At 71.4% G+C, this 113596-nt stretch carries 104 protein-coding genes and 2 pseudogenes (1 of these 106 cut by a window edge); 46 read left to right on the top strand and 60 right to left on the bottom strand.

Annotated elements, in window-relative coordinates; all coding sequences use genetic code 11:
• On the bottom strand, positions 1-656 hold the 5' portion of the coding sequence (locus AB0K28_RS42985) for a hypothetical protein (RefSeq protein ID WP_364381968.1). The gene continues 61 nt to the left of window position 1, outside the view; the window shows 656 of its 717 coding nt (coding positions 1-656); its start codon is at positions 654-656; its stop codon lies beyond the left edge, outside the window.
• 229 nt (positions 657-885) lie between these two features.
• Between AB0K28_RS42985 and AB0K28_RS42980 the strand changes: the two genes are divergently transcribed.
• From AB0K28_RS42980 to AB0K28_RS42940, 9 genes and pseudogenes are all read left to right on the top strand, one after another.
• Positions 886-1197: a hypothetical protein gene (locus tag AB0K28_RS42980; protein ID WP_364381965.1), complete on the top strand. Its 312-nt coding sequence runs from the start codon at positions 886-888 to the stop codon at positions 1195-1197.
• A 10-nt stretch (positions 1198-1207) separates the two neighbouring features.
• Positions 1208-1525: pseudogene (locus tag AB0K28_RS42975) on the top strand (SDR family NAD(P)-dependent oxidoreductase); the annotation flags it as partial.
• Between the two features lie 20 nt (positions 1526-1545).
• A complete protein-coding gene (locus AB0K28_RS42970; RefSeq protein ID WP_364381962.1) occupies positions 1546-1785 on the top strand; it encodes an SDR family NAD(P)-dependent oxidoreductase in 240 nt (79 codons plus the stop codon).
• Positions 1786-1982: 197 nt separating this feature from the next.
• Positions 1983-2411: a MarR family transcriptional regulator gene (locus AB0K28_RS42965; RefSeq protein ID WP_345405183.1), complete on the top strand. Its 429-nt coding sequence runs from the start codon at positions 1983-1985 to the stop codon at positions 2409-2411.
• Positions 2401-2916 carry a hypothetical protein gene (locus AB0K28_RS42960; protein WP_345405180.1) on the top strand — a complete coding sequence of 172 codons (516 nt, stop codon included), beginning with the start codon at positions 2401-2403 and terminating at the stop codon, positions 2914-2916. Before AB0K28_RS42965 ends, AB0K28_RS42960 begins: the two co-directional genes overlap by 11 nt.
• 75 nt (positions 2917-2991) lie before the next feature.
• Positions 2992-3423 carry a GNAT family N-acetyltransferase gene (locus tag AB0K28_RS42955; RefSeq protein ID WP_364381958.1) on the top strand — a complete coding sequence of 144 codons (432 nt, stop codon included), beginning with the start codon at positions 2992-2994 and terminating at the stop codon, positions 3421-3423.
• Between the two features lie 456 nt (positions 3424-3879).
• Positions 3880-8973, top strand: coding sequence for a ThuA domain-containing protein (locus AB0K28_RS42950; protein WP_364381955.1), 5094 nt, complete (start codon positions 3880-3882; stop codon positions 8971-8973).
• A 16-nt stretch (positions 8974-8989) separates the two neighbouring features.
• The gene (locus AB0K28_RS42945; protein ID WP_364381952.1) at positions 8990-9625 is read left to right on the top strand and encodes a hypothetical protein; all 636 of its coding nucleotides are present in this window, start codon (positions 8990-8992) and stop codon (positions 9623-9625) included.
• A 66-nt stretch (positions 9626-9691) separates the two neighbouring features.
• A complete protein-coding gene (locus AB0K28_RS42940) occupies positions 9692-10741 on the top strand; it encodes a hypothetical protein (protein ID WP_364381949.1) in 1050 nt (349 codons plus the stop codon).
• A 36-nt stretch (positions 10742-10777) separates the two neighbouring features.
• On the opposite strand, the gene AB0K28_RS42935 is transcribed toward AB0K28_RS42940, so the two are convergent.
• The 9 genes from AB0K28_RS42935 to AB0K28_RS42895 all read right to left on the bottom strand — a co-directional run bounded on the left by AB0K28_RS42935 (position 10778) and on the right by AB0K28_RS42895 (position 19906).
• A complete protein-coding gene (locus AB0K28_RS42935; RefSeq protein WP_364381946.1) occupies positions 10778-12115 on the bottom strand; it encodes a TfuA-like protein in 1338 nt (445 codons plus the stop codon).
• Positions 12115-13302, bottom strand: a complete 1188-nt coding sequence (locus tag AB0K28_RS42930) for a YcaO-like family protein (RefSeq protein ID WP_364381943.1) — start codon at positions 13300-13302, stop codon at positions 12115-12117. The genes AB0K28_RS42935 and AB0K28_RS42930 overlap by 1 nt, the downstream gene beginning before the upstream one ends.
• A 9-nt stretch (positions 13303-13311) precedes the next feature.
• Entirely contained in the window at positions 13312-13452 is a 141-nt protein-coding gene (locus AB0K28_RS42925) for a hypothetical protein (RefSeq protein ID WP_345405147.1), read from the bottom strand.
• Between the two features lie 57 nt (positions 13453-13509).
• Positions 13510-14478: an L-histidine N(alpha)-methyltransferase gene (locus AB0K28_RS42920; RefSeq protein ID WP_364381935.1), complete on the bottom strand. Its 969-nt coding sequence runs from the start codon at positions 14476-14478 to the stop codon at positions 13510-13512.
• Positions 14479-14503: 25 nt separating this feature from the next.
• Positions 14504-15757, bottom strand: coding sequence for an SGNH/GDSL hydrolase family protein (locus tag AB0K28_RS42915; protein WP_345405138.1), 1254 nt, complete (start codon positions 15755-15757; stop codon positions 14504-14506).
• 74 nt (positions 15758-15831) lie between these two features.
• Positions 15832-17196 (bottom strand): amino acid adenylation domain-containing protein, encoded by a 1365-nt coding sequence (locus AB0K28_RS42910; protein ID WP_364381932.1) that lies wholly within the window; start codon positions 17194-17196, stop codon positions 15832-15834.
• Positions 17189-18472, bottom strand: a complete 1284-nt coding sequence (locus tag AB0K28_RS42905) for a condensation domain-containing protein (protein ID WP_345405132.1) — start codon at positions 18470-18472, stop codon at positions 17189-17191. The genes AB0K28_RS42910 and AB0K28_RS42905 overlap by 8 nt, the downstream gene beginning before the upstream one ends.
• Positions 18469-19635: a cytochrome P450 gene (locus AB0K28_RS42900; RefSeq protein ID WP_345405129.1), complete on the bottom strand. Its 1167-nt coding sequence runs from the start codon at positions 19633-19635 to the stop codon at positions 18469-18471. Before AB0K28_RS42900 ends, AB0K28_RS42905 begins: the two co-directional genes overlap by 4 nt.
• The gene (locus AB0K28_RS42895; RefSeq protein ID WP_364381928.1) at positions 19628-19906 is read right to left on the bottom strand and encodes a phosphopantetheine-binding protein; all 279 of its coding nucleotides are present in this window, start codon (positions 19904-19906) and stop codon (positions 19628-19630) included. The genes AB0K28_RS42900 and AB0K28_RS42895 overlap by 8 nt, the downstream gene beginning before the upstream one ends.
• 136 nt (positions 19907-20042) lie before the next feature.
• On the opposite strand from AB0K28_RS42895, the gene AB0K28_RS42890 reads away from it, so the two are divergent.
• The 6 genes from AB0K28_RS42890 to rpsR all read left to right on the top strand — a co-directional run bounded on the left by AB0K28_RS42890 (position 20043) and on the right by rpsR (position 24996).
• Positions 20043-20990, top strand: a complete 948-nt coding sequence (locus AB0K28_RS42890) for an ABC transporter substrate-binding protein (protein WP_364381925.1) — start codon at positions 20043-20045, stop codon at positions 20988-20990.
• The gene (locus AB0K28_RS42885) at positions 20987-21724 is read left to right on the top strand and encodes a class I SAM-dependent methyltransferase (protein WP_364381922.1); all 738 of its coding nucleotides are present in this window, start codon (positions 20987-20989) and stop codon (positions 21722-21724) included. The genes AB0K28_RS42890 and AB0K28_RS42885 overlap by 4 nt, the downstream gene beginning before the upstream one ends.
• Positions 21721-22731 carry an iron chelate uptake ABC transporter family permease subunit gene (locus AB0K28_RS42880; protein WP_364381919.1) on the top strand — a complete coding sequence of 337 codons (1011 nt, stop codon included), beginning with the start codon at positions 21721-21723 and terminating at the stop codon, positions 22729-22731. Before AB0K28_RS42885 ends, AB0K28_RS42880 begins: the two co-directional genes overlap by 4 nt.
• Entirely contained in the window at positions 22728-23498 is a 771-nt protein-coding gene (locus AB0K28_RS42875; RefSeq protein ID WP_364381916.1) for an ABC transporter ATP-binding protein, read from the top strand. Before AB0K28_RS42880 ends, AB0K28_RS42875 begins: the two co-directional genes overlap by 4 nt.
• A gap of 143 nt (positions 23499-23641) precedes the next feature.
• On the top strand, positions 23642-24766 hold the full coding sequence (locus AB0K28_RS42870) for a GTP-binding protein (RefSeq protein ID WP_364381913.1): 1125 nt from the start codon (positions 23642-23644) through the stop codon (positions 24764-24766).
• The gene (gene rpsR, locus AB0K28_RS42865) at positions 24763-24996 is read left to right on the top strand and encodes a 30S ribosomal protein S18 (protein WP_345409822.1); all 234 of its coding nucleotides are present in this window, start codon (positions 24763-24765) and stop codon (positions 24994-24996) included. The genes AB0K28_RS42870 and rpsR overlap by 4 nt, the downstream gene beginning before the upstream one ends.
• 3 nt (positions 24997-24999) lie before the next feature.
• Here the strand turns inward: rpsR and AB0K28_RS42860 are convergent, their stop codons facing one another.
• Positions 25000-25794 carry a methyltransferase domain-containing protein gene (locus AB0K28_RS42860; protein WP_364381910.1) on the bottom strand — a complete coding sequence of 265 codons (795 nt, stop codon included), beginning with the start codon at positions 25792-25794 and terminating at the stop codon, positions 25000-25002.
• A 67-nt stretch (positions 25795-25861) separates the two neighbouring features.
• Here AB0K28_RS42860 and AB0K28_RS42855 point away from each other — a divergent pair, with 67 nt between their 5' ends.
• Together AB0K28_RS42855 and AB0K28_RS42850 are read left to right on the top strand one after the other, a co-directional pair.
• Positions 25862-26440, top strand: a complete 579-nt coding sequence (locus AB0K28_RS42855) for a PadR family transcriptional regulator (RefSeq protein ID WP_364381907.1) — start codon at positions 25862-25864, stop codon at positions 26438-26440.
• Positions 26437-27231, top strand: a complete 795-nt coding sequence (locus tag AB0K28_RS42850) for an SGNH/GDSL hydrolase family protein (protein ID WP_364381904.1) — start codon at positions 26437-26439, stop codon at positions 27229-27231. Before AB0K28_RS42855 ends, AB0K28_RS42850 begins: the two co-directional genes overlap by 4 nt.
• 143 nt (positions 27232-27374) lie before the next feature.
• Here AB0K28_RS42850 and AB0K28_RS42845 read toward each other — a convergent pair whose 3' ends face one another.
• The gene (locus tag AB0K28_RS42845) at positions 27375-28070 is read right to left on the bottom strand and encodes an NAD(P)-binding domain-containing protein (RefSeq protein WP_364381901.1); all 696 of its coding nucleotides are present in this window, start codon (positions 28068-28070) and stop codon (positions 27375-27377) included.
• Positions 28071-28161: 91 nt separating this feature from the next.
• On the opposite strand from AB0K28_RS42845, the gene AB0K28_RS42840 reads away from it, so the two are divergent.
• Positions 28162-28722: a helix-turn-helix domain-containing protein gene (locus tag AB0K28_RS42840; RefSeq protein ID WP_364381898.1), complete on the top strand. Its 561-nt coding sequence runs from the start codon at positions 28162-28164 to the stop codon at positions 28720-28722.
• A gap of 58 nt (positions 28723-28780) precedes the next feature.
• On the opposite strand, the gene AB0K28_RS42835 is transcribed toward AB0K28_RS42840, so the two are convergent.
• Positions 28781-29104 (bottom strand): helix-turn-helix domain-containing protein, encoded by a 324-nt coding sequence (locus AB0K28_RS42835; RefSeq protein ID WP_364381895.1) that lies wholly within the window; start codon positions 29102-29104, stop codon positions 28781-28783.
• 84 nt (positions 29105-29188) lie between these two features.
• Between AB0K28_RS42835 and AB0K28_RS42830 the strand changes: the two genes are divergently transcribed.
• Positions 29189-30265 carry an alkene reductase gene (locus tag AB0K28_RS42830; RefSeq protein WP_364381892.1) on the top strand — a complete coding sequence of 359 codons (1077 nt, stop codon included), beginning with the start codon at positions 29189-29191 and terminating at the stop codon, positions 30263-30265.
• Here the strand turns inward: AB0K28_RS42830 and AB0K28_RS42825 are convergent.
• The 9 genes from AB0K28_RS42825 to AB0K28_RS42785 all read right to left on the bottom strand — a co-directional run bounded on the left by AB0K28_RS42825 (position 30244) and on the right by AB0K28_RS42785 (position 37309).
• The gene (locus AB0K28_RS42825) at positions 30244-31236 is read right to left on the bottom strand and encodes a malonate decarboxylase subunit epsilon (RefSeq protein WP_364381889.1); all 993 of its coding nucleotides are present in this window, start codon (positions 31234-31236) and stop codon (positions 30244-30246) included. The two genes, AB0K28_RS42830 and AB0K28_RS42825, sit on opposite strands and share 22 nt — an antisense overlap.
• A complete protein-coding gene (locus AB0K28_RS42820; protein WP_364381886.1) occupies positions 31233-31937 on the bottom strand; it encodes a phosphoribosyl-dephospho-CoA transferase MdcG domain-containing protein in 705 nt (234 codons plus the stop codon). Before AB0K28_RS42820 ends, AB0K28_RS42825 begins: the two co-directional genes overlap by 4 nt.
• Entirely contained in the window at positions 31934-32740 is an 807-nt protein-coding gene (mdcE, locus tag AB0K28_RS42815; RefSeq protein WP_364381883.1) for a biotin-independent malonate decarboxylase subunit gamma, read from the bottom strand. The genes AB0K28_RS42820 and mdcE overlap by 4 nt, the downstream gene beginning before the upstream one ends.
• A complete protein-coding gene (locus tag AB0K28_RS42810) occupies positions 32737-33612 on the bottom strand; it encodes a biotin-independent malonate decarboxylase subunit beta (protein ID WP_345405085.1) in 876 nt (291 codons plus the stop codon). Before AB0K28_RS42810 ends, mdcE begins: the two co-directional genes overlap by 4 nt.
• Entirely contained in the window at positions 33609-33899 is a 291-nt protein-coding gene (locus AB0K28_RS42805) for a malonate decarboxylase subunit delta (protein WP_345405082.1), read from the bottom strand. The genes AB0K28_RS42810 and AB0K28_RS42805 overlap by 4 nt, the downstream gene beginning before the upstream one ends.
• Entirely contained in the window at positions 33887-34765 is an 879-nt protein-coding gene (locus AB0K28_RS42800) for a triphosphoribosyl-dephospho-CoA synthase (protein WP_364381880.1), read from the bottom strand. Before AB0K28_RS42800 ends, AB0K28_RS42805 begins: the two co-directional genes overlap by 13 nt.
• A 6-nt stretch (positions 34766-34771) precedes the next feature.
• Positions 34772-36424, bottom strand: coding sequence for a malonate decarboxylase subunit alpha (gene mdcA / locus AB0K28_RS42795; protein WP_364381877.1), 1653 nt, complete (start codon positions 36422-36424; stop codon positions 34772-34774).
• A 200-nt stretch (positions 36425-36624) separates the two neighbouring features.
• Positions 36625-36951: a DUF1048 domain-containing protein gene (locus tag AB0K28_RS42790; protein ID WP_364381874.1), complete on the bottom strand. Its 327-nt coding sequence runs from the start codon at positions 36949-36951 to the stop codon at positions 36625-36627.
• A 1-nt stretch (position 36952) separates the two neighbouring features.
• Positions 36953-37309 carry a DUF1048 domain-containing protein gene (locus AB0K28_RS42785; RefSeq protein WP_364381871.1) on the bottom strand — a complete coding sequence of 119 codons (357 nt, stop codon included), beginning with the start codon at positions 37307-37309 and terminating at the stop codon, positions 36953-36955.
• A gap of 413 nt (positions 37310-37722) precedes the next feature.
• Between AB0K28_RS42785 and AB0K28_RS42780 the strand changes: the two genes are divergently transcribed.
• Complete coding sequence (locus AB0K28_RS42780) at positions 37723-39543, top strand: DUF1996 domain-containing protein (protein WP_364381977.1); 1821 nt, start codon at positions 37723-37725, stop codon at positions 39541-39543.
• Positions 39544-39658: 115 nt separating this feature from the next.
• Complete coding sequence (locus tag AB0K28_RS42775; RefSeq protein WP_345405067.1) at positions 39659-40189, top strand: hypothetical protein; 531 nt, start codon at positions 39659-39661, stop codon at positions 40187-40189.
• A gap of 375 nt (positions 40190-40564) precedes the next feature.
• Here the strand turns inward: AB0K28_RS42775 and AB0K28_RS42770 are convergent, their stop codons facing one another.
• Positions 40565-41164, bottom strand: a complete 600-nt coding sequence (locus AB0K28_RS42770; protein ID WP_345405064.1) for a TetR/AcrR family transcriptional regulator — start codon at positions 41162-41164, stop codon at positions 40565-40567.
• A 121-nt stretch (positions 41165-41285) separates the two neighbouring features.
• On the opposite strand from AB0K28_RS42770, the gene AB0K28_RS42765 reads away from it, so the two are divergent.
• Together AB0K28_RS42765 and AB0K28_RS42760 are read left to right on the top strand one after the other, a co-directional pair.
• Entirely contained in the window at positions 41286-41678 is a 393-nt protein-coding gene (locus AB0K28_RS42765) for an ester cyclase (protein ID WP_345405061.1), read from the top strand.
• A gap of 156 nt (positions 41679-41834) precedes the next feature.
• Positions 41835-43892, top strand: coding sequence for a SpoIIE family protein phosphatase (locus tag AB0K28_RS42760; RefSeq protein WP_364381866.1), 2058 nt, complete (start codon positions 41835-41837; stop codon positions 43890-43892).
• Between the two features lie 139 nt (positions 43893-44031).
• Here the strand turns inward: AB0K28_RS42760 and AB0K28_RS42755 are convergent, their stop codons facing one another.
• From AB0K28_RS42755 to AB0K28_RS42745, 3 genes are read right to left on the bottom strand one after another with little or no spacing between them, the layout of a single operon-like run.
• Complete coding sequence (locus AB0K28_RS42755; RefSeq protein WP_364381863.1) at positions 44032-44856, bottom strand: carbohydrate ABC transporter permease; 825 nt, start codon at positions 44854-44856, stop codon at positions 44032-44034.
• A complete protein-coding gene (locus tag AB0K28_RS42750) occupies positions 44853-45755 on the bottom strand; it encodes a sugar ABC transporter permease (RefSeq protein WP_364381860.1) in 903 nt (300 codons plus the stop codon). Before AB0K28_RS42750 ends, AB0K28_RS42755 begins: the two co-directional genes overlap by 4 nt.
• Before the next feature lie 8 nt (positions 45756-45763).
• Positions 45764-47125, bottom strand: coding sequence for an extracellular solute-binding protein (locus AB0K28_RS42745; RefSeq protein ID WP_364381857.1), 1362 nt, complete (start codon positions 47123-47125; stop codon positions 45764-45766).
• A 149-nt stretch (positions 47126-47274) separates the two neighbouring features.
• On the opposite strand from AB0K28_RS42745, the gene AB0K28_RS42740 reads away from it, so the two are divergent.
• Entirely contained in the window at positions 47275-48360 is a 1086-nt protein-coding gene (locus AB0K28_RS42740; protein WP_364381854.1) for a LacI family DNA-binding transcriptional regulator, read from the top strand.
• Here AB0K28_RS42740 and AB0K28_RS42735 read toward each other — a convergent pair whose 3' ends face one another.
• On the bottom strand, positions 48361-49026 hold the full coding sequence (locus AB0K28_RS42735) for a TetR family transcriptional regulator (RefSeq protein WP_364381851.1): 666 nt from the start codon (positions 49024-49026) through the stop codon (positions 48361-48363).
• A gap of 105 nt (positions 49027-49131) precedes the next feature.
• On the opposite strand from AB0K28_RS42735, the gene AB0K28_RS42730 reads away from it, so the two are divergent.
• Positions 49132-50043: an SDR family NAD(P)-dependent oxidoreductase gene (locus AB0K28_RS42730; protein WP_364381848.1), complete on the top strand. Its 912-nt coding sequence runs from the start codon at positions 49132-49134 to the stop codon at positions 50041-50043.
• Here the strand turns inward: AB0K28_RS42730 and AB0K28_RS42725 are convergent.
• Positions 50033-50818, bottom strand: coding sequence for a LysR family transcriptional regulator (locus AB0K28_RS42725; RefSeq protein ID WP_364381845.1), 786 nt, complete (start codon positions 50816-50818; stop codon positions 50033-50035). The two genes, AB0K28_RS42730 and AB0K28_RS42725, sit on opposite strands and share 11 nt — an antisense overlap.
• Positions 50819-50916: 98 nt before the next feature.
• Between AB0K28_RS42725 and AB0K28_RS42720 the strand changes: the two genes are divergently transcribed.
• The gene (locus AB0K28_RS42720; protein WP_364381843.1) at positions 50917-51684 is read left to right on the top strand and encodes an NAD(P)-binding domain-containing protein; all 768 of its coding nucleotides are present in this window, start codon (positions 50917-50919) and stop codon (positions 51682-51684) included.
• Positions 51685-52032: 348 nt separating this feature from the next.
• On the opposite strand, the gene AB0K28_RS42715 is transcribed toward AB0K28_RS42720, so the two are convergent.
• Positions 52033-53367 (bottom strand): toll/interleukin-1 receptor domain-containing protein, encoded by a 1335-nt coding sequence (locus AB0K28_RS42715; RefSeq protein WP_364381841.1) that lies wholly within the window; start codon positions 53365-53367, stop codon positions 52033-52035.
• 57 nt (positions 53368-53424) lie between these two features.
• Entirely contained in the window at positions 53425-53769 is a 345-nt protein-coding gene (locus tag AB0K28_RS42710; protein WP_364381839.1) for a hypothetical protein, read from the bottom strand.
• 96 nt (positions 53770-53865) lie between these two features.
• Here AB0K28_RS42710 and AB0K28_RS42705 point away from each other — a divergent pair, with 96 nt between their 5' ends.
• Positions 53866-54585: a hypothetical protein gene (locus AB0K28_RS42705; protein ID WP_364381837.1), complete on the top strand. Its 720-nt coding sequence runs from the start codon at positions 53866-53868 to the stop codon at positions 54583-54585.
• Between the two features lie 128 nt (positions 54586-54713).
• On the opposite strand, the gene AB0K28_RS42700 is transcribed toward AB0K28_RS42705, so the two are convergent.
• Positions 54714-55658, bottom strand: a complete 945-nt coding sequence (locus AB0K28_RS42700) for an acyl-CoA desaturase (RefSeq protein WP_364381835.1) — start codon at positions 55656-55658, stop codon at positions 54714-54716.
• Positions 55659-55863: 205 nt separating this feature from the next.
• Here AB0K28_RS42700 and AB0K28_RS42695 point away from each other — a divergent pair, with 205 nt between their 5' ends.
• Genes AB0K28_RS42695 through AB0K28_RS42675 form a run of 5 tightly spaced genes read left to right on the top strand, consistent with a single transcriptional unit; the run spans position 55864 to position 61612 of the window.
• The gene (locus AB0K28_RS42695; protein ID WP_364381833.1) at positions 55864-57135 is read left to right on the top strand and encodes a cytochrome P450; all 1272 of its coding nucleotides are present in this window, start codon (positions 55864-55866) and stop codon (positions 57133-57135) included.
• A gap of 2 nt (positions 57136-57137) precedes the next feature.
• Positions 57138-58718 carry a peroxidase family protein gene (locus AB0K28_RS42690; RefSeq protein WP_364381830.1) on the top strand — a complete coding sequence of 527 codons (1581 nt, stop codon included), beginning with the start codon at positions 57138-57140 and terminating at the stop codon, positions 58716-58718.
• Entirely contained in the window at positions 58715-60817 is a 2103-nt protein-coding gene (locus AB0K28_RS42685; RefSeq protein ID WP_364381828.1) for a hypothetical protein, read from the top strand. The genes AB0K28_RS42690 and AB0K28_RS42685 overlap by 4 nt, the downstream gene beginning before the upstream one ends.
• Positions 60818-60823: 6 nt before the next feature.
• Positions 60824-61036 carry a hypothetical protein gene (locus AB0K28_RS42680; protein WP_364381826.1) on the top strand — a complete coding sequence of 71 codons (213 nt, stop codon included), beginning with the start codon at positions 60824-60826 and terminating at the stop codon, positions 61034-61036.
• A 45-nt stretch (positions 61037-61081) separates the two neighbouring features.
• Complete coding sequence (locus tag AB0K28_RS42675) at positions 61082-61612, top strand: GNAT family N-acetyltransferase (protein ID WP_364381824.1); 531 nt, start codon at positions 61082-61084, stop codon at positions 61610-61612.
• An 82-nt stretch (positions 61613-61694) separates the two neighbouring features.
• On the opposite strand, the gene AB0K28_RS42670 is transcribed toward AB0K28_RS42675, so the two are convergent.
• Positions 61695-62297: a TetR/AcrR family transcriptional regulator gene (locus AB0K28_RS42670; protein WP_345405001.1), complete on the bottom strand. Its 603-nt coding sequence runs from the start codon at positions 62295-62297 to the stop codon at positions 61695-61697.
• Between the two features lie 92 nt (positions 62298-62389).
• On the opposite strand from AB0K28_RS42670, the gene AB0K28_RS42665 reads away from it, so the two are divergent.
• The 3 genes from AB0K28_RS42665 (at position 62390) to AB0K28_RS42655 (ending at position 64711) form a co-directional block, all read left to right on the top strand.
• The gene (locus AB0K28_RS42665; RefSeq protein WP_345404998.1) at positions 62390-63142 is read left to right on the top strand and encodes an SDR family NAD(P)-dependent oxidoreductase; all 753 of its coding nucleotides are present in this window, start codon (positions 62390-62392) and stop codon (positions 63140-63142) included.
• Between the two features lie 316 nt (positions 63143-63458).
• Positions 63459-64256 (top strand): thymidylate synthase, encoded by a 798-nt coding sequence (locus AB0K28_RS42660; RefSeq protein WP_364381821.1) that lies wholly within the window; start codon positions 63459-63461, stop codon positions 64254-64256.
• Entirely contained in the window at positions 64253-64711 is a 459-nt protein-coding gene (locus AB0K28_RS42655; RefSeq protein WP_364381819.1) for a dihydrofolate reductase, read from the top strand. The genes AB0K28_RS42660 and AB0K28_RS42655 overlap by 4 nt, the downstream gene beginning before the upstream one ends.
• A 2-nt stretch (positions 64712-64713) precedes the next feature.
• Here the strand turns inward: AB0K28_RS42655 and AB0K28_RS42650 are convergent, their stop codons facing one another.
• Positions 64714-65253 carry a YciI family protein gene (locus AB0K28_RS42650; protein WP_364381816.1) on the bottom strand — a complete coding sequence of 180 codons (540 nt, stop codon included), beginning with the start codon at positions 65251-65253 and terminating at the stop codon, positions 64714-64716.
• Positions 65254-65363: 110 nt separating this feature from the next.
• Between AB0K28_RS42650 and AB0K28_RS42645 the strand changes: the two genes are divergently transcribed.
• Positions 65364-66701 carry an MFS transporter gene (locus AB0K28_RS42645; protein WP_364381813.1) on the top strand — a complete coding sequence of 446 codons (1338 nt, stop codon included), beginning with the start codon at positions 65364-65366 and terminating at the stop codon, positions 66699-66701.
• A 494-nt stretch (positions 66702-67195) separates the two neighbouring features.
• Here AB0K28_RS42645 and AB0K28_RS42640 read toward each other — a convergent pair whose 3' ends face one another.
• Positions 67196-67384: a hypothetical protein gene (locus tag AB0K28_RS42640; protein WP_364381810.1), complete on the bottom strand. Its 189-nt coding sequence runs from the start codon at positions 67382-67384 to the stop codon at positions 67196-67198.
• 605 nt (positions 67385-67989) lie between these two features.
• Positions 67990-68424, bottom strand: a complete 435-nt coding sequence (locus tag AB0K28_RS42635) for a tautomerase family protein (protein ID WP_364381807.1) — start codon at positions 68422-68424, stop codon at positions 67990-67992.
• An 80-nt stretch (positions 68425-68504) separates the two neighbouring features.
• Between AB0K28_RS42635 and AB0K28_RS42630 the strand changes: the two genes are divergently transcribed.
• A complete protein-coding gene (locus AB0K28_RS42630; protein ID WP_364381804.1) occupies positions 68505-69014 on the top strand; it encodes a helix-turn-helix domain-containing protein in 510 nt (169 codons plus the stop codon).
• Between the two features lie 6 nt (positions 69015-69020).
• Here AB0K28_RS42630 and AB0K28_RS42625 read toward each other — a convergent pair whose 3' ends face one another.
• The 4 genes from AB0K28_RS42625 to AB0K28_RS42610 form a co-directional block, all read right to left on the bottom strand.
• Entirely contained in the window at positions 69021-70748 is a 1728-nt protein-coding gene (locus tag AB0K28_RS42625) for a hypothetical protein (protein ID WP_364381801.1), read from the bottom strand.
• Between the two features lie 384 nt (positions 70749-71132).
• Positions 71133-71465 carry a hypothetical protein gene (locus AB0K28_RS42620; protein WP_364381798.1) on the bottom strand — a complete coding sequence of 111 codons (333 nt, stop codon included), beginning with the start codon at positions 71463-71465 and terminating at the stop codon, positions 71133-71135.
• A gap of 188 nt (positions 71466-71653) precedes the next feature.
• The gene (locus AB0K28_RS42615) at positions 71654-72274 is read right to left on the bottom strand and encodes a response regulator transcription factor (RefSeq protein ID WP_364381795.1); all 621 of its coding nucleotides are present in this window, start codon (positions 72272-72274) and stop codon (positions 71654-71656) included.
• A 130-nt stretch (positions 72275-72404) separates the two neighbouring features.
• A complete protein-coding gene (locus AB0K28_RS42610) occupies positions 72405-73463 on the bottom strand; it encodes a histidine kinase (protein WP_345404953.1) in 1059 nt (352 codons plus the stop codon).
• A 417-nt stretch (positions 73464-73880) separates the two neighbouring features.
• On the opposite strand from AB0K28_RS42610, the gene AB0K28_RS42605 reads away from it, so the two are divergent.
• From AB0K28_RS42605 to AB0K28_RS42595, 3 genes are all read left to right on the top strand, one after another.
• Positions 73881-74567, top strand: coding sequence for an ATP-binding cassette domain-containing protein (locus AB0K28_RS42605; protein WP_364381791.1), 687 nt, complete (start codon positions 73881-73883; stop codon positions 74565-74567).
• 97 nt (positions 74568-74664) lie between these two features.
• Positions 74665-75390, top strand: coding sequence for an ABC transporter permease (locus AB0K28_RS42600; RefSeq protein ID WP_364381788.1), 726 nt, complete (start codon positions 74665-74667; stop codon positions 75388-75390).
• A gap of 106 nt (positions 75391-75496) precedes the next feature.
• Positions 75497-76405 carry a helix-turn-helix transcriptional regulator gene (locus AB0K28_RS42595; RefSeq protein WP_345404944.1) on the top strand — a complete coding sequence of 303 codons (909 nt, stop codon included), beginning with the start codon at positions 75497-75499 and terminating at the stop codon, positions 76403-76405.
• A 47-nt stretch (positions 76406-76452) separates the two neighbouring features.
• Here the strand turns inward: AB0K28_RS42595 and AB0K28_RS42590 are convergent, their stop codons facing one another.
• Positions 76453-77259, bottom strand: a complete 807-nt coding sequence (locus AB0K28_RS42590) for an SAM-dependent methyltransferase (protein ID WP_345404941.1) — start codon at positions 77257-77259, stop codon at positions 76453-76455.
• Between the two features lie 264 nt (positions 77260-77523).
• On the opposite strand from AB0K28_RS42590, the gene AB0K28_RS42585 reads away from it, so the two are divergent.
• Positions 77524-84207, top strand: a complete 6684-nt coding sequence (locus AB0K28_RS42585; protein ID WP_364381783.1) for a polymorphic toxin-type HINT domain-containing protein — start codon at positions 77524-77526, stop codon at positions 84205-84207.
• 235 nt (positions 84208-84442) lie between these two features.
• Complete coding sequence (locus AB0K28_RS42580; RefSeq protein ID WP_364381780.1) at positions 84443-87352, top strand: BTAD domain-containing putative transcriptional regulator; 2910 nt, start codon at positions 84443-84445, stop codon at positions 87350-87352.
• 26 nt (positions 87353-87378) lie between these two features.
• Here AB0K28_RS42580 and AB0K28_RS42575 read toward each other — a convergent pair whose 3' ends face one another.
• Positions 87379-87651, bottom strand: coding sequence for a hypothetical protein (locus tag AB0K28_RS42575; protein ID WP_364381777.1), 273 nt, complete (start codon positions 87649-87651; stop codon positions 87379-87381).
• 28 nt (positions 87652-87679) lie between these two features.
• The gene (locus AB0K28_RS42570; protein WP_364381774.1) at positions 87680-91048 is read right to left on the bottom strand and encodes a LamG-like jellyroll fold domain-containing protein; all 3369 of its coding nucleotides are present in this window, start codon (positions 91046-91048) and stop codon (positions 87680-87682) included.
• Positions 91049-91173: 125 nt separating this feature from the next.
• Between AB0K28_RS42570 and AB0K28_RS42565 the strand changes: the two genes are divergently transcribed.
• Positions 91174-92325 (top strand): M20 family metallopeptidase, encoded by a 1152-nt coding sequence (locus AB0K28_RS42565; RefSeq protein WP_364381771.1) that lies wholly within the window; start codon positions 91174-91176, stop codon positions 92323-92325.
• On the opposite strand, the gene AB0K28_RS42560 is transcribed toward AB0K28_RS42565, so the two are convergent.
• From AB0K28_RS42560 to AB0K28_RS42530, 7 genes are read right to left on the bottom strand one after another with little or no spacing between them, the layout of a single operon-like run.
• On the bottom strand, positions 92312-93316 hold the full coding sequence (locus AB0K28_RS42560) for an ABC transporter ATP-binding protein (RefSeq protein WP_364381768.1): 1005 nt from the start codon (positions 93314-93316) through the stop codon (positions 92312-92314). The genes AB0K28_RS42565 and AB0K28_RS42560 overlap by 14 nt on opposite strands.
• Positions 93313-94296 carry an ABC transporter ATP-binding protein gene (locus AB0K28_RS42555; protein ID WP_345404915.1) on the bottom strand — a complete coding sequence of 328 codons (984 nt, stop codon included), beginning with the start codon at positions 94294-94296 and terminating at the stop codon, positions 93313-93315. Before AB0K28_RS42555 ends, AB0K28_RS42560 begins: the two co-directional genes overlap by 4 nt.
• On the bottom strand, positions 94293-95123 hold the full coding sequence (locus AB0K28_RS42550) for an ABC transporter permease (RefSeq protein ID WP_345404912.1): 831 nt from the start codon (positions 95121-95123) through the stop codon (positions 94293-94295). Before AB0K28_RS42550 ends, AB0K28_RS42555 begins: the two co-directional genes overlap by 4 nt.
• Positions 95120-96100, bottom strand: a complete 981-nt coding sequence (locus tag AB0K28_RS42545; RefSeq protein WP_345404909.1) for an ABC transporter permease — start codon at positions 96098-96100, stop codon at positions 95120-95122. The genes AB0K28_RS42550 and AB0K28_RS42545 overlap by 4 nt, the downstream gene beginning before the upstream one ends.
• Entirely contained in the window at positions 96097-97716 is a 1620-nt protein-coding gene (locus AB0K28_RS42540; RefSeq protein ID WP_364381763.1) for an ABC transporter substrate-binding protein, read from the bottom strand. The genes AB0K28_RS42545 and AB0K28_RS42540 overlap by 4 nt, the downstream gene beginning before the upstream one ends.
• A 26-nt stretch (positions 97717-97742) precedes the next feature.
• Positions 97743-98447, bottom strand: a complete 705-nt coding sequence (locus tag AB0K28_RS42535) for a PIG-L family deacetylase (RefSeq protein WP_364381760.1) — start codon at positions 98445-98447, stop codon at positions 97743-97745.
• The gene (locus AB0K28_RS42530; protein WP_364381757.1) at positions 98444-99379 is read right to left on the bottom strand and encodes a GNAT family N-acetyltransferase; all 936 of its coding nucleotides are present in this window, start codon (positions 99377-99379) and stop codon (positions 98444-98446) included. The genes AB0K28_RS42535 and AB0K28_RS42530 overlap by 4 nt, the downstream gene beginning before the upstream one ends.
• Positions 99380-99676: 297 nt before the next feature.
• Here AB0K28_RS42530 and AB0K28_RS42525 point away from each other — a divergent pair, with 297 nt between their 5' ends.
• Positions 99677-102184, top strand: coding sequence for an ATP-dependent Clp protease ATP-binding subunit (locus AB0K28_RS42525; protein WP_364381754.1), 2508 nt, complete (start codon positions 99677-99679; stop codon positions 102182-102184).
• A gap of 69 nt (positions 102185-102253) precedes the next feature.
• Here the strand turns inward: AB0K28_RS42525 and AB0K28_RS42520 are convergent, their stop codons facing one another.
• The 5 genes from AB0K28_RS42520 to AB0K28_RS42500 form a co-directional block, all read right to left on the bottom strand.
• On the bottom strand, positions 102254-102844 hold the full coding sequence (locus AB0K28_RS42520; protein ID WP_364381751.1) for a hypothetical protein: 591 nt from the start codon (positions 102842-102844) through the stop codon (positions 102254-102256).
• A 69-nt stretch (positions 102845-102913) separates the two neighbouring features.
• A complete protein-coding gene (locus AB0K28_RS42515; RefSeq protein WP_364381748.1) occupies positions 102914-104140 on the bottom strand; it encodes a hypothetical protein in 1227 nt (408 codons plus the stop codon).
• Positions 104141-104437: 297 nt separating this feature from the next.
• Positions 104438-105004, bottom strand: coding sequence for a dihydrofolate reductase family protein (locus AB0K28_RS42510; RefSeq protein WP_345404885.1), 567 nt, complete (start codon positions 105002-105004; stop codon positions 104438-104440).
• Positions 105005-105073: 69 nt separating this feature from the next.
• A complete protein-coding gene (locus AB0K28_RS42505) occupies positions 105074-105865 on the bottom strand; it encodes a hypothetical protein (protein WP_364381744.1) in 792 nt (263 codons plus the stop codon).
• A gap of 202 nt (positions 105866-106067) precedes the next feature.
• On the bottom strand, positions 106068-107531 hold the full coding sequence (locus tag AB0K28_RS42500; RefSeq protein WP_364381741.1) for a sialidase family protein: 1464 nt from the start codon (positions 107529-107531) through the stop codon (positions 106068-106070).
• Between the two features lie 217 nt (positions 107532-107748).
• On the opposite strand from AB0K28_RS42500, the gene AB0K28_RS42495 reads away from it, so the two are divergent.
• Positions 107749-108336, top strand: a complete 588-nt coding sequence (locus AB0K28_RS42495; RefSeq protein ID WP_345404876.1) for a TetR/AcrR family transcriptional regulator — start codon at positions 107749-107751, stop codon at positions 108334-108336.
• On the top strand, positions 108326-109009 hold the full coding sequence (locus AB0K28_RS42490) for a nitroreductase (RefSeq protein WP_364381738.1): 684 nt from the start codon (positions 108326-108328) through the stop codon (positions 109007-109009). The genes AB0K28_RS42495 and AB0K28_RS42490 overlap by 11 nt, the downstream gene beginning before the upstream one ends.
• A gap of 22 nt (positions 109010-109031) precedes the next feature.
• On the opposite strand, the gene AB0K28_RS42485 is transcribed toward AB0K28_RS42490, so the two are convergent.
• The 6 genes and pseudogenes from AB0K28_RS42485 to AB0K28_RS42460 form a co-directional block, all read right to left on the bottom strand.
• Positions 109032-110234 (bottom strand): low temperature requirement protein A, encoded by a 1203-nt coding sequence (locus tag AB0K28_RS42485; protein ID WP_364381735.1) that lies wholly within the window; start codon positions 110232-110234, stop codon positions 109032-109034.
• Between the two features lie 407 nt (positions 110235-110641).
• Positions 110642-111043 (bottom strand): NUDIX domain-containing protein, encoded by a 402-nt coding sequence (locus AB0K28_RS42480; RefSeq protein ID WP_345404864.1) that lies wholly within the window; start codon positions 111041-111043, stop codon positions 110642-110644.
• 62 nt (positions 111044-111105) lie between these two features.
• Positions 111106-111258 (bottom strand): hypothetical protein, encoded by a 153-nt coding sequence (locus tag AB0K28_RS42475; protein ID WP_364381732.1) that lies wholly within the window; start codon positions 111256-111258, stop codon positions 111106-111108.
• A gap of 15 nt (positions 111259-111273) precedes the next feature.
• Entirely contained in the window at positions 111274-112572 is a 1299-nt protein-coding gene (locus AB0K28_RS42470; RefSeq protein ID WP_364381974.1) for an MFS transporter, read from the bottom strand.
• Between the two features lie 142 nt (positions 112573-112714).
• Positions 112715-113215, bottom strand: coding sequence for a hypothetical protein (locus tag AB0K28_RS42465; protein WP_364381729.1), 501 nt, complete (start codon positions 113213-113215; stop codon positions 112715-112717).
• Between the two features lie 43 nt (positions 113216-113258).
• Positions 113259-113486, bottom strand: a pseudogene (locus tag AB0K28_RS42460) (LuxR C-terminal-related transcriptional regulator); the annotation flags it as partial.
• Between the last annotated feature and the right edge of the window lie 110 nt (positions 113487-113596).

Raw genomic sequence — 113596 nt, 5'->3', positions numbered from 1 at the left:
ACGAACCTGCGGAAGGACGGCCGGAAGATCAGGTGCGGCAGGAACGTGCCGAGTGCGGGCCAGCTCGCGTGGTTGATGAGCCCGTAGTCGGCGGGCTCGCCCTCCACCGGGCGCATGAGCGCGGAGTCAGCCAGCTTCGTCCTGGCCTGGAACCAGCCCGCGGTGTACTCCCACACCTTCAGCAGCGTCTCGCGGTCGTCGGCGTAGAAGTAGTTGAACAGGAAGTAGTGGTCCTGGCCGTGGTCGACGTCGCCGAGCCGGCCCGCGTTGCCCGCGACGACCTCGTGCGTACGCCGGGCCGCCCCGCGCAGCGCCACGGCCAGCTCCTTGTACGCCGCGCTCTCGCGTACCTCGAAGGCGGCCTCCACGGACGAGGTGCGGATGAGCACGACCACGTCGTAGCGCGCGGGATGGATGCCCCGGGCGGCGAGCAACGCGTCGCCCTCGCCCGGGGTGCGGAACACGGCGCGGAACACGGTGGCCTCGCGGGCCTCGATGTCCGCGGCGAGTGCTTTGAGGTGCCCGGCCAGCCGGGCGGGAGCGGAGGGCAGGTAGCCTCGCCAGGTGCCGATCTCGCCGGCCAGCACGACGAATCCGTCGCCGGTCGTGGGCAGGAGGCGGGCCTTGACGGCCAGATGTTCGTTGATCAGCTTCACGCCGCCGACGCTAACCGGCACGCGCGGCGGCCCGCCTCCGTCATCGCACTGAGGTGCCGACCGAACTTCCGGCCCACGGGCCCGTCACGGCCAGGAGCTCGTCTCTGATATCAGGCCGCTCCTCCGATCCACGGGGCTCGATCGGGTGAGGCTGATCGCTGCTCTTGTGTACGGACTTCAGTCACGTGACGGAGGCGGGCGGCGGGGTGATCTTCCTAGAGTCCGGGCCATGACCAAACGCACCGAACCCTACTCGGCGACGATCATGGCCGTCCTCGCCGTCGCCTTCTGCGCGTGGGCGTTGACGACGCTTCCCCTCCAGGGCGCGGTGGTCCTCGTGCTCGGCTGGAGCGGCTGGATGGCCTTCAGCTACGTCCGCCCGGTGAGGTCGAGGACGGTCATCGCGACGTACCTGTGCGCGGTGGGCTTCCAGCTCATCCTCATCATGAGCGGCCTGCTCATCTATTTCCTCATCAAGGAGAACCGCATACTCAAGGCCGAAGACGAGACAGCCCGGCCGGTCGCGGCCGGACAGCGTTGAGGAGCACACCATGTCGAAGAACGTCCTGGTCACCGGTGCCTCCACCGGCATCGGCCGGGCCACCGCCCTGCTGCTGGCCCGCGAGGGCTTCACCGTCCACGCCGGCGTGCGCGAGGACGCCGACGGCGAGGCGCTCGGCCCCGCCGTCACCCCGATCAAGCTCGACGTCACCGACGAGGGACAGATCGCCGACGCCGCCCACCGGCTCGGCCGCCTCGACGCGCTGGTCAACAACGCCGGCATCGGCGTCACCGGCCCGCTGGAGTTCGTCCCGCTGGAGGCGCTGCGCCGCCAGTACGAGGTCAACGTCTTCGGCCAGATCGCCGTCACCCAGGCGTCACCCAGGCGATGCTGCCGATGCTGCGCGCCTCGCGGGGCAGGGTCGTCACGGTCGGCTCGGTCGGGAGCTGGATCACGCTGCCCTTCGGCGGGCCGCTGTGCTCGTCCAAGCACGCCATCCGCTCGCTCAACGACGCGCTGCGCATGGAGCTCAAGCCGTACGGGGTGGCGGCCGTCCTCATCGAGCCCGGCTCGATCCACACCGACGCGGTCGGCAAGCTCGAAGACGAGGCAAGAAATCCCGCCTGATGAGCACGATGGGCCGCGTCCTGCCCCAGTACACCCTCGACGCCGTACGCATGCGCGTGCTCGGCCTGTCCTGAACGGAGCCCACCACCCTGATCCAGCTCTCCGGCCCCATGTCGGCCATCCGATCGTGGTCACGCTTCCAGCCGCACTCGCAGGAATGGTTGTAGGACACAACTATTTGGTTGTATCGTCGAACCATGGCGGATGAGCGTGACCTCCAGGAGGCGGTGGCCCGGTTCGTGCGGGCCTTCGGGCTGCACCAGCCGGACCAGACTCCGTGCGGGCAGCCCGTCCCCGTGTCGGAGGCGCACGCGCTGGGCGAGCTGGCCAGGGACGGCGCTCTGCGCCAGAGCGAGCTGGCGCACCGGCTCAAGCTGGAGAAGAGCACCACCAGCCGGCTGGTCACCCAGCTCATCAGCCGCGGCTGGGCCGAGCGCATCCCCGCACCGGGTGACGGGCGCGGGCGGCTGGTCCGGCTCACCGACCAGGGAGCACTGGCCGCGTCCCGGCTGGCCGAGGCCAGGGCTCAGCGGTTCTCCGCCGTCCTTGACCGCGTCCCAGAAGCCGAACGCGCCGACGTCCTGCGCGCCCTGACCATCCTCACGGAGGCCATCGATGACCCTTAGAGACCGCCGCGTCCAGGCGCTCCTCGCCGCACTGGCGCTCGTCGCCGCCGCCGCGACGGCGTACGCGCTCATCATCCGCGACGACGAGCGGGCCCTGGCCGACCGGCAGGCCGAGATCGCGGCCAGGAGCAGGCAGGTGATGCCGTTCGACCTGGAGCGCACCACCCACCGCTTCGCCAAGGCGGCCACCGGCGGCGTGCAGACGGTCACCTCCGACGACCCCGGCGACGCCGAGCAGGTCAGGTTGATCCGCGAGCATCTGACCGCCGAGGCGGCCGGCTTCGGCAAGGGCGACTACGGCGACCCCGCCTCGATCCACGGCGGCGAGATGCCGGGCCTGCGCGAGCTCGAACAGGGCCACAGCCGCATCGCCATCCGCTACACCGAGCTGCCCGGCGGCGCCCGCATCACCTACACCACGACCGACGCGTCACTGATCGCCGCGTTGCACGCCTGGTTCGACGCGCAGGTGACCGACCACGGCCGGCACGCGGAGCACGGCTGACGCCTTCACTTTTCCCGCCCGCATACCCAACCCGGGTACGGTGCATAAGCCCCCGACCTGACGAGGAGAACCACCGTGATCTCCGTCCACCGCGCCACCCCTGACGACGCGACCACCGTGCACGGCCTCATGCGAGGTCTCGCCGACCACCAGCACCAGGGATCGGCGCTCACCGTGACGCCCGGCAAGCTGAAGGAACTGCTCAGCCAGGCCGAGGTCGGCTATCTGATCGCCGAGCGGGACGGGCGGGCGATCGGTTACGTCTCCTGGCTGGAGCGCACGAGCTTCTGGTCCGGCGAGGATTACCTGCACCTGGACGACCTGTACGTCGCCGCCGGCGAGCGCGGCGACCGCGTGGGCGAGCGGCTCATGCACGCCATCGCCGCCGTCGCCGCCGGCAGGGTGATCCGCTGGGAGGTGGCCGAGGCCAACGTGGGCGCGCAGCGCTTCTACGAGCGCATCGGCGCCACCCTCATCACGAAGAAGATCGGCCGCTGGCGGCCGTAGTGATCACAGGGCCGTGCCCCGCCCGCCTGACGGGCCGGTCGGCACCACCGCGGCGGCACCGAGGTCGGCGTCAACGATGCCAGTGCGGCTCGTACCGGCTGCTCAGGCGGGCGGGACGTTCTCGTACGGGGCACGAAAAGGGCGCAGTGCGACAAGTCGCATTTAAAGAGGGGACTTTCGCCGACACAAGGGTGAAATCGTTTGCGACTTTGGTAACGGTTCAGTAACTTACGCCGGATCTCACGCGTTAATACGCCGATGCCATCTCGTTACGCGAGAGAGGTCTTCCCGGCCGGACATCCCCGTGTTACAACTCCGTTGAATTGATCTCGGAAGCCCACAAAAAAGGGCATGGAGACGGCACCCTCCAGCCTTCGCACCACCTGCTCCACCGAAGTGGCAACAGCGCGGCGGCGCGCGCCTTGCCTGACGTCCCCATGGTCAGGAAGGTTCTCCATGTCACCACGTCATCGCACGTGGGCCAGGCTGCTCCGTGCAGTCCTGCCGTTACGCCCGTTACCCAGGCGCCGGACCGCGACGGTCATCGCCTTATCCCTCCTCATCGCCCTCCTCCCGGCACCGGTGAGCGCCCTGGCCGCCACCGACGCCACCGCAGCCACCGCCACCGCAGCCACCGCCACCGCAGCCACCGCCAGCTCCACCACGACCGCCACCAAGACCACCGCCAAGACCGCCACCAAGACCGCCACGGCGCACCACGCCTTCAAGGTCCTGATCTTCTCCAAGACGACCGGCTTCCGGCACGACTCGATCCCCGAGGGCATCGCGGCCATCCAGCAGCTCGGTCAGGACAACGACTTCGAGGTCGACACCACCGAGGACAGCACCGCGTTCACGGACCAGAACCTCGCGCAGTACCAGGCCGTGATCTTCCTGTCCACGACCGGTGACCCGCTGGCCACACAGGACCAGAAGGACGCCTTCGAGCGCTACATCAGGAACGGCGGCGGCTTCGTCGGCGTGCACGCCGCCGCCGACAGCGGTTACAGCTGGGAGTGGTACGGCGACCTGGTCGGGGCGTACTTCAAGAGCCACCCGGCGATCCAGCAGGCCACGGTCAAGGTCGAGGACCCGGCGCATCCGTCCACGAAGGACCTGCCGGTGACGTGGAGCCGTACCGACGAGTGGTACGACTACCAGGCGAACCCGCGCAACGACGTGCACGTGCTGGCGTCGATGGACGAGACGTCCTACAGCGGCGCCACGATGGGCGCCGACCACCCCATCACCTGGTGCCACGACTTCGACGGCGGCCGCTCCTGGTACACCGGGCTCGGCCACATGAAGGAGAACTACAGCGAGCCGAACTTCCTGAAGCTGCTGCTCGGCGGCATCCAGACGGCCGCGGGCGCGATCAGGGCCGACTGCTCGGCCTCGCAGAGCTCCAGCTTCGAGAAGGTCACCCTCGACGACGACACCTCCAACCCGATGATGGTGGACGTCGCCGAGGACGGCCGCGTCTTCTACATCGACCGCCTCGGCGACGTCAGGATCATCAAGCCGGCCGGCGGCACCGTGACCGCCGCGCAGCTCGACGTCTTCACCGCCAACGAGAGCGGCCTGCTCGGCCTGGCGCTCGACCCGGGCTTCGCCACCAACAACTGGGTGTACCTGTACTACTCGCCCGCCGGGGAGAACGTCGACCGGCTGAGCAGGTTCACCGTCACCGGCGACACCCTGGACCTGGACAGCGAGAAGACCATCCTCGACGTCCCCGTCCAGCGGGCCGAGTGCTGCCACCACGGCGGCGGCATGGTGATCGACCCGGAGAGCGGCGACCTCTGGCTCGCCACCGGCGACAACACCAACCCGTTCGCCTCCGACGGCTACACGCCGATCGACGAGCGCTCCGGCCGCTCCGCATGGGACGCCCAGCGCACCGCGGGCAACACCAACAGCCTGAGCGGCAAGCTGCTGCGCATCCACCCCGAGGACGACGGCACGTACACGATCCCGGACGGCAACCTGTTCCCGCCGGGCACGGAGAAGACCAAGCCGGAGATCTACGGCATGGGGCTGCGCAACCCGTTCCGCATGGGTCTCGACCCGAAGACCGGGCACATCATGCTCGGCGAGTACGGCCCCGACGCCTCCTCGGCCAGCGCGGCGCGCGGCCCGCAGAACACCGTCGAGTGGAACATCGTCTCCGAGCCGGGCAACTACGGCTGGCCGTACTGCGTCGGCGACAACACCCCGTACGTCGACTTCGACTTCGCCACCCGGCAGTCGGGGGCGGCCTTCAACTGCGCGGCGCCGGTCAACGACTCGCCGAACAACGACGGCCTGACCAGCCTGCCGCCGATCGTCCCCGCGACGGTCTGGTACCACTACGCGGCCGACCCGCAGCACTTCCCCGAGCTGAACGGCGGCGCGCCCATGGGTGGGCCGGTCTATCGCGACGACCCGGAGCTGGACTCGGACGTCAAGTGGCCGGCGTACTGGGACGGCAAGGCGATCTTCGGTGAGTGGAACAACGACACGGTGTGGTCGTTCCAGCTCGACGAGGACGGCACCGAGCTCGTCGAGATGAACAAGATCCTCACCGGCTTGTCGTTCAAGAAGCCGATGGACATGAAGTTCGGCCCCGACGGCGCGCTCTACATGGTCGAGTGGGGCTCCGGTTTCGGCGGCGACAACGCCGACTCCGGCGTCTACCGCGTCGAGTACACCAAGGGCACCCGCCCGCTGATCGCCCGCGCCACGGCGGACAAGACGGACGGGCCGCTGCCGCTGACCGTCACGTTCTCCAGCGAGGGCAGCAGGGACCCGGACGACAAGCCGCTCACCTACGCCTGGGACCTCGACGGCGACGGCGACACCGACTCCACCGACCCGAGCCCGTCCTTCACCTACGAGGAGGGCGGCGACTACAACGCCGTCCTGACCGTCACGAACCCCGACGGCAGGACCGCCACCGCGAGCGTGACGATCGCCGCGGGCAACACCCGTCCCACCGTCACCGTGGACGTGCCGCCGAACGGCGCGTTCTTCGAGTTCGGCGACCAGGTGCGGTTCGAGGTCACCGTGACCGATGCCGAGGACGGCACGATCGACTGCGAGCGGGTACGGATCCAGGCGATCCTCGGCCACGACAGCCACGGTCACCCGCTCGACCAGCAGCAGGGCTGCGAGGGCGTGCTGCAGACCCAGCAGGCCGGGCACGGCGAGTACGAGGACCTGTTCTACGTCATCGAGGCCAGTTACGCCGACGACGGCGCCAACGGCGCCTCGTCCCTGACCGGCCGCGGCGAGGTCATGCTGGCGCCCAAGCGCAAGCAGGCCGAGCACTTCACCCGCACCGGCCGGGTCACCGGCGGCACCGGCACCGACACCCCGGGCGTCGCGGTGGAGACGACCTCCGATCCGCAGGGCGGCAACGAGCACGTCGCGTCCATCCAGGACGGCGACTGGTGGTCCTTCGACCCGGCGAACCTGTCGAACCTGACCGCGATCCGGCTGCGCGCCGCCTCCGGCGGCCCCGGCGGGACCGTGCAGGTCCGGATGGGCGATCCGGAGACCGGTACGCTGATCGGCTCGGCCGAGGTGGCGCCCACCGGCGGCTGGCAGACGTTCACCGACGTCACGCTCGACCTGGCGGAGCCGCCGACGCAGAGCGGGCCGCTCTACTTCGTCGTCCGCAAGCCGGCGGACGCCGCCGACGACGCGTACCTGCTCAACGTCAACTGGGTCGACTTCGTCGGCAAGGGCGCGACGCACAACCAGCACCCGGTGGTGACCGCGACCGCCACCCCGGAGACGGGCGTCGCCCCGCTGGAGGTCGCCTTCAAGGCGACGGCCACCGATCCCGAGGGCGACCCCATCACCTACAAGTGGAACTTCGGCGTGGACGGCGCTCCCGAGCCCACCACCGCCGAGGCGAGCCACACCTACACCGTGCCGGGCACCTACACCGCCGTGGTGACCGCGACCGACGACAAGGGCGCGTCGGCCACCGCGCAGGTGCCGGTCAAGGTGACCGCGCCGCCGACGGTGTGCTTCACCGGCCGATCCGACGACTTCCTCGGTGACCAGCTCGACCGTGACCGCTGGACGGTCGTCAGGGAGAACCAGGACCTCAAGGTCGAGGACGGCAAGCTGGTGATCCCGACCTCGACCACCGACATCTACAGCACGGGCGGGGACACGCCGAACATCGTGCTGCAGCCGGCCCCGGCGGGCGCCTGGACGGCCACGGCCAAGCTGACGCTGGACGCGCGGGACGCGTACCAGCAGGCGGGCCTGATCATCTACGGCGACGACGACAACTACGCCAAGATGGTGCTGCAGGCCCGCTCGACCTCGGGTCCCGACCACGCCAGCCGCATCTTCCAGTTCATCAGGGAGGAGAACGCCGCCCCGAACGAGGTGGCGGAGAGCAACACGGCCGCGCTCGGCGACGCCTACCCCGACACGGTGTACGTGCGGTTCGTCAGCGACGGCAGTAGCATCACCGCCCACTACTCCGCCGACGGCACCACGTTCACCGCGATGCCGCAGACCAAGTCGCTCGCCGGGATCACCAACCCGAAGATCGGCCTGATCTCCCTCGCCGGGGCGAACCACCCCGTGGTGGACGCCGCCTTCGACTGGTTCCACCTCATCCCCGACGACACGGCGACCGCGCCCGCCCCGGACGACGAGTTCGACGGCACCGCGCTCGACGCCTGCCGCTGGAGCGAGATCGTCCGCCCCGACCCCACCGCACTGCGGGTGCGTGACGGCAAGCTGGAGCTCGACACCACGACGGGCGACATCTACGGCACCACCAACAGCGACCCGAAGAACCTCATCCTGCAACCGGCCCCCGACGGCGACTGGACGCTGGAGACCAAGCTGGACGCCTCGGCGCTCAACGAGCAGTACCAGCAGGGCGGCCTCATGGTGTACGCCGGTGACGACGACTACGTGAAGCTCGACTTCCTCACCACCAACGCCCCGGGGGCCACGGTGGCGCGGGCCATCGAGCTGCGCAGCGAGGTCGGCGGCACCGTGCAGAGCCCGCAACCGCAGGCCAACAACCTCACCAGCGGTGAGTGGCACCTGCGGCTGGTCAAGGAGGGCAGCACCTTCACCGGCTCGTACTCCGCCGACGGCGAGACGTGGACGGAGCTGTCCGCCCCGGTGGAGAACAGCGCGGTGGCCTCCGGCGATGTGAAGGTCGGTGTCTTCACCATCGGCACCAACCAGACGGCCTCGCAGACGGTCACGTTCGACCACTTCCGCCTCACCGAGGCGGCGCAGGTCGATCTGGTGGTCTCCGCCGCGTCCCGCTGCGTCGGCGCGTCGGCGTACGTGGCGGTCACCGCCGTCAACCGCTCCGACGCACCGGCCGCGGTGACGCTGACCACGCCGTTCGGTACGAAGACCGTGGCCGGCGTGACGCCGGGCAAGCAGGCGTACCAGTCCTTCAACAGCCGGGCCGGGCAGATCGAGGCCGGCACGGTGACCGTGAAGGGCACGGCGACGATCGGCGGCCGGGAGGTCACCTCGTCGTACGACGCCGCGTACCCGGCGCTCGACTGCTCATGAGAGACGGAGGGATCACATGATCACCACCAGGATTCCGCGGCTGCTCGCCGCCGCGGTGATCGGCGCCGCGCTCACCGGCGTCGCCCTGACCGGTCCCGCCGTGGCGCAGGACGACCCCGAGGACGGCATCGACGTGTCGGTGACGATCGAGCCGCGCACCACTCCAGGCTCGGTGTCCATGACCGTCGCCGACAACACGGGCGTGGCCCTGCAGGAGAACGGCTCCGACGCCGCCGCCCGGCAGTTCGTCGGCACCCTGCCGACGGTCACGGTGACCGACACCCGCGACCCCGCGCAGATTCCCGCTGGTGACTTCTGGGCGGTCGTGGGTCAGGCCGGGGAGTTCGTCTCGGCGGACGGCTCCGCGCCGCCCATCGGCCCGCAGTACCTGGGCTGGCGGCCGCAGCTGCTGAGCGACTCCCCCACCGGCGCGGTCGCGGCCGGTGAGCCCGTCTCCAGCGTCATCTCCGACGGCTCGGGAGCGCCCACGGTCGGCCTGCAGGGCCAGGAACTGCTGGTCTCTACGGCGAACTCCGCCGACGAGATCGGCACCTGGCAGGTCAACGCCGACCTGGCGCTGCGCACGCCCACCGACGTCACCGCCGGTGAGTACCGCACGACGCTGACACTCTCCCTGTTCAACCAGTCCTGACACGTGGCCGGCCGTCCGGGACCTCAGGGTCCCGGACGGCCCCTGACGAGACCGGAGACACGCCTGTTGACCCTGTTGACCACAAGCCGTACGCGGCGCACCCTCGCCGCGCTGGTCGCCTTGTCGGCCGCCGTCCTGGTGGGGTCGGCGGCCGTCCTGGTGGGGCCGGCGGCCCACGCCGACGTCACCTGGTCGGTCGTACCGGCGAACGCCGACGTCACCTGGTCGGTCGTACCGGCGAACACCGGCGGCCCCGACGGCCGCACCGCCATCGACCTCGAACTCGCCGGCGGCCAGCAGACGGTCGAGCACGTGGCGGTGATCAACCGCTCGACGGAGCCGGTCGTGTTCGGCATCGACGCGGGCGACGGCTACCTGACCTCCAAGGGCTACTTCGACATGCGGCCGTCGGGGGTCGAGCCGGTCGACGGCGGCTCCTGGATCACCGTCCCCGAGACGGTGACCGTCGCCGCCGGCGCGACCTCCGTCGTCCCGGTGACGGTGTCGGTCCCGACGAACGCGACGCCGGGCGACCACCCGGCCGGCGTGACCGCGTCCCTGGAGACGGTCTCCGGCCAGGTACGCGTCCAGAACCGGGTGGGCGTCCGCCTGAACATCCGCGTTACCGGCGACTACGTGGCCAAGCTGTCCGTGACCGGCGTAAGCGCGGCGTACACCGCCTCCTGGAACCCCTTCACCCCCGGCACCGTCGCGGTGACCTACACCGTCGCCAACACCGGCAACGTCCGCGCGGTCACCGGCAACCAGGTCCTGACCTCCACCTTGTTCACCGAGAACACCTGGACCGACCCCTCCACACCAAGGTCCAGAGAGCTGATGCCAGGCGGCCGCCGCACCTTCACCGCCCGCCTGCCCGGCGCCTGGCCCCTGGGCCCGATCGGCACGACGATCGTGGCACTCCCCTCCCCCGCGACCGGCCCCCTCCCAGGCGTCGCCGCCCAGCAGGCGGCGGCCACCACAAGGGTGTGGGCGCTGCCCTGGCCCCAGCTCACCCTGGCCGCCCTGCTCACCCTCGCCGTCGTCGTCCTCCGCCTGAACGCCGCCCGCCGCCGCAAGCGCATCGAGAAACTGATCGCACTCGCCCAGCAGGCGTGATCCCGGCACGGCTGCCTGTCCGGCCGCCCTGACGAGTCACCCGATTCGCAGGTCCATGAGGTGAGGGTTGTATGTGGCCAGGAGGTAGAAGGGTCTGGCGGCGGCGATCAATGTGTCTCGGGAGGGGATGCCCCGGTCCAGGGCGTGCAGTTCCAGGGTCTCGGGGTCGGCGCCCCAGCGCTCGCCGATCAGGTTGAGGATGCGGTCCGCCGACAGGGTGTGGATGTCGAAGGTGGACTGCGTCTGCTGGGCGTGCTGGTTCACCGTTCTGGCGGCGTGGACGAGGTTCGCCGCCGCCGACATGATCGGGCGACCGCGCAGAGCGTCCAGGGCCAGGGCGTCGGCGGGGGCGCCGGGGGCCAGCTGGAAGCTGCGGATCAGGAAGGCGGCGAGTTGTTCCCGCAAGGGCTGATCACGTTCCGCGGGGGTCAGCCACAGGTCCAAGAAGTCCAGCTCGTCGGGGGTCTCGGGGATGATCGTGCGATGGCGGGCGTGTGCCAGGGCCGCGTCCAGGGTCGGCTGCGGGGGCTGGTCCGTGCATTCCTGGACGATGTGGGTGTAGACCAGGTTCCGGTAGAAGTCGGGGTAGTCCTCGGCGAAGAGCTGGCACATCCGCAGGATGCTCAGCTCCGGGATCGGGCCGTCCTCGGTGTCGAGGTCGCGGGCGCCGAGCTGCCAGCGGTGCAGGTAGATGGACCGCGCCAGGGTGAACGAAGCGGGCTCGGGGCCGGGCCGGATCGTGCGGAGTTCCGCGATCAGTTCCAGGGCGTCGTCGCGTTTGAGGTTGACGGGACGGGTCGTGCACACCTGCCGCAGCGCTTCGAGCTTCTCGGCCCCAAGAGCCCGGGCCAGCTCGATGAGGGCGGGATAGGAGCGCAGCCGGTACGGGCGGCGGGCCAGCTCGGCGGCGAGATCCGCGGCGGCGCCTTCATCGAGGATGCCGTCCCGTACGCACAGGCGCAGGGTCGCGCGGATGTTGACCAGGGCCTCGGTGATGGGCCGGTAGCCGTCCTCAGGCGGGCCGTGCAGGAGGGCCACCTCGTCGTCGGCGGTCAGCCGGCCGTGGCGGTAGTCGCGGTAGACGCGTCCCACGCCGCGCATGCCGAACGTGTCGAGCTCGGCCGCCCGCAGGGCGCCCATGCTGGCGGCGCCGACGACGGTGACGCCGGACTCGATGAGGGCGAGGATCTCCTTGTGCCGGACGGCGCGGGTCTGGCGGAAGTAGCCGTCGATGATGCCGACGACGTCGCCCTGCTTGGGCGCGAGCTTCAGCAGGTCCCCCGCACCCACCGGCGGCAGGACGGTGACGTCGTCCCCGGCGAGCAGGCCGGCGGCGTCCGGCAGGCTGGGGCCGGCGAAGAGGTACGTGGTCATCACAGGAACGCCGATCGGCGGAGCAGCCCGGGGCAGACCACGCGGACGACGGGGACGCCCAGATCGGGCCTGGTGTGGTCGGCGACCAGCGGGGGCCGCCCGGTCAGGGCCACCACGCGGCCGACCGTGGTGCGCAGGTCGTCCGCGAGGGTCTCGTTGCGCACGGAGGGGATCTCGTCGTGGCCGAGCCGCCCGGACTTCGACGGCGGCGCCAGATCGGCGGGCACGCCGGTGACGGCGCGCCGGTAGGCGCTCGAGGTGAGGTCGTCCCTGGCGCCGGCGATCTGGGTGACGCGTGACTGCGCGGCCTCGGTGAGGGCGCGGCACAGGGCGACGTCACGGTCGAGGTGGGTGCCCGCGCCGGCGAACAGCACGGGGAACTCCTCGCTCCTGATGGTGGCCAGGAAGCAGGCCAGGCCGGTGGGCGAAGGGAGCACCTCGACCTGAACCTCGACTCCGGCCGCCGCCATCAGCTCCAGCAGTTCCCCGGCGGGGCCGTCGACGGTGGCCAGGTCGAGGAGCGGTGACGGCGGGCCGGTCTCGGCGCGGGCCAGGCTGTCGCGTTCGATGACCTCGTAGAGGCCGTGCAGCGCCGCTTCCTCGAAGGTGTTGCCGCTGGCGAGCCCGTTGCTGTTCTGGGCGAACAGCGGCGGCATCCAGGTGTCGCGGACGCGGCCGTCGAGCCGCAGCAGCTCGGTGGGCAGGAAGGTGCCCGCTCCGTCGTCCATGCGGGTCGCCCTGGTCCACTCCAGCTCCAGCCCTGGCCGGAGGTGGTGGCGGGGTTCGAGCTGCAGGTCGTGGACGCGGTAGCCGCAGACGCGTTCCATGTCGGCGACGGTCGCGGTCACCTCGCCTGGGCCGAGGCGTTCGGCGTGCCAGGACTCGATCGACTCCATGGCGGCCGAGACGCGGGCGTGGTCGTGGGTGAGGCCCTTGCCCTGGCTCACGGACACCGCGCGGGAGTTCGGGCGCACGGCCTGCCAGACCGGGATGCCGATCTCGTCGAGCCAGGTGACGTCGGCGAGCCGGGTGATGCCGACGATCGGGAAGAGCGGCTGGATGCGCCGCAGCGTGTCGGCGGGGGCCAGCACGCGGTGGGTGCCAAATAGACACGCCTTGCGGGTGTCGCCGGGAGCGGGGACGGGGTGGGTGATCACGCCGTCCCCGCCGGTGGTGAGCCGCGTCAATCCGAACCGTCACGCACCGTGGACGTCGGCGGGGTCGAGGTTGTCGTCGTCCTTCAGCCTGATGCTCCAGACGGTGTCCTTCATGGACGTCCCAAGCACGCTGTCGAGGTCACCACGGAGCTGTGCCGCGGTGGGGAAGTTGAGCGTCATCAGGAAACCTCCTGGTCGTCGGCCGGTACCGCACCGGCGATCAAGGGCCGAGTGTAATCAGGTCTGATCTTCTTGAGAAGGTGTGGCGGCGGCGAGGATCATCTGCCGGTCGTCGCCGTGCTCGAAGAGGCGCACGCGGAAGCCGCAGCGGGTGAGCTGGTCTCTCACGGCCGCGCCGTCCTGGTAGAGGTAGCGCCAGACGAGCACGCGGTCGCCCGGCTCGAACGACACCGTCCGCGCGCCGAAGGCCACGGTGACCGGCTCGGCGAACCGCACCCGGACGAAGACCTCGCTGCGGACGGGGTCGAAGCCGGTCTCGGTGACGTACCAGGAGCGGTCGATGCCGAGCAGGTCCAGCCCCATCAGCTGCTGCGGCTTGTACGGGCCGCCGACGCTGACCTTGTCCATGAACGGCGGACGGTCCACACCGGTGTCGATGCGCAGCGTCAGCAGCAGCACGTCATGATCGTTCATGGCGGCGCGTACGCGCCGCAGGAGCCGGTCGGGATCGGGCACGTTGTACGCGGTCCCGCCGGCCAGGACCACGAGCCGGGCCGCGTCGGGCTCGGCGGGCAGGACGCGGGCGAGGCCGGGCCCGGTGAAGTCGCCCTGGCACAGCTCGAAACGCTGCTCGGGGAAGTCGGCGCGAAGGGCCTCCCCCGCCAGGTCGAGGATCTCGGCGCTGATGTCGATCCCTCGGTAACCGGCCAGCCGGGACGCGTCCAGGAAGTGGCGGATGAGCCCGCGCACGGGACGCGTCGTACCGGGCCCCAGGTCGACGATCCGCACCGGCGACGACGGCGGCGCGAGCGCGAGGAGCGCCCCGGCGTGCCGCTCGGGCAGCGTCTCCATGCCTGACTGCGCTTCGCCCGCGCGCCACAGCTCGCTGCCGTCGCCGAGGTAGGTCAGCTCGTACGGGAACTCGCCCCGCTCCTCGAGCGCGTCGGCGATCGCGTCGATCTGTGCCGCCGAGTAAGTCCGGTGGAAGTCCTCACCCGGCGACACCACATGTCGTTCCACACCCATGACGCCCGACCGTACCGGGCCCGGGTCAGGAGACGGTGATCGTCCCGTCGGAGTTGCGGGCGCACGTGACGCTCGCGCGCGGCCCCGCGGCGGCGGCGCCGCTCAGGCACTGGCCGAGGACCGTGTGGCCGGCGGCGTTGGGGTGCCACGACTCCTGGCAGGTCTGGAAGTAGGTGACGCAGGTGTTCGCCGCGCGCTGGATGCGGATCTTGTCCCACCCGGACAGGCTGGTGACGGGCGTACCGGTCGGCCCGTCCTGGACGCGGACCGGCGTCGCGAGCGCGCCGGACGGGCTGCCGGAGTTCTCGCAGAGGCGGGCCCCGTCGAAGGCGCGCTGGACGTCCAGGACGCGCACGTCGGCCGCCGGGCGTTCGGCCGCCAGCGTGGCGTGCGCGTTCTTGACCAGGGTGCCGAGGTTCTCGGAGAACACGTGCCCTGGCCCGAGGCTGGCGCGGTGGATCGGGCAGCCGGCGGCGTAGCGCTCGGCGCCGAGTGCGCGGAACTTGTCGCGGGTGTCCTTGCGGCCGTCCTCCTCGTGGTACGGCGTGGCGAGCTCGGGCGGCAGCGGGTTGGTGTAGGTCTGCAGGATCACCTGGTGGACGCCGTCGGCGTCGACCTGGGCGAGGGTGTCGAGTATCTGCCGCAGGGCGGCGGTGGTCTCGGTGGTGGCGGCGGCGACCTCGGCGGCGGTGGCCAGGTCGGAGGCGGAGCAGGGCTGCTGCGGCACCTCGCCCTTCAGGTACGCCCAGAACTCCCACCAGCCGGTCCAGGCGTCGGCGATGAACCGGTTGGCGCATAACGTGGCGACGTCGCCGAAGGTGAACTGGCTGTTGTTGGAGCCGAGCCCGATGAGGACGACGTCGATGTCGTGCGTCTGGGCGACGGCGCGCAGTTGGTCGAGCTGGGCGGCGACGGTGCGGCCCTCGGGGCGGGCGCTGGCGGGTGCGGTGATGTCGGCGGGCTGGGCGCCGGAGCAGGCGAGGTTGAAGCGTTGCTGGATGCCCGGCAGCGACGCCTTGAACAGCGAGGCGTTCGCCGACCGGTGGCAGAAGTAGGCGTTGCTGTTGGCCGCCGACCAGCCGGGGAAGCCCTGCGTCGTGCCGGAGGAGTCGGCGACGGGCTGGTAGTCCCCCGCGCCCTCGCCGCTGACGAAGCTGTCGCCGAGCGCGACGGCGGCGGTGGGGAGAGCCGCCTGCGCCGGTCCACTGTGCACGGCCTGGACGCCCGCCGCGCTCACGAAGAGCATGACGACCGCGGCGGCACGCTGGAGGAACCTCATGACCACCCATTTCCTACTGAATCAGTACGAAATTCGTGGGTTGATCACAACATGCCGCACCCGGCGCGTCAAGATCAGCCGTCGTCGAGCGCCGTGTAGTCGACCTTGCCGTTGGGCAGCCGCGGCAGGCCGTCCACCCGCTCGAACACCGCCGGCACGGCCACCACGGGCAGCCGGTCCAGCAGGTGGGCGCGCAACGCCCGGCGGTCGATCCGCTCCTGCTCGGTGACCAGGAAGCCCTTGAGCCGCGCCAGGCCCCGCGTCACGCCGACCGCGGCCTCCCGCACGCCGGGGAAAGCGGCCATGGCGTGCTCGATCTCCGCGCGTTCCACCCGCGCGCCGCTCAGCTTGAGCTGGTGGTCCGCGCGGCCGTGGAACAGCAGCGCCCCGTCGCCGCGCCGGGAGACCAGGTCACCGGTACGGTAGGCGTCCCCGACGCCCTCGGCCAGGCCGGGGCCGGAGATCACCAGCTCGCCGACGCCGTCAGCGTTCGGCTTTGCGATGGACACCCGCGCGCCCGGGACGGGGTGGCCGATGGGCACCCGCGAAGAACGGGCGTCCTCGGGGACGCAGCGGTGGACCGTGCTCCAGACGGTGCACTCGGTGGGGCCGTACTCGTTGTGGAGGATCGCCTCGGGCAGCGCGGCGTAGTGCGCGCCGACCAGCGCGGGCGGGCAGGTCTCGCCGGCGACGATCACCGTGTCCAGTGACCCGAACGCGCCCGCCAGGCCGTTGCGGAGCGCGAGCCCGTACAGCGACGGCACCATGAGCAGGTGGGAGGGCCGGTGCTGGGCGGCGAAGCGCGCGGCGGCGGCCAGGTCGGACGGGCGCTGGCTGGGGATGACCAGGGTGCCGCCACTGGCCAGCGTCCAGTAGATGCCGGCGACCGAGCTGTCGAACGAGATGGACGAGCACAGCAGGAACCCGGTGACCGGCGACGGGTAGTAGGTCAGCCGGGCGGAGGTGGACCAGGCGAGGGCCGCCCGGGAGATCGTGACGGGCTTGGGCGTGCCCGTCGAGCCGCTGGTGTAGCAGGTGTAGGCGAGCCGGGCCTGGCCGGCGGGGACCGGGCCGCCTGAGAGCGTGGTCATGCCGATGCGGCAGGACGGGCCGTTCAGCGGGACGATCATGTCCGGCTCGATGAGGGCGATCCGCGCCCCGCACGCCTGGGCGACGTCCTGCTGCCGCCCGACGGGGAAGGCGGCGTCGATGGCGACGTACCGGCCGCCGGCCCGCAGGACGGCGAGCATGCCGATCACCGCCCACCGCGACAGGTGGGCGTGGATCACCACAGGCTCGTCGGGTCGCAGGCCCGCCTCCAGCAGCGCCCGCGCGAGCCCGGCGCTGCGCCGGTCCAGCTCCCGGTAGGACAGCTCGCCTTCGCGGTCGGCGATCGCCGTGGCCGGGCTGGTCAGGTGCGCTTCGATGAGCTCAAGCATCGGCCAGCCGCTCCAATACGCTCAGGAACCCGGCGATCTTCTCCTCCACCCACTCCTGGCCGAACATCTCGGCCTCGCAGGAGACGATGCCGACCACCTCCTCGTCCACCCGCATCGACCAGAGCAGGTGCAGCGGCATCACGGGCGCGGGCTGCCGCTCCTCCGGCACGGGCGTCAGCAGCAGCGCCGGGTCGTCCGCGGTGGGCGCGAACGGCGACTTCGGGATGAGCTGGAACACCGGGAACGTGCGCTCCACGACCTCCGCTGGATCGAAGATCAGCGCGGTGAGGTCCGGCGCCTCGGGCAGCACCCGCAGCAGCGGCACGTCGTGCCGGTAGGCCGCCCGGCACACCTCGTCGGCGCGGCGGCTCAGCTCGTCCAGGTCGCCGGGGTTCTCGGTGGTGATGCGCAGCCAGAGCAGGTTGAGCATGAAGCCGGCCGTGTACCACTCCGACGGCTTGCGCCCGGCGGTGATGATCGGCACGACGGCGTCGCGGCGCCCGGCCCAGACCGACGCGGTGAACGCCGTCAGCAGCAGGGTGAACGGCGTCGTCCTGCGCCGCCGCGCCACCCGGCCGAGCCGCCGCCACAGCTCGTCGGGCACGGTGAAGCGGCACGTCCGCTGCTCGCCGCGCCTGCCGGGCGTCGGCACCGGCAGCGCGAGGTCCGCCACGCCGTCCAGCTGGTCCTTCCAGTACGGCAGCGCGTCCGTGATCGTCTTCTCCCATGAGGGCGAGAAGTCGTCGGCGGCGACCTCGGCGTACCCCAGGACCTGCGAGCCGGGCGGCGGGCCGCCCCGCAGCCGCGCGGTGTAGGCGTCGGCCAGGTCGCGCGCCAGCAGCGTCAGCGACCAGGCGTCCGAGACGAGGTGGTGGGTGACGATCACCAGCAGGCTGGTGCCGTCCGCGCACCGGCCGAGGTGCACCCACAGCAGCGGCGGCTCGTCCGGCGGGTACGCCGCGTTCGTCGCCATCGCGAGGAAGGCGTCCTCGTCGTCCACGTCGTCCACGTCGTGCACCAGCAGCCGGCCCGGCACGCTGTCGTGCACGTGCGCCTTGATGCTCTGGCCGGCGTCGCGGACCACGGCCGTGCGCAGCGCGTCGTGCCGGGCCACGACGTCGTCCACGGCCTGGCGCAGCACGTCTTCGTCGAGGTCGTGCGCCACGCGGTAGGCCGCCCGCACGATGAACGCCGGGTTGAGCACGCTGCCCGGCACGGCCAGCTCCAGCCCGAGCAGCAACTGCTGGGCGTAGGTGAACGGGATCTCTGTCGTCATCTGCCTCTCCTGGGCACGCCCGTGATGATCAGCTTCTTGAAGCCGGTGAGGAAGGTCGATCGCACGCGGACCGCTTCCGCGGCGAGCGCGACGTCGGCGAAGGTCGCGAAGAGCGTCTGGAAGAACAGCCGCAGCGTGAGCCGGGCCAGGTGGGAGCCGATGCAGTAGTGGTGTCCGCTGCCGAAGGCGAGGTGGCGGTTCGGCGTACGGGCCGGGTGGAAGACGTCCGGGTCAGGGAAGATCTCGGGGTCCCTGTTGGCCGCGCCGATCCAGGCGACCACCGGCTCGCCCGCCGGGAGCTCCACCCCGGACAGGCGTACCGGGCGGGTGGTGTGCCGCATGAAGTGGCTGCCGGGCGACGCCCAGCGCAGCGCTTCCTCCACCCCGCTGCGCAGCAGATCGGGACGGGCGGCCCAGGCGCGGTAGCCGCCGTCCCCGGCCAGCTCTGCGACGGTCGAGTTGACCACGTTCGGCAGGGTCACGCTGGCGCCGAGCAGCAGGCTGTAGCAGTTGGAGACCACCGTGCCGGGGCCTTCCGGCAGCATCAGGCTGATCAGGTCGTCGCCGGGGGCGCGGGCGCGGTCGCGTACCAGGTGCAGGAAGTACGCGAACAGCTCGCGGTGCGCCCGCCGCAGCGTCGTGGCCGCGTCACCGGCGACCTGGTAGTCGGGGTCGTCCTCGGCGCCGGCCGCCATGACCAGCGTGAGCAGGCGCGGCCGGTCGGCGTGCGGCAGGTCGAGCAGCGGCCCGATCAGCGCGAGCGGCAGCCCGCGCACGGCTTCCGCCAGGTCGAACGGCCGCCCGTCCAGGCCGGGGGCGAGCAGCTCGGTGATCGCCGCGACGATGGCGGGCTCGTAGGCGGCGGCCGAGCGCATGCCCATGAGCTTCTGCAGCGGGGCCCGCATCCGGTCGTGCGCGGGCGGGTCGGTGGCGGCGAGCTGCCGCCCGGCGGCCGGGTCGGGGCGGCCCAGCAGGTTGAGCAGGGTGCCGCGCTCGCTGGTGAAGCACGTGTGGTCGCGCAGGACGCGGTCCACGTCGGCGTACCGGGTGACCGACCAGAAGCCCCGCTCGTGCCGGTGCACCGGGTCGTTCTCCCGCAGCCACCGCCAGGCCGCGTACTGGCCGCCCGCCTCGAACAGGCCGGGGTCGGACAGGTCACACATGGCCGATCACGGCGGCCAGCTCGGCGATGGTCGGCGACAGGAACAGCGCCCAGGCGGGCACCTCGAAGCCGAACTCGCGGTCGATCGCGAACTGCACGTCGGCCGCCAGCAGGGAGTCGCCGCCCAGCTCGAAGAAGTCGTCCTCGATGCCGACGGGCGCGACGCCCAGCCTGTCCTCCCACAGGGCGGCCAGGCGGCGTTCCGTGTCGGTGCGTGGCGGCTCGTACGGCGAGTCGAGCTCGAGGTCGTCCCGTGAGGTGACAGTGGTCATGCCGGCTCCGTGATCAGGTTCCGTGGTCAGGTGAACGCGCAGGTCCCGGCCAGTGTGTCCGTGCCGGTGTTGAGTCCGCGTTGAGGATTCGTTGATGCTAAAGTCGGCGAACATGAAAACCGTTCCCATTTTCTTAATGCTGCTGCTGATCACCGCCTGCGGCAGCGGCACGGCCGCGACCGGCGCCGCCCGGCTCACGAGCTGCGGGCTGCCGCTGGACATCCCGGCGCCGCCGCGGCGGGCGGTCGCCATGGAGCAGAACGCGGCGGAGATCATGCTGAGCCTGGGGCTGGCCGGTCGCATGGCCGGCACCGCGTACCGGACCGATCCCGTGCTGCCCGAGCTGGCGCCGGACTACGCGAAGGTGCCCGTGCTGTCCGCGCAGTATCCGGGCCGTGAGGCGCTGCTGGCCGCCAAGCCCGACTTCGTCTACTCGATGCGCGCGTCCGCCTTCGCCCCCGAGGCCGCCGGCTCCCGGCAGGACCTCGCGAAGCTGGGCGTGCCCGCGTACCTGTCGGCCAACGACTGCGAGGACCAGGCGCTCATCCCCGCGCACGCCGAGTTCGAGGCGATCTTCAAGGAGATCGACGACATCGCCACCGTCTTCGGCGTACGCGAGCGCGGCCAGGACGTGGTCGCCGACCTGCGCAGGCGGCTGCGGGCCGCCGAGCGGCCGGAGCACCTCGACGCCGACGTCATGTGGTACTACTCCGGCACCAGGACGCCGGCCATCGCCGGCGGCACCGGCCTGCCCGGCACGATCACCAGGCTGCTCGGCGCGCGCAACGCGTTCGCCGACGTCGACAAGCAGTGGGCGGAGGGCAACTGGGAGGAGATCGCCGCCCGCGACCCCGACGTGATCGTGCTCGCCGACCTCGCCCGGGGCGGCGACGGCGACAGCGCCGAGGCCAAGAAGCGCTTCCTGCGCTCCGACCCCGTCGCCGCCCGCCTCACCGCGGTCAGGAACGACCGCTTCATCGTCGTCCCCGGCTCGTCCGTCGACCCGTCCATCCGCGCCGTCACCGCCGTCGAGCAGGTCGGCCGCGGCCTGACCCGCCTGTTCGGCAGGAAGGAGAACACGTGACCCCGCACGAGCTGCTGGCCTCCTGGGAGGAGCAGCAGAGCGCGTACGTCGCCCACCGCGAGAACCGCTTCGAGGTCATGCTGGACGTCCTGCGCCTGCACGCCCCCGCCGAGCCGGCCGTGCTGGACCTGGCCTGCGGCCCCGGCTCGATCACCGGCCGGGTCCTGGCCCGCGTCCCGGGCGCCCGCGTGGTGGCCACCGACCACGACCCGGTGCTGGCCAGGCTCGCCGAACTCGTCCTCGGCGACCGGGCCACCGTGATCGACGCCGACCTGGCCGAGCCCGGCTGGAGCCGGCGCTTCACCGAGTGGCGCTTCGACGCCGTCCTGACCTCGACCGCGCTGCACTGGCTGTCGCCGCGGCAGCTCCTCGGCGTCTACACCGAGCTGGCCGCGCTCCTGCCACCCGGCGCGGTCCTGCTCAACGCCGACCATCTGCGGTTCGGGCCCGAGCACCCGGCCCTGGCAGACGTCTCGGCACGCCACGACGAGCAGGTACGGCGGGCCGCCTTCACCGCCGGCGCCCCCACCTGGGACGCTTGGTGGGCCCTGGCCGGGCGGCTGCCCGCACTCGCCGAGCGGCTGCCCGAGCGCGAGCGGCGCTTCGCCGACCGGCCGCCCCAGCCGCTCGCGCCGCTGGCCTTCCATCTCGCCGCGCTGCGGACGGCCGGCTTCGCCGAGGTGGGCACCGTCTGGCAGTACCTCGACGACTACGTCGTCTTCGCCAGGCGATGAGGGCGGCGTACGTGATCGGCGCGGGGCTGCTGCTCCTGGCGTTGTCGGTCGCGGCCGCCGCCGTGGTGGGGGCGGCCGGGTTGTCACCCGCCGACGTGCTGCGGACGGTCGCGTTCCATGCCGGGCTGCCGGTGCGGCCGCTCGCGCCGCTGGACGACGGCATCATCTGGCAGCTGCGCCTGCCCAGGGTGCTGCTGGCCGTGCTGGTGGGGGCGGGGCTGTCGGTGTGCGGGGCCGTGCTGCAGGCGCTGACCCGCAATCCGCTGGCGGATCCGTATCTGCTGGGGATCTCCTCCGGCGCCTCCACCGGGGCGGTGGCCGTGCTGGTCCTGGGCCTGGGCTCCGGGGCGGCGGCGCTGTCGTCCGGCGCGTTCGGCGGCAGCGTGCTCGCCTTCTGCTGCGTGCTGGCGATGATCGGCAGGGAGCTCGGCAGCACGGTCAGGGTCGTGCTGGCGGGGGTCGTCGTCTCGCAGCTGTTCAGCGCCGCGACCAGCCTCATCGTCATCTGGGCTGCGGACGCGCAGAGCACCCGCGGCGTGACCTTCTGGATGCTGGGCTCGCTGGCCGCGGCGAGCTGGCCGAGCGTGGCCCTGTGCGCCGTGGTGGCCGGGGGCGGGCTGCTCGCGTGCGTGCTCGCCTCCTCGGCGCTGGACGCGTTCGCGTTCGGCAGGGAGGCCGCCGCCTCGCTCGGCATCGCCCCGGCCAGGACCGAGCTGACCCTGTTCACGGTCACCGCGCTCACCACGGCGGTGCTGGTGGCGGCGAGCGGCGCGATCGGCTTCGCCGGCCTGATCGTGCCGCACGCCGTGCGCGCACTGGCCGGCGGCCGTCACCACGTGCTGCTTCCCGCCTGCGCCCTGTACGGCGGTGTGTTCCTGCTGGCGGCCGACACCGTCGCCCGCACCGCCTTCGCACCCCGCGAGATCCCCGTCGGCGTGCTGACCGCCCTGATCGGCGTCCCCGCCTTTGCGCTCATCATGCGGCGGAGAAAGGAGACGCCGTCGTGAGCCTGCACGCCCGTGACGTCACCTGGACGGTCCAGGGCCGGCCGATCGTGGACGGCATCACCGTCGAGATGGCTCCCGGCGGCCTGACCGGGGTGCTCGGCCCGAACGGCTCGGGCAAGTCCACGTTCCTGCGGCTGCTCGCGGGGTTGCTGCGCCCCCAGGGCGGCGCCGTCCTGCTCGACGGCCATGACCTGGACCGCCTGCCGCGCCGCGACGTCGCCCGCCGCCTGGCGGTGGCCGCCCAGGAGGTCTCCACCGACGTGGAGCTGACCGTCCTGGACGTCGTGCTGCTCGGCCGCATCCCCCACAACCGCCGCATGACGGGCGCGGACGGCCTCGCCCGCGCCCGCCGCGCCCTGCGCCGGTGCGGGGTCGCCGACCTGGAGCATCGCCGCTGGCCCACGCTCTCCGGCGGCGAGCGCCAGCGGGTCAGCATCGCCCGCGCACTCGCCCAGGAACCCACCGAGCTGCTGCTGGACGAGCCGACCAACCACCTCGACATCGCCCACCAGCTGGCCCTGCTCGACCTGCTCGCCGCCATCCCCGCCACCGTGGTCACCGTCCTGCACGACCTCAATCTGGCCGCCCAGTATTGTGACCACCTCCTGCTCCTGCACAAGGGCCGCCTCGTCGCCACCGGCCCACCAGGCCGGGTCCTCACGGAGGAGACGGTGGAGCGCGTGTACGGCGTGCGAACGGAGATCACCCGCTCCCCCACCGGCCGCCCGGCCCTCCGCTTCCTGCCCCGCGCCGCTCGGACGGCATGAAGGGCTGCGGGGCCCGAGCCCTGCAGCCCTGTCACCTCACTCGATCAGCCCGCGCCGGTACGCACTTGGCCAAAGCAGTTCCTTTCGGCGTGCGATACTGTGCCAGCATAACGATAATGATTTTCATTTTGCTATTGGGAGGCATGGTGTCAACCCCCGTCGTCCTCGTCGCCGGCCTACATGACACGGCCCGCACCGCCGCCGTCGACGAACTGCTGGCCCGGCATCCGGGCTCCGTCGCCGTCCACCACGATCTGGGCGACGTCGTCCACGGCCGCGTGCGACGTACCGTCCGCGACGGCGTCCGCGTGCTGGACACGACCGACGTGCGCCTCGCCCACGGCTGCGTCACCTGCACCGTCCGCGAGGACCTGCTCCCCCAGCTCGTCCTGCTGGCGCCCGGCGCGTCCCTGCTGATCGTCGATCTGTGGGACACGGTCGAGCCGCGCTCGGTCGCCGAGGCCGTCGACTGCGATGAAGCCCGCGAGCTCCTGCGGCTCACCGCCGTGCTCACCGCCCTCGACGCCGCGGCCCTGCCCGACGACATCACCCGCGGCGAGCCCCTCGGCACGCTCGGCAGATCCGCGGCCGCGGGCGACCAGCGCTACCTGGCCGAGGTCCTGGCCCGGCAGCTCGAATACGCCACGGGCCTGGTGCTGCGCGGCGGGGACGACGACGACCGCGACCTGTCGCGGCGGGTGCTCGCCCACCTCGCCCCGGTCACCCCCGTGCACGGCGTGGCGGCTCTGCCGGCGGTCACCGGCCCCGCCCTGTGCACGTCCGAGCTGGCCGAACGCGTGGACCCCCGCACCGCGAGCCTGCCCGCCGACGCCACGACCGAGGAGATCGTCACCACGGTCTGGCGCAGCCGCCGCCCGCTGCATCCCGGCCGCTTCTTCGAGGCCGTGGACGAGCTGGTCACCGCGTCCGTACGCTCGCGCGGCCGCTTCTGGCTGGCCACCCGCCCCGGACAGCTGCTCGCGTGGGACGCCGTCGCCGGCATCGTCTCGGTCGAGGACGCCGGCCCCTGGCTGGCCGCGCTGCCCGAGGCCGCGTGGGACCTCCTCTCCCCCGCCCGCCGCGTGGCGGCCGCCCTCGACTGGCATCCCGAGCACGGCGACCGCGTCCAGCACCTGGTCTTCACCGGCCCCGACCTCGACGCCGGGCGCCTGCACCGCCTCCTCGACTCATGCCTGCTGGCCGACGGCGAGCACCCCGGCCACGACGACCCCTTCACCCTCATCCTCGACCTCAAGGAGATCGCATGAAGCCCCGCCGCGCCCCGCGCAAGAAGCCCAACCCGCTGCTCGGCGTGGACCGCATCGACTACAAGGACACCGCCCTGCTACGCACGTTCATCTCCGACCGGGGCAAGATCCGCAGCCGTCGCGTCACCGGCGTCACCGTCCAGCAGCAACGCCGGATCGCCCAGGCCGTCAAGACCGCCCGCGAGATGGCCCTGCTCCCCTACGCCTCCCGCGCCGAGCACCTGTCCTGACGGCTATGCGGGGCGGCGTCCCCAGGCGGAGATCAGCGGGGCGAGGGTGAGGTCGAGCTCGCCGGCGTCCACCGCGGCCAGGTGGGCGTCGATCTCGGCGTCGTCGGCCGGCCCCGCTTCGAGCAGGTCGGCGCGGAGCATGCGGACCGTCGCGCTCTCCAGCCGGGCGCAGGCCGCCCCGCCGACCGGGAAGAACGCGGAGGCCGCGACGTCGGCCAGTCCGGCCGCGCGCAGGGCGTTCGGCAGCGTACGGCCGAAGCGCAGGTCGGTGCCGCGGCGGGCCATCAGCTCGCGGACGGCGCGCCGCAGCCGGTTGGCGCGCCGCTGGGCGGAGCCGGTCTCATCCAGGCAGGCCAGCGGCTGCAGCTCGGTGTCGGCGTCCTCGACCAGCAGGAAGCCGCCGGGCCGCAGCGCCGCCACCATCGTCTCCAGCGCGCGGGCCCGGTCCGGCACGTGGACGAGCACGAGCCGGGCGTGCACCACGTCGAACGTGCCCGGCGGCGGGTCCGTGGCGACGTCGTGCCGGAGCACCTCGTAGCCGGCGTCCTGGGCGAGCCAGGACGTGTCGATGTCGGTGGCGAGCACGTGACCGGTCGGTCCTACGGCCGTGGCGAGCGCCTCGGGGATGCCGGGCCCTCCGGCGCCCACCTCCCAGCAGCGCGCGCCCTCCCGCACGCCGAGCCGGCCGGCGTGCCCCAGCGTGACGCCGTCGAACAGGTCGGAGATCCAGGTGAACCGCTCGCCCGCCTCCGTCCTGGCGTTGTCGAGGAGGTAGCGGTGCGGCTTCGATGCGTTCATGCTCCCCATCCTCGCGGCACTCGCCTATAGTCATGACTATGACTACTCACATTCATGAGTATGGCTGATGGCTCTGCGGCACGCGGTGCTGGCGGCGCTGCTCGACGGCGAGTACAGCGGCTACCAGCTCACCAAGATCTTCGACATCGGCGTCTCCAACTTCTGGTACGCCGCTCCCCAGCAGCTCTACGCCGAGCTGACCAAGCTGGAGGCCGACGGCCTGGTCACGGGCCGGGAGGTGGTCCAGCGGGGCCGCCCCAACAAGCGCGTGTTCAAGGTGACCGAGGCCGGGCTGGCCGAGCTGGCCGCGTTCGCCGAGGCTCCGGCCAGACCGCTGGTGCTGCGTGACGACCTGGCCGTCAAGGTGCACGCCGTGGACCTGCTCGACGCCGGGCCGGTGATCGAGCAGCTGCACGAGCGGGCGCGGCAGGAAGAGGCCAAGCTGGAGATCTTCGAACGGACCCTCGCCGGCCTGCGCGGCGACCTGAACGAGGAGACGTTCCTGCGCGACGGCGGCCCCGTGGGCCCGTACCTGTCCTGCCAGGCCGGCTGCCGGCTGGCCCGCGAGACGCGCGACTGGTGCCTGCGTACCGCGCGGACGCTGGAGGCGCGCGCCCGCGCGCACATCGGGAAGGAGACCTCATGACCACCTACGCGCGTTACGTCGCGCTCGGGGACAGCCAGACCGAAGGGCTCGGCGACGGCGACGACGTCAGCGGCCACCGTGGCTGGGCCGACCGCCTCGCCGAACATCTGGCTCGCGTCCACCCCGGGCTGTGTTACGCCAACCTGGCCGTGCGCGGCCGGGCGGCGGCGCAGATCCGCGACGAGCAGCTGGCCGCCGCGCTGGCGCTGCGGCCCGATCTGGTCACGGTCATGGCGGGCATGAACGACATCATCCGCCCCGGCTTCGACGCCGCCGCGGTGGCGGGCGCGGTGGAGGAGATGTTCGCCGCTCTCACCGGGGCGGGGGCGCGGGTGGTCAGCGTGACGTTCCCCGACATCGCCAAGATCGCCCCCATGGCCCGGCCGCTGCGTCCCAGGGTGCTCGACCTCAACGACCGCATCCGCTCGGCCGCCGCCCGTCATGGGGTCGCGCTGGTGGACACGTTCGCGATGGAGTTCGTCACGGACGCGCGGATGTGGAGCGTGGACCGTCTGCACGCGAGCCCGGTCGGACACGCCCGCATCGCCGCCGCCATGGCCCACACGCTGGGCCTGGCCGGCAGCGACGACGCGTGGATGCTGCCCTTCCCGCCCCTGCCTCCTGCGGCGAGGTGGCGGGTGGCGGCGGACGAGGTGCGCTGGTTCGCGACCTTCGCGGGCCCCTGGATGGCCCGCCGCCTCCGCGGCCGCTCCTCAGGCGACGGCCGCACCGCCAAGCGCCCGGATCTCACCCCGTGGGCGCAGCCGACCTCCGGAGAGCCGGCGCGCTGATCGCCGCCTGATGGGCGATCTTCTCCCGGGGTCGGCGGCCTTCGATCATGTCGCCGCGGGGCGCCGGACGGTGAAGTCGTCCGGCAGCAGCGCGCGGCAGGCCGGCGGGATCGGTTCGTTCACTCCCGCGACCTGGCGGCGGTTCAGGGGCGTCGAGCTGCCGCCAGCGCCGTACGGATCTGCTCGGCGTTCGCCGGGCCGCCGGGGTCGTCCGCGGTCATCTCCTGCTGGTTCTTGAAGTACACCCCCACGTACGCCGGGGTGTCGCGCTGGAAGCGCCAGCTTTCCGCGAGGGTTCCCGCGTCGTAGGTGTCGTAGCCGAGCAGGTCGATCAGCTCGCTCGCGGCGGCCTTCGCCTCGGCCGAGTCGCCGGCGATGGGCAGGACCGTACGGTCGGGCGCGCCCGACGGGCGGGCCAGGGCCACCAGATGGTTGACCCAGATGTTGTTGAACGCCTTGACGACCTTGCTGTCGGGCAGGTGCCGCTGGAGCAGCTCGCTGGTCGTGACCTGCTCGGCGTCCAGCTCCGGGATCGACCCGTCGCGCTCGGGATAGTAGTTGGTCGTGTCGAGGACGACCTTGCCCGCCAGCGGTGCCACCGGGACCTGGTGATGGTGCTTGAGCGGGATGGAGACCACGACCCAGTCGCCGGCGGCGCCGGCTTCGGCGGGAGTGGCGGCACGGGCCAGGGGGCCCAGCTCTTTGACCAGGCCGGCCAGGGTGTCCGGGCCGCGGGAGTTGCTGAGGACGACGTTCAGGCCGGCGTTGACGGCGAACCTGGCGATGGCGCCGCCGATGTTCCCGCTGCCGATGATTCCCAGGGTGCGCTGGTCGGACATGTGAGGACCTCCTAGAATCGGGATGGGCATCCCGCTTATTGCCGGACTATACGGGACGTCCATCCCGGTTGTCGACGGAGAGGTACAGGTCATGGCTGACGAGCGCTTGCGGGCCGACGCGCGGCGTAACAGGGCACGCGTGCTGGAGGTGGCGGCCGAGGTGTTCGCCACCGAGGGCTTCTCCGTGCCGGTGGCCGAGATCGCACGGCGTGCCGGGGTGGGCACGGGCACGGTGAGCCGACATTTCCCGACGAAGGAGGATCTGGTGGCGGCGATCGTGGGCAGCCGGCTGACCGAGCTCACCATCAAGGCCGACGAGCTGGCCCGCCGAGAGGATCCCGGCACCGCCTTCTTCGCCCTCTTCATCGCCTTCGTACGAGCGGGCGCGGAGGACTGCGGCCTGGCCGAGGTGGCGGGGGACGATCGCCGGCTGGACGAGCTGGACGAGCGCGCGGGCGCCGACCTGTGCGGCCGGCTGCAGGAGTTGCTCGCCGCCGCCCAGAAAGCCGGCGCCGTACGCCCCGACGTCTCTTACGCGGACGTCAGGGCGTTGATGTCAGCGTGCATGACGAGGAAGGACGGGCTGGAGCCGATCCTCGGCGTCGTCACCGACGGATTAAGCACGGATAAGCACGCCCTGAGCACGCCCTGAGCACGCCCTGAGCACGCCCTGAGCACGCTCTGACACGGTCTGAGCACGGCCTGACGGCTCACCGGCCCTCACGCGCCGCCCACGAGGCGACCGCGTGCACGGCCTGGATCAGGGAGCGGCCGCTGTCGGTGAGATGGTAGAGCACCTGCACGGGCATCGAGGGCACCACCTCTCGGCGCATCAGCCCGTGCTCCTCCAGCTCCCGCAGGCGCAGCGTCAGCATGCGATCGGAGATGCCGCCGACCATGCGCCGGTACTCGCCGAAGCGGCGCGCGCCCCTCGCTCCGGCGAGCATGATCGCCGACGTCCACCGGCGGCTCATGAACACCATCATGTCGCTCGCGCCCTCGCACCGCGCGGCGTCGATCACAGGAGCCTTCACTTCTGTAGAACTAGTCACTCCATAAAATAAAGCAGCTAACCGGCGCTTTGGCAAGACACATCCGGTGCACCGAGGCTGGACGTCATGACAGACACAGACCTCTTCCGCCCGCTCAAGGTGGGCGTGACCACGATCGCCAACCGTCTCGCCATGGCGCCGATGACCCGCAGCCGCGCCACCGCCGACGGCCTGGTCACGGACGCCATGGCCACCTACTACCGGCAGCGCGCCGGGGCCGGGCTGATCGTCACCGAGGCGACGCAGACCAGCCTGCGGGCGCAGTCGTACCCGACCACTCCAGGTATCCACAATGCGGAGCAGGCCGAGAGCTGGCGCCGGGTCACCGAGGCCGTCCACGACGAGGGCGGGGCCATCTACCTGCAGCTCTTCCACGGCGGACGGACCGGAGACCCGAGCATGCGGGGCGGGCTGGACGCGCACGCGCCCTCGGCGGTCGCCGCGCCCGGCCAGACGTACACGCCGGACGGCCTGGTGGACAACCCCGTGCCCCAGGCCATGACCGGCGACGACATCCGCGCCACCCTGCGCGAGTTCGCCGACGCCGCGCGGCTGGCGATCAGCGCCGGGTTCGACGGTGTCCAGCTGCACGGCGCGAACGGCTACCTGCCGCAGCAGTTCCTGTGCCGGCAGGCCAACGTGCGTACCGACGAGTGGGGCGGCGACACGCGGGGGCGGATCCGGTTCACGGTGGAGGCGATGCGGGCCATCGCCGAGGCCGTCGGAGCGGAGCGCGCCTCACTGCGCATCTCGCCCGCCACCACCGTCCAGGGCATCGACGAGGCGGACACCGAGGAGCTGTACTCCGCCATGCTCGCCGAGCTCGCCGGCGACGGGTACGCCTTCCTGGACGTCATCGAGCAGCCCGGCCGGAGGGAGCTGACGGCGCAGCTGCGCGAGCTGTGGCCGGGCGTGTTCGTGCTCAACCCGCACCGGGACGCCGAACCGCTGCCGCCGCACGAGGCGGTCGCGGACGGCCTGTCCTCGGGCGCCGACGTCGTCGCGCTCGGCGCGGCCTGGCTCGCCAACCCGGACCTGCTGCGACGGATCGCCCGGGGCGGCCCGTACAACGAGCCGGACGGCAGCACGTACTACGGCGGGGACGAGCGCGGCTACCTCGACTATCCGCCGCTGGAGGGCTGATGGCCGCGCCGGCGGGAAAGGTGGCCGTCATCACCGGCGGGTAGGCGGGATCGTCCGGCACGGCGGGCCAGTTCCACCGCGTCGGTGAGGCGCGTGTCGGCCAGGGTGATGGCGCGGGCGCCGGGGTTCGCGGCCCCCGCGAGCCGGGCGACCACGCTCCCGGGCGGGGCCTGGACGAACAGCGTCGTGCCGAGCTCGCCGAGCAGGGCGACGACGTCCCGCCAGCGCAGTGTGGCGGCGACGCCGCGGGCCAGGTCGTCGAGGACGGCGTCCGCGTCCTGGAGCGCGCGGCCGGTACGGCCGCCGAGGTAGGGGACGGTGAGGGGGCGCCTGGGCACCGTGCCGAGGTGGTCGGCCATGGCGTCGGCGACGCCGGCGAGCAGCGGGCAGTGCGAGGGGACGGCGATGGGCAGCCGGTGCACGCGCCGCGCGCCGGCCTGCTCCGCCGCCGCTTCGAGGCGGCTCAGCGCGCGAACGCTGCCGGCGGCCACGACCTGCTGGTCGGCGTCGATGACGGCCAGGTAAGCCGGGTCGTCATCGGTCGTGATCGACTCGATCAGGGCGCGGGCCCTGGGCACGCCGAGCCCGAGCACGGCGGCCATGCCGTACCCGGACGGGTAGGCGTCGCGCATGAGCTCGGCGCGGTGGCAAACGGCCGCGAGGGCTTCGGCGAAGGTCAGGACCCCGGCGGTGACGGCGGCCGGGAACGCGCCGGCGGAGTGGCCGGCCACGGCATCGGGCGCCGCGCCTTCGGCGGCGAGCGCCCTGGTGGCGGCGACCCCGGCGACGTAGAGCGCGATCTGGGTGGTGACGGTCGAGGCCAGTGCCCGCGCGTCGTCCTGCCTGGACGAGCCGGGCAGGATGTCTTCGGCTTCCGCGAGGGTCGCGGCGACGGCCGGGTGGCCGGGCAGGTCGTGCAGCATCCCGGGCCGCTGGGTGCCCTGGCCGGGGTAGAGGAAGGCGACCGTCATGGGCGTGCCCAGGGGTCGTCGACCAGCTCGGGGCCGTGCGCGGTGCGGGCCAGGACCGGTCCGCCGGTACGGGCCCACTCGGCCAGAGCGACCCCGCCGCCCGGGCTCTCCAGCCGGCAGTCCACCCTGCTGGGAAGGGCGGCGAAGGCGATCACCAGCCGTGCGGCCGTGGCCGGGGGCAGCCGGTGTGGCGTGCGTACGAGCAGGTCGAGGTCGCTCGCGGGATGGGTGACCTGGTGCCCGGTGGCCAGCTCGAAGCCCACGCTGCCGACGGGCCCCCAGACGGCCTCGCGCCCCAGCTCCTCGGCCAGCCGCAGACCGACGGCGGACAGGGTGTCCCAGAGAGCGGCAGGCAGCGCAGCGGAAGCGGGAACGGACATGGCAGCGCGTCGAGCGGTGGGCAGGGCGGCGGGCAGGGCGGCGGGCAGGGCGGCGGGCGGCTCGGCTTCGTGCGGGGGCCGGTGGGTCAGCTCCTCCGGGCGCACGCGGCCGATCACCTCCCCTCGCGGCACGAAGGCGGCGTGGCGCTGCGACCGCTGGGGCCCGCGTACGCCGATGGGGATCAGCCCGGGCGGGTGCGGCGCCCGACGCACGACGGCCCAGCCGCAGGCCGACAGCGACGCGGCGGCCCAGCCGGGCAGTCCGGCGCCGGCCGTCGCGCCGTCCGCGAGCCGCAGCAGGTCGTGCGGGCGCGCCGTCATCCCCATTGCCTCGCCAGTTCCTCGTGGATGCGGCGCGAGGCGGCCCGGGTCTTCCTGGCGCCCGGCGAGTCGAGGCGGTTGCTCAGGTCGCGGGGGCCCTGGCGGGCGCGTACGACGGCGGCGGCCAGCGCGTGGCGCACCTTCGTCGCGTCCCCCTCTGCCGGCTCGCCGGCGTTCTCCACGCGCAGGAGCTCGTCGCACAGGCCGAGCCTCGCCCAGTCGCCGACGTCGTACGACAGCGGCGGGAACCGCCTGGCCAGCTCGTCGAGCTCGGCCACCGTCCGGCGGGTCACTCTGGCCGCCGCCTGCTTGTGCATGGCGTGGATCACCACGCCGGGATCGTCGAGCGCCAGGATCTGGTTCGCCTGCAGGCCGTGCGCGAGCAGCCCGCCGGACAGGGCGTTTCCGACGATGAACGAGATGACCGGATGCCCGGCGGTCCGGGCGGTGGCGTAGGCGTCCACGGCGGCGGCCAGCGCGTGATGGATGCCGAGCAGTTCCTCGACGCGGCCGTAGGCCTGGCTGGGCAGGTCGACCACGGCGACGATCGGGCGGCGGCGGCCGTCGGGCAGGTGCTCGTCCGCGGCGATCACGCCGGTCACCGCCTCGGCGATGGCGAGCCCTTCGCGCAGCCCGACCTCGCCCTCGCGGGCTCGGTGGTAGGGGCTCTCCGGGTCGGGCACGACGGTGACGAGGCGGGCGGTGTCGTCGCCCAGCGTGCAGTCGGCCGTGATCACGGACGGCACGACGTCGTTCACGGCCCCGTCCGCGAGCGCGTGCGTCCAGTTCCGCCCGCGGCTCATGACGGGTCTCCCTTCGGCGGCGCGGATCTCCCCCAGACGTCCGCGAGCGCGGACGGCGCGGGCGGCTGCTCAGGGTCGACGGCTTCCAGGCGGGCCCGCAGCTCGCCGACCCGCCGCGAGCGGTGCTCCGCCGGCACGCCCTGCCGTACGGCCTCGACCACCGCGGTACGCAGCGCGGCGACGTCGTCGAGGACCAGCGCGTCGGCCAAGCCGGTCCTGACACGCTGCGTTCCGCCGTCGATCGACCAGATCAGCGGGTGGTCGGAGGCGTCGAACTCGGCGATCCCCGCCTCGGACTCGATCACCTCGGGACCGTCGAGCCCGAGCCGGCCTTCGGCGGTCGTGATCAGCTTCGTGCACAGGCCGGCGGCGATGCTCATGCCGCCGAAGCAGCCCAGCGCCCCGGCGATGACGCCGACGACGGGCTGGAGGGCACGCAGCTCCAGTACGGCCGCGCACACCTCGGCGACCGTGGCCAGGCCCAGGTTGGCCTCCTGCAGGCGGACGCCGCCGGTCTCCAGCAGCAGCACCGCGGCGGTCGGAGTGCCGTCGCGGCTGTCGCGTGCCGCCAGAGACAGCGCGGCGGTGATCTTCGCGCCGGAGACCTCGCCGATGCCTCCGCCCTGGAAGGCCTGTTCGATGCCGATCACGACCGCGTGCCGCCCGTCCAGGCCGCCCTTGACCACGACCACGCCGTCGTCGGACTGCGGGACGACGCCCTGCGGCTCCAGCCATGGCGACTCGATGCGGTCGAAGGGGCCGCACAGTTCGCGGGCCGTGCCCTCGTCCAGCAGGGCTTCGGCCCGTTCCCTGGCGTTCAGCTCGATGAAGCTGGTGCGGTCGAGCAACGACTCCCACCCGGTGTCCGTCATGGGTTGCCCTCCTCGATGGCCTGCCGCAGGCGCAGGGTCACCACGCCCGGTGTGGCGCCGAAGTCGTTGAGCTCGAAGGCGGCGGCTATGCGGTGCCGGGCGAAGAAGCGCTCCAGCACGGTCCGCCACACCGTGTCGAACCCCTCGACGCTGGTGCGCACCCGCACCCGGGCGGTGTCGTTCGCCGGGGTCATCAGGACCTCCAGGTCCCCCGAGCCCACGACCCCGACGTGGCTGGGCCGGGCGGCCGGACGGTCGGCGGGGAACTCGTACCTCAGCGTCTGCATGCGGGCACCTCCTGCTCACAGCGTTCCGGCCAGGGCACCGTGTCGAGGAAGAGCGCGGCGGCCAGCAGGTCGCCGCTCCCGCCCGGTGACAGGCGCCGCTCGCGGAGCGCGTCGTCCAGTTCCATGAGCGCGGCACGGCCTGAGGCGGTGCCCGCGCCTCCTTCGGTCAGGACCCGCCGGGCGCCGAGCCGTACGGCGCGCAGGCCGTCGGGGCCGCCGCGATGCAGGACGCAGGTATCGTCGAGCAGGCTCATCACCGCCAGCAACGCGTCGAGCCGGGCCGTCTCCTCGCCGAGACCGGCCGCCCTGCCTTGTCGGAGGCGCGGCAGCGCGACCTCCGTGACGTGCGGGAAGGCGTTCTCCGCCTCCTCGCGGGCGCCGCCCGCCCCATGGCGCCGCCGGGCCTGCTCGCCGTGGGACGGCTCCCCCGCCGGGACCCGCCGGTCGGGCAGGGCGGCCAGCCGGGCGGCGGCGCGGGCGGCCGCGCGTTCGTCGGCAGCGCCACCGGCGACGGCGGCGACCAGCAGCCCGAGTGCCCACAGGGCTCCGCGATGGGTGTTGATCCCGCCGGTGGCCCGCACCATGGCCTGCTCGCCCCGGCGGCCGAGCACGCCCAGCTTCTCCCGGAGCGCGACGCCGGCGGGAGTCCGCCCGGCGGCCTGCGCGATCTGTGCGAACGTGGGGCGCAGCGCTTGCGCGGAGGCCAGCATGAGCGGCAGGTCCATGTCGTCGTGGGCGCCGCCGCCGCGGCGGTCGACCAGCCCCGGTTTGGGGCTGAGCTGGGCCTCGGCGCGCAGCGAACGGACCGCCGCGTCGGCGAGCAGGGCCGGGGCCGCGGACGGCCTGGCGGGCTCGATCATGGTCATCGCGGATCACCAGGTCCTGAACCGGGCGGGCGGGTCGTAGAGCCCGCCGGACCAGGCCACGAGATCCTCGATGCTGCGGGCCGCCAGCAGGGACCGTTTGGCCTTGCGGACGTCCACCTTGAGGTCCGCCGGCAGCGCGACCAGCCCGTCCCGGCGCAGCTCCTCGACGCGCCGCTCGTCGATCTCCCGGCCGATCGACGTGGCGCCCGCGACCGCGGCCACCGCCTCGCGCCGTTCGGCCGGCCCGGACGCCTTGTAGAGGTAGGCGACACCCTCCTCGGTCACCACGTGGCTGACGTCGTCCCCGTAGATCATGATCGGCGGGACAGGCATGGACGCGTCCTTGCCCACCGGGACCGCGTCGAGCGTCTCCACGAACGCCGGATCGCCGCCCGAGCGGAAGGTCTGCGTGATCTGCACGACGAGCTTGCGTCCCCGCAGCGCCGGGGCCTGCCCGGTCAGCAGGCTCAGCCAGGCGGGAGAGGTGTGCCTGCGCCCGTGCGGGTCGTGGCCCATATTGGGCGCTCCGCCGAAACCGCTCAACCGGCCCTCCGTGACCGTCGAGGAGTTCGCGCTGCCGTCGATCTGCAGCGACGACCCGATGAACAGGTCCACCGCGTACTGGCCGGCGAGCTGGCACAGCACCCGGTTCGAGCGCAGCGAGCCGTCACGACCGGTGAAGAACACGTCAGGGCGGGCGGCGACATAGCGTTCCGTGCCCGGCTCCCCGCCGAAGCAGTGCACCGACTCGACCCAGCTGCTCTCGATGGCGGGAATGAGGGTCGGATGGGGGTTGAGCGCCCAGTGCCGGCAGATCTTCCCGCGCAGCCCCAGCTCTTCGCCGTAGGTGGGCAGGAGGAGCTCGATCGCCGCCGTGTCGTAGCCGATCCCGTGGTTCAGGGTGGTCACCCCGTGCCGCTCGTAGATGCCCCGCAGCGTCATCATCGCCATCAGGATCTCCACCTGCCCGATGTGGCGAGGGTCACGGGTGAACAGCGGCTCCAGCGCGAACGGCCGCGGGCTGCGCACGATCAGGTCCACCCAGTCGCCGGGGATGTCCACCCGCGGCACCTCGTCCACGATCTCGTTGACCTGGACGACGGTCACGCCGTCGGAGAAGGCCACCGCCTCGGCGATGGTCGGGGTGTCCTCGGTGCCGGGGCCGGTGAACAGGTTCCCGTCGCGGTCGGCCTGCTCGGCGCAGAGCAGCGCGACGTTCGGGGTGAGGTCGATGAACATCCGCGCGTACAGCTCGACGTAGGTGTGGATCGCCCCGACCTCGACCTTGCCGTCGGCCAGCAGCTGCGCCATGCGCACGCTCTGCGGACCGGCGTAGGCGAAGTCGAGACGGCGGGCCACCCCGCGCTCGAAGACGTCGAGGTGCTCCCGGAGGCTGATCGAGGAGATCAGCAGGTGCAGGTCGTGCACGACTTCCGGATCGCACCCGGCCAGCGCCTCGGCCAGGAAGTCCGCCTGCTTCTGGTTGTCGCCTTCCAGCGCCACCCGGTCTCCGGGGCGCAGCAACGCCTCCAGGGCCGCACGCATCCGCCCGGCGTCCAGCACCCTGCCGGTGACGAAGGGACGGACCTTCTCCAAGCGGTCCCGTTTGGCGGTCCGCCGCCGTGTCCAGTCCCGAGGGGCCACCTTGTTGCGTACCATCACTCGCCCCCATCCAGCGTTGACCCGGATGAGCTGCACGCAAAGAGTCCGCGACTAACCAAAGGCGCGATAAAACCTCCTCCCTCACTGATCGCCGAACAGCAGGCCAGGACGGGTCCTTCTCGCCCAGGTCCGAGCCGCCGCGTCCGAGGAGGACGCCGCGTCCGGACAGGCCGGTGCGGATCTCGTCGGCCAGAGTGTCACTTCCCGGCCGTGCCGAGCTTCCTGGCGACGGACTCCTGATGGACCTCCGCGAAGGTGCGCGAGTCCTTGATCAGGTCGTCGGCGAAGGCGGCGACGTCCTCGCCGATGAGTTCCAGGACGCCCTTGCCGTCCGCGACGCCCTCCTCGAAGAAGTCGAGGAGGTCTGCGAGCAGCGACCCGTTGAGCAGGTCGATCGGTCCGACCTTGAAGTAGTACTTCTGGATCTCCTTGTAGACGATCTCGTAGTCCGGAGGGAGCGCCTTGACCCGTGCCATGTGCGCCCGCCACTGCTTCTTGCCCTCGATGATGTCCCGGACGCCCACGTCAGCCTCCCAGCCTGCCCAGTTTCCTGGCGACGTTCCTGTTCAGCTGCTCCCGCCACCGGTCGCGGAAGTTTCCAGCCCCTTCTCCGCCCGCCAGCGCCGCGCAGAAGCCGGCGATGTCGTCACCCAGTACGTCGTGAATGCTCTGCCCGTCGGCCGCCGTCTCCTCCAGCAGGCCCAGGGCGCCGTCGAGAATCGGCATCAGGTTGCGGCCGGTGAAGTCCCCGTAGAGGAACAGATGGCCCTTCATCTGTTCCCATGCCGCCCGGTGATCGGCCGGCAGGACTGCCGCCCTGGCTTCGAACGCCTTCCATTCTCTGGTGAGATCGCTGCCCGTGATGGTCTCCCAGAAGCTCATCTTCCGCCCTCCTTGAGCTTGTCGATCGGCCCCTGAGGTACTCTGTAACGCCGAGTACCACTATAAAGTATCACAAAGTAGTGGTCCGAGTCTTACGGCCGCGGGTGGTGAACGCGTGGAGCCTGGCCGGAGCGGCCGTTGTGGTGGGGTTTCCGGCCTGAGCACGTGCCCGCCGCCCTGCGAACCTTTCCTGTCTCGGTGCGACCCGGTGAGGAAGAAAGCACGCGACATCGAACCTGAGCCGCCTTGTCCCCGTATCCCGTGATGACGAAGGCCGCAACCTTTCTGTTCTGCAGCCTGATGCGCGCGCAGGCCGAATCGCAGCTACAGACGGAGAGAGGGATTGTATGAGAGTTCGACATAGGTCCCGGATCCGCCGCCGGGCCGCAGGCATGCTGACGGCCTTGACTGTCATGGGCGGCAGTCTGGCGGTCGGCACGACGGGCGCGGCGGCGAGCACGACATCCGGCGCGGTCTTCGCGCCGGCCGTCTCCTGCCCCGCCGTGGCCGACCAAGTGGGCGAGGTTCCCGCTCGGGCTCAGGCGGAGGTGCAGCGCAACCTGCGCCAGCTGGAGACCCAGATCGCCGAGGCGAACCGGCGGCTCGCGTCCTCCAAGGGACAGGGTGGGCCCAACTTCGTGCGGAACGCGATTCTCAGCCCGCTGCAAGACAAACGAGCGGCCGCGCTGCAACGTATTGAGATCGCCTTCCGGCGCGCCGGCGCCCAGGCCCCGAACGGCCTGGACGCTCTGGCCACCTGCACCGTGCGGGACGACGGCAACGGCACAGGCAACGACAACGACAACGGGAACGGGGACGGGAACGACAACGACGGCCAGGGCACGGGCGACCAGCAGGACGACGGCCAGGACAACGGCGGTCAGGGCACCGGCGACCAGCAAGGCGACACCGGCCAGGGAACCGGCGACCAGCAGGGCGACGGCCAGGACAACGGCGGTCAGACCGGCGCTCCCGGCGGGATCAGCTGCCCCTCCGTGGCGGACCGGCTGGGTCAGATCCCCGCACGTGCCCGCGCAGAGGTGCAGCGCAACCTGCGCCAGCTGGAGACCCAGATCGCCGAGGCGAACAGGCGGCTTGAGAGGGCGGCCGGTCAGGGCGGCCCCAACTTCGTCCGCAACGCCGTCCTCGCTCCGCTGAAGAACAAGCGGACGGCCACCCTTCAGCGCATCGCGCTCGCCTTCCAGCGAGCCGGTGCCCGTGCGCCGGCCGATCTGCGGACTCTGGCGACCTGTGAGGTGGGCGATCCGGGAGACGGCGGCAACAACGGCAACGACGGTAACAACGGCAACGACGGAAATACCGGGAACGACGGAGGTAATGGCGACAACAACGGCGGCCAGGCCAGAGGGCCCGTTGCCGAGGACTTCGTCGACATCCGTTCGGTACGCCCGAACGTGAGAACCCCCCGCACCCAGCGGAACGGCTCCCGCGGCACCTTCAGCGTGGACTGCGGCCGTAACGAGGGGCGGATCTTCAACTCCGACAACGTCATCGTGGCACCGGGCGTGTCCAACGGCGCCCAGCACACCCACGACTACGTGGGCAACGAGTCCACCAACAACCAGTCCACCAACGAGAGCCTGCTCGCCGCCGGCACCACCTGCCGCAACGGCGACAAGTCCACGCACTACTGGCCTGTGCTGAGGGCACTGGGCCAGGAGGAGTTCGACGCCGACCAGCGCGGCGGCGGCCTCGACCTGAACGTCGGCAAGATCCTCACCCCCGTTCAGGTGCAGATCACGTTCAAGGGCAACCCGACCGCGAAGGTGGTGCCGGCGCCGCAGTTCCTGCGGATCATCACCGGCAACGCCCGGGTCAACGGAGCCGAGCACAACGCCGGATGGACCTGCACCGGGTTCGAGAACCGCCAGCTGACCGACAAGTACCCGCTCTGCCCGCGCGGCAGCAGGCTCGTCCGGGTCTTCGACTTCCAGAGCTGCTGGGACGGCCAGAACATCGACAGCGCCAACCACCGTACCCACGTCACCTTCCCGGAGGCGGACGGGAGCTGCCCGCAGGGCTTCCAGCCGATCCCGGCGCTGGAGCACCGGCTCGTCTACAACGTGCCGCGTGGCCCCAACTTCGCCGTCGACGGCTTCCCGGAAGAGCTGCACAAACCGATCACCGACCACAGCGACTTCATCAACCTCATGAACGAGCAGCAGATGCAGCGGGTGGTCACCTGCATCAACAGCGGCAGACGCTGCCGCTGATCCTCGCCGGCAGCGACCGGCGGCCAGGAGCGGGGCGCGGTGTGGCCAGGCGAGTGGCCACACCGGCCTCGTCGCTCCGCGTAGGACCGCGATCAGCGCGAGAAAGGTCAAGAGCATGGTGGACGTCTCCCGCCCGCGAGACGTGCGAGACGCCGCGCCGGTGGGCACGGTGCGGGTGGCCGGCACCGTCAGCAGGCTCCGCCGTGCCGGCGCCGTCCTGTCCCTGGCCGTCGCCTCGGCGCTCATGCTCGCCGGATGCGGCGGTCAGGCCGAGGCGGGCAAAGGCACGGGGCCGGCAGCCGGGAAGGAGGGGTCACGCACGTACACCATCGAGCAGCTGGCCGCCGAGGTCGGCTGCACCGCCACGATCACCCTCAAGGCCATGGACTACCGTCAGGGCGAATGCACCAGCGACGGGATCCCGTACGTGTTCCTCGACTTCGCCACGGCCACGGGCCAGCGCGAGTGGCTCGACTACGCCGAAATGTACGGCGGCCTCTACCTCAGGGGTGATCGATGGGTGCTGTCGGCCAAGTCCAAGTCCTTCATGCAGGAGCTGAGCGGAAAGCTCGGAGGCACGGTCGAGGAGAACGGCGGCCACAGCGGCCACGGCGCCTCCGCCTCGCCGTCCAGCACTCACCACTAGGCGTATGCCTGGTCGGGTGCGCCGGCGGGGTTGCGGCATGACGAGGCCGGATCCGTTGAGCGGTTTCGTAGGGTCTCCCCAGGCTGGGCGCGGTGGGCGTGCTCGTGGCGGCTGTTCAAGCTGGCGACAGCGCTTTCGTTTGCCATCGCTGCCACCGCAGCATCCCTTGTCCGAAAGTTCGTCTTCGTATCAGCCGCAATCCGTCGGGCTGACCCGGCTGCTGTTCTGGCCAACCCGCGCCTCTGAGGGTGTCGTTCACGGACGCCGTGAACGGGCGGAAACGTGATCCCGCCGGGACTCTCGCGGAACTCGCCCAGGTGAACGTCACGCGAGAGCCGGGTCGCGGGGGCAGGACGTGTTTCGGGGCCCGTGTCGTCAGGCGGGTGGCCAGTTCCGCAAGGCCGCGTCGGCCACCTGTTGGAGGTCCTCGCATGCCGCGCCGCCGGCTGCCTGTACGGCGATGCCGTTCGCGATCGTCATGACATAGCGGGCGATCTTCTCCGGGTCGGAGCTGCCGGGCAGGTCGCCCGTCTGGACGGCCTGCCGGAACCTGTCCCGGAGCAGTGTCTGGCCGTGGGCGCGCCACTCGGCCAGGATGTCGCGGGCGGTCCGTCCGGTCCCGCCGGCGGCCAGTGCGCCTTGGACGCCCATGCAGCCGGCGGGGAGTCCCGGCATGGTGCCGGAGCGGGCGGCGCCGGCGAGGAAGGCCGCGGCGACCTCGCGGGCGGTGGGTTCCCGCAGCGCCTCGGCGACGTAGGCGCCGGGGCCTTCCGCGTAGCGCCGCAACGCCTTGCGGAAGAGGTCCTCCTTGTTGCCGTAGGCCGCGTACAGGCTCTTACGGGAGATGCCCATGGCCTCGGTCAGGTCGGTGAGGCTGGCGCCTTCGTAGCCCTGCGCCCAGAAGACCGTCATCGCCTTCTCGAGCGCCGCCTCGGCGTCGAATGCCCGGGGACGGCCGATCTGTGACGCGTGCATCTCTGCACCCTACCGCTTTGACACCGTTCGGTGCAGAACTGGTATCGTTCAATTCTGCACCGATCGGTGCGGAAATCTCTACAGCTCACCGCCCCTTGCGACACGAGAGAAGAGGATCGCCATGTCCGAGAGTGATCTGCGTGACTGGTACATGCGCTACGCCGAGGCGCTCAACGCCCACGAGTTCGACCGCATGGACGAGTTCATCAACGACCAGGTGGTGCTCGGCGGTCAGCCCGGCACCCGTGAGGATGTCGTCACGGTCCTGAAGGGCATCGCCGACGCCGTCCCTGACATCCGCTGGGACGTCGATGAACTGCTGATCGACCGGGACGGCATCGCCGTCCGCGCCATCAACACCGGCACCCCGGAGAAGGAATGGCTCGGCGTCCCGCCCACCGGCGCCTCGTTCAGGATCGTCGAGTACGCCATCTACAAGGTCCAGGACGGCCGGTTCACCCACATGACGAACCTGCACGACTCCGCCGAGATGCTCCGGCAACTGACCGCGTGACCAACGAGAGGTTCTGATCGGCCGCCGGCCGTTGGGAGCCGTCCTGGCCCGCCGGCCGTCCAGCGGTTGCCGCATGTCCGCCGGGGTCGCGGGGTACGGCGAGGTGAGAGGGCGTGCCGGGCGTGGGCGGCGCGGCCGGACGAGCGGGGAGGGGCGATGGACGATGCCCGCGGGGAGAGCGCCGGTAGGTTCGCTCTGGAGGCGTTGGACTCCGTGCCGGTCGCTGTCGCCTTGACCATCGGACAGGACCACCGCCTGGCCTACACCAACGCCGCCTGCCGGGCGTACTTCGGTGACCGTCCGCTCGGCGAGCCGATCTCGGAGACGTTCCGCGACCTGTTGCGGCCGGACCACGTTGGCCACTTCGACGATGTGCTGGCCACCGGAGAGCCGGTCACTCTCACCGAGACGCCGGTCACCTTGTCCCTCCCCGCTGCCGGTGACGAGGAGCGCTTCTTCTCCTTTCGCCTCTCCCGGTTCGCTCAGGAACCTTCCGGTGTGCTGATCACGGCGGTGGACGTCACCGGGCAGGTCACCGCGGCCAGGCGCGCCTCCCACACCGCCGAGCGGCTGCGCCGGATCCTGCTCAGGTACCAGAGCCTGGTCCAGGTGAGTACGCAGATCGCGTGGGTCACGGGGCCGACGGGTGAGACGATCGAACCGAGCCCGGGGTGGGAACGGGTGACCGGGCAGAGCTGGGAGGAGTTCCGCGGGACGGGTTGGACGCGGGCCCTGCACCCCGACGACCGTGAACCCACGATCCGAGCGTTCGCCGAGGCACGCCGATGGCACCGCCCCACGCGGTATGTGTGCCGGCTGCGGACCAAGGACGGGCAGTACCACCACTTCGAGATCTCCTCCACGCCGGTGTACGAGAACGACGTCGTCGTGGAGTGGTTCGGCACGTACACCGACATCGAGGAGCAGTGGCAGCGGCAACGCCGCCATGCGCTGCTCGACCGTGCCGCCAGGGCGGCCGCCGAGCACACCGGGCTGCCGGAGACGTTCGGCGCGATCGCCGACGTGCTGGTGCCCGCTCTTGTCGACGGGTGCGGCATGCACCTGCTGTCTGGATTCAGCGACCGCCCGCACGGCGCACCCGTCATCGCCAAGCGCGTCGTTACGACAACCGCGCGGGAGGGCCTGGGGCCGGACCTGCCGTTCCGCGAGACCCGGTTCGCGGCCGACAGCGGGTTCGTCCGCGCGGTGGAGCAGCGCCGCCCGCTGCACCGCACGTTCCCGCCGGGCGAGCCACCGGCCGACCTGCTGCCCGAAGAGTCGACGGCCTGGCTGACCGAGGTGGCCGCCAACAGTGTCGTGCTGCTGCCGGTGATGGTCGACGGGGCCGTGGCGGCAGTGGTGAGCGCCGCCACGGTCGGGGACCGTCCGCCCCTGAGTCCGGGCGACGTCGACCTCATCGGCCAGATGTTCGAGCACATCCACGACGCGCTGAGCACCATCGTCCAGTTCCAGCGCACCCAGCAGGTGGCCCTGGCCCTTCAGCACAGCCTGCTCTCCGAACCGGCTGACCACGCCGACCTGCAGATCGTCGCCCGCTACCTGCCGAGCCCCGCGGCCGCCGAGGTCGGCGGCGACTGGTACGACTCCTTCGTCCTCCCTGGCGGCGCGACCGTGCTGGCCATCGGCGACGTGGCCGGCCACGATCTGGAGGCCGCCGTCCAGATGAGCCAGCTGCGGAACATGCTGCGGGCGCTGACCGTCGACCGTCCCTGCCCGCCCGGCCAGATCCTGCGGCGGCTGAACATCGCCATGCAATCACTGGCCCCCGACGCGACCGCCACCTGTGCCCTGGCCCGCGTCGAGCAACCCCAGCCCGGCCGGTGGCAGCTCAACTACGCCGTCGCCGGACACCCGCCACCGATCCTGGTCACCCGCGACGGTGACTGCCGCCTGCTGGAAGAGGCCGCCAACCCTCTGCTGGGCGTGGTCTTCGACCAGCCCTACGACAGCGCCGTCGAGCCTCTGCCGCCGGGCTCCACCGTACTGCTGTACACCGACGGCCTGGTCGAACGTCCGGGCGAGGACCTGGGCCGGGGGCTGGAGCGGCTCCGCGAACAAGCCTCGGCATTCGCGCGTCGTCCCCTGGACGGCTTTTGCGACGGCCTCCTGAACAGTCTGCTCGCCACCACCAGCACCGACGACATCGCCCTGATCGCGCTGCGGGTACCCACCGGCTCCACGTCAGGCCCCTGAAACGGGCGAGGACCCGCCGCGGATCACCGTCCGGAACGCCACAGGTCGTGGCCGGGCAGGATCCGGCGTACGGATGCGGCGCCGATGACGGGCGCCGTGTCGCCGGCGCTCTCGGGCGGTGGCGCGGCGCTCATCGCGGTCAGCCCTTCAGGGAGCCCTGGAGCAGGGCCTTGACGAAGTGACGCTGGAAGACGAGGAAGATCGCGAGCGTGGGGGTCAGGATCAGCAGCGATCCCGCGCACAGCAGCGGGATGTCGGTGCCCCACTGCCCCTGGAAGGCGCCGAGCGCCCCGGACATCGTGCGCTTGGCCGGGTCGTCGACCAGGACGATGGCCAGCAGGAACTGGTTCCAGGTCCACAGGAACAGCAGGATGGCCAGGGACGAGATCGCCGGCATGGCCAGGGGCACGTGGATGCGCCGGAACAGCTGCCACACGTTGGCGCCGTCCATGCGGGCGCTCTCCGACAGCTCCCCCGGCATGTTGACGAAGTGCGCCCGCATCCAGAAGACGGAGAACGGCATGAACAGGCCGATGAGCGGCAGGATGATGGCCCAGCGGGTGTTCAGCAGCCCCATGTCCCGGATCTGGTAGTACAGCGGCGTGATGATGCCCTCGAAGGGGAGGGTCAGGCCGAGCACGAACAGCAGGAAGACGATGCGTCCGCCGATCACGCGCAGGTGGCCGATGGCGAAGCCGGCCATGGTGCCCAGCAGGATCGAGATCGGCACCACGCCCAGCACGATGAGGACGCTCGACTTCAGCAGCTCGGCCATGTTCGCGGCCTCGAAGGCCCGCAGGAAGTTGCTCCACTGCGGGTCCTGCGGCCAGGCCAGACCGGCCGGGTAGGTGCCCGAGGGGTGCAGGGCGGTGACGAACAGGCTGAGGAACGGCAGGAGCGTGACCGCCATCATGGCGATGAGCAGCAGCCGGCCGGTCCAGGCCTCCCGGCCCGCGATGATCATCGGTTGTCGTCCTTTGTGAACCACTGGATGGGAAGGGCGCAGGCGATCACGAGAAGCATGAGCACGACGGCCAGGGCCGAGGCGGTGCCGACCTCGCGTTCGGTGAAGGCGAGGTAGAAGATCTGCAGGCCGGGCACCATGGTCGTGTTGCCGGGACCGCCCTGGGTGGCGATGTAGACGATGTCGAAGCTGGCCAGGGCGGCGATCACGGTCACGGTGACGCAGACCGCGATCTCCTGCCGCAGGCTGGGCACCGTGATGGAGACGAACTCCCGCCATGCCCCGGCTCCGTCGAGGCGCGCGGCCTCGTACAGCGCCGGGTCGATCTTGCTCATGCCGGCCAGGAGCAGCAGCGTGCAGAGGCCGAGCAGCACCCACGCGCCGATCATGCCGACCGCCGGCAGGGCGGTGGCGAAGTCGCCCAGCCAGGCCCTGGTCACCCCGCCGAGACCGACGAGCGAGAGCAGCTGGTTGACCACTCCGGTGGAGGCCAGCAGCCAGCTCCACGCGATGCCCGCGGCCACCAGCGGGATGACCTGCGGCAGGAACAGCACGGTCCGCGCCACGAGGGCGAGCCTGCTCGCGGCGATCCGCCGGATCGTGGCGGCGATCGCGAGGCCCAGCACGACCGGGATCACGCTGAAGAACACGATCAGCTGGAAGGCGTTGATCAGCGAGTCGAGCAGGTCGGGGTCGGTGAAGACCGTGCCGTAGTTCGCCAGCCCCACCCAGGTGGAGGCGCCGATGCCGTTCCACTCGTACAGCGAGTACTGGACGGTCAGGGCGATCGGGCGCAGGACGAACACCGCGTAGAAGGCGAGCGCCGGGACGACGAACAGCCAGCCGGCCACTCCGCGGGCACCGCGGGCGCCGCGCAGCCGGCGCGCGGGCCGGGCCATCAACGTGATCAGTTCCCTTCGAGCTGGCCGGCGTAGTCGGCCTGGACCGTCTTCAGCAGATCCTCCGGCGTCTGCTGGCCGGCCACCAGCTTCTGCAGGTTCGGCGTCCAGCTCTTGGCGTAGATGGCGCCGGTGGCGTTGGCGATGAAGTCCATCGCGCCGTCGTCCTCGGCGATGTCCGCCCCGGCCGCCAGGGTCGCGGCGGTGACCTTGTCCTCGCCGACGGCCGGCATGTACGCGTCGGCGGGCCCCATCGGGCGCGATCCCCCGACCTCGACGCCGATGTCGCGGGCGCGCTTGTCGGTGGCGACCCAGTTGAGGAAGAAGGCGGCGCAGTCGGCGTTCTTCGCGCCGGCGGCGATGCCGAAGGTGAGCGGGGCCGACATGGCGGCGCGCTTGCCGCCCTCCTCGGCCGGCGGCATCAGGGTGAAGCCGGCGTCGCCCGCCATCTGCTTGTCGAGGTTGCCCGACTCCCAGTCGCCGTTGAACATGAACAGGCCCTGGCCGTCGATGAAGCGGCTCATCATGGTCGCGTAGTCGACCGCGTTGACGTCCTTCTGGAAGTAGCCGGCCTTGATCCAGCGCTCCAGGTGCTGGACGGCCTGGAGGTTGGTCGGGGTGTCGATCGTGGCGCCCGGCTTCTGGTAGATCCAGTCGTTGATCGGCGCCGCGGGGCCGTAGGAGGCCATGAGGTTCTGCAGCGGGAAGGCCAGACCGCCGGTGGCGCCGCCGTTGAACTGCACGATGGGCGTGATGCCGGCGTCCTTGGCCTTCTTCAGCGCCTGGTCGAGCTCCGCCAGGGTGGCGGGCGGCGTGGACATCCCGATCTGGGTGGCGAGCTTCTTGTTGTAGAAGAGCCCGGTCATGCTCATGTTGAGCCCGAGTGCGTACAGTGAGCCCTCGCCGCGCGGTCGCCCGCCGGGTCCGAGGCGCAGTTGTTCGAGCTGCGAGGCCGGCCACTTGTCCCAGCCGAACGCGGTGGCGTAGCCGTCGAGGTTCTTCAGCAGGTCGTCCTTGACCAGCTCGGAGACCTGGGGCAGGCGCATCAGGTCGGGCGGGTTGTCCGCGAGCACCCGGGGCGCGTTCTGCGTGATGACCGCGAACTGGTCCTCGCGGATGTCCCACGTGACGTTCGGGTGTTGCTTGGTGAACTCCGTGGTCAGCGCCTTGGGCAGCGGGAAGCCCGTCTCGAAGTAGCCGTTCAGCGTGATCGGCGCCGTGCCGCAGGTGGGCGCGGCGGACTGCGGCGCCGCGCTGGTGGCCGCGGGCCGCTGGCTGTCGCTGCCGGGGGCCGCGCAGGCGGCGGCGAGCGTCCCCATGGCGATCACCAGCGCGGCGCCGGCCCTGCCGGGGCGAACTCGACGAGCCATGTTGCATCTCCTTGGCCGCTGGGGGACGACGGCACCCCGGCGGGCCTCCGGAGTCCGTTGCTAAATCGGGTTAGCGCCCGATAGTCTCACCACGCGCGTCGTAGCATGTCAACCCCTCGTCACACACTCTTGACGATCGGAGATTCCGGGTGAGCCCACGACGGGTCACGCTGGCCGATGTGGCCAAGGCTGCGGGCGTCTCCCGCACGACCGCCTCGCTCGTGCTGTCCGGCCGCGGCCGCGAGCTGCGGATCTCTCAGGACGTCGAGCAGCGCGTGCTGCGCGCCGCCGAGGAGTTGCAGTACCGGCCCAACATCGTCTCCGTGGGCCTGCGCACGGGCATCAGCAGGACGATCGGTTTCGTCTCCGACACCGTCGCCACCTCACGGCTGGCGGGCGACATGATCAAAGGGGCCCTCGAGGCCGCCCGCGAGCGCGGCTTCATGCTGTTCATCGGCGAGACCGAGGGCGACGCCGACCTCGAACGCCTCCTGCTGCAGGCCATGCACGACCGCCAGGTCGACGGGCTCGTCCTGGCCTCGATGTTCACGCGCACCATCACGGTGCCGAAGGCCGTCACCGCCGCGCCCACCCCCCTGCCCGCCGTCCTGCTCAACGCGCTGCCCGACCGGCCCACTCCCCTGCCCGCCGTCCTGCCCGACGAGATCGAGGCCGGCCGCCACGCCGCCCGCGTCCTGCTGGACGCCGGTCACCGCGACGGCGTCTATCTGATCGGCGCCGGCCCCGGCCCGGGCGACGTCCCCCAGGAGAGCGTCGCGGCGGCGGAACGGCTGGCCGGCATCCACGAGGCGCTCGGCGAGGCGGGGGTCACGGTGGCGGGCGCGCGCACCTGCCCCGACTGGCTGCCGGAGTACGGGCTCGCCGCGACGCGGGACCTGCTGCGGACGGTCCGTCCGCGCGCGCTGATCTGCTTCAACGACCGGATCGCGATGGGCGCTTACCAGGCGCTCGACGACTTCGGGCTCAAGGTGCCCGCGGACGTCTCCGTCGTCTCCTTCGACGACCATCCCCTCGCCTCCTGGGTGCGGCCCCGGCTGACGACCGTGGCGCTGCCCCACTACGAGCTGGGCCGCAAGGCGGTGGACGTGTTGTTCGCCGAGATCGAGCGCGACCGCGCGGACGCCGGGCGGCCGGGGCGGGTGCACCGGGTGCCGATGCCCGTCCGCGCGCGCGAGTCCGTCGCCCGGCCGCCCGTCGCGGAGCCACTCGGCTGATCAGGGGCGGGGCAGCACGCCGAGGAGGGTCGCGGTGAGGGCCAGGTCGAGGGCGTCCCGCAGCCGCGGGTGGAAGCGGGCCAGCTCGGGCTCGGCCTGGTAGGCGGCCCGCAGGCTGGGCGGGGGCGTGTCGTACGGCGACAGCGCGCCCGCCAGCACCATGGCCTGCAGGCTGAACAGGGTCGCGTTCTCGCCCAGCTCAGGCAGGTGTTTCCGGACGAGGGCGGTCAAGGTCTCCAGGCGCTGCAGGGAGGCGCGCTTGTAGCGGGTGACGACCTCGACGGAGACGTTGCGTTCCAGGACGCTGCCCTGCGCGCCGAACAGGTCGCACAGCACCGTGCGGCTCGCGAGCGAGCGGCTGAGGATGCCGGCCACCGCCGTCGCCCGCTCGGGCATGGGCAGGTCGTCGCCGACCCCGGCGGCCAGCTCGCCCTCCAGCTCCACCAGCCATTCCCGCAGGAAACGGTCGAGGAGTTCGAGCAGCACGGCCTCGCGGGACTCGAAGTAGCGCAGCACGTTGGGCTTGGCTAGGCCCGCGCGGCGGCTCAGCTCGTTGAGGGTGACGTCGGCGACGGGCATCTCGTCGAGCATCGCCGACGCCGCGTCGAGGATCGCCCGCCGGCGGATCTCCCGCTGCTCTTCCGTCCGGGCCCGCTGGAAACTCACGTTCGCCAGCCTAACTTAAGTACCGTCGGTACGTTGACAGCGTACCGACGGTACTTTACTGTCGGGTGCAGAAGATACCTTCGGTACGTTAGATGGGAGCCCGGCATGGGCGCTAAATGGACGACGGCTGACATCCCCGACCAGCACGGGCGCGTCGCCGTGGTGACCGGGGCCAACACCGGATTGGGCTACGAGACGGCCAAGGCGCTGGCCGAGCGCGGGGCCTCCGTGGTCCTCGCCGTACGCGACACCGCCAAGGGCGCGCGGGCGGCGGCTCGCATGCGCGGCGACGTGACCGTCCAGGAGCTGGACCTGACCTCGCTCGACTCCGTACGCACCGCCGCCGCCGCGCTGCGGTCCCGGCTCGGCCGCATCGACCTGCTGATCAACAACGCGGGCGTCATGTACACCCCTCGCCGGACCACCCGCGACGGCTTCGAGCTGCAGTTCGGCACGAATCACCTCGGCCACTTCGCGCTCACCGGGCTGCTGCTCGACCTGATGCTGCCGGTGCCCGGCTCGCGCGTGGTGACGGTCAGCAGCACCGGTCACCGCATCAGGGCCGCGATCCACTTCGACGACCTGCAGTGGGAGCGCTCGTACAGCAGGGTCGGGGCCTACGGCCAGTCCAAGCTGGCCAACCTGCTGTTCACGTACGAGCTGCAGCGCCGGCTCGCCCCGCACGGCACCACCGTCGCGGTGGCCGCGCACCCCGGCGCGTCCAGCACCGAGCTCGCCCGCAACACTCCCGCCCTTCTCCGGCCCCTGATCGACGGGCTCGCACCGCTGGTCCTCCAGACCCCCGCGATGGGCGCCCTGCCGACCCTGCGCGCCGCCACCGACCCCGCCGTGCTCGGCGGCCAGTACTACGGTCCCGGCGGACGCAACCAGATCATGGGCCACCCCCGCCTCGTCACCTCCAGCCCGCAGTCCTACGACATGCCGCTCCAGCAGCGGCTGTGGGCCGTCTCCGAAGATCTGACCGGAGTGACGTTCCCCCTCTTGGTCACGAGGTAGCGCCCAGCAGGTGCGCGATGCGCGGGTCGTGCGAATCGGCCGGCCAGGCCAGCAGGACCTCCCTCGCAGGCAGCCCTGTCATGGGGACGGCGGTGACGTACGGACCGAGCCGGTCCACGGCGCTGTCGCCGACGACGGCGAGCAGTTGCCCGGTGGCCACCAGGTCGATGAGCGCGTCCAGGCCGACGGGCGGCAGGTCGGCGGCGTAGGCGGGGTCCTGGCGCAGGATTCGGGGGGTCAGTGCGTGCCGCGCCGCGAAGGGGTGGCCTTGGGGAATCAGCGCCACCGGCTGCTCGGTGGCGATGGCCTGGACGTCCAGGCCGGTCAGATCCTCATCCGAGCAGACCAGCGCGGCGTCGGCCCGGCCGTCGCGGACCGCCGTGGTCTGCTCCCTCGTGAAGACCAGCTCGACGGTGTCACTGCCGAAGCGCGCGACGTAGCGGCGTACCAGCTCACGCAGCAGCCCCGCCCCGGTCCCCGGCGGAGCGGCGATCCGCAGCACGCCCTGACCGGCCTGCCGCACGCGACGGACCGCCTGGTCCAGGGCCCTGAGCGCGTTGCGCGCCTCCACCTCGAACACGCGGCCCGCCGGGGTCAGCTCCACCCGGCGGCTCGTCCGTTCGAACAACTTGGCGCCCAGCCGCCGTTCGAGGTGCGCGATCGCCCGCGACAGCGGCGGAGGCGCGATACCGAGCCGCTCGGCCGCGCGCGCGAAGTGCAGCGTGTCGGCCACGGCCAGGAAGTATTCGAGCTCGCGGACCTCGATCCGTTTCATGACCCTGAGGGTAATGACCGGTGCTTACTTCATCATCGCGCAGCCCCGCCCGCCGTTGCCAAGCTGCTCATACCACCCGCTATCGGAAGGAACCTGCTGTGAGGATCGGCGTCATCGGCACCGGCGGTATCGGGGCCGCGCTCACGTACAAGCTCGGCACGACCGGACACACCGTACGGGTCGCGAACACGCGAGGGCCGTCGAGCATGACCGCGCTGGCGGAGCGGTCAGGCGCCACGCCCGTCACCCTCGACTCGGTCAGCCGCGACGTGGACGTCCTGATCACCTCCATCCCCCTCGGCCGCCTCCCCGACCTGAGACCGCTCACCGACCGCCTCCCGGCCGGCGTCGTGGTGGCCGACACCTCGAACTACCTCCCACAGCGCGATGGGCGCATCAAGGACATCGAGGACGGCATGCCCCAGGGCCTTTGGATCGAGCAACAACTCGGCCGCCCTGTCATCCGCGCCTGGAACGCCCTCGTCCAGACGACGTTGTCGGATAAGGGCAGACCGCCCGGCGCCGCCGACCGCCTCGCCGTACCCGTCGCCGGCACCGACCCGGCCGCCAAGAAACTCGTGATGACCCTGGTGGACGACACCGGCTTCGACCCCGTGGACGCGGGCACCGCCGAGGACGGGTGGCGCATGCAACCAGGCACCCCCGCCTACTGCACCGACCTGACCGCCGCCCAACTCCAGAAGGCCCTCGCGCTGGCCCACCACGAGACCGCGAGAGTCCGGCGCGAGGCGATCCTGGCGATCATGAGCTCGTGGGAACGGAACGACTCCTTCTTCGACGACCTCGTGGCCCTCAACCGCGCCACAGCGGGCCTGCACCGGCTTGCCGGCGACCCGGGGTCATGAAGCGACGACGGACTGGGCGCCGATCCACAGCCGGGGAACGCCTCCCAGAGGTCGGTCGCCACCACCTCGCCGCCACCGAACGCGACGAGACCCTTGGTCGGCTTGAACCGCTCCCAGCCTGAGATCGCGTCCAAGTTGAACGTGGTGTACTCGGTGACCCGCACACCGTGCCCTCTGACCGGCTGCCGCTCAATCGCCGCCCCCGGATCCTTGGGGGGCGGTGGCCGCGCGCCGGCGGCGGGGCTGCCGTGAAGTGCCGATGCGGCCACGGCAAGGACCACGGCCACGCCCATCGCTTCATCTGGTGATGATTTCCTCGCAGAATGCCCGGCGCGGCGGCCCACTAGCTTAGGCGCGCTGCGCGGCGATCGCTCCAGCCACGGCCGTGGACGCGGCCAGCAAGGCGAGCGCGGTCACCACCGCGGCCGCCATCCGGCGGGTCTTCCGGTGCTGCCTGACGTCTTCGCCGTCCAGGTCGTCGGGCGCCCTGCCGTGCAGCGCTGCGGCGAGCTGCACCAGGCAGGCGCGGAAGCGCTCATTGCGAAGGCCGCGCTGGTCGTCCTCGGTGACCCAGCTCAGGTCGATCCAGAGCGGCCGCCCTGGATGGACGCCGTGCAACGCGGACGGGAGCGCCGAGGATCGGTTCACGTCGAAGCGCCCGGCGACGGCGTCCCAGACGAGCGAACCGCCGGACAACACCAGGTAGAGGGTCTCCACGCTCTTGTGCTTCAGCCAGTAGCGGATCTCGTCGTCGACCCAGGGCGAGGCGACGGCCTGCGGAGACAGGAAGACGATGAGGTGGCGGGAGGCGGCGAGCGCGTCCTCGATCGCCCGGTCCAGCCTTGAGGTCGCCGGCATGCTGGACTGGTCGTGGAAAACGCGTAGCGCTCGCAGCCGGTACCAGGGCCTGGCCAGGCGGTGCAGGGCGTCGCGTACGGCCCGGACGAGCGGGGCGTCCGGCTCCCAGGCGTAGGAGAGGAAGGCGTCGTAGCGTAACGGCCGCTCATCTGTCGGCACCGGCCATCGTCTCGGGGCGGTCACGCCGACCAGCTCGCTGAATCCCGTCGCGTAGGCGCGGATCCGTCGCTGCAACGTGCGCAGCTCGGCGCGGCAGGCAGCGTGGTCCGGCCACTCCGAGTCCGGGGTTCCGGGGTGCGACTGCTCGAATGCGCGGAGCCGTGGGTGCCATTTGGCCAGGAACGGGCGCAGCTCCTCGTTGAGCAAGGCGATCGCGAGTTGCTCGACGGTCCGGCCGCCGGGCGCGCAGGGGCGGCTCGCCTTCAGAATTTCGCGGACGGTGGCGAACAACGCGTGCAGGGAAGAGAGCGTCTCCCTGGTCAGTCCCTGGTCGTCGTGCAGCGGCTGGGTGGACACCCGGGTCGTGGTCTCCACGAACAGCTTCCAGGCGACGTCCCTGCCTTGGTCATCGACCACGATCGTCAGCTCGCTCAGCTGCGGGAGCGACAGCTTGACCTTGGTCAGCCCGGCCGAGCGGCTGCGGATCTGGCTCGCCACGGCGCCGGCCGCTCCGGCCAGCGCGCCCCCAGTGGCGTAGAAGCCGCGACCACCGATGTTCGTCAGTTCGAAGATCACCAGACCAGCCAGCGCGCCGACGGCGGCCGCCACGATCACGCACATGACTCGCCGGAGCGGCAGGGCGCTTCTGAGGGGCTTCACCGCCACGAGGTGACTTTACATTCGGTGTCAGATGACAACCAGATGATCGCAGTGGCGAGTTGGCTAGGAGGTCACGCGGAGCAGGCGCAAAGCGGATGCGGCGGGCGAACCGGGCTCGGCGGCGAACACCGCGAGGCGCTGGCCCTCGTCCTCCTGCATCTGGAACACCTCCTCGGCCAGCCTCAGCTCCCCCACCAGCGGGTGCCGGAACGTCACCCCTTCCGAGCGGCAGCGGCGCACCGGGTGGCGGGCCCACAGGGTGGCGAAATCGGTGCTCTTGATGGTCAGCTCCCCCACCAGCGCCGCCGGTTCCGGGTCGTCGGGCCACCGTCCGGCGGCCTGGCGCAGGTATCCGACGGTGGCGCGGGCCTTGGCGGGCCAGCTGCGCAGGTGCGCCTGCTTTCCCACTATGCCGCTTTCGGCGGCGTCCTAGCCTGACCCTGTCAAGCGTAGGAAAACCCGGGGTCTGGGTACGCCCGCCCGCGACGGCCAGGCTGCGGTGACATGCCCGCAGACCCACGAGCCAGGATGTCGCCCCGGCACAAAGCCGTGCTCACACTCCTGCTCGGCACCCAGTTCATGCTCACCGCCGACTTCTCCATCTTCAATGTCGCCCTGCCCGCCGCGGCGCCGGCGTCGGCCTCACCGACCTGCCATGGGTGGCGACCGCATACGCGCTGCCCGCCGCCGGGTTCACGCTGCTGTGCGGCCGGATCGCCGATCTGGCGGGCAGGCGGCGGATGTTCCTGGCCGGGCTGGTGCTGCTGTGCGCCGCCTCGCTCGGCGGCGGGCTTCACCACGGGGGCGCTGCTCGGCGGCGTGCTCACCGAGCTGACCGGCTGGCGCGACGCGTTCCTGGGGAACGTGCCCATCGCCGCCGCCATCCTCGCCCTGGCCCCGAGGCTGGTCCCGTCCGGCGCGGGTGATCGGCGTCCCTGCCTGGATCTTCCCGGTGCGCTCACGGTGACGCTGGGCCTGCTCGCGCTGGTCTGGGGCAGCACGACCCCGGGCCAGGCCCGCTGGGCGCTGCTGCCCGCCGGCCTGCTGCCGGCCGCGTTCTGGCGCGTCGAGCTGCGCAGCCCCGAGCCGCTGGCCCCGCTGCACGTGCTGCGGCGGCGCCTGGTACGTGACGGCCGTGCTGGCGCTCTGCTACGCGGGCAACATGATCGCCCTCGTGGCCGCCGCCGTGACCGCCACCGTGACCGCCACCTCCGGGCTGCCTGACCGGGAGCAGGGCCTGGCGACGGGACTGGTGACGATGGCGCAGCAGGTCGGCATCACGGTCGGCATCACGGTCGGCATCCCCGTGCTCAGCGCGCTGGGCGACACCGGCGTGGCGGTGGCCGCCGGGGTCACGCTGTCGGTGGCCGCTGCGGCCGTGCTCGGGCGCGGAGCGAGGTCAGGCGGTCGGGGTTCGGCCAGCGTACGCCGTGGGCCCAGCCCGCCCGCTCGAACCAGCGGATGAGCCGCGCGCTCGGGTCGAGCTGCCCCTTGAGCACGCCGTGCCGGGCGCAGGTCGGCTCCACGTGGTGCCAGTTGTGCCAGCCCTCGCCGAGCGTCAGCAGCGCCACCCACCACACGTTGGACGAGCGGTCCCTGGTGCGGAACGGGCGGTCGCCGAAGGTGTGGGCGATCGAGTTCACCGACCAGGTGACGTGGTGCACCACGGCGTAGCGGACCAGGCCGCCCCACAGCAGCGCGCTCCACGCGCCCGCCCACGACATCGACCACAGCCCGCCGGCGGCGGCGGGGAGCGCGAACGACAGGACGACGACCGCCGGGTAGGCGGCGTCGAAGCGCCGTACGTCCGGGTCGTCCAGCAGGTCGGGCACCCAGTGCCGGCGGCTGGAACGCTGGTGGGCGGTGTAGAACCAGCCGACGTGGGCGTGCGCCATGCCGCGCAGCAGCGCGATGCCGCTGTCGCCGTAGCGCCAGGGAGAGTGCGGGTCGCCTTCGCGGTCGGCGTACTTGTGGTGGCGGCGATGCTCGGCGGCCCACAGCGTCACAGGACCCTCGACGGCCATGCCGCCGGCCAGCATGAGCGCGATCCGCAGCGCACGGGACGCCTTGAAGGCGCGGTGGGTGAACAGGCGGTGGTAGCCGATGGCGATGCCGAAGATGCTCACCAGGTACATCACGACCGCGATGACCAGGTCGCAGGGCCCGACGCCCCAGCCCCATGCGGCCGGCACCGCGAGCGCCAGCAGCGCCACGGGCAGGACCACCAGCACGATCAGGTAGGCGAGGCGGCGGCCGGTGGTGACCGTCACCGTCTCCGCCGTGGCCGGCCGCTGCACGTTGCCTCCCGGGTGGTCAGGACGATTCAGGCTCCTCATTGAACGGCCAGGCCCCTGGCGTGCGGCAATATCCTGACAGTGACGTAATGATTACTGTGAGGAATCAAAATCATGGACTCGCCTGCGGCGCGAAAAGGGCGTGGGATGGTGATCGCAGAACGCGATCATCTCGGTACGCTTCGACATCAGGCGGAAGGTCCACGGAATGGGTGCTGTCGATCAGGCGACCACGGGCGGCCATCTCGAGCGCTACGAGGAGGCGCTCGCCAGGGATCCGATGGCCGCATTCGGCCTGGTCCGCGAGTGGATGCGGACCGACTGGCGGAGCCTGTTCGCCGAGCTGCGCGAGCGGCGCCCGATCTTCGTCACCCCCGCCTTCACGGTGGTGACCCGCTTCGCCGACGTGGTGGAGGTGCTCGCGCACGAGGAGGTCTTCTCCGTACGCTCCTTCGGGCCGCGCCTCGACGCCGCGCTGGGCGGCGCCCCGTTCATGCTGGCCAGGGACGCCACGCCGATGAACTGGCGGGAGAAGGGCCTGATGCAGCTCATGCTCGACCCGCAGGACGCGGGCCGGGTGCGCGAGCTGGCCGGCCGGCTCGCCGACGAGCTGCTCGACGCCGCCCCGCGGGACGGGCGCTTCGACGCGGTGGACGGCCTGTTCCGCCCGGTCGCGCTCGGCGTGTGCGCGCGTTACTTCGGCGTGCCTGGCCCCGATCCGCGGACGCTGGGCGGGTGGACGCGGGCCGTCGTCTCCGACGGCTTCGCCAACTTCCTCGGCGATCCGCGGCTCCAGGCCGCGTCCGTGAGCGCGGGCGCCGAGCTGCTCGCCCACCTGCGCGACCGCCTCGCCGAGCTGAGGGCCGGCGACGAGCTGCCCGACGACGTGTTCGCCCGCCTTGTCCGGGCTTCGCCGCCCGGCGTGAGCGACGACCGCATGGTGGTGAACATGGCAGGGCTGCCGCTGGGCTTCGTGGAGAGCGCGCCGGGCGCCATGGTGGAGGCGGTCGAGCAGCTCCTGGCGCGCCCGCAGGTGCTCGCCGAGGCCAGGGAGGCCGCCGCCGACCCCGAGCGGTTCGACCCGTACGTCTGGGAGGCGCTGCGCTTCAGCCCGTTCTTCAAGCTGCTCCCCCGGATCTGTGAGCGTGATCACGTCCTGGCGGCCGGCACCCCGCGCAGCACGGTGATCCCGGCGGGCACGTTCGTGCTGGCGGCGCCCGCCTCCGCCATGTTCGACGCGGACGTGGTGCCGGAGCCCGACGAGTTCCGTCTCGACCGCCCGCGCCACCATCGGCTGTTCTTCGGGTACGGGCATCACGCCTGCCTGGGCGTGCACCTGGCCGGTCCGGTGATCGCCGAGACCGTACGCCGCCTGCTGCTGCGTCCCGGCGTGCGAGCGGCCGGGAGCGTCGAGCGGTCGCTCGGGATCTTCCCCGACGCCTTCCCCCTCGACCTCGGGACCGAAGGGCGGGAAGGCTGACGATGGCGCGGAGCCGAGCACGCAGCATCGCCACCGACGGCCTCACCAACCGGCTCAGGTTCCTGGCCCTCACCAACGGCCGCCCGCTGTGGGACCTCCTGCAGGCCAGCCGGCCACTGCGCAGCCGGATCAACGCCTCGCTCATCGACCACGCGGTCCGCGAGATGCCGCCGCGCCCCGAGCCGCTGAGCACCATGGCCGGCTACACCTCGTGGGCCTCGCTGACCGACCGCACCTACAGCGGCAGGCACCTGCCCCCCGTCCCCGCCGGCGAGCGGGAGCGGCCCACGCCCGAGGCCGCCGCCGCCCTGTTCACGCGGGGCGCGTCGATGATCCCGTGCCCGCGGTCCACGGTGCTGTTCGCGTACTTCGCCCAATGGTTCACCGACGGGTTCCTGCGCGGCGACACCAACGTCCCGCGCGACCCGCGCAAGAACAGCTCCAACCACCACATCGACCTCAACCAGCTGTACGGGCTGAACGACGCGGCGACGGCGGCGCTGCGCACGTTCGACGGCGGGCTGCTGAAGAGCCAGCTGATCAACGGCGGCGAGTTCCCGCCCTACCTGTGCGAGAACGGCGTGATCAAGCCGGAGTTCGCGCCGCTGAGCGTCGCCCTCTGGGAGCGGCTCACCGACGCGCAACGCGACACGCTGTTCGCCACCGGCAGCGACCGGGGCAACGGCCAGATCGGCTTCACCATGCTGACGGTGCTGTTCCTGCGCGAGCACAACCGGGTGGCGCGGCTGCTCGCCCTGGAACATCCGCGCTGGGACGACGAGCGGATCTTCCAGACGACCCGCAACATCCTCATCGTGCTGCTGATCAAGCTGGTCGTCGAGGAGTACATCAACCACATCACCCCCTACCACTTCCGCTTCACCCTCGACCCGGCGCTGCCGGCGCGGCTCGACCACGCGCCCTGGCACCGCCAGAACTGGGCGTCGGTGGAGTTCAACCTCGTCTACCGCTGGCACAGCCTGGTCCCTTCGCACCTGTCGGTGGGCGGGCGCGAGCTGCCGATGGCCGAGACCTTCTTCGGCAGCGCGCTGATCCCCGAGCCCGGTCTCGGGCGGTTGTTCGAGGACGCCTCCCGCCAGCGGGCCGGCCGCATCGGGCTGTTCAACACCGATCCCGTGCTGCGGGAGATCGACGTGGCCAGCATCGCCGACTCGCGGGCGCTCGATCTGGCCCCGTACAACGACTATCGCGAGCACTGCCGTTTCCCCCGGGTGCGCGGCTTCACGCAGATCTCCGGCGACCGGCGGGTCATCGGCGCGCTGCGCGAGCTCTACCGCGACGTGGACGACGTGGACCTGTACGTCGGGCTGTTCGCCGAGGAGCCCGGCTCCCCCGAAGCGATCCTGCCGCCGCTGCTCACCAAGATCATCGCCATCGACGCCTTCTCCCAGGCGCTCACCAACCCGCTGCTGGCTCCCCGGATCTTCAACGCCGCCACGTTCTCCCCCGCCGGCATGCGCGTCATCGCCGGCACCCGCACGCTGTCGGACGTCGTGCACCGCAACACCCCGGAGGACCAGAAGCCCCGCCTGGTCAGCATGTCCCGGCGGACCAGGCCATGAACGACGCCGACGCCGACGCCGACACCGCGCGGCTGCGCGCCGCGGCCCGCGAGCTGGTCGACGTCGCGCTCACCATCCAGGACGCGGCGGCGCACGCCACGTCCGCGCTCACCGGCGTCGCGTTACCGCACGCGCTGCCCGCCTGCGGGGCGCTGCTGCGGGCCACGACGAACGGCCGGGGGCTCGGGTGGGCGTTCACCGGCGGCGGCCCGCTGCTCACCGCCGCCGCCAAGATCGGCGGCATGCTCGGTGCCGAGAGTCTGTCCGTACGCGTGCTGGCCACGTCGCTGCGGCTGCGCGTCGCGGCCGTGGCGATCGCCCACCCCGAGCTGACCGGCGACCCGATGCTGGCCCGGCTCATCGACGCGGCCGCCGCCGACCGGGACCTGGAGGCCGTACGTGCCCTGCGCGCCCTGCTCAAGGAGCGTGGCGCGGTGCGCGCGCTCAGCCAGCTCGCCCCGGTCTTCGGCGAGGTGCTCGCGCTGCGCGCGCTCCTGGACGAGAACCCGCTCAACGACGCCACCGCCTGGCTCATCGCGACCGGCAAGGGGTACGCCACCGCCGATCCGATCACCGGGCTGAGCAACAGGGTCATCGCCGTCCTCGACACCGGCGAAGGCGCCGCCCGCCGGGTCGAGCTGAGCGCGGCCGAGTCGGCCCTGCTGTGCACGCGGGGGTCGCTGCTCGGTTTCCTGGGCAACATCAGCGCGCTCGGCACTACCGGACGGATCCTCATCCAGAGCGTCGAAGGGCCCGACCGGGTGATCCGCCACGTCCTCCAGGCGCCTGGCATGCGCGCGGGACGTCCCGACGGCGAGTCTCCCCAGGACCTGCTCGGCGCGTTCAGCAGCGCCGTCCTGGCCAGCAGCCCCTACAGCCGCGCCCTGGCCGAGGCCGTCGCCGACTACGGGCTGCCGCCTGAGGCCGAGCTGGCGCTGGTCGGGCACAGCGCGGGCGGCGCGGCGATCATGAACCTGGTGCAGGACGCCGCCTTCTGCGCCCGCCACACGGTCACCCACGTCGTGGCCGTGGGCTCGCCCATCGACTTCAAGCGTCCCGCCGACCGGCGCACGTGGGTGGCCAGCGTCACCAACCAGCACGACATCATCCCCACGCTCGACGGGCAGGGCGCCGGCACCTGCTTCGACCTGCACCCCGACTGGTACGTGGTCGACTACGGCGACGCCACCCACCTGTTCCCGCTCTGTCACGGCATCGACCACTACCGCGCCAACCTGGCCGACGACCTGCCCGAGGCCCGCGCGGTCATCGACGAGCGGCTCACGCCGTATCGGGGGCGGGTGGTGCGGTCGCAGGCGTACCTGCTGTTCGACCGCCCGCCCGGCCCCGAGGGGTTTCCCTTCCTCACCGTGCCCACGCGTTCCGTCGCCGAGGGCGGCGTCGAGTTGCCGATCAGGTGCCATGAGAGCAGGGCGCTCACGGCGTACTTCGCGGCGCATCCGGCGGTGGCGGCCGGCCTGCTGGAAGGCGCAGGGGTCGGGCCCGCCGTCCAGGTGGCGGGGCGGGCGCTGGTCGCCGTGCACGTGGCCGCCAACCGGTGCGCCAGCGCGGGCGCCTACGCGGAGCTGCAGGTCGGCGTCGTCGTGCCGGGGCCGTTCCGGCGGCGCTTTCCCTTCGTGCCCGATCTGCTGCGGGCGGCTGACCTGCGCCGCTCCGGGAGTTTTCTCGTCGGCACCGCCGTCGATGCCCCGGTCGTGCGCGCTCTGGGCTCGCGGTTGTGGGGCGGGGAGACGTACCTGACGCCGCTGAAGATCCGGCTCGGCCGCTCGGCTGAGGTCGGCGCCGACCAGATCCTCACCTTGCGCGGGCGGCTCGGGCCCGGGCTGCCGTTGAGCGATCCCGGTGTGGTCGCCTACGCCCGGGAGGCCGGTGTCGTGCTGCGGTCCTGCGTACGGACGCGCGGGCCGGCGCGGCTGCACGCGGCTCCCCCGCTGCGGCTGGTCGTCGCGCCGCAGTCCGCCCATCCGCTGGCCGGGCGGCTGCGCGAGCTGGGGCTCGACGGGGCCCGTCCGCTGCTGTGCCTGTCCACCGCCGTCCGCCAGTCGCTCCGGGACGCCGCCGTCCCGGTGCCGCGGTGAGCCGCCATGTCCCCCGAGATCAGCGCCCACGCCGAGACCCTCCGCTCGGACGCCCGCGCCCTGGTCGCCTGCGCTGAGCGGCTGCGTGCGATCGAGGCGGAGCTGCAGGCGGGCGGCGCGGCGCCGGAGTGGCTGCACGCCTCGGTGCGGGCCCACATCGCGGCCTGCCTGGTGGCCGCCGCCGACCTGGAGAACGCCGCACGCCGTTTGACCCCCTGATAAACCATTGGACACGGGCGGGCACGCTCCGGGAGCATCCGCGCTGTGACAGATCCGTTCTCCCCGCGCAAGCCCGTGAGGTTCGTCGAGCTGACCGGCGCGGCCATGACCGCCCTCCTGGACGACGACCTGCCCCGGGCCAGTGCCGAGGCGGGAGCCGGGCTCACGGCGTACTTCCTCACCGATCAGGCGAAGTGGGTCTGGCGGTACCGCGTCAACCAGCTGGCCACGCACCCGGGGAGCGCGGGGTGGCTCACCAAGGCCGTGGTGGCCGAGCCGGACGGTGTCGTGGTGGGGTACGCCGGGTTCCACGGGCCGCCGGATATATCCGGCATGGTAGAGATCGGCTATTCGGTGGACCCCGGCCACCGCCGCCAGGGGTACGCCAGGACGATGCTGACCGAGCTGATGCGCAAGGCCGCCGCCGCCCCGGAGGTCAGGACCGTACGGGTGACGATCAGCCCGGACAACACCGCGTCCCTGGCCACGATCGCCGGGCTCGGCTTCGCCCAGGTCGGCGAGCAGTGGGACGAGGTGGACGGCCTGGAGCTCGTCTTCGAGGTCCGCCTCGGGTAGGAGTTCAGGACGGTTTCACGCTGGCGGCGGCACGCCGGTGGTGAGCACGCCGCTCAGCCTGCTGATGCCGCCTCTGTGACGGTCATGGCCAGCTCGGCGCCGGGTGCGGCAGCGGGCTGGCGCCTTCCGGGCGCAGCCCGTCGAAGATGATCGCGAGATAGCGCCGCCACAGCTCGGGGTCCGGTTTCGCCAGGAACCCGACCGCGTGCACCGGTGCGCAGATGAGCAGGAAGATGTCGGTGCCGATGATGTCGGGCCGGACGGCGCCCGCCTCACGGGCTCGATCGACCAGCGCGCCGATGCTCTCGTGCAGCTCGTCCCTGAGCCTGGTCACCTCCGAGTCGCCCTCCGTGACCGTCTGCAGGAACGCCAGGTCGTGCTGCTGCTGGTTGCCGCAGGCCACGGTCAGGAACTCCAGCAGTGCCGCCCCTGGGTCGGCCGCGTCCAGCAACCGCCTGGCGAGGGCCGTGAGCTCGGCGAAGGAGTGGCCGACGGTCGCGACGATCAGCTCCTCCTTCGTCGCGAAGTGCGCGAAGACCGTGCCCTTGGCCACCCCTGCCCGGCGGGCGATGTCGGCCATCGAGGCGTCGAGGCCGCGTTCGGCGAACTCGGCCGCGGCCGCTTCCAGGAGCAGCGCGCGGTTGCGTGCCGCGTCCGCGCGCAGGGGGCGTTCAGGCTTGGTCACGACCGCGATTCTAGCAACTTGACCGAGAGGTCATGTTTTGGGTACGTTCGTCAGACATCTTGACCTAGCGGTCATCTTAAGGAGCTGGATTCATGGAACTGCACGGCGCCACCGCCCTCGTCACCGGCACCAACCGCGGCATCGGCCACCACTTCGCCATTGAGCTGCTGCGACGGGGAGCGAAGGTCTACGCCACCGCCCGCCGTCCCGAACTCGTGAACGTCCCGGGCGCCGAGGTACTGCGCCTGGACATCACCGATCAGGGCTCCGTCGAGGCGGCCGCCGCGATCGCCACCGACGTGGACGTTTTGATCAACAACGCCGCGTTCACCGCCGGCGGCAACTTCATGACCGGCGACCTCGACGCCATTCGCATGACGATGGACTCGAACTACTACGGCACCCTCGCCATGATCAGGGCGTTCGCGCCCATCCTGGCCCGCAACGGCGGTGGCGCCATCCTCAACGTCCTGTCGGCCGCGGCCTGGACCACGGTCGACGGCAACACCTCCTACGCCGCCGCCAAGTCCGCCCAATGGGGCCTGACCAACGGTGTCCGCCTGGAGCTGGCCGCCCAGGGCACGCAGGTCACCGCCCTCGTCCCCGGGCTCATCGCCACCGAGACGATGAAGGACTTCGCCGCGAACGCCGGCATCGACTTCCCTGACGGCCTCCTGGAGGACCCCGCCGACCTCGTACGGCTCGCGCTGGACGGGCTGGAGGCCGGCGAGATCGAGATCGTCGACCGCATCGGCGCCGACGCCAAGGCGAGCCTCATCGGCCCTCCGAGCACGTTCGACCTGGAGGCCGTCGCCGCGTCATACGGGGCCGGAACGCGCAGCTGACGGGGGCGGAGGCGGGACCGGCGGGACCGGAGGATTGCGGGGAGCTGGCCGGGGACCGGGCCAGGCTGCTGAGCCCCTCGTACCGTCCCGCGTACGAGGCGATGGTGGCGGAGATGGCGCGGCGCGGCATCGACTGCGCGGGCCGGCCACCGCTGTGGGCCTGGCTGGGGCCGGACACCCGAGATGATCGGGTGGCGCTGACGGCGGAGCTCCTCCTCGATCCTGAGAGCGACGAGGATCCTGCAGCCGTCGTCCTTGGCCTAGAGATGCCCTTCCCCTTGTGGCAGGCTCGGGCCGCTTCGTTAGGCTTGCCGGCATGCCGGACACCCAGTACGAAGATCTGCTCCGCCACGTGCTCGACACGGGCGCCCGTAAGAACGACCGCACAGGCACCGGGACGCGGTCGATCTTCGGTCACCAGTTGCGCTACCGGCTGTCCGACGGCTTTCCGCTGGTCACGACGAAGAAGGTGCACTTCCGGTCCATCGCGTACGAGCTGCTGTGGTTCCTGCGCGGCGACGGGAACGTCAAGTGGCTGCAGGACAACGGCGTCACGATCTGGGACGAGTGGGCGGGGCAGGACGGTGAGCTCGGCCCGATCTACGGCGTGCAGTGGCGGTCGTGGCCGACCCCCGACGGCGGGCACATCGACCAGATCAGCGACGTGCTGCGGACGCTGCGCGACAATCCCGACTCCCGGCGCATCATCGTCTCCGCGTGGAACGTCGCCGACATCCCGCAGATGGCGCTGCCGCCCTGCCACGCCTTCTTCCAGTTCTACGTCGCCGACGACAAGCTGTCCTGTCAGCTCTACCAGCGCAGCGCGGACCTGTTCCTCGGCGTGCCGTTCAACATCGCGAGCTACGCCCTGCTGACGCACATGATCGCCGACCAGGTGGGGCTCGGCGTCGGTGACTTCATCTGGACCGGCGGCGACTGCCACATCTACGACAACCACGAGGAGCAGGTCCGTACGCAGCTCGCACGCGAGGCGCGGCCGTTCCCCACGCTGAGCCTGAAGCCGGCGGACACCCTGTTCGACTACACCTACGAGCACATCGCCCTCTACGGCTACGACCCGCACCCCGCCATCAAGGCACCGGTGGCGGTGTGATCGGGCTGGTCTGGGCGCAGTCGGCCAACGGCGTCATCGGCCGCGAGGGCACGATGCCGTGGCACCTGCCGGAGGACCTGAAGCACTTCCGCACCCTGACCTCGGGGGCGACCGTGCTCATGGGCCGCCGCACGTGGGAGTCGCTGCCGCCGCGGTTCCGGCCGCTGCCGGGCAGGCGCAACCTCGTGCTGTCACGCACCCCGCAGGAGGGCGTGGACACCTTCACCGACCTGAAGGAGGCTCTCACCGCGGCGTCAGGGGAGGTGTGGGTGATCGGCGGCGCGGCCGTCTACCGGGCGGCGCTGCCCCTGGCCGACCGCATCGTGGTCACCGAGATCCGGGAGCCCTTCGAAGGGGACACGCACGCGCCGGACGTGGGCCGCGCGCCCGACTACGTGGGGGCGTGGCAGGAGTCGTCGACCGGCCTGCACTACCGGTTCCTGACCTGGGGCTGAGCCTAGCGTCGTCCGCCGAACTGCCAGGCGTGGACCTCGACGTCGGCGTACCGGTCCGGGTCGAGGAGCGTGCGGGCCGCGTCGCGGTCCGTCGCCCGGATCAGGGCCGCCGTGCCCAGCCAGGTGCCGCCGTCGTCGGACAGCAGCGGCCCATAGGCGATCAGGTCGTCCGACCGGCCGGGCGGCGGCTCCTCGGCCTCGCCCGCGCCGAGGCCGATCACGAGGTACCGGTTGCCGCCCTCGCGGCCGCCCGGGAAGTCCCACATCGTACGGCCCAGCAGGTTGCGCCAGCGGCGCACCATCACGTCGCGGTAGACGCCGGCCTGGTAGTTGGGCTCGTCGAAGGCGAACGCCCGCGCGGCGGCGGGGTCGGGCAGGTCGACGATGTGGACGCTGCCGGTGGCTGTCCCGCCGTCGAGCGTGGGGCCGCGGGCGATCAGCTGTGTCGCGTAGCCGTCCATATAGGACCAGTGCTCCTCCACGAGCTTCTCACGGAGGGTCGCGGAGCCGGGGCGGTCACGGTGATAGCAGAAGAATTCCATGTCGCGCTCGATTATCGTCCCTACGGGCGGCGTCCTGCGATGAGTCATCCCGCTCCGACGGGTCTCAACGTCCGAGGACATCACTGAAGAAAGTACGGGAGGCGACACTCGTGAGCGTCATTCCTGGAGATCGCAGGACCTTCTACCAGTTGCTGGGCAACACCGTGCTGGTGTCGGTGGTCAACAGCACGGCGTGGTTCGCGATCACCTTTTACGTTTACCTGCAGACGCGGTCGGTCTTCGCCACCGGCGTGATCTCCGGCATCTTTCTCGTGATGACCGCTTTATCCGGCATCTGGTTCGGCAGCCTGGTCGATCACCATGCGAAGAAGACGATGATGCAGGTGTCGGCGCTGGCCTCGCTCCTGCTGTACGCGGGGGCGCTGGGCATCTACCTGGCGGTGCCTGAGGAGACCTTCACCGATCCGGGCAGTGTCGTGCTGTGGGTGATGGTCGTGCTGCTGATGGTCGGCGTCATCGTGGGCAACATCAGGACGATCGCGCTGCCGACCCTGGTCACCCTGCTGGTCCCCGAGGAGGGCCGGGATCGCGCCAACGGGCTGGTCGGCAGCTCGACGGGGGTGAGTTTCCTGGTGACGTCGGTGTTCAGCGGGGCGCTGGTGGCGATCGGCGGCATGTACTGGGTGCTCGTCCTGAGCCTGGCGGTGCTCACGGTGGCCCTGCTGCACCTGGCCGTCGTTCGCGTGCCGGAACACCGGGAGGTCTCGGAGGACGCGCCGAAGCGGTCGGTGGATCTTCGCGGCACGATGCGGCTGGTCGGGGAGGTGCCGGGGCTGACGGCCCTCATCCTGTTCTCCGCCTTCAACAACTTCCTCGGCGGCGTCTTCATGGCGCTGATGGACCCTTACGGGCTGTCGCTGGTGCCCGTGCAGGTGTGGGGGCTGCTGTGGGGTGTGCTGAGCACCGGGTTCATCGTCGGCGGGCTGCTCGTCTCGCGGACCGGTCTGGGCCGCAACCCGGTGAAGGTGCTGCTGCTCGTCAACCTCGTCCTGTGGGGGGTCACGCTGCTGTTCCCGCTGCGGTCGTCGATCGTGCTGCTGGCCGTCGGGATGTACGCCTACATGCTGCTCGTCCCGTACGCGGAGGCCGCGGAGCAGACGATCCTGCAGAAAGTGGTCCCCTATGAGCGGCAAGGGCGGGTCTTCGGGTTCGCGCAGAGCGTGGAGCAGGCCGCGTCCCCGCTGACCGCGTTCCTGATCTCCCCGATCGCCCAGTTCGTCGTCATCCCGTTCATGACGGACGGCGCGGGCGCCCGGACGATCGGCGACTGGTTCGGCACGGGCACCGACCGCGGTCTCGCCCTCATCTTCATGGCGGTCGGCGTCATCGGCCTGATCGCCACCGCCGTGGCCCTGCGCAGCCGCCCGTACCGGCGGCTCAGCCACCGCATCACGCGACCGGCGAACCCCGAGCCGAGCCTGCCTTGATTGCCGGCGGCGGCCATACCGCCGTCCTGATCGCTGAAATCCAGCGGCGTTATGCCGAGTTCCTCCAGCATCGCTCCCATCTCGCTCAGGCCACCTGCTGGACCGTCGCCCAGCCGATCACCGGCTCCCTGACGGTCGAGGCCGTCGCCGGGCGGCTCGCCGGGCGGCTCGGCGGGCGGCTCGGCGGGCGGCTCGGCGGCCGACCTGACGCCGTTCCTGGCCCGGCTGTCCGACGCCAGGCGCACGGACGACGGCGCGATCCTCCCGGAGGACCACCACCCGTGGTCGCGCCGCTACTGGGCGGCCAGGGCCCTGGACGACGCCGTGCCGGGACGTGCGTACCTTGAGCGCCTCGACGTGCTCGCCCGCGGCCGCACCATACTCGGCGACGCCTGGCCGTAGCTGCGTGCGCAGCTCAAGGACATGATCGCGTAAGTTCTGCGGCGGGACGGGTGCGGGGCCGTCCGGCCCCGGTCACCCCCCTGGCGGATCCGTCACGTGCGTGCCCGATCACCGTCCTGGCGGCCGCCGATGATCGCCTCCGCGGCGTGCTCGGCGATCTCGGCCGGGCTCGCCCGCAGCAACGTGTTGATCAGGCGGAGATTGACGGGCCGGCTCTCCTCGAGGTCGGGGCCGATGATGCTGGCCGTCTGCGGGGCCGTTCCGGTGAAGGTGACTCTCATGCGCCAGTGGTGGCGCTCGACGGCGACCACGGGACCGGCGCCGGACGCCACCTTCCATCCGTGGCGGCGCGCGCGTCGGGTTAACGCCTCAGGATGCATGTGATTGTCTTCCTCGTCGTCGTGGTGGACGCGGCGGCGGAGCGGGTCACGCTCCCCTGCCTGCGTGCGGGCAAGAGGTCCGGGTCGAACGCGATACCCCCGTCGTCGGTGGGTGCACCGGGCACGCTCGTGTCGTGCCCGGCCTCGGGACGCTCGGGAAATGCCGGACGACCGTACGCCTGCGCGGGCGACGGTGCCGGGGGGTGGCCACTCCCCCGGCCATGGAAGGGATCGGTCGGGCGCGCCGCGATCGCCGGCGGTCGTGCCGCCGTGGGGGGCTTGCGCGCGGCCCGTTGCTTGCACCTCGATTCGGTGACCTCCCCTGCGACTTCGCTGGTACGTACGAGAATCCGGTGGCGGGTTCCTCGCACCTTCCCTAGATGGGATGGAAGTAGCAGGGCCGATGGTTCCCATCCGCGCAATCTTGCCGTGACAACCTGAAGAAGACCTTACGACTGGATCTGCTGCCGCTGAGCCGCCCCGCAGGACAGCGGGGGCTCCGGCGGCTAGGGTGCGGTCACCAGGGCGACGATGTCCTCGATCCGGACGACCTCCCCTGCGGCTCCCCAGTTGCCCTCGGGGACCTCGTTGATGTGCACCCAGGCGGCGGTGGGCCCGGCGAACCGTTCCGGGTGGGGGTCGGCGTCCGCGAGGACCCGGGTGACGCGCCGTACGATGTCGCGGCGCTTGCCGTCATCCATCGAACCGGCCGGGACACCGACCCTGACCACGTACCTGGGCTGCTCCCCGGCCGGCACCCGCCGGCCGCCCACGAACCAGGCGTCGATCTCGTTGACCACCAGCCACGAGATGGACCTGGCGACCTCGGTGTCCGGGGCGCCCTCGGCGAGCATCACCTCCGACACCAGCCGGCCGCCGATGGCCTCGCGGCTCTCCTCGTCGAGCGAGCCCTTGGGAACGAACAGCTCCACGAACGGCATAGTAAGTCCTTTCATTAAACCCACTGGTCCGCTCACCGTACGACAGTGGGTTTAATGACACAACCCACTACACTGTGGGCATGCAACGGACCAGCTTCGCTGAGATGCACTGCTCGATCGGCCAGTCCCTGGAACGCGTCGGCGAGTGGTGGACCCCGCTGATCGTGCGCGACCTCTTCCTCGGGCTGCACCGGTTCGACGACCTCGCGGAGAACCTCGGCATCGCCCGCAACCTGCTCACCCGCCGGCTCGAGACGCTGGTCGAAGGGGGCATCGTGGAACGCCGGGCGTACCAGGAACGGCCGTTGCGGCACGAATACCACCTCACGGAGGCCGGCCACGACCTCGTGCCCGTGCTGATGGCGCTCATGGCGTGGGGCGACAAGTGGGCGACACCGGCGGGCGGCCCGCCGGTGCTCCTGGTGCACGACGAGTGCGGCGCTCAGTTCACGCCGCAGGTCTGCTGCTCGGCCTGCGGGAAGCCGGCGCGCACCGCCGAGGTGACGGCGCTGCCCGGTCCGGGCGCCGCCTCCGGACCGGGGACACGCGTGCTGGCCCGCCGCGGCGGCCTCACGTCTCAGGACGGATGACCGCGGTCACGACTTGAGGGCGAGCTGCTTCCTCGATCTTCCGGGGAACACGACGACCAGGTGCTCCTCCTCTTCGCTTTTGGTCACCCGTACGTATACCCGCAGCCGGTAGCGGCCCTTGCCCCTGATCGCGAGGTTCGGCATCGGCGCGCCCGCGCCCACCTCTCCTCCGTCCATCTCCGGAACCTTGAGCGTGCCGCTGCGGCTGGTGATCGGAACCTCGTGCACCGAGTACCACCCGGCGGTCCGTGGCGGCGGCGCCTTGCGGAACGCCTTCACGGTGATGCACACGTCGCTGACGTCCGCGACGTGCCCGACGAGCACCGTCCCGGGGGTGACCCCGAGCCCGGTCTCGTTGCCCTTCTTGTAGAGCTCGCCCATCACGTCCTCGTCCATCACTCCATGGTCGGCGGCGTCGGTGACCACGTAGCCGGGATCGCCGTCGACGAACAGGAAATAGATGGCCGTGGCCTGGACGACGCCCTTGGTCCGGGGCCACGGGTCGCGGCATCTGGCGTTCTTCTCGGCGATGTGGTCGCGCTCGTCCGCCTTCATCTGCTCGGAGGAGCGCAGCAGGTGGGGCTGGCTTTTGGCGACGATCTCGGGGCAGACGTAGACGAGGTCCCAATCATCGACGCCCCAGGCGGCCCGCGCGCTCCCGGCCTGCCGCAGGAGCGCCTCCTTCTCGGTACGGTCCTTCGCCCGGCACAGCGCCCGCCCATACGCGAGGACCGCCTGGTCCGGCAGGCTGTCAGGGAACATGGGCGGCTGCCCGAAATCCCTGTTGCGCGCCAGGCACAGGAAGACCGGCTCGCGTTCCTCGGGCTTGAGGTCGCCGAAGCTGGGCCGGCTGTAGCAGTCCGGCGACCCGCCGCCGAAGGTGTGGCGCGCGTTCTGCTCGGGCTGGATCACCACGACCATCGGCAGAACGACCACGGCCGCCAGCGCGACGCGATGCCCCCGCCCCCACCGCCGCCGCGAGGACGCGGCCACCGGATGACCGTCCGCGACGGGCATCTCCCGCGCGGTCGCCGCGTTCCACACGACGCCGAGGAGTCCCAGCACGTGGCTGACGACCATCGACGCCAGCCAGGCGCTGGTGGGCGGCTCGAAGAAGGTGATGATCGGGAAGTCGAACGCGAAGGAGATCAACGACAACCAGCCCGCGATCAGGGTGCCGCGACTCCACCGGCCGTCACGCCACTGCCCGACGACCGTGAGAACGGTCGCCGCGGCACAGACCGCGATGTAGATCCACCAGGCGACGTCGTTCCAGCCGAACTCCCAGATGTCGAGTTCGTCGAGCAGATCCTCCACCATCACCAGGATCTGGATCGCGAACATCACCCCGGCCGCCGCTCGCAGCACGCGCGACCGCCAGCGGATGACGAGCAGGAGGAGGACGTCGATCGCGCCCCACATGATGAGCTGAACGACCGCGGCGACCTCGTCGGGCAGCACCGCGAACGGCCACCACAGGATGAGGCTGTACGCCACCGCCAGGTAGAGCAGCCTGCGCAGCGCCCTCTCCCGGCCGCTCAGCGGTCCCGGCCTGGGGGCACGCAGGATCAGCCACAGGAACAGGGCCTTGATCGCAGCGGCGACGAGCAACGTCATGATGGTCACGGTGCCGTACGGCTCGGGCTGGACGTACGGGACAAAAGACGGTGGCGACCAGACGACGGCCGTCCAGAGCCAGAACTCGCCGCGCATCAGGCCGACGACCGTGGCCACAAGGAGCAGACTTACTAATCCGATCCTGATATTTCGCCATAAATGATCTTTGGACACGGAACGGGAGTTTAGCGGCCCGGTAACCCAAAAATCGCCCCAACGAAACGAGCAACCCTTATCACTCGAATTCGATACATCTTCGAGATCTTGCACTCTTTCATGGCCATTCCGACGGCCAGTACGCTTCCCTCGCCCTGGGTATAACCTGCACACTCAGCCGGCGATCCGCAAAGCGCGGCCATGATACTGGCCGAACTCCGCATCCCACGCCTTACACCGGCAGTGCACTCGAAATCGCGTTAACACATCAATGCGGGCTCGACGCTCTGAACATTGTGCGGTCTTTTGTGAACGAGCCCGTGGTCGCCGTTCTTCGATCAGGGTCTACGTTCGGAACCAGGCTCGGTCGCCTTCGATGTGCAGCAGGAACTCGGCGACAGGGCCGCGTGGTGACACCAGGCTTGCCGCCGCCGCCACCTCGTCGTATGCCGCCTCCCACGCCCGCGAGTCTTCGCCGATCTCCTCCAGGAGGCCCAGCTCCCGCTCGAAAAGCGGCTTGACCTTGGCGAACATGGGGGTGGCCACGAAGACTCCATATGTCCAGGGCCAGTCCACGTCGTCGACGGTGATCTCACCGCACAACTCGTCACCGCAGGACAGACGCCAGGTATCCGCGTCACGGCCCACAACCCTCGCCTCCTTCAGGTCGGTCGTCACCCTAACGATCACGACCGACAAAACCGCGCGGAGGCGGATCGGGGCCGTAGTGTGAGGGGCGGCCGTACGCGTCAGCGGGTGACCGGCTGGCGGCGCCGCTTCAACCAGGTCCCCCTGCCCCCCTGCTCCTTCTGTCACCACTGCGAAGAACGATCTGATCGGCGCGGAGTTCCGAGCCGGAAGGGGGTTCAGGTGCGGGGGGCCAGGCCGTTGCGGAAGGCGTACGTGACCGCCTGGGCGCGGTCTCGTGCCCCGATCTTCGCGAACAGGTTGTTGATGTGGGTCTTCACGGTCGCCTCCGAGATGACCAGGCGGGCGGCGATCTCGGCGTTGGAGCAGCCTTCCGCGATCAGCTCCAGCACCCCGGCCTCGCGCTGAGTGAGCCCGTCGGGAAGGGACGCGGGGGCGGGCTCGACCGGCGGACGGGTGCATTGCGCGCTCGGCAGGGGGACGGGGCCGGTCACGGCCTGGGCCAGGGATTCGGCGTCGGTGTCCTTGGTGAGGTAACCGCGGGCACCCGCACGAAGGGCCGCGAACACCAGCTCGTCGTCGGAGTAGGTGGACAGCACCACGACGTCGGTCCCGGGATGAGCGGTGCGGATACGTCGGGTCGCCTCGACGCCGTCGAGGAGCGGCATGCGCAGGTCCATCAGCACCACGTCGGGACGCAACTCGGCCGCCAGACGGACCGCCTGCAGACCGTCACCGGCCGTACCGACGACCTCAACGCCAGGTACGAGCCCGAGCAGCAGCACCAGCCCCTCACGTACGACGGTCTGATCGTCCACGACGAGCACACGCACGCTCACCACTGGTCCACCATCCCCTTGCCGTCAGCCGGGAGTCTGCTGAGCCCCTCGACGTGTAGCCGTGCCACCGCCCTCCAGCCGGCGACCGAGGACCTCCTGACGCAGCGGCAGCCCCGCCGCGTCGCCGCCCTCATCCCGGCACCCGCAGCAGCACGGTGAAGCCGTCCGGGTCGGTGCACGTCTCCAAGGTGCCGCCGATGAGCGCCGCGCGTTCGCGCATGCCGATGAGGCCGTAGCCGCCGGGCGTCGCGGGCGGGGCGGGGTGGCCGCCGTGGTCGCGCACCTCCAGCTCGTTCCAGCGGTCCACGCGGCGCAATCGCAGCTCGGCCGTGGCCCCGGGTGCGTGCTTGCGGATGTTGGTCAGCGCCTCCTGCGCCGTACGGGCGATGGCCAGCCGGGCCTCCGCGCCCGCCGCTAACGCGCGGTCGTCGATCGACACCGCGCACTCCCTCCCCGTGGCGGCGCGGAACTCCGCCGCCAGCCGTTCGAGCCGCTCCCGCAGCGGCAGGTCGTCACCGCGCAGCGTGTCGAGCGCTCTGCGGGTCTCCTCCAGGCTCGCCCGCGCGAGCCCGACGGCCTTGTCGACGCGGTCGAGCGCGGTGGCCCGGTCGCCGCCCTGTTTCAGCAGCATGCGTACGCTCTCCAGGTGCACGATCTGCGCCGATTGGGCGTGGGCCAGGATGTCGTGCACCTCGCGGGCCAGCCGGGCCCGCTCCGACAGCACCGCCTCGCGCGCCCGCGCCTCGGCCACCTCGGCTGCCTGCCGCTTTGTGGCGATCTGGCTGGCGAGCAGGAACGCGAACACCGCACTGTAGGCGCTCCCCGCCGCCAGCCCCCAGGCCGTGCCCGCTTCCCGGACCATCACGTACGTGGTGAGCGGCATGCCGACGAGCACCAACGTGGTCAGCGCCATCGCAGCGCGCGGCCGGGTGCGGAACGCGGCGGTGAAAATGGTGACGAAGCAGAGGGCGATGCCGGTGTAGGGCTCGATCAGGTTCATGGCGAACGCGCCGGCGATGGTGACCAGCAGCAGCCAGGCGTTGCGCCGCTGGTCACGTCCGGCCAGCGCCCACAGGCAGGCGCCGAGCGCACCGACCGCCACCGGCAGCACGAGCAGAGCGGCCGCCACGGTGGGGCGCGTGACGACGATGCTGACCGGCCCGTAGGCGAGGTAGAGCACCAGCAGCACGGCAAGGACACGTGTCAGTGGCCGCGCAGGAAGGAGCGAACGCAACACGGAGAGGACGCGAGCCGCCGAGCGGGTGGCGGCATCGTCGAACACCGAACGAGCGGCATCGCCGGACGCCGCATGAGCGGCACCGCCGGCCAACCCCGCCGCATCGCCGGACGCGGAATGGACGGCATCACTGGGCGCCGAACCGGCGGTAGCCATGGACGCTGGACAAGCGGGGACGTCGCCAAGCGCCGGACTGGCGGAGGCGTCGGCGGGTGCCGGGCCCGGGGTGTTGCGGGGGCCTGGAGGGCTGGGCGTGGCCACGAGGTCACGGTAGCCGGGCGCCGGGCTCGGGTCATCAACCCACGGGTTGAAGTGGGTTCCACCCGTGCTCCGATGCGCCGGGCAGGGCCGGTGCCGGAAGCTGAACCCGTGACAACGATCAGTGTCGAGCACGTGAGGAAGTCGTTCGGGAAGGTCGTGGCCGTCGACGACCTGTCCTTCGCCACTCCTCCCGGAGCCATCACCGCTTTTCTCGGCCCCAACGGGGCAGGCAAGACGACCACGCTGCGGATGATCCTCGGCCTGGTCACGCCGGACGCCGGGCGTGTGACGGTCGGCGGGCGGCCATATCGCGCGCTGGAGCAGCCGTTGCGGCAGGTCGGTGCGGTGCTGGAAGCCACCGCCTTCCATCCCGGACTCACCGCCGAGGCGCATCTGCGGGCCTTGGCGATCGCGGCCGGGATCGACGAGGCGCGGGTCGGGGAGGTGCTCGATCTCACCGGCCTCGACGGTGCCGGAGGCAGAAGGGTGCGGGGGTTCTCGCTGGGCATGCGGCAGCGGCTCGCGCTGGCGACCGCGCTGCTGGGCGGCCCCGGGCTGCTGATCCTGGACGAGCCGGCCAACGGGCTCGACCCGGCCGGCATGCGCTGGTTGCGGGGGTTCCTGCGGGCGTACGCGATGGACGGTCACGGCGTGCTGGTCTCCACGCACGTGCTCGCCGAGGTCGAGCAGATCGCCGACCACGTGGTGATCATCGCGGCCGGCCGGCTGCGGTGGAGCGGTCCGATGCCGGAAGCGGCGAGCCTGGAGGAGCTCTACCTGGAGGTGGCCGGATGACCCGGCCGGGCCGCTTGCCCCACCCAGCTCTACCGGAGGTGGTCCGATGACCCGCTTAGGCACCATGGCTCGCCCAGCTCTGACCGGAGGTGGTCCGATGGCTCGGCTCGTCCGTGCGGAGTTGGTCAAGGCCGGCGCCAATCGCGTCACGTGGATCCTCGCCGCGATCGCGCCCGTCTTCTGCGTGGCGTGGGCGGTGCTCATCGTCATGCTGTCGCCGCCGGACGAGGCGCCGGCGCCGGTCGGCGTGTACGCCATGGCGCAGCAGGCGTACGTCTTCACCCTGATTCTCGGCATCCTGGGCATGTCCGGCGAGTTCCGGCATCAGACCATCGCCTGGTCCTTTCTCGTCACACCGCGGCGGGGGCCGGTGGTGACGGCGAAGCTGGCGGCGTACGGTCTCATCGGCCTGCTGGTGGCGCTGGCGTCGGCGGTGGCGACGGTCGCGGCGGGAGTGGCGCTGCTGGCCGTCAAGGGGCTGCCGGTGTGGAGCGCGGACGTGCCACCGGCGCTCGTGGGCGGGGTGCTCGCGACGGCCGGGTACGCGGTGTTCGGGGTGGCGCTGGCCGTACTGGTCAGGAGCCAGGTCGCGGCGGTCTTCCTGGCGGCCCTGATCTTCACGTACGGCGACTACTTCCTGGGGTGGCTGACCCCCGGCGTCTATCCCTGGCTTCCGACGGGGGCCGCCAGGGCCGTGGGCTCGCTGCCGATCGAGACGGCGACGTTACTGCCCGCGTGGGGCGGGGCGGTGGTGTTCGCCGGGTATGTGGCGGTCATCGTGGTGATCGCCCGGCTCGTCACGCTTCGCCGCGACATCACCTGATCAGACGGACGACGCGGCCGATCTTCTTGCGAGAATCAGCGGGCTCACGCGCGTGGGTTCGTGCCAGGATGGAGTGCGGCGAGGGTCCCGGAACCGAGGAGCATGGATGCCTGCTGCTGACATGAGCGACCTGAACGACGTCTCTGACGGCAGCGGGCTCTGGTCCGCACCGACGACCCTGCGGGCCCTGATCGGGGCCCAGTTGCGGCGGCTGCGGGAGGCGCAGGGGGTCAGCCGCGAGGAGGCCGCGTTCCTCATCCGGGGGTCCAACTCGAAGATCAGCCGCATGGAGGCCGGGCGCACCGGGTTCAAGGCGCGTGACGTGGCCGACCTGCTGACCCTTTACGGCGTCACCGACGACGGCGCGCGGGCCAGCCTACTCGCGCTGGTCGAGCAGGCCAACGCGCCGAGCTGGTGGCAGGAGTACCGCGAGGCGATCCCCGACTGGTTCGAGCCCTTCCTGGGGCTGGAGCAGGACGCCTGTCTCATCCGCGCCTACGAGGTGCAGCTGGTGCCCGGCCTGCTGCAGACCGAGGACTACGCGCGGGCGGTCATCACCCAGGGCGCGAAGAACGCGGGGAGTTACAGCGTCGAGCAGCGGGTGGCGTTGCGGATGCGCCGCCGGCGCGTCCTGACGAGGGACGATCCCGCGCGGCTCTGGGTGGTGCTGGACGAGGCCGCGCTGCACCGCCGCGTCGCCGGCGAGGAGATCATGCGCGCCCAGTGGGAGCACCTGGCGAAGATGAGCGAGTTGCCGCACGTCACCCTCCAGGTGCTGCCGTTCACCTCCAGCGACTGCGCCGGCGGGCTCGGCCCGGTGACGATCCTGCGCTTCCCGCAGCAGCAGCTGCCCGACGTCGTCTACATCGAGCAGCTCACCACGGCCCAATACCTGACCAAGAGCGCCGACGTGCTGCCCTACCACGCCCTGATGGACGAACTGGGCCTGGCGGCGCTGCCACCCGAGCAGACCGCCGGCTTGCTGCGGGAGCTCGCCGCCACGAAGACGGGCTGAGCGGCGGCCGAGGCCAACGGGCGGCCGGCGCCGGCGGTGTGCGCCGCCTAGGGTTTGCGAGCCACGCCGCAGTACGCGTCCACCGGCTCGGGCAGGCCGCTGACCGGCTCCTCCTCCGAGCGCCACTGTGATACCGACACCACGCCGGGCTCGATCAGGTGCAGGCCGGCGAAGAAGCGTTCGATCCGCTCGGGTGTGCGTAGTTCGTAGCTGTAGACGTGGCCGTCGTCGCGCAACTGCTCGGCCTCGGCCGCCGCTTCCGGCTTGACCGTCTTGGTGCCGTCCTCGACCATCAGGTAGCTGCCGGAGGGCAGGACGTCCATGTAGCGCTGGATCAGCGCGTGGGCGGCGGCGTCGTCGCGTACGGTGCCGAGGACGCCGAGCAGCATGACCGCGGTCGGGCGGGTGAAGTCGAGGGTGCGGGCCGCGCGGGTGAGGATGTCGTCGGGGTCGCGGACGTCGGCCTCCAGGTAGTCGCAGCTGCCGTCGGGGTGGCTGGTCAGCAGGGCGCGGGCGTGCAGCAGGACGACGGGGTCGTTGTCGACGTAGACGATGCGGCTGGCCGGGTCGACGCGCTGCGCCACCTCGTGGGTGTTGTCCTCGGTGGGCAGGCCGGTGCCGATGTCGAGGAACTGGCGGATGCCCTCCTCCTCCGCCAGGTGACGGACCGCGCGCCGCAGGAACGCCCGGGTGTGCACCGCGATCTCCTGCATGCCGGGATAGTGCTGCTCGAGCATGTCGGCCAGCTCTTTGTCGGCCGGGTAGTAGTGCTTGCCGCCTAACCAGTAGTTCCACGCTCTGGCCTGGCTGGGTCGGCTGGTGTCGATCCGGCTGAGCGGGGAGTCGTCGGTCACGGGCTGCTCCTTGTCGGGGTGGGGTGCCGTCTTGCGGGCATTTGCCTGTTCTACCAAGCGGTCAGGCGCGGAAGGAAGCGACGGCCTCGCAGGAGCGGGTTTTCGCAGGCTCAGGAGTAACCGCCGTGAAACCGCGCCTTCCTACGGTGAAGCGGCCGGTGGCGATCGACTTCTGCCGGGGTGGACATCGAGCGGGCGCTGCGCCCACCTCCGATGCGGGCCTCCGGCACCGGACAGCGGCGCCACAGGAGGCTCTCCATGGGTATGGCAGCACGACGCCGGATGGCGATCGTCACCTTATCGGTCCTCGCGCTCGCGGGTCTGCCGGCCATGACGACACCGTCGTACGCCGACCGCTGGGAGCCGCCGGAGCCGCAGCGCGACCTGATCGTGGCGAGCGAGCCGATCCCCGTAGGGGAGCGGCCATCGGACCTGGCGGACAAGAGCGCGCTCAAGGAGCCGCCCGAGGTGGTCTGGCCCCGGCCGGCGACGATGGACACCGCTCCGGCGCGTACGGGAGCCGCGCTGTCGCAGGTGTCCGGCATGCCGGTGCGGGTGGGGCCGGCGGAGGACGGCACGGCTCCGGCCCGGGTCCGGGTGGAGCTGCTCGATCGCCCCGGCGAGGATCCGCTGGTGCCGCTGCGGGTGACCCGATCGGACGGCGGGCCGACGGGGGCGCCGCTGACGTTGGAGTTCGACTACTCCGCTTTCCGGCACGCCTACGGCGGTGACTGGGCGGCGCGGCTCCGCCTGGCGGAGTTGCCCGCCTGCGGTCTGGCGCAGGGCGCGGCGGACTGCCCTGCGCCCACGCCCTTGGAGACGGCGAACGACGTCACGGCGGGCACTCTGAGGGCCGAGGTCTCCGCCGCGCCCGCGGGCTCGGGCGGCGGCCTGTACGCGGTGCTCGCGGCGCCGTCGGGCAGCACGGGCACCTTCACCGCGAGTTCGCTGTCACCCACCGCCAAATGGCAGGTGAGCACTCAGACCGGTGACTTCGCCTGGTCCTACCCGCTGCGTACGCCGCCGTCGCTGGGCGGCCCCACCCCGCAGCTGGCCCTCAGTTATTCGTCAGGCGGCGTGGACGGGCGTACCGTCTCCACCAACAACCAGCCGGGCTGGGCCGGCGAGGGGTTCGACTTCACACCGGGCGGCTTCGTCGAGCGCCGGTACAAGTCGTGCAACGACGACGGTGTCACGCCGAAGAACGGCGAGCAGTGCTGGGGCGGCGACAACGCGGTCCTGATGCTCGGCGGCAGGTCCACCGAGCTGGTCCGCGACTCCAAGACCGGTACGTGGAAGCCCAAGCTCGACGACGGCTCCCGGGTGCAGAAGCTCACCGGCGCGACGAACGGCGACAACGACGGAGAGCACTGGAAGATCACCACGGCCGAGGGCATGCAGTACTTCTTCGGCGTGAACCGGCTCCCCGGCTGGACCAGCGGCAAGCGGGAGACGAAGTCGGCGTGGACGATGCCGGTGTACGGGGACGACGACAAGGAGCCGTGCCACGCGTCGACCTATGAGGGGTCCTGGTGCCAGCAGGCGTACCGGTGGAACCTCGACCACGTCATCGACACGCACGGCAACACCCTGAGCTACTTCTACGCCCAGGAGATCAACCACTACGGGCGCAACGTCGAGAAGGCCGACGAGACGCCGTACGTGGCGGGCGGCCATCTGGAGCGCATCGAGTACGGGCAGCGCGCCGGCCAGGTGTACACCACTCAGGCGACCGCCCGGGTCAACGCGCACGTGGCGGAACGCTGCCTGCCGACCTCGAGCTTCGACTGCGCCCCCGACAAGCTGACGGCGGGCAACGCCAAGCACTGGCCGGACGTGCCCGCCGACCAGATCTGCCTGGCGGGCGAGGACTGCGAGAACTACTCGCCGACCTTCTTCACGCGCAAGCGGCTGGCCAAGGTGACCACGCAGGTGCTCGACGGCGGCGCGTACAAGGACGTCGACTCCTGGACGCTGACGCACACCTTCCCCAAGCCCGGCGACGGCATGAGCGCCGCGCTGTGGCTGGCGAAGATCCAGCACACCGGGCACGTGGGCGGCACGCAGTCCATGCCGGCCGTCGACTTCGACGGGGTGGAGATGCCCAACCGGGTGGACGGGCGTGAGGGCATAGCGCCGATGATGAAGTGGCGCGTCCTGAGCGTGAACAACGAGAGCGGCGGGCGGCTCACCGTCAACTACTCCAAGCCGGAGTGCGCCCGCGGGGCCACGCCCCAGCCGCACGCCAACACCAAGCGGTGCTTCCCCACGCATTGGGCTCCGGAAGGGGCGAGCGACCCCTATCTCGACTGGTTCCACAAGTACGTCGCCGTGCAGGTGCTGGAGTCCGACCTGACCGGGGGTTCCGTCACGGTGCGCAGCGACTACGCCTACCCGCCGGACGGAGCCGCCTGGGCCTACGACGATCAGGAACTCGTACCGGCGGAGCGGCGCACGTGGTCGCAGTGGCGCGGATACGAGCGGGTCCAGGTGACGCGGGGTGAGGACCCTGACCGGCGGATCGCGACCGAGCACCTGTTCTTCCGCGGCCTGCACGGCGACAAGCAGCCGACCGGCACGCGCACCGCGTACGTCACCGACTCCCAGGGCACGAGGGTGCAGGACCACTGGCGGCTCCAGGGCTTCGAGCGCGAGACACGGTACCTGCTGGGGCCGGGCGGCCAGGAGCAGTCCGGCACGATCAACGACCCGTGGCTGTCCGGCCCGACCGCCGAGGGCGGCGGCGACGAGGCGTACCTGCTGGACACCGCCAAGGTGCGCAGCCGCGCGAAGCTGAGCACCGGTGGCCTGCGGCTGATGGAGACCCGGCGTTCGTACGACTCGACCGGCGCGGTCACGCAGGTCGAGGACCTGGGCGACACCGGCACCGCCGCCGACGACCAGTGCACCCGCTACACCTACGCCCGCAACACCTCGGCATGGATCCTGCACCTGCCGAGCCGCATCGAGACCGTCGCGGTGACCTGCTCGCAGACACCCCGGCGACCCGACGACGTGGTCGGGGACGCCCGCATGTCCTACGACGGAGGGGCGTACGGGGCGGCGCCGGCCAAGGGCGACCAGACCCAGGTGGAGGAGCTGGACCACTACGCCGACGGGCAGCCGGTGTACGTCCCCGTCTCCCGCACCGCCTACGACCAGTACGGCCGGCTGACCGAGAGCGTGGACGCGACGGGCAGGAAGACCGGCACCGCCTACACTCCGGCGACCGGCGGCCCGGTCACGAGCGTGGCCACCACCAACCCGCTGGGGCACGTCACGACGACGTGGCTGAAGCCGGAGTGGGGAGCCATGACGGCCGAGGAGGACCCGAACGGCCGCCGCACCGAGCTTGCCTACGATCCGCTGGGCCGGCTGGCGAAGGTCTGGCTGCCGGGCCGCGCGAGCAGCCAGAGCCCCAGCGGCGAGTTCTCCTACCAGGTGCGGACCGACGGGCCCGTCGTCGTCACCACCAGGACGTTACGCCCGGACGGCGGCCACACCGTCGGCCACGAGCTGTACGACGGCCTGATGCGGTTGCGCCAGACACAGCTGCCCGGCCACGGCGGCGACTGGCTGCTGGGCGACACCGTGTACAACACCCTCGGTCAGGTGGCCAAGAAGAACGATCTCTATGCGAGCACCGGCCCGCCCGCCACGGCGATCCTCGGCGTGGCCGACAGCGCGGTGCCCGCGCAGACCGTCTACGAGTACGACGCGATGGGCCGGCAGAGCGCCGAGGCGCTCATGGTGCTGGGCCAGGAGAAGTGGCGCACCACGACCACCCACTTCCCCGATCGCGTCGACATGGACCCGCCCGCGGGCGCGACGCCGATGACGAGCCTGCTCGACGCCCAGGGCCGTACGGTGGAGCTGCGCCAGTACAAGGGCCAGTCGCCGACCGGCGACTACGACGCCACCCGCTACACCTACGACCGCAACGGCCTGGAAGCGAGCGTCACCGACGCGCAGGGCAGCGTCTGGCGTACCCATTACGACCTGCGTAACCGGGTGACGAAGCTGGAGGACCCGGACCGGGGCACCACCACCTTCGGCTATGACGTGCTCGGCCGGACCACCAGCACGACCGATGCCCGCGGGCGTACGCTCGCCTTCGTCTATGACCGGCTGGACCGGCAAGTCGCCACGCACGAGGGCTCGCCGTCCGGGGCGAAGCTCACCGAGTGGACCTACGACACGCTGCCCGACGGCACCTCGGTGAAGGGCATGCCGGTCTCGTCCGTACGGCACTCGGGCGGCCAGTCCTACGTGACCCGGGTAGACGCCTACGACGAGCGGTACCGTCCGACGTCCATCACGCAGGTGATCCCGTCCTCGGAGGGCGGTTTGGCGGGCAGTTACACCGTGGAGCCGCGCTACAACGACGACGGCACGGTCCGGTCGGTGAAGTACCCGGCCGCGGGCGATCTGCCGGAGGAGACCGTCCGCACCACGTACACGGCGCTCGGCCTGCCGGTGCAGACCCGCTCCAGCCTGGCCACGTACGTCAACGACACGCTGTACAGCAGGCACGGCGAGCAGCTCCAGGTCCGCTGGGGCGCCGAGGGCTCGCAGGTGCTGCACGACTACACCTATGAGGTGGGCACCCGGCGGCTGCTGCGGCACATCGTCGATCGGGAGACCGCCGGCCAGGTCCGGCAGGCGGACGTCAGGTACTCCTACGATCCGGCCGGCAACATCACCGGGATCGCCGACACGCCGCCGGTCGCGAACGCGGCCTCGGACGTCCAGTGCTTCACCTATGACTACCTGCGCCGGCTGACCGGGGCGTGGTCGGCCACGGACGGGTGCGCGGCCCCGCCTGGCCTGGCCGTCGTGGGCGGGCCGGCGCCGTACTGGCACTCCTACACCTACGACCGCAGCGGCAACAGGCTGACCGAGACCCGGCACGCCGCGGGTGGGGGCACCACCAGCACCTACACCTATCCCGAGGCCACACAGCCGCAGCCGCACGGGCTGCGGCAGGTGACCACCACCGGCCCGGACGGCGGCCGGCTGGACAGCTACGCGTACGACGCCTCCGGGAACACCATCCTGCGCAAGCTGGGTTCGGCCGAGCAGCGGCTGGAGTGGGACACCGAGGGCAACCTGGCCAAGATCGTCGAGGCGGGCGGCACCACGTCGTTCCTCTACGACGCCGACGGCAACCGGCTGATCCGGCGCGACCCGGCCGGCACGACGCTCTATCTGGCGGGGATGGAGGTGCGGCTGGCGAAGAACGCCACGTCGCCCACGGCGACCCGGTTCTACGCGCACGGCGACGAGCCGGTCGCGGTGCGGACCGGACGCGCGCTCACCTGGGTGGTGGGGGACCACAACGGCACGGGCCGGCTCGCCATCGACGCCGAGACCTTGGAGGTCACCCGGCGGCACTTCGACCCGTTCGGCAACCCCCGCGGCACCGCGCCGACTTCGTGGCCATCGGAACGCGGCTTCATCGGCGGCACCTCCGACCCGACCGGGCTCACCCACATCGGGGCACGCGAGTACGACGCCTCGATCGGCCGGTTCGTCTCCGTCGACCCGCTGCTGGAGCCGGACGACCCGCAGAACCTGAACGGCTACGCCTACAGCGACAACAGCCCCGTCACCTACACCGACCCGTCCGGCCGTGCCGACCTGTGCGGCCACAATCCGGGGGACTGCCAGGACGGTCCACCCGGCGGTGGCCAGGGCGGCGGCTCGGGCAGTGGCTCCGGCGGGTCCACGCCACCTCCTCCGCCGCCACCCGGCGGTCCCAGCCAGAAGGACCAGGACGAGGCCAAGAAGACGATCAACAAGTCCTGGACCGACGTCGCGATCGAGGCGGGCGGCGAGATCATCAAGGATCTCATCGGCTACACCGATGTCCGCGACTGCCTGCAGGGCAACCTCGGCTCCTGCGCCATGGCCATCGCGGGTCTGGTGCCCGCCGTCAAGATCGGCAAGGCCCTGAAGGCCGCCTACAAGGCGGCGCGCGCCGTCCTGCGCTGGCGGGAGCGGCTGAAGTGGGCGCGCCGGGTCCAAGGGGAGGCGGAGGAGGCCGCGGAGGCACTCGCGAAGTACCAGGACGATCTGGCCAAGTGGAAGAAGGCCCAGGAGGCGTCGAAGGCGACCAAGCGGCCACCGGCGGGCGGCGCGGCGGGTGACGGCAAGAATCGCCTGGTGCCCGGCGGCGACATCGTCAAGCTGCCGCCGACGCGCGGCCGGGGCGGCACCTGCCCCACGCGTAACAGCTTCGTGCCCGGCACGACGGTCCTGATGGCGGACGGGTCCCGCGTCCCCATCGAGCAGGTTCGGCCGGGTGACGAGGTGGTCGCCACGGACCCGCGTACCGGCGAGACGAGCACGCGGACCGTCACCGCCACCATCGTCGGCGACGGCGCCAAGCACCTGGTCGACGTCAGCGTGGACACCGGCGGCGAGACCGGGAGGGTGACCGCGACCGACGGTCATCCCTTCTGGGTGGACTCGCGGGGACAGTGGGTGGACGCGGCCGACCTGCGGGTCGGGGACACGGTCCGCACGCCCGAGGGGCGGTCGCTCGCGATCACCGCCCTGCGGGCGTACACCGAACGGCAGCGCGTGCACAACCTGACGGTCGACGGCGTGCACACGTACTATGTGGCCGCCGCCGACGACCACGTCCTGGTGCACAACTGCTGGCGCGGCGGCCACGAGGGCAAGCACCGGTTCGTCCGGGGCAAGCACCGTGACCCGGACGGCGCGCGCTCGAAGAACCGTGCCTACAAGGGCCGCCACCATGAGCCCCCGATCCCGCTCGCGACCAGGATCTCGGTCAAGGTCACCTACGAGATCCTCTACGGCCAGCCGTCGAAGTACGGGCGTGATCCGAACAGGGAGGCGCAGGGCTTGGCGGATCGGGTGAACAACGCGAAGGATTGGATGGAGATCCTCGTCGACATCTTCAACTCCATCCGCTGGTGAGCTCCCGGTAGGCCGGCGGCCGGTGGCGTGACGCCACCGGCCGCCGTGTCGGCGTGTCGAGACCGTGTGGGCAGGACTCCGCTGTGTATCAACCCTGTATCGAACAGGGCGGTTCCCGGCGATCACCGGCGCCCCGGAGCGACCCGTGCGTTCATGCTGAGGAGGGCTGCGGGCGGGCGCCCGCCCGCAGCCCTCGGTCAGGACGTCCGCCGGCCGGTTCGGAAGAGGAGCCGCGATGGAATTCAGGGTGCTGGGGACGGTGCAGGTGCTCGACGGCGGGCAGGCGGTGCCCGTCGCGTCCCGGCGCCAGGAGCAACTGCTGGCGCTGCTCGTCTGCCGCGCGGGACGCGCGGTCACGACCGAGACCCTGATCGATGAGTTATGGCCGGAACGGGCGGGACCGGCCACCGGCAAGAACCTGCAGGTGCTCGTGCACCGTTTACGCAGGACGCTCGGGGACCCCGGCCGTGTCGTGCTCGACCGCTCCGGCTACCGGCTGCGTGCGCAGGTCCAGGAGGTGGACGCCTGGCACTTCACCGACCTCGCCGAGCACGGGCAGTCCGCGCTGCGGCGGCACGACGCCGCCGGCGCGGCCGACCTGCTCGGGCGGGCGCTCGCGCTGTGGCGCGGGCCGGCGTTCTCCGGGCTCACCGAGGTGGGCGCGCTCGCCGACGCCGCGGCGCTCCTCGAACGGCAGCGCCGGCAGGCGCTCACCGCGCGCATGGACGCGGAGATGGCGCTCGGCCGGCACGCCGAGATCGTGCCCGAGGCGGCGGCGCTGCTCGCCGAGGACCCGCTCGACGAACCCGTGGCCGCCCGTCTCATGACGGCGCTGCACCACTCGGGGCAGCGCAAGGAGGCGCTGGAGGTGTACCGGCGCACCAGGGCGGTGCTGGTCCGCGAGCTCGGTGTCGAGCCGGGCCCACAACTCCGCGGCCTCGAACAGGCCATCCTGCGCGGCGACGCCGAGATCGGCCCGCCACGCCGCCCGGCCGAGGCGCCGGGCCTGCTCCCGCCCGCGGTGCCTGACCTGACCGGGCGGGAGGCGGAGCTGGACCGGCTGAGCGAGATCCTGGCCGGGCGGCGCGCCGGGCCGCCCGTGCCCTGCGTCATCTCCGGCATGCCGGGTGTCGGCAAGAGCGCGCTGGCCGTCAGGGCCGCCCACGACCACCTGGCGTCCTTCCCCGACGGCCAGCTCTACATCAACCTGCGCGGGGCGGGCGCGCGGCCGGTGCCGCCGCACGACGCGCTCGCCAGGTTCCTGCGCGCCCTGGGCGTGAGCGGCGCCTCGATCCCGGAGAGCACGGACGAGCGGGCCGAGGTCTACCGGGCGCGGCTGTCGGGAAAGCGCGTGCTGGTGGTCCTCGACGACGCCGCCGACGAAGGGCAGGTGGAGCCGCTGATCCCGGCCGGCGCCGGGTGCGCCGTGCTGATCACGAGCAGGGCGGCACTGACCGCGCTGCCGGGGGCGTACCGGCTCGCCCTGGGGGTGCTGGGCGAGGACGAGGCCGTCCGGCTGCTCAGCACGATCACCGGCCGCCCCTTCGCGGACGCCGACGCGGACGGCGCCGACCGGCTCGCTGCGCTGTGCGGGCGGCTGCCGCTGGCCCTGCGCATCGCCGGCGCCCGGCTGGCGGCCCGCCCCCACTGGTCGATCGGCCGGCTCGTGGAACGGCTCGCCATCGAGCATCACCGACTGGACGAGCTCACCCACGGGCCGCTGTCGGTGCGGGCGAGCCTGGCGCTCGGCTACTCCGGCCTGGACGAGCCGGGCCGGACGCTCCTTCGCCGGCTGGCGCTGCTGGACACGCCGGTCTTCGCGTGCTGGAGCGCGGCGGCCCTGCTCGGCGTCGACGTCAGGGCCGCCGGGGGGATCCTGGAACGCCTGCTCGACGCCCAGCTCGTGGAGTACGCGGGCGTCGACGGCATCGGCGAGCCCCGCTACCGCCTGCACGACCTCGTCCGCCTGCACGCCAAAGAACGGCTGGCGGCCGACGAGCCGGAAGGCGAGGGCGACGCGGCGACGATCCGGCTGCTCGGCTCCTACCTGGCACTGGCGGAGCAGGCGCACCGGAGGCAGTACGGCGGCGACTACACCGTGCTGCACGGCGACGCGCCGCGCTGGGATCTGGACGCGGCGACCCTCGACCGGCTGCTGGCCGACCCCGCGGGCTGGCTGCGCAGCGAACGGCTCGGGCTGCTCGCGGCCGTCGACCAGGCCGCCCGGCTGGACCTCAGCGAGACCTGCTGGGACCTGGCGCTGACCGCGGTCACCCTCTTCGAGGCGCAGTGCCACTTCGAGGATTGGGAACGCACCTCGGAGACCGCGCTGGCGGTGGCCATGCACGCGGGCGACGTGCGGGGCGAGGCCGCGATGCGTCATTCGCTGGGTTCCCTCGATCTCTTCCGCCAGCGTTACGCCGCCGCCAAGCCGCATCTGGACGCCGCCGTCGACCTCTTCGCGGCGGTGGGCGACCGGCACGGACAGGCGCTGGCCCTGCGCAACGCGGCGCTGATCGACCGGATGAGCGGAGCTCCCGATACGGCGCTGGGCCGCTACCGGCGGGCGCTGGCGATGCTGCGCGAGGTGGGTGACCGGCACGCCGAGGCGCACGTGCTCGGCAGCATCGCGCAGATCCACATCGATCAGGGGCGGACCGCCACGGCGGCGCCACTGCTCGCCCAGGCGCTGGCGATGTACCGGGAACTGCGCGACCAGCGCGGAGCGGCGCAGATCCTCAACCGCACGGGGGCGATGCACCTCGGCGAAGGGCACGCCGCGGCGGCCGAGGCCGCCTACCGGGAGGTCACCGCGACGGCCCGCGCCAACGGCGACCTCATCGGCGAGGCCCACGGTCTGCTCGGCAGCGGCGAGGCCAAGCTGATGGCCGGCGACCTGCCGGCGGCGGGTGACCTGCTGGACGCGGCGCTCGCGCTGGCCACCGAGGTCGGCGAGCCGTACGTGACGGCCCGCGCCCGCCTGGCGGCAGGGCTGCTCGCCACCGAGCGGGCCGAGCACGAGCGCGCCCTCGGCCTGCTCGCGGCGGCGCGGGCCGAGTTCGCCGCCTTGGACATGCCGGTGTGGCGGGACCGGGCAGGAAAGGCGCTCCAGGCGCTCGGCGAGCGGCAGGCGGATCCGCACTGAGCACGGTTTCGTGGCCGCCCGGGCTCCTATGCGCGGCCCCAGCCGTCGAGCGGCCTGGTCCAGTGGCTGTCGGTGCAGCCAGGGCCCCCGTCGTCGTCGCCCGTGCCACCGTCGCCCGTGCCACCGTCGCCCGTGCCACCGTCGCCCGTGCCACCGTCGCCCTCCTCCCCGGCGTCGCCCCCGCCTCCCGGCTCGTCGGGGCACTCGTTGCCGGGTGGCGGTGGCGGAATGGCGGCCGCGCTCGTGGCTCCGCCGATCACCAGGGCCAGTGCGAGTAAGAGGGCTTTGAGTGCGTTCATGTTCTTCTCCGGTTCGGCTCGAACGGTTTCATTGCTCCGCGAGGTCGGCGATCTCGTCCTCGGTCAGGACCCCCGAGTAGGCGCGTACGTCGTCGAGATCCATCCTGATCGAGTCCACTCCGCCCTGCCCGCCCATGATCAGCTGCTGCCCGACGTACGGGGCGCTCCGGTTGGTCGCCGTGTTCTGCAGGACTCCGTCCACATAGAGCCGCAGCTCGCAGGTCCCATAGTCGTACGTCGCCGCCAGGTGGGTCCAGGCGCCGGCCTCCGCCGGGGCGTCCGACCGCACGGTCACCGCGGACGCGCCTCCGTCGGAGGTCCGCATCGTCACGGCCCAGCGGTCGGACCCTTGGTCGTAGACGAGCTTGAAGGCGCCGTGGTCCAGCACCCGGTGGGAGGAATGCTTGGTGCCGACGATGCGGGCCCAGGCGGCGACCGTGTAGCTGCGGTCCGTGCGCAGGATGGGCCCGGCCGTCTGGACGAAGCCGCTCGGCACGGCCGCGACGCCGGCCGTACCGGCGGGAGCGGAGACGTTGGGCAGGCCGGTGCCCACCGCGCCGCCCAGCCAGCCCTCGTAGCGCATCACCGCGCCGTTGAACTCGGCGTGGCGGCCACGCCCTGAGGAGTCGAGCGCGGTGGTGCCGCTCGGCTCGTCGAACCTCCAGTGTCCCTCCGCCACGACCGGCCGGCTCGCGAGCGTCGCGGCCTCGGCGGGATAGACCACCCGGTCGTAGACGCGCACGTCGTCCACCTCGCCCCACCACGGGACGTCGGGGTTCTTGCCCCTGCCGATGTTGAGCACGCCCGTCGCGTTCCAGGGGGCGGAGTGCGTGCTGGTGATCGCCTGCGGGCGGCCGTCCACGTACAGGCCGATCGTGCCGGTGGCCGCGTCGAAGGTGCCCACGAGGCGGGTCCAGTTGTTCATCGCCGGGGGCCCGTCGGAACGGGCCATGTGGTACGTGACCGGCTCGGCGGTGTCGGCGGAGGCCATGACCATCGCCCACCGGTCGAACGTCGCGTTGTACATCAGGTGGAAGCCGTCGCGGTGAGCGCCGTCCACGCTCAGCACGATCCGGTTGTTCGTCTTGTCCGTGAGCCGCACCCACGCCGCGACGCTGAAGTTGCGGTCGGTCCGGATCAGCCCCGTGCCCTGAGAGTGGAAGCGGCCTCCCTTGGCCATCCGCACCCCGCCCTTGTCCCAGCCCCTGGTCCAGACCGGCCCGTCGGCGGGCACCGGGGCCGCGACCCGAGTGGCGTGGTGGCCGTTGCCGGAGGAGTCGGCGGCGGCGTCGCCGGTGGTCTCGTCCAGCCTCCAGTGGATCATCGGGGCTTTCGCCGAGCGCACGCTGAACTCGTAGCGCCGGTACGGGCCGAGGTGGCCGGCCTTGTCGCGGCTCCACACGTAGAGGGTGTTGAGCAGGTTCCGCGACGGTGTCGCCTTGATCACCGCGGTGCCGCCGGCGGACACCGGCACGACGGTCGCGGTGCCCGGCTCGTCGTCGTTCAGCGCGTACAGGAAGGCGCCCACGTCGGTGTCGGCCGGGTCCGCGCGGAAGATGAAGGTGCCCATGACGCCGACACCTCCGGCGGGAACGGGGTCGCCGCCCTCAGGCGTCTCCGGGTAGTCGGCGGAGGTGACGGAGGGCGACTTCGACGGTCTGCTCGTGTCCACGATCAGGTCACACCAGGGCGACCAGTCGCTCGTGCCACTGGTGGCGGTGCCGTCCTGGCCGCGTACCCGCCAGGAGACCCTGGCGCCGTCCGCGAACGCGCCGGCGGGGATCGGGGCGGTCACGGGCGTGCCGCTGGCGACGTAGGCGGTGTAGCGCTCGCCGACCTTGGCGCCGCCGGTGTGCCACTCGAAGTGCGCCCGGACCGTCTGACCCTTGGAGCCGTCGGCGTCGTTGACGCGTGCCCGCAGCGTGGGCGCCGGCGTGGTGACGTACGGCGCCGCCGTGCCCGTGGCGCACGGCACCCCCTGCGCCGAGCCCACCATGGCGGAGCGCTGGTCGGGCACGTTCGGCTTGGTGTTGTAGGTGATCTCCAGCACCGGGTTGTTGCGGAACTTCTTCCAGCCGAACGTGTCGCTCTCGCTGGAGGCGCGCAGGCCCAGGGTGAGGTCCGCCCACTTGCCGGCGGCCGCCGTGGTCACGATCGAGGTGGCGTTGAAGTCGACCCCGCCGTCGTTGCAGCTGGAGTTGTAGCCCTTGGCGACGGTGACGGTGGCGACCCGTGTCCTCCAGCTCGGCTGGGCGTTCCACGTGGTGCCCGTCCCTATGGTGCCGGTGTGCCACAACTCCACCGGCCGCGCCGAGCAGGACCAGGAGTACACCTCGTACGTACGGAACGTCGCCCTGATGATGTGCTTGCCGTTGACCGGGGCGGTGTTCATCCGGAAGAAGGACCGGTAGGTGTCCTGGGTGGGTCCTGAGGGCACGTTCGGGTCGTTGTAGTAGCCGACCCTGGCCACGTCTTTGCTGCCGTAGTACCGGGTGCTGCTGAAGTGCCGGGAGACGAAGGCGAAGGCGGCCCGGCCGGCGCCGTGCATCGGCGGGTCGATGTACACGGGATAGGTCAGGCCGGGGGCGCTCAGGAAGTCGCGGTCGGGGGTGAGCACGAGAGTGCTCCCCTCCATGCGCGCGGCGACCGCGGCCGTCGCGTCGCCGGTGCGCGGCCCGACGAGGCGGTCGCCGATCTCGGTCGCCGAGCCTGACGAGTCCCACATCTGCGGCGCGTTCCCGTGCATGGCGACCTGGCCCGTGTCGTCGAGCACGGTGAGGTTTCCCGTCTTGTCGATGTGCAGCGAGCCGCCGGTCACCTGGGTGCCGAGGCGGATGTCGGCCAGGTCCTCCTGGACCGGGCGGCGCAGCACGAGAACCTGGGAGAAGCCGTCGGGTCCCGCCGTGAGCGTCAGGTCGACGCCGGGCAGCACCTCGGGGTAGGTCGCGACCGCGCCGCTCAGCGTGGGCACGGGCAGTGGCGCCGGCCACGTGTACGCGATCGACACACCGCCCTTGGCCGCCCGCACCAGCGGCCCGGAGCCGCCTCCCGAGAAGGCCAGGTCGATGTCGGCGACGGCGGGCGCCACCGTGCCGTCGGGCCGCCGCTTCAGGGCCGGGTCGATGTCCACCCATGCGGAGCCCTTCAGCGCGGACGTCGGCAGCGCCGAGACGACCATGCGCTGGTTGCCGTCCGGCTCGGCGAAGATCCGCGTCGTGGACGTCCGGCTGGACATGATCTCCACCGGCTGCCCGAGCTCCTTGGCCCTGCTCATGGCGGAGGACTCGTCGTCGGGTGGCGGCAGGCGTAAGGCGGCCGCCGCGTCTCCCCCGCTGATACTCTCCGCCGCCGGCAGGCCCACGACGAGCCCGACGATCAGCGCAACGACCATGACCATCACTCGAAGCATCCTGTCCACCCCTGACCCGCCCGTCCGTCCCGGCCGTGCCAACGTAGGAAGGGCCGGTTACACGCCGGTTTCACGGCCGGGCCCCCTCCGGCCGGGAGCGTAGGATCGCGGCTGTGATCGTCGATGCCGATGAGGTCGTGGGGCTCGCGCAGCGGTTGGTGCGGGTTGAGTCGTGTAATCCGCCCGGTGACGAGGCTCGGGTCGCGCGCGTGCTGGTCGAGGTCGCCGGGGCGGCGGGGCTGGAGGTGCGGGCGGACGAGGTGGCGCCCGACCGGACCAACGTGACCGTCCGGTTGGCGGGGGCCGGGGAGGATGCGCGGGCTTTCGTCTACTGCGGGCACCTCGACACCGTGACGGTCGGGTCGGCTGCCTGGACGCGGGATCCGTTCGGTGCGGAGATCGCGGACGGGATGTTGTGGGGGCGCGGGGCCGTGGACATGAAGGGCGGGCTGGCGGCGATGCTCTCCGCGATGGTCGCCATCAAGCGGTCCGGTCGCCGGCTGCCGGGTGATGTGGTGCTGCATGCGCTGGTCGGTGAGGAGGTCGACTGCGCGGGGGCGCGGCGGCTGCTGGCGTCCGGGGGCATGACCGGGGCGGGGTGGATGGTGGTCGGTGAGCCGACCGGGATGCGGGTGGTGGTCGCGCACAAGGGGTGTGTGCGGTTGCGGGTGGTCGTTCGCGGGACGGGAGCGCATGCGTCGCGTCCCGACCTCGGGGTGAACGCGATTCTCAACATGGCGCGGGTGTTGCCTGAGCTGGCGGCGGTCGATGTGTCGGGGCCGTCGCATCCGTTGCTCAGCGGGGCCACGTCCACGCCGACCGTGATCAGCGGGGGTAGCGCGCTGAACGTGGTGCCCGACGCCTGCGCGGTGGACTTCGACATCCGTACGGTGCCGGGGCAACACGCCGGCGAGCCGGCGGCGCGCTTCCAGGCCGTGCTGGATGAGGCGGCGCGGCGCGACCCGGCGTTCCGTGCCACGGTCGAGGTGACCTATGACCGTTCCCCGGTCTCCACGCCTGTCGATGATCCGCTGGCCGGAGCGGTGCAGGGGGCGGCGGAGGAGGTGCTGGGGCGCCGGCCCGAGGTGGGTGGCGCCGCCTACTTCACCGACGCGTCGGTGTTGCAGCCGCCGACCGGCGTCCCGACGGTGATCTTCGGGCCCGGCGACGTCTCCCTGATGCACCAGACGGACGAGCGGATCGGCGTCGGCGAGCTCGCCGACGCCGCCCGCGTCTACGCCGCCCTGCCGTTCACGGTGTGGTGACCGTCGCTTCGGCCTGCCAGCAGTGCGTCCAGCGGCCCTCGCCCAGCTCGGTACGTCCCGGCACCTCGGTCGAGCAGACCGGCAGCGCCACCGGGCAGCGGGGGTGGAACCGGCAGCCGCTCGGCGGGGCGATGAGGCTGGGCGGCTCGCCGTGCCGCTTGCCCGCGGGGGCCGCCATCCGGTCGGGGTCGGGGGCCGAGTCCAGCAGCAGCTGCGTGTACGGATGCCGCGGCGACTGCGTCAGCTCCTCGCTGGGCCCGCTCTCGATGAGCCGCCCCGCGTACATGACCGTGATGTCCTCGGCGAAGTAGCGGGCGCTGGCGATGTCGTGCGTGATGTAGAGCAGCGCGAGATCGTTGTCCCTGGCCAGCCCCTCCAGCAGCCGCAGGACGCCGAGCCTGATGGAGACGTCCAGCATGGACACGGGCTCGTCGGCGATGAGCGCGACGGGACGGACGGCGAGCGCCCGCGCGATCGCCACCCGCTGCCGCTGCCCGCCGGACAGCTCGTGCGGCATCTTGTCCATGAACTGCTCGACCGGCGTGAGGCTGACGCGTTCGAGCAGCTCGGCGACCTGCTCGCGCTCCTCGGCGTCGGTGCGGGCATGGCCGTGCAGTCGCAGCGGCCTGGCCAGGTGGTAGCGGACGCGGTGGAAGGGGTTCAGGGAGGCGAAGGGGTCCTGGAAGATGAGCTGGACCTGGCGCCGGTACTCCTTGAAGGCGGCGCCGCGGTGGGCGCGTACCGGCTCGCCGCGCAGCAGCACCTCGCCCGACGTGGCCGGATAGACCTGAGCGAGCAGCCGCGCGACCGTGCTCTTGCCGCAGCCGCTCTCCCCGACCAGCGCCGTCACCGAGCCGGCGCGCAGCGCGATCGAGACGTCCTCGACGGCCCGCACCGGCGGGCGCTTGCCGAAGCGGCCGCGCGGGCCGCGGGCGGCGGTGAAGTGCTTGGTGAGGTTACGTCCCTCCAGGACGATCATGTCCGTGTTCATGACAGGCCCCTCCCGTCGTTGAGCAGGCACGCGACCTCGCCGTCCGTCCCGGCACGAAGCACGGGAAGAGTCTGCGAGCACTCCTCGAACGCCTTGCCGCACCGGGGGTGGAAAGCGCAGCCGGGCGGCGGGCTGCGCAGGTCGGGCGGGGTGCCGGGGATGCCGAGCAGCTCCTCGCGCGGCCCGCGCAGGCGGGGGAAGGAGCGCAGCAGGCCCAGCGTGTACGGATGACGCGGCGACCGGTGCAGCGCCTTGGCCGTCCCGGTCTCCACGACCCGGCCCGCGTACATGATGGCGATCCTGTCGGAGATCTCCATGAGCAGCGACAGGTCGTGGGTGATGAAGACGACCGCGAAGCCGTACTCCTCGCGCAATGCCTTGATCTCGGCGAGGATGTCGCGCTGCACGACCACGTCGAGCGCGGTCGTCGGCTCGTCCATGATGATGATCTCGGGGTTGAGCGCGAGCGCGATGGCGATGGCGGCGCGCTGGCGCATGCCGCCGGACAGCTCGTGCGGGTAGGAGCGGCGGCGGTCGGCGCTGATGCCGACGCGCTGCAACAGCTCCACGGCCCGCTCGGTGCGGTCGGAGCGGGACATGCGGGGCGCGTGGATGCGCAGCACGTCGTCGATCTGGGCGCCCACGGTGCTGACCGGGTTGAGGGAGTTCATGGCGCTCTGGAAGACGACGGCCAGCTCCTTCCAGCGGAAGGCGCGCAGCTCGTTCCTGCCGAGGGCGAGCACGTCCACGGCGGTGCCGTCCTTGCGGCGGTAGACGACCGACCCCGAGGTGACGGTGGCGGGCGGGCGCAGCAGCCGCGCCACCGCGTTGGCCAGCGTGGACTTGCCGCTGCCGCTCTCGCCCGCCAGGCCGAGGATCTCGCCGCGGCGCAGGTCGAGCGAGACGCCCGACACCGCGTGCACGGCTCCGGTGCCGGACAGGTAGTCCACGCCGAGGTCGCGGACTTCCAGGACGTTCATGCGCGTGCCTTCCTGGGGACCTTGATCGTGCGCAGCCGCGGGTTGGCGATCTCGTCGATGCCGAAGTTCACCAGGGCGAGGCCCGTGCCGATGAGCGCGATGCACAGGCCGGGCGGGATGAACCACCACCAGGCCCCGATGAGCAGCGCCTGCCCGTTCTGCGCGAAGTACAGCATGCTGCCCCAGCTCACGGTGGACAGGTCGGCCAGGCCCAGGAACGACAGCCCGGCCTCGGCCAGGATCGCGGCGACCACGGTGGCCAGGAAGCTGGTGGCGATGACGGGCAGCAGGACCGGCAGGATCTCGAAGAAGACGATCCGCAGCGGTCCTTCGCCGCTCGCCCTGGCGGCCTGGACGAAGTCGCGGCGGCGTACCGACAGGGTCTGGGCGCGCAGGACGCGCGCGCCCCACGCCCAGCCGGTCACCGCGATCACCACGGCGACCGAGGCGACGCCGCGCTGCGGCAGGTAGCCGGCCAGCACGATGATGAGCGGGAGCGCGGGCAGCACGAGGAAGATGTTGGTGAGCACCGACAGCGCCTCGTCCACGGCGCCGCCGACGTACCCGCCGACCAGGCCGACCGCGACGGCGAGCACGGTCGCGATGAGCGCCGACAGCACGCCGACGCCGAGCGAGACGCGGGCGCCGTAGACGAGCTGGACGAGGATGTCCTGCCCGGTCTGGGTGGTGCCGAGCCAGTGCTCGGCCGACGGGCCCTGCAGCCCGGCGTCGCTGGTGGCGGCGGGATCGGCGCCGATGAGCAGCGGCCCGAGGACGGCCACCAGCGCGAAGAAGACGAGGATCCCGGCCCCGATCTTGATCTTCATTCCGACTCCTGCCTGGTCCGGGGGTCGAGCACCACGTACGCGAGGTCGGCCAGGAAGTTCGCGACGAGCACGGCCAGCGAGATGACCAGGAAGATGCCCTGCATGAGCGGGAAGTCCTCGTTCTCCACGCCCTTGAGCAGCATCGAGCCGATGCCGGGATAGGAGAAGACGATCTCGGTCAGCACCGAGCCGCCCACCACGAAGCCGAGTGACAACGCGAAGCTGGTGATGTTGGGCAGGATCGCGTTGCGGGCGGCGTAGGCCCACATGACCCGGCGCGAGGTCAGGCCCTTGGCCTCGGCCATCACCACGTAGTCCTCGCCGAGCGTGGTCACCATGACGTTGCGCATGCCGAGGATGCGGTCGGCCATGGAGGCGATCACGATGGTGATCGCGGGCAGCGCGGCGTGGTAGAGCACGCTCTGGATGAACTCGCCGTCCCAGCCGGGCGTCACCTCCAGCCCGTACGCGCGGCTGACCGGGAACCACTGCAGCGTCACGCCGAAGACGAACACCAGCGCCAGCGCGACCCAGAAGTACGGCACCGCGTGCATGAACGTGGCGGCCGGCAGCACGCCGTCGAGCCAGGTGCCACGCTTCCACGCCATGATCACGCCGAGCGCGGTGCCGATGAGGTAGCTGATCAGCGTGGCGACGCCGACGAGGCCGATGGTCCACGGCAGGCTGTCGGCGATGACCGTGGAGACCTCGGTGGGGAAGAACGTGATCGACCGGCCCAGCTCGCCGTGGGCGAGGTTGACCAGGTAGTCCACGTACTGCTGCCACAGGCCGGCGTCGCTGATGCCGAACGCCTTGCGCATCGCGTCGATGGCGGCCGGCTCCACGTTCCCCTTCATGCGGGCGACCAGCAGCTCGACCGGATCCCCCGGCATGAGCCGGGGGATCAGGAAGTTGAGCGTGATGGCGGCCCAGGCCGTCAGGAGGTAGAAGCCGAGCCGCCTGGCCAGGAACCTCACGTGCCGGCCGGCTTCAGTCTCAGCAGCACCACGGCCGCGTCGGGCGAGGTGTAGGGCGACGGCATCGCGTACGGGTCCTGCTCGGACGGCCAGCCGACGTACTTGTCGGTGCGGTACTGCGCCCAGGACGGGCTGTAGAACAGCGGCAGCGCGGGCAGCTTCTCCACCATGATCTTGCCCAGGCCCTGGGTGGCGGCCTGCTGCTCGGCGAGGTCCTCGGTGGCGGCGTACTCGGCGATCAGCTTGTCGGTCGTCTCGTCCTTCCAGCGCTGGTAGTTGCCGGTGGCCGGCTCGCCGACGGGCGTGGCCAGTTTGCCGTAGAGCAGCGTGCGGAGCTGGAAGTACGGGGTGGGCCCGGCCTGGGTGCCCCTGATCGACAGGTCGTAGTCGCCCTTGCCGACCTTGGAGACCCAGTCCTGGAAAGCCACTCCCCTGGTCTCGACGGTGATGCCGATCTTGGCGAGGTCCTCGCGGATGAGCTGTGCGGCGTTCACCCAGTCGGTGTACGGCGACGGCACCAGCAGCTGGAACTTCAGCTGCGCCGGGTCGATGCCCTTGAGCAGCTCCTTGGCCTTGGCGATGTCCACCTTGAAGGCGGCGTCGCGGTACTCCTCCGGCACGTACGCCTCGCCGCCCGGCATCGTCACGCCGGTCGGGTGGGCGACCGTGGTGTAGCCCCGCTCGGCCACCTTGACGATCTTGTCCCGGTCGATGGCGAGGCTGATGGCCTGGCGCACCTCGGGCTTGCCCAGCACCGGGTGGGTGAGGTTGGGCAGCAGGTTGACCAGGCCCTCAGGCGGGAAGAAGTACTTGTTCTGCTCCGGCTTGCCCTGCACGTAGATCTTGTCGATGTCGGGCACGAACGCGCCCGCCCAGTCGACCTCGCCCTGCTGCAGCGCGGTCTGCAGGGCGTTGGCGGTGTACGCGGGGAAGCGCAGCACCGGCACCTCGGGCTTGCCGGGCTGCCAGTAGGACGGGTTCTTGACCAGCTCGTACAGCTGGGAGGAGAACTTCGACAGCGTGTAGGGCCCGGTGCCGACCGGCTTGGGGTTGGTGAAGGTGGCCGGGTCGTTCTCCTTCTCCCAGATGTGCTTGGGCACGATGGGCGAGGCGCCGGCGATGTCGTACAGCTTGGCGTAGGAGGTGGCGCCGAAGTCGATGCGCACCTTGTCGGGCGCGAGCACCTCGGTGCCGGCGATGTCGAGCGCGCTCCTGTTGAGCGAGGCGTGCTTCTTCAGCATGTCGAAGGTGAACGCCACGTCGTCGGCGGTGAACGGCTGCCCGTCGGACCACTTCACGCCCTGCCGCAGCGTGAAGGTGACCGCCTTGCCCTTCTTCGACCACTCGTGCTCCAGCGCCAGCCAGGGCGTGACCTCGCCCGGCTTGAGCTTGTTGAAGTACATGAGGGTCTCGTGGATCATCCCGCTGGTCCCGAAGTTCACGCCTTCGAGGTGGTACGGGTTGAAGTCCTCCTGGAACGTGCCCGCGTCCACGGCGTGGATCACCAGCGGCGGCGCGTCCCCGCTCTTGGCCGTGCCGCCACCGCCGCCCCCGCCGCCGGAGCAGCCCGCCAGGGCCAGCGCCAGCGCGGCCGCCATCGCCACTGCCCTGCTCACTGGCCTCATCACCGGTCGTCTCATGCCTACGCCCCCTTGCCGAAGTACTTCGTGCGCAGTTGACGCGAGCCCTTCGGCGCCGCGAACGCCTGGGCCCGCTTGAACCCGGCCGGCGCGCCGCGCACGATGGTCAGCGCGCGGTAGTAGTCGACGTACGGGAAGCCGTAGGTCTCGCCCCTGGCGTAGGCGTAGCCGGTGATGGCCTGCGACCAGATCTCGTACGCCTCCTCGCTCAGGTCGACGAACGTGTCGGGCGCGAAGCCTTCGGCGTCCTCCCAGTTGTCGGCGTAGTAGAGCTCGTTCGCCCAGTAGGCCTCGCGCTCGCGCTCCAGCGTCTTCAGGCCGCCGTAGAAGCGGGCGTCCTCGACGATGCGGTGGGTGCGGGCGTGGTCCTTGTGGATCGACGCGCTCCAGTGCGTGAGGATGACGTCGGGCTTCAGCTCCCTGATCATGTCGCCGACGCGCATCTTGGTGTCGTCGTCCTCGGGCAGCAGGCCGTCCTCGTAGTCGAGGAAGCGCACGCCGGCGCCGATCTTCTCGGCGAACGTCTCGGCCTCCTCGCGCTTCTGCTTGGCGTAGTCGGGCACCGTCATGCGGGGGTGGCCGCGCTCGCCGAGCGTCAGGTGCAGCAGCGTCGCGCGGTCGCCGCGCAGCACGTGCTGGGCGAGCACCGCGCCCGCGGTCAGGTCCATGTCGCCCGCGTGGGCCCCGATGGCGAGTACGTGTGTCATGCGGATCGCCTCATCACGTGGAACTTTCTGGTGATCTCGTAGCCGGCCTTGGTGTAGAGGTGGCCTGCCGGGCTGGTCGCGCCGGTCCACAGGAACCAGGACGAGTGCAGCCCTTCCGCGCGCATCCTGGTCATGGTCAGGTGGAGGAGGATCTTGCCGAGACCGGTGCCGCGCAGGCCGGGGTCGACGCCGAAGGGGCCGAACCGCTCGGGGATGCCGCGGTAGGCGGCGTACAGGGCGAAGCCCACGATGTGATCTTTTCTCGCGATCACGATGCGCGCGGGGTCGCGGTGCTGCCTGATCGCCTCGCCCCAGTCGGGGTTGAAGGCGTCGGCGGCGAACCTGATCAGCTCAGGCAGCTCGCCGGTCTCGGGGCTGCGGAAGACGTAGCCCTCGCGCTCGCGCTGCCGGCGCAGGTCGTGCACGTCGGGCGGGGTCTGGTAGCCGACGAGCGTGCGGTCCATGGCGACCGGCGAGTAGAGCGTCTGGAAGCCCAGCTCGCCGAGCAGCCGGAACCCGGCGGGGTACAGCTCGGCGTCCGCGCCCGGCAGCACGTAGTTGGGGGTGTAGGAGGAGAACTCCACCTTGGTACGGCCGAGGCCCTCCAGGAACGTCACCGCCTCCTGCAGCAGCCGCCGGCCGAGGCCGCCGCCGCGGTGCTCGGGGACGACGAAGAAGAACGGGATCCACCCGATGTCCGGCTCCAGGTCGGTGCCGGGCGCTAACGGGATCAGGCGGCGGACGGCGTACGCGCAGCCCACCACGTCGTCCCCGGTCACGGCCACGCGCAGGCCCTCGGGGTCGAAGTTGGGGTCGAGCAGCACGCAGTCCCTGAACCAGCCGGCCGTGGTGGGGTCGGCCGGCATGCTGCGGTTCCAGGCTTCGACCAGGGGGGTCTCGTCGCCTGGCTGGAAGGGGCGGAGGGTGACCATGGAGGGAGCGGTCCTTTCACCTTTCGGCACTCCCGCCACAGCTTCCCCAGTGTCAACGGCCCAGGTCAAGAAGATTTGGGAAGAAATTTTCTAACAAGTCGTTCATGTGGAAGATTGTTTTCAAGTGCGGTATCTATGGATGTCTGCCACGGGATGCCCGCATACCGGACGCACGTTGAGCGACGAGTCGATCTTGGGTACGGTGCTCGCGACGGCTGCTCGAGGCTTTGCCGACCACTGGCAATGCTTGCGGCCCTGCTGGCTAGGTGTCCCCTCGGAGCGTGAGAGGGGACATCCATGTCGGACATACCGTTCAGGTCATTTTTCGGAGAAGACCCGTTCAGAGGGTTCGAGGAACTCACGGGGCGGGTGTTCGGCGCCATGGAGGGCTGGCCGCCGTCCCGGCCGGGCGTCCAGCGCGTGGACGTCGGCCGGCTGCTCAGCGCCTCGGCCAGGGAGGCGCTGCGATCGGCCGTCGAGCGGGCCGGGCAGCGGGGCGCGCCCGACCTCGACGTCCTCGACCTCCTCGGCGCCCTGATCGACACCGACGCGACCCGCTCGCTGCTGACCACCGCGGGAGTGGACGTCGAACGGCTGCGCGACCGGATCGGCGACCTCGCGACACCGGGCGAGGCCACCGAGCCGCCCACCACGCTCTCGCCGGCCGCCAAACGCGCCATCCTGGACGCGCAGCGCGTCTCGCGCGCGCTCGGCTCCTCCTACATCGGGCCGGAGCACCTGCTGCTCGCGCTGGCCGCCAACCCCGACTCCACGGCCGCGCGCGTCCTGAGCGAGCAGGGCGTCTCGGCCAACGAACTGCAGCAGGCCGTGCTGGCCGGCGCGGTGTCCCGTCCCGCCGACGAACCCCGCCACGGCAACGGCGGCACGCCCTCGCTCGACGAGTACGGCCGCGACCTCACCGAGGAGGCCCGCCAGGGCCGCGTGGACCCGGTCGTGGGCCGCGAGGACGAGATCGAGCAGTCCATCGAGGTGCTCTCGCGCCGCACCAAGAACAATCCGTGCCTGATCGGCGAGCCCGGCGTGGGCAAGACCGCGATCGTCGAGGGCATCGCTCAGCGCATCGTGAACGGCAGCGTCCCCGGCCCGCTGAAGGACCGGCGGGTCATCGCGCTCGACCTGACCGGCCTGGTCGCCGGGTCGAAGTACCGGGGCGAGTTCGAGGAGCGCATCAAGAAGGTCATCGACGAGGTGCGCGCGCACGCCGACGAGGTCATCGTGTTCATCGACGAGGTGCACACGCTCGTCGGAGCCGGCTCGGCCGAGGGCGGCATGGACGCCGCCAACATACTCAAGCCCGCCCTGGCGCGCGGCGAGCTGCACGTCATCGCCGCCACCACGATCGACGAGTACCGCAAGAACATCGAGAAGGACGCCGCGCTCGAGCGCCGTTTCCAGCCGATCCTGGTCGCCGAGCCGACCGTGGAGCAGACGGTCGAGATCCTCGCCGGGCTGCGCGACACGTACGAGGCCCACCACCAGGTCCGCATCACCGACGACGCCCTCGACGCCGCCGCCACCCTCTCGGCCCGCTACATCACCGACCGCTTCCTGCCCGACAAGGCCATCGACCTGATGGACCAGGCCGCCGCCCGCGTCCGGCTGCGCGCGAGCACGCCCGGCAGCGACGTGCGCGAGCTGGAGGAACGCCTGGAGTCGATGCGCCGCGACAAGGACCAGGCGGTCTCCGCCGACGACTTCGACCGGGCCAAGGAGGTGACCGCCCAGATCGCCAAGCTCCGCCCCGAGCTGGAGCGGGCCCGCCGGCACCGCGACAGCGCGCCGCAGGTCATGGTGGAGGACATCGCCGAGGTCGTCTCGCGCCGTACCGGCATCCCCGTCACCCAGCTCACCGAGCAGGAGCGCGACCGGCTCATGCGGCTGGAGGAGCACCTGCACGAGCGGGTCATCGGCCAGGACGAGGCCGTCACCGCCATCGCCGAGGCCGTACGCAGGGCGCGCGCGGGCCTGTCGGACCCGAACCGCCCCATCGGCAGCTTCCTGTTCCTCGGCCCGACGGGCGTCGGCAAGACCGAGCTGGCAAGGACCCTGGCCGCCGCGCTGTTCGGCGGCGAGGACCACATGGTCCGCATCGACATGAGCGAGTTCCAGGAGCGGCACACGGTCTCCCGGCTCATCGGCGCGCCGCCCGGCTACGTCGGCTACGAGGAGGCGGGGCAGCTCACCGAGGCCGTACGCCGCCGCCCGCACTGCGTGATCCTGCTCGACGAGATCGAGAAGGCCCACCCCGACGTGATGAACATCCTGCTGCAGATGCTCGACGACGGCCGCCTCACCGACGGCCAGGGCCGCACCGTCGACTTCACCAACGCCATCGTCATCATGACCAGCAACATCGGCGCCGAGCTCATCCTGGAGGCCACCGGGGACGTCTCCGAGCTGGAGGACCGGCTCATGGACCTGCTGCGCCGCACGATCCGTCCCGAGCTGCTGAACCGCATCGACGAGACGATCATCTTCAAGCGGCTCGAACGCGAGCAGCTCCGCCAGATCATCGACCTGCTGCTGGAGCGCACCCGCGGCCGGCTGCGCGCCCAGGACATCTCGCTGGAAGTGAGCGACGCCGCGAAGGACTGGCTCGCCCAGCGCGGGCACCAGCCGGAGTTCGGCGCCCGCCCGCTGCGCCGCGCCGTCCACCGCGAGCTGGACAACCGGCTGTCGGCCATGCTGCTGACCGGCGAGGTCGCCGAGGGCGGGAAGGTCACGGTGGACGTCGAGGGCGACACGCTCCGGCTCAGGGCCGCCAACCCCGAGCCGGCCGCCTGACCGCCACGCCTCAGCTCTGGTCGTGGGCGAGGGGTGAGGGGTCCCAGGCTTCTCGCCGGCAGCGGTGTCTCACTCCTTGAGCGGCCGGCCGGTGGCCCGGCGGATCGCCTCGTCCAGCCGGTCCCCGGTCCGCCGCCCGCTCTCCTGCCCGCTCTTCTGCCGGGGCGGGCGCCGGGCCGGGGTGGCGCGCAGGGCGGCGCCGCAGCGGTCGGTGGTGCGGATGAGGCTGGCCGGCGCCGGTGGGGCCGGCCACACCCACAGGTGGTACGCCTCGCCGGGGTCGTCGTGCACGGCGTCGAAGTGGCGGTCCCGGCCGCGTACGCAGGCTCGGACCCGGTACCAGCCGGGGCCCGCCGCGCTGAGCAGGGGGACGGCGGGCACGGGGCCGTGATCCGGGGAGTCGAGGCGGAGCCGGCCGCGTGGCGCGTGCACGCTCGCCTCGACCACGTCCTCCCAGGAGGCGTCGACGTCGCCGGACGGCTCGGTGAGCGTGAGGGCGACGTGGACGGTGCCGGTGTCGATGCCGGTGTAGAGGAGCGCGCCGGCCGACATCACGATGATCAGCCCGTTGGAGTGGTCGGCCGTCCCGATCGGCAGGTCGCCGTCGTCCAGCAGCCCGAAGGCGTGGTCGCTCACGCGCACCTCGGCTGACGCGTCCATCTCGCCTCCTTCGCGAGCGGGCCCTGCCGCGCCGGGCACGGCAGGGCCCCGTCAGGCTTCAGCAGGATGTCACGTGCCCACGGTGACCCGGAAGGGATCGCCGTCCAGGACGCGCTCGCGGCGGAAGAACTGGGTGTTCAGGCCGCCCTGCGCGTTGTTCTCGGTGGCGGTGATCATGCACACGGACACGCCCGTCGGGCCGGTCTGGCCGGGCAGGCTGAAGTTGCAGCCGTCGAACGTCCGCCGCGTGCCGCCGGAGCTCAGCCCTTCGTACGAGCGGGCGATCGGGTACTCGTCGCAGCTCAGCCCGCTGATCGAGGGGGCGTCGCCGCAGGCGAGGCTGCGGTTGGTGTTGATGATCGTCTCGTTGGTGGTACGCGTCAGCGGCGCGTCGAAGGTCGCCCCGGGGAGCCCGGACGCCTGGGCGCGCGAGACGTGCGAGGCCAGTGACGGGTAGAGGCTCTGGCTGTAGACCAGCTCGGAGGCGTACCACGGCACGACGCAGCCGATGGCCGCCCGGCCCGCCGTGGCGTTGTCGCAGCGGATCTCGCTCATGTCGAAGCCGATGCCGGCCGGGGTGTAGGTGCCGTTGGTGAACGTGAGCGACCAGGTGGTGGTGCAGGTGCCGATCGCGCCGGGGGCGGTGGCGGTGGTGCTGAAGTACGACTCGCCCTGGATCCAGGTGCCCAGCGGGGAGATCGGGCGGGACGGGAAGGTGGCGCCGGCGGTGGCGCAGGAGCCGCTCGCGGTGGTCGTGCCCGACAGGCTGGCGGCCAGGGCGTCACCCCAGCCCTGGTAGGCCGACAGCTCGATCTGGTGCGCCCAGTCGGGCAGGTCAGTGGAGCTGTAGCTGTAATTGATGACGTTGAACGACGCCTCGCCGGTCACCGTGCGCACGCCGTTGACGACGCGGTACGTGGTGTAGAGCAGCCCGGTGATCTCGCACGCCGAGGTGCGCAGAGCCCACACGCCGGTGAAGGCGTTCTCGATGCACCAGTCCGGAATCGGCAGGATGTCCTGCACCTGCGCGCGGGGGCGCTGCTGGGTGAAGGGGGTCTTCGGGGTGACGACCTGGAGGCAGGCGGCCGTTTCGCCTTCCTTGGGCGTCGGGCAGGCCGGTGTCTTGTGCTGGACGGCCTTCGTGCCCTTCTTGCGGGCGGGCTGGTCGGAGCCCTCAGTGGGCTCGGATAAGGCGAGTTGCGGGGACGGGGGCGCGGCGGCCGAGGCCGGGGTGGTGACGATGCTCAGCAGGGCGGCTGCGCAGGATAAGACGGCCAGGATGGATCGTGCGCGCATCTGGGTACACACTCCCTGTTTGCGGTAAGTGGCCCACGGGCGGGCGTACTTGGGCGAGTCCCCCGCCCGTGGCTGCTTCGGCGCCCACGATTATGTGTTCGACTTCTGCCGCAAACAACCCCTTGACCGACATGCGCACTGGAAGTAGAGGAAAATCGTAATTTCCCGATATACGGGGTATTTCAGCAGGTCAGGCTATTGGCTGGGGAGCCGATAGGAGGGTTGCCGCCTGCCCGTAAATAGGGCGTACGAGGAGGTGGGCCGACCTTCCCTCGGACGGCCGGCCGGCCGCGTCGCTCACGCGCGCCGCACGCGGTAGCGGTAGGCGACCGCCTTCGAGGGGAAGGTGCGGGTTTCGAGGAGGTCGAGCTCCACCTGCCGCTTGCCCTGCGGGAAGTACGGGATGCCGCCGCCCACCAGCACCGGGTAGACCACGGCCCGGTATTCGTCGATCAGGTCCGCGGCGGCGGCCTCGGCGGCGAGGGTGGCGCCGCCGATCGCGATCTCCCCCTCCCCCGGCTCGGCGCGCAGCCGCTCGATCTCCTCGGCGAGACTGCCGGAGGCCAGGCGGGCGTTGCCCCGCACCTCCGGCAGCGTGGTGGAGAAGACGACCTTGGGGAGCGGGTTCCAGAGCCCGATCCATTCGCGGGTGTCGTCGTCGATGGACGGCTCCTGGTCGGCGGTCTCCCAGAAGAGCATGGTCTCGTACAGCCGCCGGCCCATCAGGTGGACGCCGACCTGCCGGATCTCGTCGATGTGGTGGCGGAAGATCTCCTGATCGGGCTCGGCCCAGTCGAAGCCGCCGTCGGGCCCGACGATGTAGCCGTCGAGCGAGACGCCCATCGAGTACGTGACGTTGCGCATCCTAGAGTTCCTCCTCGGCTCCGTTGTTCCCGGAGTATGACTCCCTGGAGCCGGGGAACTCATCGCGCCTCAGCGCACGGATCTCGTGCGGACGCCGTTGAACTCGAAGTCGTAGACCGTGTGGTTGACCTGGAGGCCGTCCACGGCGCCGACGAACGCGTTGTCCCTGCCCTTGGAGATGCCGAGGCTGAGGCTGATCACCGCCTGGGGCAGCTTCTCCTTGAGCTGGCGGAACGAGCACGGTGACGCCTGGGTGCAGGTGATGGTTCCGCCTGTGCTGCCGGTGGCCCACCACTTGCCGTTGTCGGCGGAGGCGTCGTACTGCTGCCAGACGTTGGGGCGGGGCTCCGACGGCGCGGACGGGCTGGTCGAGGCGTTCGGCAGGTAGACGAGGCTCGTGTACTCGGCGGAGCCGACGTTGGGGTCGGCCTCGATGGTGATGTTCGGCAGGCTGACGCCGGTGAGGCTGTCCATGCCGGCGAACACCCAGTACTTGAGCTTCTTGATGGACGACAGCGGCTTGTCCGCGTAGAGCGTCTCGTTGCCCCAGGCGATCTTCTCGGTGCCGCTGCCGACGATGATGCCGAGGCTGCCGCGTCCGTACGGCGGGGGCTGGGTGGCCGCGAACGCCGTGGCCTCGGTGCGTCCGTAGGGGCCTTCGCGCAGGACGGCGCTCGGCGAGCCCAGGGTGTTGCGGCCGATCACGCCCCACCGGCTGGCGGGGATGATGCCGGGAAGCGCCGCTTCACCCGCCGCGCTCCTTTGCGATGGCGTGTCGGCGTACGTGACCAAGGGCGTGGCCAGCGCCAGAGCCGCCGCTGAGATGATCAGGCCGAAACGCCGGCCGCGAAATGTACCCATGAATCCCCCAGAAAACGAAATTGCCTCGAATTCTCGCGCATATCGGACATGCGGTTGTGCGGGTCCGATGCTGAGCGCGGAACCTGTCATTTCCTGGGGAAACGTGGATCAATCACGGCGGCCGGCGAATTGGCGAGGAGCTTAATCGGGTACGCGACGGCGTGGCCCCGGCCATTCACCGGGAACCACGCCTTCGGGCGTTTTATCGGGAGAAGGTGGCGCTGTGCAGGTCCACCGGGTTGGCGGCGTCGCCGGTCGTCACGCCGTACACGGCGGCGAAGGAGGAGCCGGTCGCGACCAGGCCGGTGTAGTCGCCGAGCAGGCGTCCGACGCTGGTCGACGGAAAGGCTCGGGTGTCGAACGGGCCCTCGATGTGCTGCTCGCGCCACGCGCCGGGCTGCGTGCAGCCGCTCGCGCAGGTCACGGCCCACAGGTCGGTGGGCAGGTCGGGGCCGGAGGTGTTGTTGCGGAAGTCGTAGTACGTGACCGCCACCGTGCCGGTCCGCGACACCGCCACCGCGGGAACCGCGGCCGAACCCGTGGGCGTCCTGTCGATGCGCACCGGCTTCGACCACGTACGCCCGCCGTCGGCCGAGCGCGCGTAGGCCACGTGGAAGGCGCCGTCGGCGTCCTGGCTCGGCCAGGTCGCGTGCACGACCTGGGTGCCCGGCTGGGCGGCGAGCAGCGGGAGGGCGGCGTTCCTGATGGGGTCGCCCGAGTCGTCGGGGTCGGGGATGCGGGGGCCGACGGCCATGGGGGCGGGCACGTCCAAGGTCTTGGCCCAGGTCCTGCCGCCGTCGGTGGAGCGGATGACCTGGGTGAAGCCCTCGTCGATGGTCTCGTGGTGCATGCCGATCAGCAGTGTGCCGTCGGGGAGGACGACGAGCTGGGTGCCGATGACGCCGCTGTTCCTCGGCACGTCGAACACCTTGCTGGTCGTCCACGTACGCCCGTCGTCGGTGGATCTGGCCAGGTAGACGGGCTGGATCCAGTTCGGCTCGGCCTCGGTGGACTGGTCGTCGATGCGGTCCCACACGGCGTAGACCACGCCCGGCCGGTAGGGGTCGGCGGTCACCGAGGGCCGGTCGTTGAAGAAGCGCACGGTGTCGTCGCGCTGCAGCGTCACCGGCGGGCCCCAGGTCCTTCCACCGTCGCCGGACCTGGAGACCAGGATCGCGGTCACGTCACCGGCGCGGGACATCGACAGCGACGCGGCGATCGCGGCGCCTGACGGGGTGACGGTGACCCAGTGGTCGGTGGTGACGTCGTAGTCGCCGCCGTTGGCCGCCGTGCCGCCGTTGCAGCGGGAGAAGGCGGGCAGGTTCCTGGAGGTCGTCCAGGTCCGGCCGGCGTCGTCGGAGACGGCGGCGAGGGCGCCGTTGCTGCCGTACCGGTTCCAGCGGTCCTGCTGGAACACCGTGACCAGGCGCTGGGGCCGCCTCGGGTCCGCGGCGAGCGCCGGGAGGACCTCGGTGTTCGGGTTCAGGACGTAGCCGTCCGCCGGGGGGCCGCCGCAGTCGGCGGGCAGCGGGCTGACGCCCGAGACCGGCCGCACGACGGCCGGCTTGGCGCCCGCGTCGTCGGCCGCGGCCGGCTGGGCGAGCGGGGTGGCAGTGGCGAGGAGGACGGCAGTTGCGCTTAACAGTGCCCTGGGGCGTCGGATCACGAGCTGGTTCCTCATTCTCGTTGCGGTTTCCGGCAGGAACCTTACAACGGAAAGATCAACTTTGTGGAGGAATGATCATAATGGCCGCTGACCTGGGCATCAGCGAAATCCATCTCTTGACTGCCCCTCCACGGACCAGTCGGCCCCACCGCGCTTGACGCCGGGAGTACCGATCGGTACGGTGCTCAGTACCGATCGGTACGCATGGAGGAGCACGATGGGGCTGACACCAGCGGGAGAGCGCGTCTGGGACGCCGCCCGCGAGATCTTCTACCAGGAGGGCGTCCGGAGCACCGGCGTCGCCGAGATCGCCGAGCGGTCCGGCGTGGGCAAGCCGAGCATCTACCGGGCCTTCGGCTCGAAGGACGAGCTGGCCGTGGCGTACCTGCGGGAGAAGGGCATCTCGCCGCAGGAGATCATCGAGACGGTCCGCGCGGCCTGCCCCGGCGATCCGCGCGCGCAGCTGCGGCGTGTGGTCGCGGAGATCGCCGAGGCCATCGCCGCACCCGGGCATCGCGGGTGCCCGCTGGCGAACACCGTGGTGGAGTTCCCCGACCGGGCCCATCCGGTGCGCGTGGCCGCCCAGGAGCAGAAGCAGCGCTACCTCGAGCTCTTCACCGAACTCGTCGAGCCGCTGCCCCTGGCCGATCCCGGGCAGGTCGCCTACCTCATCCAGATGCTGGTGGACGGCGCCCACATCACCAGCCAGGTCTTCGACCCCGGCCGCTCGGCCGCCGGCCTGGTGACCGCCGTCGACCGGCTCCTCGACGCCTTTCTCGACCAGGAGGAGAGCGATGTCCACTGACGTTCTGCCGCCCGAGTACGCCGAGCGGTTGATCCGCGATCGGCGTGCGGTGCGCGCGTTCCGTTCCGATCCCGTGCCCGACGACGTGATGCGGGCCGTGTTCTCGCTGGCCGGCGCGGCGCCCTCGAACAGCAACACCCAGCCGTGGAGCGTCGAGGTCGTCAGCGGGGCCGCCCGCGACGCGCTCAGCAAGGCGCTGCTGGCGGCCCACGCCCGTGGCGCGCCGTCCACCGACTTCCCCTACAGCGCCGGCCTCTACACCAGCGTGCACGCGGCCCGCCGCCAGGCGTTCGGCACGACGCTGTACGGCGCCCTCGGCATCGCCAGGGACGACCACGCGGCGCGTGACGCGTACCAGCTCGACAGCCTCCGCTTCTACGGCGCCCCGCACGTCGCGCTGCTCTTCCTCCCGTCGAACGGCGAGGCTCGGATGGCCGCCGACCTGGGCATGTACGGCCAGACTCTGCTGCTCGCCCTTTCTGCGTACGGGATCGCGAGCTGTCCCCAGGGGCTGCTGAGCTTCTACGCCGACACCGTGCGGGAGCAGCTCGGGGTGCGTGATCGCAAGCTGCTGTTCGGGGTCTCCTTCGGGTATCAGGATCCCGACGTGCCGGGCAGCGCCGTCCTGATCGGCCGGGCTCCCCTTGAGGAGACCACCCGCTTCTGGACGTGATCGTCGGGCTCGCCGGCGGCGGCTACGCCAGTGCCCTATCTGCTCTGTCACCGTGAGCCCTCGCGGCGGCAGAGCCCGTCATGACGATCGTGGCAGTGACCAGGAGCACGCAGCTCGCCGCGATCGCCGCGACCACCCCGTGCACGCCGATCCAGGGTGAGGCCGCCGGCAGCGCCGCGACCACGGCGGCGAAGGCCCACAACACCAGGGGAGGCACCACAGGCCGCGCCGCGATCAGTCTGTACACCGCCCCGAGCAGCAGCAGGAACACCCCCACCGGAATCGCCACGGCGTACCCCAAAGTCAGCGGCCCGGCGACACCATGCCCGCCCTCCTCGGTCGCCGCCTCCAGCCCGGCGCCCAGCGCGGCCAGCGCCGCGAAGATGCCGTAATGCCCGTACCCCCACAGATAGGACCGGTCGCGCCGCCCGCTGAGCCCTTCGCCGGCCTCCACCAGGAAGTACAGCCACCACAACGCGAACAGCACCACGAGCCCCGACACCGCGACCACCACGAACCGGCCGCCGACCTCGCCCGCCTCCATCGCCGCCGCCACCCCTCGGGACACCGCGAGCACGCTCTCACCGAGCAGGATGATCGTGAACAGCCCGTACCGTTCGGCGATGTGATGCGGGTGCCAGGTCGTGGGCCGCTCGCGCTCCGCCCACAGAGGCACCGCCAGCTCCAGCAGCGCCAGGACGACGAAGAGCGGCAGCTCGGCGCTCACCGGCGCGAGCACGGAATGGTAGAGCCAGCCCACCGTGACGACGGAGATGCCGGCGGCGTATCGCAGCGCGGTGCGGCGCCGCGCCGGGTCCCCCGAGGCGGCCCGCAACCACAGCAGGACCAGCCCGATCCGCATGATGACGTAGCCGAGGGTGACGAAGCCGTAGTCGGCGTGCTCGGCCGCGACCGGCACCCCGGCGGCCAGCACCAGCACGCCGGCCATCTGCACCATGGTCAGCACCCGGTAGCCGACGTCGTCGGTGTCGTAGGACGAGGCGAACCAGGTGAAGTTCATCCACGCCCACCAGATGGCGAAGAACACCTGCAGGAACGGCGCGATCCCGCCGGCCGCGTGCCCCTCCACGATCGCGTGCGCGAACTGGGCGGTGACGGCCGCGACCGCCACCACGAAGGTGAGGTCGAACAGCAGCTCCAGCGGGCTGGCCACGCGGTGCGGCTCGTCGATGGGCCGCGCCCGCATCCGAACCCTGATCCTCATGCCGTCTCCTGTCACTTCCGGTACGTCTGTTCTGCCTCTTGAGACAGGACGGCGCCCCGGGTTGTGACAGTGTCGGTGATCGGCGACCGGCCGCGACGTTTCGGCCAAGCCCGCCGCCAGTGGCAATGGATCTGGTTCTCTCCGGGGATGCGCAGGACATAGCCCCAGAAACATGAGCTGCGCGCGGAACGGACCTGGCGGTGGACCAGCGAAACGGTCGCGTGGCTGCCCTGAGCCCTGAACACCACCGACCCCGCCGAGGTGTGGTTCTGATGTTCGCCAGGACGTTGCCCGTCGCCACGGCATTCGCCCGGCCGCCGCTGACCACGTCATTGGCACGGCCGCTGCTCACGGTCTCCTTCCATGACGTCCACCGGTTGCAGTAGAGCACCATGGCTGATGCCGCGTCAGAGCAGCCGTCCGTTCCTGTGCAGGTGATCGAAGACCAGGTGATCGACCGGGGACACGCGGTCGCGGTCGGCGTAGGCCAGCCAGACGACCTCTTCGATCTCGCTGCTGGCCGTCGGGATCCCGTGGTGGCCGGCGGTGTAGCAGATCATCCGTACGGCGACGCCGTCGGCGTGGTCGTGGGCCTGGGCCTGGAAGGTCCCCAGGTGGGTGGCGGTGGTGGGGTCGATGGTGACGGCGAGCTCCTCGTCGATCTCGCGTACGAGGGTGTCCATGTCGGTTTCGCCCGGTTCGCGTTTGCCGCCGGGGAGGTAGTAGACGTTCTTGCCTCGTGATCGCGTGCTGAGGATCTTGCCGTCTTCCAGGTGGATCCAAGCGACCTTGTCGAAGGTCCCGCTCATGGTGCGCTCCTCTCAGGGCCGGTCGCCTGCGTGCCGGCGACCGGGTTTCAGAAAGTCGGAGGTCAGACGCCGGCTGTCAGGGTGACGCCGGTGCCGACGGAACGTTGAGTGGTCACGTCGGTGACGAGGATGCCCGAGGAGGCGACCGTGAACTGGTTGCTGCCCCGCTGGTACGCAAGGCCGATCCGAGCCCCGGCCGCGGCGCCGAAGATCACAATATGATCACCGCGTCAGGAGATCGGCTCCCGGCTGACGCCCAGGTCGGTGCCCTTCGGCTCCTTGACGGCGGTGACCGCGGCCAGGGAGACGACGCAGAGCACCATGATGTACGCGCCCACGGACAGCGCCGACCCCGTGCCCTGCACCAGCGCCTGCGCGATCGTGGGCGCGAAGGCGCCGCCGAGGATGGCGCCGAGGGCGTACCCGATCGCCGCTCCCGAATAGCGCACCGAGGCGGGGAACATCTCGGCGTACATCGCCGACATCGGGCCAAAAGACAGGCCCAGGCCGACGGTCAGGACGATGATCGCCGCGGCGAACAGCCAGATGTCGCGGGTCTCCATCAGCAGGAACAGCGGCAGCATCCAGACGAACACCAGCGCGTACCCGATCTGGAACGTCCTGACGCGGCCGATGCGGTCGGACAGCGCGCCGCCGTACAGGGTGAAGATCAACCACGTGGCCGAGCCGGCGACGGTGGCGAGCAGGACGGACGGGCGGGACAGGCCGAGCGCGGTGGTGCCGTAGCTGATGAAGTAGGCGATGAGCAGGTAGCCCGCGGCGTTGTTGGCGACGAAGATCAGGGCGGTGAGCAGGACGTTCTTGCTGTGGCCGCGGAACAGGTCGCGCAGCGGCGCGGAGGACGTCTTGGTGCGCTGCTGCAGCTCCTTGAAGACGGGGCTCTCCTCGACGGCTCGGCGCACGAGGTAGCCGATGACGATCAGGGTCAGGGAGAGCAGGAACGGCACCCGCCAGCCCCACGCCTGGAACTGCTCGGGGGTGGTGACCGTACTCATGATCCACAGGACGCCGGTCGCCAGGATGAGGCCGATCGGCACGCCGATCTGCGGGAACGTGCCCCACCAGCCGCGGCGCTCGCGCGGCGCGTGCTCCACCGCCAGCAGCGCCGCGCCGCCCCACTCGCCGCCCGCGGAGAAGCCCTGCACGATGCGCAGGAGGATGAGCGCGATCGGCGCCGCGACCCCGATCGACTCGTACGTCGGCAGCAGGCCGATCAGCGTGGTGGCCCCGCCCATGAGCAGGAGGGTCATGACGAGCATGCGCTTGCGTCCGAGCCGGTCACCGTAGCGGCCCGCGACGATCGCGCCGAGCGGGCGGAACAGGAAGCTGATGCCGATCGTGGCCAGCGAGATGAGGGTGGCCAGGCCGGGTGCCTGCTCGTTGACCGGGGCCAGGAAGAGCGGCCCGAAGACCAGGCCGGCGGCTTGGGCGTAGATGAAGAAGTCGTACCACTCGATGGTGGTGCCGGCCAGGGTGCTGGCGAGGACCTTGCGGTCGTCGCGGGTCATGGAGCGCGGTTGGCTCGTCACGTCGACTCCGTTCGTGCTCGTGGGGGGCTGGTGGGGATGTCATCGGCCACGGTGGTTCACCCCGCCGCGATGGCCGGCGCCCAGCCACGATCACCATTCAAACCCGCGCGTGGTGATTGGTCTAACCGGGGAAGGTCAGTCGTTGCTTCATGTTCCGCACGTCGCAGGTCCGATGGTCGTACGTGCCGTACATCTGCGCGTACTGGGCGGCGATACGGTCGCACTCTCGTACGGCGCCGGCTATGTCCCCGCTGGCGGCGATCAGGCGTACCCGGTGCAGCCGAGCCTCCAGGGTCGCCGGTGCCGTCTCGCCGAATTCGGCGGTCAGCTTCCGCACCTTCTCGTCGCTGGACTGAATGGCGTCGGTGTCGTCCGCATTGATGATGGCGGCGAGTTGCGCGGCGACGTCTCCGGCGCTGTCCGGCCGATGGCCGGGGGTTTTGGCGAGAAGCTGCATGGTGAGCCCTTCAAGGGCGGGGGATATCCCGTAGACCCGCCTGCTGGGCGGCGTCGGAGGCTTGCGTAAATGCGGCTCTCTGAGCGCGGAAGGGTTCAAGCGACCGAACGGCGGCTCTCCGGTGAGCATCTCGTAGAGGACGCAGCCGAAGGAGTACAGGTCCATACGGAAGTCGCCCGGCTCGTTGCGCGATGAGTTGCCGGTTCGTTCAGGGGTGGGGACCGGCGGAGGGGCGGATGAGGCCGGTTTCGTAGGCGAGGATCACTGCGTGGACGCGGTCGCGGAGCAGAAGCTTGCTCAGGACGTTGCTGACGTGGGTTTTGACCGTTTGCTCGCCGATCGTGAGGTCGGTTGCGATTTCGGCGTTCGAGCGGCCGCGGGCGATCAGTTCCAGGACTTCGCGTTCTCTGGCGGTGAGCGGGTTCAGTTCGGGGGGTGTGGGGTGGGAGGTCCTAGGGCGCGTTTCAGAAGTGGTGGGCTCATAGCCAGGTGTCGATCACGGCGATGTGGACGGTCGCTTCGTAGCGCACGGCCAGCTTGTCGAAC

This window comes from Nonomuraea sp. NPDC049504, from assembly GCF_040676845.1.
GTDB lineage: Bacteria > Actinomycetota > Actinomycetes > Streptosporangiales > Streptosporangiaceae > Nonomuraea > Nonomuraea salmonea.
This window is presented reverse-complemented; position numbering and strand designations above follow the sequence as displayed.

Coding starts and splice junctions, on each gene's coding strand:
- AB0K28_RS42980 (WP_364381965.1), top strand. CDS start 886: ATGACCAAACGCACCGAACCCTACTCGGCGACGATCATGGCCGTCCTC.
- AB0K28_RS42970 (WP_364381962.1), top strand. CDS start 1,546: ATGCTGCCGATGCTGCGCGCCTCGCGGGGCAGGGTCGTCACGGTCGGC.
- AB0K28_RS42965 (WP_345405183.1), top strand. CDS start 1,983: ATGGCGGATGAGCGTGACCTCCAGGAGGCGGTGGCCCGGTTCGTGCGG.
- AB0K28_RS42960 (WP_345405180.1), top strand. CDS start 2,401: ATGACCCTTAGAGACCGCCGCGTCCAGGCGCTCCTCGCCGCACTGGCG.
- AB0K28_RS42950 (WP_364381955.1), top strand. CDS start 3,880: ATGTCACCACGTCATCGCACGTGGGCCAGGCTGCTCCGTGCAGTCCTG.
- AB0K28_RS42945 (WP_364381952.1), top strand. CDS start 8,990: ATGATCACCACCAGGATTCCGCGGCTGCTCGCCGCCGCGGTGATCGGC.
- AB0K28_RS42935 (WP_364381946.1), bottom strand. CDS start 12,115: ATGACCACGTACCTCTTCGCCGGCCCCAGCCTGCCGGACGCCGCCGGC.
- AB0K28_RS42925 (WP_345405147.1), bottom strand. CDS start 13,452: ATGACGCTCAACTTCCCCACCGCGGCACAGCTCCGTGGTGACCTCGAC.
- AB0K28_RS42920 (WP_364381935.1), bottom strand. CDS start 14,478: ATGGGTGTGGAACGACATGTGGTGTCGCCGGGTGAGGACTTCCACCGG.
- AB0K28_RS42915 (WP_345405138.1), bottom strand. CDS start 15,757: ATGAGGTTCCTCCAGCGTGCCGCCGCGGTCGTCATGCTCTTCGTGAGC.
- AB0K28_RS42910 (WP_364381932.1), bottom strand. CDS start 17,196: ATGCTTGAGCTCATCGAAGCGCACCTGACCAGCCCGGCCACGGCGATC.
- AB0K28_RS42905 (WP_345405132.1), bottom strand. CDS start 18,472: ATGACGACAGAGATCCCGTTCACCTACGCCCAGCAGTTGCTGCTCGGG.
- AB0K28_RS42900 (WP_345405129.1), bottom strand. CDS start 19,635: ATGTGTGACCTGTCCGACCCCGGCCTGTTCGAGGCGGGCGGCCAGTAC.
- AB0K28_RS42895 (WP_364381928.1), bottom strand. CDS start 19,906: ATGACCACTGTCACCTCACGGGACGACCTCGAGCTCGACTCGCCGTAC.
- AB0K28_RS42890 (WP_364381925.1), top strand. CDS start 20,043: ATGCTGCTGCTGATCACCGCCTGCGGCAGCGGCACGGCCGCGACCGGC.
- AB0K28_RS42880 (WP_364381919.1), top strand. CDS start 21,721: ATGAGGGCGGCGTACGTGATCGGCGCGGGGCTGCTGCTCCTGGCGTTG.
- AB0K28_RS42870 (WP_364381913.1), top strand. CDS start 23,642: ATGGTGTCAACCCCCGTCGTCCTCGTCGCCGGCCTACATGACACGGCC.
- rpsR (WP_345409822.1), top strand. CDS start 24,763: ATGAAGCCCCGCCGCGCCCCGCGCAAGAAGCCCAACCCGCTGCTCGGC.
- AB0K28_RS42860 (WP_364381910.1), bottom strand. CDS start 25,794: ATGAACGCATCGAAGCCGCACCGCTACCTCCTCGACAACGCCAGGACG.
- AB0K28_RS42855 (WP_364381907.1), top strand. CDS start 25,862: ATGGCTCTGCGGCACGCGGTGCTGGCGGCGCTGCTCGACGGCGAGTAC.
- AB0K28_RS42850 (WP_364381904.1), top strand. CDS start 26,437: ATGACCACCTACGCGCGTTACGTCGCGCTCGGGGACAGCCAGACCGAA.
- AB0K28_RS42845 (WP_364381901.1), bottom strand. CDS start 28,070: ATGTCCGACCAGCGCACCCTGGGAATCATCGGCAGCGGGAACATCGGC.
- AB0K28_RS42840 (WP_364381898.1), top strand. CDS start 28,162: ATGGCTGACGAGCGCTTGCGGGCCGACGCGCGGCGTAACAGGGCACGC.
- AB0K28_RS42830 (WP_364381892.1), top strand. CDS start 29,189: ATGACAGACACAGACCTCTTCCGCCCGCTCAAGGTGGGCGTGACCACG.
- AB0K28_RS42825 (WP_364381889.1), bottom strand. CDS start 31,236: ATGACGGTCGCCTTCCTCTACCCCGGCCAGGGCACCCAGCGGCCCGGG.
- AB0K28_RS42820 (WP_364381886.1), bottom strand. CDS start 31,937: ATGACGGCGCGCCCGCACGACCTGCTGCGGCTCGCGGACGGCGCGACG.
- mdcE (WP_364381883.1), bottom strand. CDS start 32,740: ATGAGCCGCGGGCGGAACTGGACGCACGCGCTCGCGGACGGGGCCGTG.
- AB0K28_RS42810 (WP_345405085.1), bottom strand. CDS start 33,612: ATGACGGACACCGGGTGGGAGTCGTTGCTCGACCGCACCAGCTTCATC.
- AB0K28_RS42805 (WP_345405082.1), bottom strand. CDS start 33,899: ATGCAGACGCTGAGGTACGAGTTCCCCGCCGACCGTCCGGCCGCCCGG.
- AB0K28_RS42800 (WP_364381880.1), bottom strand. CDS start 34,765: ATGACCATGATCGAGCCCGCCAGGCCGTCCGCGGCCCCGGCCCTGCTC.
- mdcA (WP_364381877.1), bottom strand. CDS start 36,424: ATGGTACGCAACAAGGTGGCCCCTCGGGACTGGACACGGCGGCGGACC.
- AB0K28_RS42785 (WP_364381871.1), bottom strand. CDS start 37,309: ATGAGCTTCTGGGAGACCATCACGGGCAGCGATCTCACCAGAGAATGG.
- AB0K28_RS42780 (WP_364381977.1), top strand. CDS start 37,723: ATGGGCGGCAGTCTGGCGGTCGGCACGACGGGCGCGGCGGCGAGCACG.
- AB0K28_RS42775 (WP_345405067.1), top strand. CDS start 39,659: ATGGTGGACGTCTCCCGCCCGCGAGACGTGCGAGACGCCGCGCCGGTG.
- AB0K28_RS42770 (WP_345405064.1), bottom strand. CDS start 41,164: ATGCACGCGTCACAGATCGGCCGTCCCCGGGCATTCGACGCCGAGGCG.
- AB0K28_RS42765 (WP_345405061.1), top strand. CDS start 41,286: ATGTCCGAGAGTGATCTGCGTGACTGGTACATGCGCTACGCCGAGGCG.
- AB0K28_RS42760 (WP_364381866.1), top strand. CDS start 41,835: ATGGACGATGCCCGCGGGGAGAGCGCCGGTAGGTTCGCTCTGGAGGCG.
- AB0K28_RS42755 (WP_364381863.1), bottom strand. CDS start 44,856: ATGATCATCGCGGGCCGGGAGGCCTGGACCGGCCGGCTGCTGCTCATC.
- AB0K28_RS42750 (WP_364381860.1), bottom strand. CDS start 45,755: ATGGCCCGGCCCGCGCGCCGGCTGCGCGGCGCCCGCGGTGCCCGCGGA.
- AB0K28_RS42745 (WP_364381857.1), bottom strand. CDS start 47,125: ATGGCTCGTCGAGTTCGCCCCGGCAGGGCCGGCGCCGCGCTGGTGATC.
- AB0K28_RS42730 (WP_364381848.1), top strand. CDS start 49,132: ATGGGCGCTAAATGGACGACGGCTGACATCCCCGACCAGCACGGGCGC.
- AB0K28_RS42725 (WP_364381845.1), bottom strand. CDS start 50,818: ATGAAACGGATCGAGGTCCGCGAGCTCGAATACTTCCTGGCCGTGGCC.
- AB0K28_RS42705 (WP_364381837.1), top strand. CDS start 53,866: ATGCCCGCAGACCCACGAGCCAGGATGTCGCCCCGGCACAAAGCCGTG.
- AB0K28_RS42695 (WP_364381833.1), top strand. CDS start 55,864: ATGGGTGCTGTCGATCAGGCGACCACGGGCGGCCATCTCGAGCGCTAC.
- AB0K28_RS42690 (WP_364381830.1), top strand. CDS start 57,138: ATGGCGCGGAGCCGAGCACGCAGCATCGCCACCGACGGCCTCACCAAC.
- AB0K28_RS42685 (WP_364381828.1), top strand. CDS start 58,715: ATGAACGACGCCGACGCCGACGCCGACACCGCGCGGCTGCGCGCCGCG.
- AB0K28_RS42680 (WP_364381826.1), top strand. CDS start 60,824: ATGTCCCCCGAGATCAGCGCCCACGCCGAGACCCTCCGCTCGGACGCC.
- AB0K28_RS42665 (WP_345404998.1), top strand. CDS start 62,390: ATGGAACTGCACGGCGCCACCGCCCTCGTCACCGGCACCAACCGCGGC.
- AB0K28_RS42660 (WP_364381821.1), top strand. CDS start 63,459: ATGCCGGACACCCAGTACGAAGATCTGCTCCGCCACGTGCTCGACACG.
- AB0K28_RS42650 (WP_364381816.1), bottom strand. CDS start 65,253: ATGGAATTCTTCTGCTATCACCGTGACCGCCCCGGCTCCGCGACCCTC.
- AB0K28_RS42640 (WP_364381810.1), bottom strand. CDS start 67,384: ATGAGAGTCACCTTCACCGGAACGGCCCCGCAGACGGCCAGCATCATC.
- AB0K28_RS42635 (WP_364381807.1), bottom strand. CDS start 68,424: ATGCCGTTCGTGGAGCTGTTCGTTCCCAAGGGCTCGCTCGACGAGGAG.
- AB0K28_RS42630 (WP_364381804.1), top strand. CDS start 68,505: ATGCAACGGACCAGCTTCGCTGAGATGCACTGCTCGATCGGCCAGTCC.
- AB0K28_RS42600 (WP_364381788.1), top strand. CDS start 74,665: ATGGCTCGGCTCGTCCGTGCGGAGTTGGTCAAGGCCGGCGCCAATCGC.
- AB0K28_RS42595 (WP_345404944.1), top strand. CDS start 75,497: ATGCCTGCTGCTGACATGAGCGACCTGAACGACGTCTCTGACGGCAGC.
- AB0K28_RS42585 (WP_364381783.1), top strand. CDS start 77,524: ATGGCAGCACGACGCCGGATGGCGATCGTCACCTTATCGGTCCTCGCG.
- AB0K28_RS42580 (WP_364381780.1), top strand. CDS start 84,443: ATGGAATTCAGGGTGCTGGGGACGGTGCAGGTGCTCGACGGCGGGCAG.
- AB0K28_RS42575 (WP_364381777.1), bottom strand. CDS start 87,651: ATGAACGCACTCAAAGCCCTCTTACTCGCACTGGCCCTGGTGATCGGC.
- AB0K28_RS42570 (WP_364381774.1), bottom strand. CDS start 91,048: ATGGTCATGGTCGTTGCGCTGATCGTCGGGCTCGTCGTGGGCCTGCCG.
- AB0K28_RS42560 (WP_364381768.1), bottom strand. CDS start 93,316: ATGAACACGGACATGATCGTCCTGGAGGGACGTAACCTCACCAAGCAC.
- AB0K28_RS42555 (WP_345404915.1), bottom strand. CDS start 94,296: ATGAACGTCCTGGAAGTCCGCGACCTCGGCGTGGACTACCTGTCCGGC.
- AB0K28_RS42550 (WP_345404912.1), bottom strand. CDS start 95,123: ATGAAGATCAAGATCGGGGCCGGGATCCTCGTCTTCTTCGCGCTGGTG.
- AB0K28_RS42535 (WP_364381760.1), bottom strand. CDS start 98,447: ATGACACACGTACTCGCCATCGGGGCCCACGCGGGCGACATGGACCTG.
- AB0K28_RS42530 (WP_364381757.1), bottom strand. CDS start 99,379: ATGGTCACCCTCCGCCCCTTCCAGCCAGGCGACGAGACCCCCCTGGTC.
- AB0K28_RS42525 (WP_364381754.1), top strand. CDS start 99,677: ATGTCGGACATACCGTTCAGGTCATTTTTCGGAGAAGACCCGTTCAGA.
- AB0K28_RS42520 (WP_364381751.1), bottom strand. CDS start 102,844: ATGGACGCGTCAGCCGAGGTGCGCGTGAGCGACCACGCCTTCGGGCTG.
- AB0K28_RS42515 (WP_364381748.1), bottom strand. CDS start 104,140: ATGCGCGCACGATCCATCCTGGCCGTCTTATCCTGCGCAGCCGCCCTG.
- AB0K28_RS42510 (WP_345404885.1), bottom strand. CDS start 105,004: ATGCGCAACGTCACGTACTCGATGGGCGTCTCGCTCGACGGCTACATC.
- AB0K28_RS42505 (WP_364381744.1), bottom strand. CDS start 105,865: ATGGGTACATTTCGCGGCCGGCGTTTCGGCCTGATCATCTCAGCGGCG.
- AB0K28_RS42495 (WP_345404876.1), top strand. CDS start 107,749: ATGGGGCTGACACCAGCGGGAGAGCGCGTCTGGGACGCCGCCCGCGAG.
- AB0K28_RS42490 (WP_364381738.1), top strand. CDS start 108,326: ATGTCCACTGACGTTCTGCCGCCCGAGTACGCCGAGCGGTTGATCCGC.
- AB0K28_RS42485 (WP_364381735.1), bottom strand. CDS start 110,234: ATGAGGATCAGGGTTCGGATGCGGGCGCGGCCCATCGACGAGCCGCAC.
- AB0K28_RS42480 (WP_345404864.1), bottom strand. CDS start 111,043: ATGAGCGGGACCTTCGACAAGGTCGCTTGGATCCACCTGGAAGACGGC.
- AB0K28_RS42470 (WP_364381974.1), bottom strand. CDS start 112,572: ATGACCCGCGACGACCGCAAGGTCCTCGCCAGCACCCTGGCCGGCACC.
- AB0K28_RS42465 (WP_364381729.1), bottom strand. CDS start 113,215: ATGGACCTGTACTCCTTCGGCTGCGTCCTCTACGAGATGCTCACCGGA.